This is a genomic window from Nocardioides alcanivorans (assembly GCF_021555175.1).
Classification (GTDB): Bacteria; Actinomycetota; Actinomycetes; order Propionibacteriales; family Nocardioidaceae; genus Nocardioides; species Nocardioides alcanivorans.
This window is the reverse complement of record NZ_JAKGRW010000053.1, coordinates 1-111000: the sequence shown is the minus strand read 5'-3', so window position 1 is coordinate 111000 and position 111000 is coordinate 1. Positions and strand designations below refer to the sequence as shown.

General features: G+C 69.4%; 115 protein-coding genes and 6 pseudogenes (1 of these 121 only partly in view). 66 read left to right on the top strand and 55 right to left on the bottom strand.

What is annotated here, in order from left to right; genetic code table 11:
* Both L1066_RS22645 and L1066_RS22640 read right to left on the bottom strand, forming a co-directional pair.
* Nucleotides 1-483, bottom strand: partial view of a hypothetical protein gene (locus tag L1066_RS22645; protein ID WP_235738640.1) — the beginning only. 999 nt of this gene lie to the left of the window's left edge; 483 of the gene's 1482 nt are visible here — the first part of the coding sequence; the start codon lies at nt 481-483; the stop codon falls past the left edge of the window.
* A complete protein-coding gene (locus L1066_RS22640) occupies nt 441-2192 on the bottom strand; it encodes a non-ribosomal peptide synthetase (RefSeq protein WP_235738639.1) in 1752 nt (583 codons plus the stop codon). The genes L1066_RS22645 and L1066_RS22640 overlap by 43 nt, the downstream gene beginning before the upstream one ends.
* A gap of 241 nt (nt 2193-2433) precedes the next feature.
* Between L1066_RS22640 and L1066_RS22635 the strand changes: the two genes are divergently transcribed.
* The 6 genes from L1066_RS22635 to ilvA all read left to right on the top strand — a co-directional run bounded on the left by L1066_RS22635 (nt 2434) and on the right by ilvA (nt 10247).
* Nucleotides 2434-3957: a Re/Si-specific NAD(P)(+) transhydrogenase subunit alpha gene (locus tag L1066_RS22635; protein ID WP_235738638.1), complete on the top strand. Its 1524-nt coding sequence runs from the start codon at nt 2434-2436 to the stop codon at nt 3955-3957.
* 12 nt (nt 3958-3969) lie between these two features.
* Nucleotides 3970-5391, top strand: a complete 1422-nt coding sequence (gene pntB, locus L1066_RS22630; protein WP_235738637.1) for a Re/Si-specific NAD(P)(+) transhydrogenase subunit beta — start codon at nt 3970-3972, stop codon at nt 5389-5391.
* A 210-nt stretch (nt 5392-5601) separates the two neighbouring features.
* On the top strand, nt 5602-7035 hold the full coding sequence (locus L1066_RS22625; protein WP_207082367.1) for an IS1380 family transposase: 1434 nt from the start codon (nt 5602-5604) through the stop codon (nt 7033-7035).
* A 157-nt stretch (nt 7036-7192) separates the two neighbouring features.
* Entirely contained in the window at nt 7193-7630 is a 438-nt protein-coding gene (locus L1066_RS22620) for a hypothetical protein (protein WP_235738636.1), read from the top strand.
* A gap of 35 nt (nt 7631-7665) precedes the next feature.
* A complete protein-coding gene (locus L1066_RS22615) occupies nt 7666-9030 on the top strand; it encodes an AI-2E family transporter (RefSeq protein WP_235738635.1) in 1365 nt (454 codons plus the stop codon).
* Nucleotides 9027-10247 carry a threonine ammonia-lyase gene (ilvA, locus tag L1066_RS22610; protein ID WP_235738634.1) on the top strand — a complete coding sequence of 407 codons (1221 nt, stop codon included), beginning with the start codon at nt 9027-9029 and terminating at the stop codon, nt 10245-10247. Before L1066_RS22615 ends, ilvA begins: the two co-directional genes overlap by 4 nt.
* 72 nt (nt 10248-10319) lie before the next feature.
* On the opposite strand, the pseudogene greA reads toward ilvA, so the two are convergent.
* Nucleotides 10320-10813: pseudogene (gene greA / locus L1066_RS22605) on the bottom strand (transcription elongation factor GreA).
* Between the two features lie 227 nt (nt 10814-11040).
* On the bottom strand, nt 11041-11430 hold the full coding sequence (locus L1066_RS22600; RefSeq protein ID WP_235738633.1) for a DUF4307 domain-containing protein: 390 nt from the start codon (nt 11428-11430) through the stop codon (nt 11041-11043).
* A gap of 43 nt (nt 11431-11473) precedes the next feature.
* Here L1066_RS22600 and mca point away from each other — a divergent pair, with 43 nt between their 5' ends.
* Complete coding sequence (gene mca / locus L1066_RS22595; RefSeq protein ID WP_235738632.1) at nt 11474-12388, top strand: mycothiol conjugate amidase Mca; 915 nt, start codon at nt 11474-11476, stop codon at nt 12386-12388.
* Nucleotides 12385-12624 carry a hypothetical protein gene (locus L1066_RS22590; RefSeq protein ID WP_235738631.1) on the top strand — a complete coding sequence of 80 codons (240 nt, stop codon included), beginning with the start codon at nt 12385-12387 and terminating at the stop codon, nt 12622-12624. The genes mca and L1066_RS22590 overlap by 4 nt, the downstream gene beginning before the upstream one ends.
* 18 nt (nt 12625-12642) lie before the next feature.
* Here the strand turns inward: L1066_RS22590 and L1066_RS22585 are convergent, their stop codons facing one another.
* The 4 genes from L1066_RS22585 to L1066_RS22570 all read right to left on the bottom strand — a co-directional run bounded on the left by L1066_RS22585 (nt 12643) and on the right by L1066_RS22570 (nt 16680).
* The gene (locus L1066_RS22585) at nt 12643-13251 is read right to left on the bottom strand and encodes a class I SAM-dependent methyltransferase (protein ID WP_235738630.1); all 609 of its coding nucleotides are present in this window, start codon (nt 13249-13251) and stop codon (nt 12643-12645) included.
* Complete coding sequence (gene fdhD / locus L1066_RS22580; protein WP_235738629.1) at nt 13251-14069, bottom strand: formate dehydrogenase accessory sulfurtransferase FdhD; 819 nt, start codon at nt 14067-14069, stop codon at nt 13251-13253. The genes L1066_RS22585 and fdhD overlap by 1 nt, the downstream gene beginning before the upstream one ends.
* A gap of 28 nt (nt 14070-14097) precedes the next feature.
* Nucleotides 14098-15864, bottom strand: coding sequence for a YhgE/Pip domain-containing protein (locus L1066_RS22575; protein WP_235738628.1), 1767 nt, complete (start codon nt 15862-15864; stop codon nt 14098-14100).
* A 168-nt stretch (nt 15865-16032) separates the two neighbouring features.
* A complete protein-coding gene (locus L1066_RS22570; RefSeq protein ID WP_235738627.1) occupies nt 16033-16680 on the bottom strand; it encodes an ATP-binding cassette domain-containing protein in 648 nt (215 codons plus the stop codon).
* Between the two features lie 90 nt (nt 16681-16770).
* Here L1066_RS22570 and L1066_RS22565 point away from each other — a divergent pair, with 90 nt between their 5' ends.
* On the top strand, nt 16771-17442 hold the full coding sequence (locus L1066_RS22565) for a hypothetical protein (protein ID WP_235738626.1): 672 nt from the start codon (nt 16771-16773) through the stop codon (nt 17440-17442).
* 71 nt (nt 17443-17513) lie between these two features.
* Nucleotides 17514-18317, top strand: a complete 804-nt coding sequence (locus L1066_RS22560; protein ID WP_235738625.1) for a 2-keto-4-pentenoate hydratase — start codon at nt 17514-17516, stop codon at nt 18315-18317.
* Between the two features lie 119 nt (nt 18318-18436).
* Here the strand turns inward: L1066_RS22560 and L1066_RS22555 are convergent, their stop codons facing one another.
* Genes L1066_RS22555 through L1066_RS22540 form a run of 4 tightly spaced genes read right to left on the bottom strand, consistent with a single transcriptional unit; the run spans nt 18437 to nt 22015 of the window.
* Complete coding sequence (locus L1066_RS22555; RefSeq protein ID WP_235738624.1) at nt 18437-18781, bottom strand: zinc ribbon domain-containing protein YjdM; 345 nt, start codon at nt 18779-18781, stop codon at nt 18437-18439.
* Between the two features lie 50 nt (nt 18782-18831).
* Nucleotides 18832-20526, bottom strand: a complete 1695-nt coding sequence (locus L1066_RS22550) for a GMC oxidoreductase (RefSeq protein WP_235738623.1) — start codon at nt 20524-20526, stop codon at nt 18832-18834.
* Complete coding sequence (locus tag L1066_RS22545; RefSeq protein WP_235738622.1) at nt 20523-20933, bottom strand: hypothetical protein; 411 nt, start codon at nt 20931-20933, stop codon at nt 20523-20525. Before L1066_RS22545 ends, L1066_RS22550 begins: the two co-directional genes overlap by 4 nt.
* Nucleotides 20897-22015 carry a flavin-containing monooxygenase gene (locus tag L1066_RS22540; RefSeq protein WP_235738621.1) on the bottom strand — a complete coding sequence of 373 codons (1119 nt, stop codon included), beginning with the start codon at nt 22013-22015 and terminating at the stop codon, nt 20897-20899. Before L1066_RS22540 ends, L1066_RS22545 begins: the two co-directional genes overlap by 37 nt.
* Nucleotides 22016-22085: 70 nt before the next feature.
* Between L1066_RS22540 and L1066_RS22535 the strand changes: the two genes are divergently transcribed.
* The 3 genes from L1066_RS22535 to L1066_RS22525 are packed head-to-tail and all read left to right on the top strand — an operon-like array spanning nt 22086 to nt 23794.
* Nucleotides 22086-22757: an AraC family transcriptional regulator gene (locus L1066_RS22535; RefSeq protein ID WP_235738620.1), complete on the top strand. Its 672-nt coding sequence runs from the start codon at nt 22086-22088 to the stop codon at nt 22755-22757.
* An 8-nt stretch (nt 22758-22765) separates the two neighbouring features.
* Nucleotides 22766-23134: a helix-turn-helix transcriptional regulator gene (locus tag L1066_RS22530; RefSeq protein WP_235738619.1), complete on the top strand. Its 369-nt coding sequence runs from the start codon at nt 22766-22768 to the stop codon at nt 23132-23134.
* 9 nt (nt 23135-23143) lie between these two features.
* Entirely contained in the window at nt 23144-23794 is a 651-nt protein-coding gene (locus tag L1066_RS22525; RefSeq protein ID WP_235738618.1) for an SDR family oxidoreductase, read from the top strand.
* Nucleotides 23795-23902: 108 nt separating this feature from the next.
* Here the strand turns inward: L1066_RS22525 and L1066_RS22520 are convergent, their stop codons facing one another.
* Complete coding sequence (locus L1066_RS22520; RefSeq protein ID WP_235738617.1) at nt 23903-24442, bottom strand: NADPH-dependent FMN reductase; 540 nt, start codon at nt 24440-24442, stop codon at nt 23903-23905.
* A gap of 115 nt (nt 24443-24557) precedes the next feature.
* Here L1066_RS22520 and L1066_RS22515 point away from each other — a divergent pair, with 115 nt between their 5' ends.
* Nucleotides 24558-25154, top strand: a complete 597-nt coding sequence (locus L1066_RS22515) for a TetR/AcrR family transcriptional regulator (RefSeq protein ID WP_235738616.1) — start codon at nt 24558-24560, stop codon at nt 25152-25154.
* Nucleotides 25155-25230: 76 nt separating this feature from the next.
* Here L1066_RS22515 and L1066_RS27215 read toward each other — a convergent pair whose 3' ends face one another.
* The 4 genes from L1066_RS27215 to L1066_RS22505 form a co-directional block, all read right to left on the bottom strand.
* Nucleotides 25231-26271, bottom strand: a complete 1041-nt coding sequence (locus L1066_RS27215) for an FAD-binding protein (protein ID WP_312008573.1) — start codon at nt 26269-26271, stop codon at nt 25231-25233.
* A complete protein-coding gene (locus tag L1066_RS27210) occupies nt 26178-26741 on the bottom strand; it encodes an FAD-dependent oxidoreductase (protein ID WP_283095570.1) in 564 nt (187 codons plus the stop codon). Before L1066_RS27210 ends, L1066_RS27215 begins: the two co-directional genes overlap by 94 nt.
* A gap of 208 nt (nt 26742-26949) precedes the next feature.
* Nucleotides 26950-27072: a hypothetical protein gene (locus L1066_RS27205; RefSeq protein ID WP_283095569.1), complete on the bottom strand. Its 123-nt coding sequence runs from the start codon at nt 27070-27072 to the stop codon at nt 26950-26952.
* Nucleotides 27069-27953 carry an LLM class flavin-dependent oxidoreductase gene (locus L1066_RS22505; RefSeq protein ID WP_235738615.1) on the bottom strand — a complete coding sequence of 295 codons (885 nt, stop codon included), beginning with the start codon at nt 27951-27953 and terminating at the stop codon, nt 27069-27071. Before L1066_RS22505 ends, L1066_RS27205 begins: the two co-directional genes overlap by 4 nt.
* Before the next feature lie 153 nt (nt 27954-28106).
* Here L1066_RS22505 and L1066_RS22500 point away from each other — a divergent pair, with 153 nt between their 5' ends.
* The 19 genes from L1066_RS22500 to L1066_RS22410 all read left to right on the top strand — a co-directional run bounded on the left by L1066_RS22500 (nt 28107) and on the right by L1066_RS22410 (nt 45766).
* Nucleotides 28107-28580 carry a hypothetical protein gene (locus L1066_RS22500; RefSeq protein ID WP_235738614.1) on the top strand — a complete coding sequence of 158 codons (474 nt, stop codon included), beginning with the start codon at nt 28107-28109 and terminating at the stop codon, nt 28578-28580.
* Complete coding sequence (locus L1066_RS22495; protein ID WP_235738613.1) at nt 28514-28870, top strand: hypothetical protein; 357 nt, start codon at nt 28514-28516, stop codon at nt 28868-28870. The genes L1066_RS22500 and L1066_RS22495 overlap by 67 nt, the downstream gene beginning before the upstream one ends.
* A complete protein-coding gene (locus tag L1066_RS22490; RefSeq protein ID WP_235738612.1) occupies nt 28867-29427 on the top strand; it encodes a hypothetical protein in 561 nt (186 codons plus the stop codon). The genes L1066_RS22495 and L1066_RS22490 overlap by 4 nt, the downstream gene beginning before the upstream one ends.
* 166 nt (nt 29428-29593) lie before the next feature.
* Entirely contained in the window at nt 29594-30172 is a 579-nt protein-coding gene (locus L1066_RS22485) for a TetR/AcrR family transcriptional regulator (RefSeq protein WP_235738611.1), read from the top strand.
* Complete coding sequence (locus tag L1066_RS22480) at nt 30169-31380, top strand: cytochrome P450 (protein WP_235738610.1); 1212 nt, start codon at nt 30169-30171, stop codon at nt 31378-31380. Before L1066_RS22485 ends, L1066_RS22480 begins: the two co-directional genes overlap by 4 nt.
* On the top strand, nt 31377-32156 hold the full coding sequence (locus L1066_RS22475) for an SDR family oxidoreductase (RefSeq protein ID WP_235738609.1): 780 nt from the start codon (nt 31377-31379) through the stop codon (nt 32154-32156). Before L1066_RS22480 ends, L1066_RS22475 begins: the two co-directional genes overlap by 4 nt.
* On the top strand, nt 32153-33529 hold the full coding sequence (locus L1066_RS22470) for a cytochrome P450 (protein ID WP_235738608.1): 1377 nt from the start codon (nt 32153-32155) through the stop codon (nt 33527-33529). Before L1066_RS22475 ends, L1066_RS22470 begins: the two co-directional genes overlap by 4 nt.
* The gene (locus L1066_RS22465; RefSeq protein WP_235738607.1) at nt 33526-33720 is read left to right on the top strand and encodes a ferredoxin; all 195 of its coding nucleotides are present in this window, start codon (nt 33526-33528) and stop codon (nt 33718-33720) included. Before L1066_RS22470 ends, L1066_RS22465 begins: the two co-directional genes overlap by 4 nt.
* An 82-nt stretch (nt 33721-33802) precedes the next feature.
* Entirely contained in the window at nt 33803-35941 is a 2139-nt protein-coding gene (locus L1066_RS22460) for an aldehyde dehydrogenase (RefSeq protein ID WP_235738606.1), read from the top strand.
* A 70-nt stretch (nt 35942-36011) separates the two neighbouring features.
* Entirely contained in the window at nt 36012-36761 is a 750-nt protein-coding gene (locus tag L1066_RS22455) for an SDR family oxidoreductase (RefSeq protein ID WP_235738605.1), read from the top strand.
* Entirely contained in the window at nt 36758-37612 is an 855-nt protein-coding gene (locus L1066_RS22450) for an NAD(P)-dependent oxidoreductase (protein ID WP_235738604.1), read from the top strand. The genes L1066_RS22455 and L1066_RS22450 overlap by 4 nt, the downstream gene beginning before the upstream one ends.
* Before the next feature lie 12 nt (nt 37613-37624).
* Complete coding sequence (locus tag L1066_RS22445) at nt 37625-38005, top strand: carboxymuconolactone decarboxylase family protein (protein WP_235738603.1); 381 nt, start codon at nt 37625-37627, stop codon at nt 38003-38005.
* Between the two features lie 8 nt (nt 38006-38013).
* Complete coding sequence (locus L1066_RS22440) at nt 38014-38478, top strand: VOC family protein (protein WP_235738602.1); 465 nt, start codon at nt 38014-38016, stop codon at nt 38476-38478.
* A gap of 549 nt (nt 38479-39027) precedes the next feature.
* Nucleotides 39028-40140, top strand: coding sequence for an ABC transporter substrate-binding protein (locus L1066_RS22435; RefSeq protein ID WP_312008591.1), 1113 nt, complete (start codon nt 39028-39030; stop codon nt 40138-40140).
* Between the two features lie 3 nt (nt 40141-40143).
* The gene (locus tag L1066_RS28125) at nt 40144-42168 is read left to right on the top strand and encodes a branched-chain amino acid ABC transporter permease (RefSeq protein ID WP_235738600.1); all 2025 of its coding nucleotides are present in this window, start codon (nt 40144-40146) and stop codon (nt 42166-42168) included.
* Nucleotides 42155-42943: an ABC transporter ATP-binding protein gene (locus L1066_RS22425; protein ID WP_235738599.1), complete on the top strand. Its 789-nt coding sequence runs from the start codon at nt 42155-42157 to the stop codon at nt 42941-42943. Before L1066_RS28125 ends, L1066_RS22425 begins: the two co-directional genes overlap by 14 nt.
* Nucleotides 42943-43647, top strand: a complete 705-nt coding sequence (locus L1066_RS22420) for an ABC transporter ATP-binding protein (RefSeq protein ID WP_235738598.1) — start codon at nt 42943-42945, stop codon at nt 43645-43647. Before L1066_RS22425 ends, L1066_RS22420 begins: the two co-directional genes overlap by 1 nt.
* A complete protein-coding gene (locus L1066_RS22415; protein WP_235738597.1) occupies nt 43644-45209 on the top strand; it encodes a choice-of-anchor P domain-containing protein in 1566 nt (521 codons plus the stop codon). The genes L1066_RS22420 and L1066_RS22415 overlap by 4 nt, the downstream gene beginning before the upstream one ends.
* Nucleotides 45210-45214: 5 nt before the next feature.
* On the top strand, nt 45215-45766 hold the full coding sequence (locus tag L1066_RS22410) for a hypothetical protein (RefSeq protein ID WP_235738596.1): 552 nt from the start codon (nt 45215-45217) through the stop codon (nt 45764-45766).
* Between the two features lie 82 nt (nt 45767-45848).
* On the opposite strand, the gene L1066_RS22405 is transcribed toward L1066_RS22410, so the two are convergent.
* From L1066_RS22405 to L1066_RS22395, 3 genes are read right to left on the bottom strand one after another with little or no spacing between them, the layout of a single operon-like run.
* Nucleotides 45849-46463 carry a TetR/AcrR family transcriptional regulator gene (locus tag L1066_RS22405; protein ID WP_235738595.1) on the bottom strand — a complete coding sequence of 205 codons (615 nt, stop codon included), beginning with the start codon at nt 46461-46463 and terminating at the stop codon, nt 45849-45851.
* A gap of 58 nt (nt 46464-46521) precedes the next feature.
* The gene (locus L1066_RS22400; RefSeq protein WP_235738594.1) at nt 46522-47862 is read right to left on the bottom strand and encodes an ankyrin repeat domain-containing protein; all 1341 of its coding nucleotides are present in this window, start codon (nt 47860-47862) and stop codon (nt 46522-46524) included.
* Nucleotides 47859-48479, bottom strand: a complete 621-nt coding sequence (locus L1066_RS22395; protein ID WP_249225204.1) for a GntR family transcriptional regulator — start codon at nt 48477-48479, stop codon at nt 47859-47861. The genes L1066_RS22400 and L1066_RS22395 overlap by 4 nt, the downstream gene beginning before the upstream one ends.
* 81 nt (nt 48480-48560) lie before the next feature.
* Between L1066_RS22395 and L1066_RS22390 the strand changes: the two genes are divergently transcribed.
* Nucleotides 48561-49271, top strand: coding sequence for a Pr6Pr family membrane protein (locus tag L1066_RS22390; RefSeq protein ID WP_235738593.1), 711 nt, complete (start codon nt 48561-48563; stop codon nt 49269-49271).
* On the opposite strand, the gene L1066_RS22385 is transcribed toward L1066_RS22390, so the two are convergent.
* On the bottom strand, nt 49234-50151 hold the full coding sequence (locus L1066_RS22385; protein ID WP_235738592.1) for a TIGR03619 family F420-dependent LLM class oxidoreductase: 918 nt from the start codon (nt 50149-50151) through the stop codon (nt 49234-49236). The two genes, L1066_RS22390 and L1066_RS22385, sit on opposite strands and share 38 nt — an antisense overlap.
* A gap of 56 nt (nt 50152-50207) precedes the next feature.
* Between L1066_RS22385 and L1066_RS22380 the strand changes: the two genes are divergently transcribed.
* Nucleotides 50208-51437 (top strand): hypothetical protein, encoded by a 1230-nt coding sequence (locus tag L1066_RS22380; protein ID WP_235738591.1) that lies wholly within the window; start codon nt 50208-50210, stop codon nt 51435-51437.
* Between the two features lie 61 nt (nt 51438-51498).
* Here the strand turns inward: L1066_RS22380 and L1066_RS22375 are convergent, their stop codons facing one another.
* Nucleotides 51499-51738: a hypothetical protein gene (locus L1066_RS22375; protein ID WP_235738590.1), complete on the bottom strand. Its 240-nt coding sequence runs from the start codon at nt 51736-51738 to the stop codon at nt 51499-51501.
* Complete coding sequence (locus L1066_RS22370; RefSeq protein ID WP_235738589.1) at nt 51735-52244, bottom strand: PadR family transcriptional regulator; 510 nt, start codon at nt 52242-52244, stop codon at nt 51735-51737. The genes L1066_RS22375 and L1066_RS22370 overlap by 4 nt, the downstream gene beginning before the upstream one ends.
* Nucleotides 52245-52471: 227 nt before the next feature.
* Between L1066_RS22370 and L1066_RS22365 the strand changes: the two genes are divergently transcribed.
* Nucleotides 52472-53161 carry a PaaI family thioesterase gene (locus tag L1066_RS22365; protein WP_235738588.1) on the top strand — a complete coding sequence of 230 codons (690 nt, stop codon included), beginning with the start codon at nt 52472-52474 and terminating at the stop codon, nt 53159-53161.
* A gap of 119 nt (nt 53162-53280) precedes the next feature.
* Here L1066_RS22365 and L1066_RS28120 read toward each other — a convergent pair whose 3' ends face one another.
* Genes L1066_RS28120 through L1066_RS22355 form a run of 3 tightly spaced genes read right to left on the bottom strand, consistent with a single transcriptional unit; the run spans nt 53281 to nt 55038 of the window.
* The gene (locus L1066_RS28120; RefSeq protein WP_312008588.1) at nt 53281-53700 is read right to left on the bottom strand and encodes an ABC transporter ATP-binding protein; all 420 of its coding nucleotides are present in this window, start codon (nt 53698-53700) and stop codon (nt 53281-53283) included.
* A complete protein-coding gene (locus tag L1066_RS28115) occupies nt 53673-53969 on the bottom strand; it encodes an ATP-binding cassette domain-containing protein (RefSeq protein WP_312008586.1) in 297 nt (98 codons plus the stop codon). Before L1066_RS28115 ends, L1066_RS28120 begins: the two co-directional genes overlap by 28 nt.
* Before the next feature lie 13 nt (nt 53970-53982).
* Nucleotides 53983-55038, bottom strand: a complete 1056-nt coding sequence (locus L1066_RS22355; protein WP_235738587.1) for an ABC transporter substrate-binding protein — start codon at nt 55036-55038, stop codon at nt 53983-53985.
* Nucleotides 55039-55100: 62 nt separating this feature from the next.
* Between L1066_RS22355 and L1066_RS22350 the strand changes: the two genes are divergently transcribed.
* The 4 genes from L1066_RS22350 to L1066_RS27185 all read left to right on the top strand — a co-directional run bounded on the left by L1066_RS22350 (nt 55101) and on the right by L1066_RS27185 (nt 58037).
* Nucleotides 55101-56162 (top strand): FecCD family ABC transporter permease, encoded by a 1062-nt coding sequence (locus L1066_RS22350; RefSeq protein WP_235738586.1) that lies wholly within the window; start codon nt 55101-55103, stop codon nt 56160-56162.
* On the top strand, nt 56159-57235 hold the full coding sequence (locus L1066_RS22345; RefSeq protein ID WP_235738585.1) for a FecCD family ABC transporter permease: 1077 nt from the start codon (nt 56159-56161) through the stop codon (nt 57233-57235). The genes L1066_RS22350 and L1066_RS22345 overlap by 4 nt, the downstream gene beginning before the upstream one ends.
* A gap of 285 nt (nt 57236-57520) precedes the next feature.
* Entirely contained in the window at nt 57521-57817 is a 297-nt protein-coding gene (locus L1066_RS27190) for a siderophore-interacting protein (RefSeq protein ID WP_312008562.1), read from the top strand.
* A gap of 85 nt (nt 57818-57902) precedes the next feature.
* Nucleotides 57903-58037, top strand: coding sequence for an SIP domain-containing protein (locus L1066_RS27185; RefSeq protein ID WP_283095574.1), 135 nt, complete (start codon nt 57903-57905; stop codon nt 58035-58037).
* Nucleotides 58038-58041: 4 nt separating this feature from the next.
* Here L1066_RS27185 and trhA read toward each other — a convergent pair whose 3' ends face one another.
* The gene (gene trhA / locus L1066_RS22335; RefSeq protein ID WP_235738584.1) at nt 58042-58782 is read right to left on the bottom strand and encodes a PAQR family membrane homeostasis protein TrhA; all 741 of its coding nucleotides are present in this window, start codon (nt 58780-58782) and stop codon (nt 58042-58044) included.
* A gap of 85 nt (nt 58783-58867) precedes the next feature.
* Between trhA and L1066_RS22330 the strand changes: the two genes are divergently transcribed.
* The 4 genes from L1066_RS22330 to L1066_RS22315 all read left to right on the top strand — a co-directional run bounded on the left by L1066_RS22330 (nt 58868) and on the right by L1066_RS22315 (nt 62678).
* Nucleotides 58868-59644, top strand: a complete 777-nt coding sequence (locus tag L1066_RS22330) for an isoprenyl transferase (protein WP_312008560.1) — start codon at nt 58868-58870, stop codon at nt 59642-59644.
* A gap of 345 nt (nt 59645-59989) precedes the next feature.
* The gene (phoH2, locus tag L1066_RS22325) at nt 59990-61309 is read left to right on the top strand and encodes an RNA 5'-3' helicase PhoH2 (RefSeq protein WP_235738583.1); all 1320 of its coding nucleotides are present in this window, start codon (nt 59990-59992) and stop codon (nt 61307-61309) included.
* Nucleotides 61310-61553: 244 nt separating this feature from the next.
* The gene (locus L1066_RS22320) at nt 61554-62231 is read left to right on the top strand and encodes an aggregation-promoting factor C-terminal-like domain-containing protein (protein WP_235738582.1); all 678 of its coding nucleotides are present in this window, start codon (nt 61554-61556) and stop codon (nt 62229-62231) included.
* 12 nt (nt 62232-62243) lie between these two features.
* A complete protein-coding gene (locus L1066_RS22315) occupies nt 62244-62678 on the top strand; it encodes a hypothetical protein (protein WP_235738581.1) in 435 nt (144 codons plus the stop codon).
* Between the two features lie 31 nt (nt 62679-62709).
* Here L1066_RS22315 and L1066_RS22310 read toward each other — a convergent pair whose 3' ends face one another.
* The 7 genes and pseudogenes from L1066_RS22310 to L1066_RS22280 all read right to left on the bottom strand — a co-directional run bounded on the left by L1066_RS22310 (nt 62710) and on the right by L1066_RS22280 (nt 70795).
* Complete coding sequence (locus L1066_RS22310) at nt 62710-63897, bottom strand: NADH:flavin oxidoreductase (protein WP_283095568.1); 1188 nt, start codon at nt 63895-63897, stop codon at nt 62710-62712.
* Nucleotides 63875-64453, bottom strand: coding sequence for a TetR/AcrR family transcriptional regulator (locus L1066_RS22305; protein ID WP_235738579.1), 579 nt, complete (start codon nt 64451-64453; stop codon nt 63875-63877). Before L1066_RS22305 ends, L1066_RS22310 begins: the two co-directional genes overlap by 23 nt.
* Before the next feature lie 48 nt (nt 64454-64501).
* Entirely contained in the window at nt 64502-65935 is a 1434-nt protein-coding gene (locus tag L1066_RS22300; protein ID WP_235738578.1) for an acyl-CoA synthetase, read from the bottom strand.
* Between the two features lie 169 nt (nt 65936-66104).
* Nucleotides 66105-66800: a class I SAM-dependent methyltransferase gene (locus tag L1066_RS22295; protein ID WP_235738577.1), complete on the bottom strand. Its 696-nt coding sequence runs from the start codon at nt 66798-66800 to the stop codon at nt 66105-66107.
* A 126-nt stretch (nt 66801-66926) separates the two neighbouring features.
* Nucleotides 66927-68120: a 5'/3'-nucleotidase SurE gene (gene surE, locus L1066_RS22290; RefSeq protein ID WP_235738576.1), complete on the bottom strand. Its 1194-nt coding sequence runs from the start codon at nt 68118-68120 to the stop codon at nt 66927-66929.
* A 99-nt stretch (nt 68121-68219) separates the two neighbouring features.
* Nucleotides 68220-69600: pseudogene (locus L1066_RS22285) on the bottom strand (class II fumarate hydratase).
* A gap of 64 nt (nt 69601-69664) precedes the next feature.
* Nucleotides 69665-70795 (bottom strand): PucR family transcriptional regulator, encoded by a 1131-nt coding sequence (locus L1066_RS22280; RefSeq protein ID WP_235738575.1) that lies wholly within the window; start codon nt 70793-70795, stop codon nt 69665-69667.
* 169 nt (nt 70796-70964) lie between these two features.
* On the opposite strand from L1066_RS22280, the gene L1066_RS22275 reads away from it, so the two are divergent.
* The 3 genes from L1066_RS22275 to L1066_RS22270 all read left to right on the top strand — a co-directional run bounded on the left by L1066_RS22275 (nt 70965) and on the right by L1066_RS22270 (nt 73094).
* Nucleotides 70965-71510 (top strand): nuclear transport factor 2 family protein, encoded by a 546-nt coding sequence (locus tag L1066_RS22275; protein ID WP_235738574.1) that lies wholly within the window; start codon nt 70965-70967, stop codon nt 71508-71510.
* A gap of 244 nt (nt 71511-71754) precedes the next feature.
* Nucleotides 71755-72219: an ABC transporter substrate-binding protein gene (locus L1066_RS27180; protein WP_283095567.1), complete on the top strand. Its 465-nt coding sequence runs from the start codon at nt 71755-71757 to the stop codon at nt 72217-72219.
* Nucleotides 72141-73094, top strand: a complete 954-nt coding sequence (locus L1066_RS22270; RefSeq protein WP_376707722.1) for an ABC transporter substrate-binding protein — start codon at nt 72141-72143, stop codon at nt 73092-73094. The genes L1066_RS27180 and L1066_RS22270 overlap by 79 nt, the downstream gene beginning before the upstream one ends.
* Before the next feature lie 180 nt (nt 73095-73274).
* On the opposite strand, the gene L1066_RS22265 is transcribed toward L1066_RS22270, so the two are convergent.
* Together L1066_RS22265 and L1066_RS22260 are read right to left on the bottom strand one after the other, a co-directional pair.
* Nucleotides 73275-73784 (bottom strand): spermidine synthase, encoded by a 510-nt coding sequence (locus L1066_RS22265; RefSeq protein WP_235738573.1) that lies wholly within the window; start codon nt 73782-73784, stop codon nt 73275-73277.
* A 48-nt stretch (nt 73785-73832) separates the two neighbouring features.
* Nucleotides 73833-74825, bottom strand: a complete 993-nt coding sequence (locus L1066_RS22260) for a YeiH family protein (protein WP_235738572.1) — start codon at nt 74823-74825, stop codon at nt 73833-73835.
* A gap of 70 nt (nt 74826-74895) precedes the next feature.
* Here L1066_RS22260 and L1066_RS22255 point away from each other — a divergent pair, with 70 nt between their 5' ends.
* The gene (locus L1066_RS22255) at nt 74896-75786 is read left to right on the top strand and encodes a LysR family transcriptional regulator (protein WP_235738571.1); all 891 of its coding nucleotides are present in this window, start codon (nt 74896-74898) and stop codon (nt 75784-75786) included.
* A gap of 3 nt (nt 75787-75789) precedes the next feature.
* On the opposite strand, the gene L1066_RS22250 is transcribed toward L1066_RS22255, so the two are convergent.
* The 5 genes and pseudogenes from L1066_RS22250 to L1066_RS22230 all read right to left on the bottom strand — a co-directional run bounded on the left by L1066_RS22250 (nt 75790) and on the right by L1066_RS22230 (nt 80378).
* Complete coding sequence (locus tag L1066_RS22250; protein WP_235738570.1) at nt 75790-76827, bottom strand: MBL fold metallo-hydrolase; 1038 nt, start codon at nt 76825-76827, stop codon at nt 75790-75792.
* A 142-nt stretch (nt 76828-76969) separates the two neighbouring features.
* Nucleotides 76970-77968, bottom strand: a pseudogene (gene wecB, locus L1066_RS22245) (non-hydrolyzing UDP-N-acetylglucosamine 2-epimerase); the annotation flags it as partial.
* Complete coding sequence (locus L1066_RS22240; protein ID WP_235738569.1) at nt 77955-79337, bottom strand: glycosyltransferase family 2 protein; 1383 nt, start codon at nt 79335-79337, stop codon at nt 77955-77957. The gene L1066_RS22240 and the pseudogene wecB, both read right to left, overlap by 14 nt.
* Nucleotide 79338: 1 nt before the next feature.
* Nucleotides 79339-79500, bottom strand: coding sequence for an LPXTG cell wall anchor domain-containing protein (locus L1066_RS22235; protein ID WP_235738568.1), 162 nt, complete (start codon nt 79498-79500; stop codon nt 79339-79341).
* 143 nt (nt 79501-79643) lie between these two features.
* Nucleotides 79644-80378: an AfsR/SARP family transcriptional regulator gene (locus L1066_RS22230; protein ID WP_235738567.1), complete on the bottom strand. Its 735-nt coding sequence runs from the start codon at nt 80376-80378 to the stop codon at nt 79644-79646.
* A gap of 154 nt (nt 80379-80532) precedes the next feature.
* Between L1066_RS22230 and L1066_RS22225 the strand changes: the two genes are divergently transcribed.
* Entirely contained in the window at nt 80533-82134 is a 1602-nt protein-coding gene (locus tag L1066_RS22225) for a BTAD domain-containing putative transcriptional regulator (RefSeq protein ID WP_235738566.1), read from the top strand.
* A gap of 2 nt (nt 82135-82136) precedes the next feature.
* A complete protein-coding gene (locus L1066_RS22220) occupies nt 82137-84032 on the top strand; it encodes an ATP-binding protein (RefSeq protein WP_235738565.1) in 1896 nt (631 codons plus the stop codon).
* Nucleotides 84033-84044: 12 nt separating this feature from the next.
* Here the strand turns inward: L1066_RS22220 and L1066_RS22215 are convergent, their stop codons facing one another.
* The 6 genes from L1066_RS22215 to L1066_RS22190 all read right to left on the bottom strand — a co-directional run bounded on the left by L1066_RS22215 (nt 84045) and on the right by L1066_RS22190 (nt 89158).
* Nucleotides 84045-84194, bottom strand: coding sequence for a hypothetical protein (locus L1066_RS22215; protein WP_235738564.1), 150 nt, complete (start codon nt 84192-84194; stop codon nt 84045-84047).
* Nucleotides 84179-84589: an exosortase/archaeosortase family protein gene (locus L1066_RS22210; RefSeq protein WP_235738563.1), complete on the bottom strand. Its 411-nt coding sequence runs from the start codon at nt 84587-84589 to the stop codon at nt 84179-84181. The genes L1066_RS22215 and L1066_RS22210 overlap by 16 nt, the downstream gene beginning before the upstream one ends.
* A 10-nt stretch (nt 84590-84599) precedes the next feature.
* On the bottom strand, nt 84600-85310 hold the full coding sequence (locus L1066_RS22205; RefSeq protein ID WP_235738562.1) for a DUF642 domain-containing protein: 711 nt from the start codon (nt 85308-85310) through the stop codon (nt 84600-84602).
* Nucleotides 85311-85375: 65 nt separating this feature from the next.
* A complete protein-coding gene (locus L1066_RS22200) occupies nt 85376-86065 on the bottom strand; it encodes a DUF642 domain-containing protein (RefSeq protein ID WP_235738561.1) in 690 nt (229 codons plus the stop codon).
* A gap of 242 nt (nt 86066-86307) precedes the next feature.
* Nucleotides 86308-88035: a fumarate hydratase gene (locus tag L1066_RS22195; RefSeq protein WP_312008547.1), complete on the bottom strand. Its 1728-nt coding sequence runs from the start codon at nt 88033-88035 to the stop codon at nt 86308-86310.
* A 28-nt stretch (nt 88036-88063) separates the two neighbouring features.
* A complete protein-coding gene (locus tag L1066_RS22190; protein ID WP_235738560.1) occupies nt 88064-89158 on the bottom strand; it encodes a hypothetical protein in 1095 nt (364 codons plus the stop codon).
* A 9-nt stretch (nt 89159-89167) separates the two neighbouring features.
* On the opposite strand from L1066_RS22190, the gene L1066_RS22185 reads away from it, so the two are divergent.
* The 5 genes from L1066_RS22185 to L1066_RS22170 are packed head-to-tail and all read left to right on the top strand — an operon-like array spanning nt 89168 to nt 92357.
* On the top strand, nt 89168-89548 hold the full coding sequence (locus L1066_RS22185) for a hypothetical protein (RefSeq protein WP_235738559.1): 381 nt from the start codon (nt 89168-89170) through the stop codon (nt 89546-89548).
* 48 nt (nt 89549-89596) lie between these two features.
* On the top strand, nt 89597-90379 hold the full coding sequence (locus L1066_RS22180) for a DUF1707 SHOCT-like domain-containing protein (protein ID WP_235738558.1): 783 nt from the start codon (nt 89597-89599) through the stop codon (nt 90377-90379).
* A 6-nt stretch (nt 90380-90385) separates the two neighbouring features.
* A complete protein-coding gene (locus L1066_RS28110; protein ID WP_312008545.1) occupies nt 90386-90967 on the top strand; it encodes an FAD-dependent oxidoreductase in 582 nt (193 codons plus the stop codon).
* Nucleotides 90865-91470: an NAD(P)/FAD-dependent oxidoreductase gene (locus L1066_RS28105; RefSeq protein WP_312008543.1), complete on the top strand. Its 606-nt coding sequence runs from the start codon at nt 90865-90867 to the stop codon at nt 91468-91470. Before L1066_RS28110 ends, L1066_RS28105 begins: the two co-directional genes overlap by 103 nt.
* Before the next feature lie 56 nt (nt 91471-91526).
* The gene (locus L1066_RS22170) at nt 91527-92357 is read left to right on the top strand and encodes an HAD family hydrolase (RefSeq protein WP_235738557.1); all 831 of its coding nucleotides are present in this window, start codon (nt 91527-91529) and stop codon (nt 92355-92357) included.
* Nucleotides 92358-92422: 65 nt separating this feature from the next.
* Here the strand turns inward: L1066_RS22170 and L1066_RS22165 are convergent, their stop codons facing one another.
* The 5 genes from L1066_RS22165 to L1066_RS22145 all read right to left on the bottom strand — a co-directional run bounded on the left by L1066_RS22165 (nt 92423) and on the right by L1066_RS22145 (nt 98215).
* Entirely contained in the window at nt 92423-93205 is a 783-nt protein-coding gene (locus L1066_RS22165; RefSeq protein WP_235738556.1) for a DUF2470 domain-containing protein, read from the bottom strand.
* A gap of 80 nt (nt 93206-93285) precedes the next feature.
* Nucleotides 93286-94329 (bottom strand): CobW family GTP-binding protein, encoded by a 1044-nt coding sequence (locus L1066_RS22160; RefSeq protein ID WP_235738555.1) that lies wholly within the window; start codon nt 94327-94329, stop codon nt 93286-93288.
* A gap of 262 nt (nt 94330-94591) precedes the next feature.
* On the bottom strand, nt 94592-95878 hold the full coding sequence (locus L1066_RS22155) for a hypothetical protein (RefSeq protein ID WP_235738554.1): 1287 nt from the start codon (nt 95876-95878) through the stop codon (nt 94592-94594).
* 582 nt (nt 95879-96460) lie between these two features.
* Complete coding sequence (locus L1066_RS22150; protein WP_235738553.1) at nt 96461-97369, bottom strand: alpha/beta fold hydrolase; 909 nt, start codon at nt 97367-97369, stop codon at nt 96461-96463.
* A gap of 42 nt (nt 97370-97411) precedes the next feature.
* Nucleotides 97412-98215: an esterase/lipase family protein gene (locus L1066_RS22145; RefSeq protein WP_235738552.1), complete on the bottom strand. Its 804-nt coding sequence runs from the start codon at nt 98213-98215 to the stop codon at nt 97412-97414.
* 126 nt (nt 98216-98341) lie between these two features.
* Here L1066_RS22145 and L1066_RS22140 point away from each other — a divergent pair, with 126 nt between their 5' ends.
* The 6 genes and pseudogenes from L1066_RS22140 to L1066_RS22115 all read left to right on the top strand — a co-directional run bounded on the left by L1066_RS22140 (nt 98342) and on the right by L1066_RS22115 (nt 103314).
* On the top strand, nt 98342-98809 hold the full coding sequence (locus L1066_RS22140) for a (2Fe-2S)-binding protein (RefSeq protein WP_235738551.1): 468 nt from the start codon (nt 98342-98344) through the stop codon (nt 98807-98809).
* Nucleotides 98806-99036: pseudogene (locus L1066_RS28100) on the top strand (hypothetical protein); the annotation flags it as partial. The gene L1066_RS22140 and the pseudogene L1066_RS28100, both read left to right, overlap by 4 nt.
* A 113-nt stretch (nt 99037-99149) precedes the next feature.
* Nucleotides 99150-101324: a xanthine dehydrogenase family protein molybdopterin-binding subunit gene (locus L1066_RS22130; protein WP_283095566.1), complete on the top strand. Its 2175-nt coding sequence runs from the start codon at nt 99150-99152 to the stop codon at nt 101322-101324.
* Nucleotides 101321-102175, top strand: coding sequence for an FAD binding domain-containing protein (locus L1066_RS22125; RefSeq protein WP_235738550.1), 855 nt, complete (start codon nt 101321-101323; stop codon nt 102173-102175). Before L1066_RS22130 ends, L1066_RS22125 begins: the two co-directional genes overlap by 4 nt.
* Nucleotides 102176-102179: 4 nt before the next feature.
* Complete coding sequence (locus L1066_RS22120) at nt 102180-102896, top strand: SRPBCC family protein (RefSeq protein WP_235738549.1); 717 nt, start codon at nt 102180-102182, stop codon at nt 102894-102896.
* A gap of 40 nt (nt 102897-102936) precedes the next feature.
* Entirely contained in the window at nt 102937-103314 is a 378-nt protein-coding gene (locus L1066_RS22115) for a pyridoxamine 5'-phosphate oxidase family protein (protein ID WP_235738548.1), read from the top strand.
* A 20-nt stretch (nt 103315-103334) separates the two neighbouring features.
* Here the strand turns inward: L1066_RS22115 and L1066_RS27170 are convergent, their stop codons facing one another.
* The gene (locus L1066_RS27170; protein WP_283095565.1) at nt 103335-103460 is read right to left on the bottom strand and encodes a hypothetical protein; all 126 of its coding nucleotides are present in this window, start codon (nt 103458-103460) and stop codon (nt 103335-103337) included.
* Between the two features lie 656 nt (nt 103461-104116).
* Between L1066_RS27170 and L1066_RS22105 the strand changes: the two are divergent.
* From L1066_RS22105 to L1066_RS22085, 5 genes and pseudogenes are all read left to right on the top strand, one after another.
* A pseudogene (locus L1066_RS22105) lies at nt 104117-104871 on the top strand (ABC transporter ATP-binding protein).
* On the top strand, nt 104871-106595 hold the full coding sequence (locus L1066_RS22100; RefSeq protein WP_235738547.1) for an ABC transporter permease: 1725 nt from the start codon (nt 104871-104873) through the stop codon (nt 106593-106595). Before L1066_RS22105 ends, L1066_RS22100 begins: the two are co-directional and overlap by 1 nt.
* A complete protein-coding gene (locus L1066_RS22095) occupies nt 106592-107416 on the top strand; it encodes an ABC transporter permease (protein ID WP_235738546.1) in 825 nt (274 codons plus the stop codon). Before L1066_RS22100 ends, L1066_RS22095 begins: the two co-directional genes overlap by 4 nt.
* Nucleotides 107417-107501: 85 nt before the next feature.
* Nucleotides 107502-108230, top strand: a complete 729-nt coding sequence (locus tag L1066_RS22090; protein ID WP_235738545.1) for a GntR family transcriptional regulator — start codon at nt 107502-107504, stop codon at nt 108228-108230.
* A 51-nt stretch (nt 108231-108281) separates the two neighbouring features.
* Nucleotides 108282-108959: a copper homeostasis protein CutC gene (locus L1066_RS22085; protein ID WP_235738544.1), complete on the top strand. Its 678-nt coding sequence runs from the start codon at nt 108282-108284 to the stop codon at nt 108957-108959.
* Between the two features lie 28 nt (nt 108960-108987).
* Here L1066_RS22085 and L1066_RS22080 read toward each other — a convergent pair.
* Together L1066_RS22080 and L1066_RS22075 are read right to left on the bottom strand one after the other, a co-directional pair.
* Nucleotides 108988-110650 (bottom strand): annotated as a pseudogene (locus L1066_RS22080) (DNA repair helicase XPB).
* A gap of 55 nt (nt 110651-110705) precedes the next feature.
* Nucleotides 110706-111000 (bottom strand): WYL domain-containing protein (locus L1066_RS22075; RefSeq protein ID WP_235738543.1); only part of this gene is annotated, 295 nt, incomplete at its 5' end.

Genomic DNA, 111000 nt, shown 5'->3' with positions numbered 1-111000 from the left:
GGTGATCGGCGGCAGCGTGTGGAGGTCGGTGCCCTTGCCGATGTCGGCGCCGAGCAGCCGTGCGTAGTGCGGGAACCACACCGCGCCGGAGAGCCCCGTGGCGAGCAGCTCGTGCTGGATGCGTTCGGCGAGCCAGATCCGCAGGTGCACCTTGCCGCCGCGGGGGTGGGCACCGGGCGTGACGCCGCGCAGCGCCACCCGCGCGAGCCCGGCCGCCAGCACCATGCGTCCCGGCGGGACGATGAAGAACCAGGTGGTCAGCACCAGCAGCCAGATCGGGAAGGTCGGCAGCCAGCCGGGCCCGAACGACGCGATCACGCTGGAGCCGAGCATCAGCCACGACAACCAGCGCATCCCGGCGAGCGCGCGCAGCGGCACCAGCGCAGCGACCTGGCCGACCTGGGTCTTGAGCGGGATCGGTCGCACCCTGCGGTTGCTCTTCACCGCGTTGCCCGACCCTGCCTCGTCCAACCACGCAGCCAACGCCGCGACGGTCGAGTTGGCATAGAGGTCGCCGACCGTCGTCTCGGGAAGCGCTCCCGGAGCCGCCCGACCACCTGGGCAGCGGTCAGCGAGCCGCCACCGAAGTCGAAGAAGTCGTCGCTGCCGCTGGCCACCTCCGCGCCGAGTACGTCGGCCCACAGCTCCGCGATCCACGTTGCGGTGTCGCCGAGCTCGGCAGCCGCGCCGGAAGCAGGGTCGGCCCGGAGGGGCCACGGCAGCGCGTCGCGGTCCACCTTGCCTGAGGTGCGCGTCGGCATGTCGTCGACGACGGCCAGCCGAGGCACCAGGGCGGCCGGCATGCGTTCGCGCAGCAGGTCGCGTGCGGAGGCGGCGTCGTACGCCTCGTCGACGGTGACGTAGCCGACGAGCAGCTTGTTGCCGGCCGCAGTGGTGCGCACGGCGGCCGCCGCGGCGACGACGCCGGGGACCTGGAGGAGGTTGCCGTCGATCTCGCCGAGCTCGATGCGGCGCCCGCCGAGCTTGATCTGGTCGTCGGCACGGCCGGCGAAGACGAGGCCCGCGGGGTCGTTGCGCACCACATCGCCGGAGCGGTAGGCGCGCTCCCAACCGAGGGTCGGCATGGGCGCATACTTCTCGGCATCCATGGCCGGGTCGAGATAGCGGGCCAGGCCGACGCCGCCGATGATCAGCTCGCCCGACTCGCCCTCGGCCACCGGGCGGCCCTCGGCATCGACGACGGCGAGGTCCCAACCGTCGAGTGGCAGACCGATGCGGACAGGGTCGCTGCCGTCGAGGATCGTGCCGCAGGCGACGACCGTGGCCTCCGTGGGTCCGTAGGTGTTCCACACCTCGCGGCCGGGTGCCTGCAGCCGGGCGGCCAACTCGGCCGGGCAGGCCTCGCCACCCATGATCAGCAGCCGCACCCGGTCCAGGGACGACGGCGGCCAGAGTGCCACCAGGGTCGGGACCGTGGAGACGACGGTGATCTCGTTGGCGACCAACCAGGGGCCCACGTCGACGCCCGAGCGCACCAAGGAGCGGGGAGCGGGCACCAGGCACGCGCCGTACGCCCAGGCCAGCCACATCTCCTCACAGCTGGCGTCGAAGGCGACCGACAGGCCAGCCATCACCCGGTCGCCGGGGCCGATCGGGTCGGCCTGGAGGAACATCCGTGACTCGGCGTCGACGAAGGCGGCAGCGTTGCGGTGGCTGACCGCCACGCCCTTGGGGGTCCCGGTGGAGCCGGAGGTGAAGATGACCCACGCATCGTCCCCGGGCACGACGTCGCGCCGGGCGAGCGCGGTGCGCCCGGCCACCGGTTTGAGCACGAGGTCGTTGCCGAGCACGGCGACGGCGCCGGACTCGTGGAAGACCACCCGGGCTCGCTCGTCCGGGTCGTCGGCGTCGACGGGCACGTAGGCAGCGCCGGCCAGCAGGATGCCGAGGATCGCCACGTAGAGGTCGGTGGTGCCCGACTTGATGCGTACGCCGACCTTGTCGCCCGGTCCGACGCCTTCGGCGGCGAGCCGTTCGGCGACTTCGGTGGCTGCCTCGTGGAGCTCGTCGTAGGTGAGCGTGCGCAGTCCGCTGTCGACTGCCGGGGCGTCGGGGTGGGCGGCGACCGTGGCGGCGAAGATGTCGACCAACGAGCGGGGATCCGGAGCCCGGTCGCCGGCGGTCAGTGTCGGCAGCAAGGTCGGTCCGGAGGTCGAGGATGGCGCAGTCACGTGCGGATGGTGGTCGAGCAAGGTGAACGGAAGGCAAAGAATCCCGCCCCTCGGGCCCGACCTCGCCGCACCCCTGAGACGCAGGTCACTGGGCAAGGGGTGAGACAGTCTGTGCCCGGCATGCGAACACGTGGTTACGATCCCGCGATGGGTTCCGGGCGGGGCCTGAGCTGATTCGACCCCACCGGGACAGACTTGGCGCACACTCCGCCCAGGCCTCCACCGAGGAAACGGAGTAGTAGTGATCATCGGAGTCATCAGGGAGCAGAGCCCTGGCGAGACACGAGTAGCCGCGACCCCTGCAACCGTGACACAACTGACCAAGCTCGGCTACGAGCTGGTTGTGGAGACGGGCGCGGGCGAGCTGTCCAGCTTCAGCGACGAGGCATACGTCGAAGCCGGTGCCACCATCGGTGACGCGCTTGCTGCCGACATCGTCCTGAGCGTCAACACGCCCCTGAGTGCGCAGCTCGACCAGCTGCGTGAGGGCGCCACGCTCATCGGCATTCTCAACGCTCGGACCGACGAGGCCGCGGTCGCGGACCTGACGTCACGCCCGATCACGGCCATGTCGATGGACGCCGTGCCGCGCATCAGCCGCGCCCAGTCGATGGACGTGCTGAGCTCGATGGCCAACATCGCCGGCTACCGCGCCGTCGTCGAGGCCTCCCACGTCTTCGGCCGCTTCTTCACCGGCCAGGTCACCGCCGCAGGCAAGGTCCCGCCGGCGCAGATCCTGGTTGCCGGCGCAGGTGTGGCCGGTCTGGCCGCCATTGGTGCCGCGGGTGCGATGGGTGCCGTCGTCAAGGCCACCGACCCGCGTCCCGAGGTCGCCGACCAGGTGATGTCCCTCGGCGGTGAATACCTCGCGGTCGAGTCGGCCGAGGTCGAGGTCTCCGCCACCGGCTACGCCAAGGAGATGTCGGACGACTACAACACCCGCGCTGCCGCGCTCTATGCGAAGACGGTGCCCAGCACCGACATCGTGATCACCACTGCGCTGATCCCGGGCCGTCCCGCGCCCGTGCTGCTGACCGCCGAGATGGTTGCCTCGATGAAGGCCGGCTCGGTCATCGTCGACATGGCCGCCGGCAGCGGCGGCAACGTCGAGGGTTCGGTCGCCGGTGAGGTCGTCGTCACCGCCAACGGTGTCACGATCATCGGCTACACCGACCTCGCCGGCCGACTGCCGGCCCAGGCCTCGCAGCTCTACGGCACCAACTTGGTCAACCTGCTCAAGCTGATGACTCCGGAGAAGGACGGCCAGCTCGTCCTCGACTTCGAGGACGTCATCCAGCGTTCCATCACCGTGGTCCGCAACGGCGAGTCCACCTGGCCGGCCCCGCCGGTGCAGGTGTCGGCCGCGCCTGCTGCCGCTCCCGCGGCGGAGGTGCCGGTCAAGGAGCCGAAGAAGCCGCTCAGCGCCGCTGCCAAGCTCGGTGGCGTGCTCGTGGCGGGCCTGCTGCTCGGTCTCCTGGTTGCGGCCTCGCCGGCCGTGCTGCAGGGACAACTGGTCATCTTCGCCCTGGCGATCGTGATCGGCTACTACGTGATCACCGGTGTGCACCACGCGCTGCACACCCCGCTCATGTCCGTGACCAACGCGATCTCCGGCATCATCGTCGTCGGTGCGTTGCTGCAGGTCGGACACGACGGCAACCTGGTCACCATTCTCGCGGCCGCAGGAATCCTGCTGGCCTCCATCAACATCTTCGGCGGCTTTGCGGTGACTCAGCGCATGCTGTCGATGTTCTCCCGATCCTGAGGCAGGCTGACCATGGACATCGTTTCTGTATCCTTCGCGGCCTACCTCGTAGCAGGTCTGCTCTTCATCCTCGCGCTGGCGGGACTCTCCAAGCACGAGTCCGCCCGGGTGGGCAACATGTTCGGTATCGCGGGTATGGCCATCGCCCTGCTCGCCACCATCGCTCTCGCCTTCGACGGTGACCCCTCGGGCCTCGGCATCGGCCTCATGATCGGTGCCATCGTCATCGGTGCACTGATCGGCCTGCAGCGGGCCAAGGTCGTCGAGATGACCGGCATGCCCGAACTCATCGCACTGCTGCACTCCTTCGTGGGTGCCGCCGCCGTGCTGGTCGGCTGGAACGCCTACCTGCACGCCGAGTACAAGGGTGACGGCAGCGCCCAGGTGCAACAGCTCAAGGCCCTCGACATGCTGGGCATCCACTCCGCCGAGGTCTTCATCGGCGTGTTCGTTGGTGCAGTCACCCTCACCGGTTCCGTCGTGGCCTATCTGAAGCTGTCGGCCAAGATGAAGTCTGCTCCGCTGGTCCTTCCGGGCAAGAACCTCATCAACCTCGGTTCGCTGGTCCTCTTCGTGGCGCTGACCGTCTGGTTCGTCGTCGACCCGCAGCTGTGGCTGATCATCGTCGTCACGGTCCTGGCGCTCGCGCTGGGTTGGCACCTCGTCGCCTCCATCGGTGGCGGTGACATGCCGGTCGTCGTGTCGATGCTCAACAGCTACTCGGGTTGGGCAGCGGCTGCGTCGGGCTTCCTGCTCGGCAACAACCTGCTCATCATCACCGGTGCCTTGGTTGGTTCCTCGGGTGCCTTCCTCTCCTACGTGATGTGCAAGGCGATGAACCGTTCCTTCATCTCCGTCATCGCCGGTGGCTTCGGCATCGAGGCCGGCCCGGCGGAGGACAAGGACTACGGCGAGCACCGCGAGGTCACCGCCGACGGTGTCGCCGAGATGCTCAACGGCGCCAGCTCCGTGATCATCACCCCGGGTTACGGCATGGCCGTCGCCCAGGCGCAGTACGGCGTCGCTCAGCTCACCAGCAAGCTGCGGGAGAAGGGGGTCGAGGTCCGCTTCGGCATCCACCCCGTGGCGGGTCGTCTGCCCGGCCACATGAACGTGTTGCTGGCGGAGGCCAAGGTGCCCTACGACGTCGTGCTCGAGATGGACGAGATCAACGAGGACTTCTCCGACACCGACGTCGTCCTGGTCATCGGTGCCAACGACACCGTCAACCCGGCCGCCTCGGAGGACCCGACCAGCCCGATCGCCGGCATGCCGGTGCTCACGGTGTGGGAGTCCAAGAACGTCGTGGTCTTCAAGCGCTCGATGGCGTCCGGCTACGCCGGTGTGCAGAACCCGCTGTTCTTCCGCGAGAACTCGGCGATGCTCTTCGGTGACGCCAAGGACCGCGTGGAGGACATCCTCCGCGCACTCTGAGTCACCAGCTCCAACCGCAGGCCCGACCCGGCATCCGCTGGGCCGGGCCTGCGGCGTTCCCGGCCACGGTGAGGTCGTGCACTGGCTAAGCCCGGATCCACCGATGAACTTGGTCTGGTGAGCGCGCCGTAAACGAGAATGCCCTTGTGTAGCGGGAGAATCGGAGTTCTTGAGGCAACGATTCGACCGAACACAAGGGACATCTCTGAGGTGAAACTCTCTCACACGTCGCGGGCGACGTCGGCGGTCTTCGATGATCCGAATCTCGTGTCGGCCGGTGGTCTGGTTCCGGTGCTCGCGTTGGCCGAGTCCGCTGGGCTGCGTGATCTGGCGGATCAGCACTTGACGGTGCCGGGCGACAAGGGCGCGAACGCCGGGTTGAAGGTCGCCTCGCTGGTCGGTGGGATGGTCGCTGGTGCCGATTCGATCGATGACATGGCGCTGTTGCGTCACGGCGGCATGGGGAGGGTATTCGCCCGCGCCTACGCGCCTTCGACGTTGGGTTCCTTCCTGCGGGCGTTCACCTTCGGGCACGTGCGTCAGCTCGACGCGATCGCGTCGAGGTTCCTCATCGCGCTGGCAGGACTCACCGAGCTGTTGCGTCCGTCAGCCGAGGTGAGCCCGGATGCAGACGCGAGTGCTGACTACGCGTTGCTCGATGTCGACGACACGATCATCGAGGTCCATGGCCACGCCAAGCAGGGCGCCGGGTTCGGCTACTCAGGTGTCCGTGGCCTCAACGCCCTGCTCGCCACCCTCACCATCGCCGGCGCCGTCCCGGTGATCGTGGCCCAACGGCTCCGCAAGGGCTCGACTGGGTCACCACGCGGTGCGAAGCGACTGGTCGGCGATGCGGTGCGGACCGCCCGACGACTGCTCGACAAGTCCCACCCGGTCCTAGTGCGGATGGATTCGGCGTTCTACGGCCGCGGACCAGTTCACGCCGCCCTCAAGGGTGGGGCCGCGGTGTCGGTGACCGTGCGGATGGACAAGCGGGTCAAGGCCGCCATCGCCACCATCGACGACGATGCGTGGACCACCATCGAGTACACCGATGCCGTCTTCGACGAAGCCAGTGGCCGGTGGGTCTCACGGGCCGAGGTCGCCGAGATCGGTTTCACCGCGTTTGCCGCCCAGAAGAAGACCGACCACGTGCCGGGCCGGCTGGTGGTCCGGCGGATCCCGGACTTCAACGCCGAGAAGAACAAGGCAGCCGGCCAAGACACCCTGTTCGACACCTGGCGGTTCCATGCGTTCTTCACCACCACCGACGCCGACGTGCTCGACACCGTCGCCGCCGATGCGATCCACCGCCATCACGCGGTCATCGAGCAGGTCCACGCTGACCTCAAACACGCAGCGTTGGCGCACCTGCCGTCCGGGGTGTTCACTGCCAACGCGGCCTGGTTGGTGCTCGCCGTGATGGCGTTCAACCTCACCCGAGCCGCCGCCAGCCTCACCGACCCGCAGATCGCGAAGGCCACCACCGCCACGATCCGTCGCAAGCTGATCACCGTGCCAGCACGGGTCGCGACCTCAGCACGACGGGTCACTCTGCATCTGCCACAAGCCTGGCCCTGGGAGACCGCCTGGACTGCCTTGTTTGACCGAGTCAGCGACCCGCCACCCGCCCTCGCGGCCTGACCAACCAGCAGCCACAGCTGCGCGACGAGGAACAACGTGGAACACCCCGGACAGTGAGGTCCGGCAGATCATCGCGCCCCGGCGCCCCCACCCGGCGACGACCACCATCACCTCATCCCGGCCATGCCGATCGGTGGATCCGGGCTAAGGTGGCCCCATGCATGAGTTGGCGATTGCGGCGGCGTTCGTGTGGTTGGGGATGGTGCTCGCGATCTCCTTCATCGAAGCGCCCATCAAGTTCCGGGCGCCGGGGGTCACGATCCCGCTCGGGCTCGGCATCGGTCGCCTCGTCTTCAAGGCCCTCAACAGCTGCGAGATCGTGCTCGCCGTCTGCCTCGTGCTCGGCTCCTTCGCAGCAGCAGCCTCCGAGGCCGCGCGCATCAGCGTGGTCGTCGCGGTGGTCATGCTCGTGGTGCAGCTGCTCGCCGTGCGCCCCGCACTGAGCCGGCGCACGGATGCCGTGCTGGCCAATCCCGATGCCGTGAAGGGTCCCGATTCCAGGGCGCACCTCTGGTACATCGGCCTCGAAGTGGTCAAGACGGTCGCGCTGATCACCGGCGGTGTCTTCCTCCTGCTTCCGGTCACCGTGTTGTGACGAGGCGCCACAAAACGGTGACGTAGCCTCGTTCCGTGACTGAGGGCGAGCAGAGCAAGCCGAACGACTCGGCGACCGCCGAGCAGGAGGCAGGGGAGCGACCCGAGGAGGACTCCGCCCAGCAGGAGCCTGACCGGGAGGCGGAGGAACCGCACGACCACCACGAGTTGCTGGACCGGCTCCAGGCACGCCGGCTTGCGCAGCAGTTCGCCACCCAGTGGGCAAGCCTGCGCGCCGAACGACGCGCCGAGCCCTCTCCGCTGCAGGGCGGTCCGTCCAACACCCGCAAGGCCCAGGTGCCCTGGGGGCTGGACCTGGCCGCAGCCTGGTCGTGGCGCCTGTTGATGATCGCCGTCGCGTTGCTCGCTCTGCTGTGGCTGTCCGCCTACTTCGTGGTCGTCACCATGCCGCTGGTGATCGCGATGCTCATTGCCGCGCTCACTGCTCCGATGGTGCGGTGGCTGCGCAAGATCGGCATTCCACGCAGCATCTCCGCACTGTTGGTGGTGATCGCCGGTGTTGGCAGCATCGGCGCCCTGCTCACCTTCGTGGGGCGCGAGATCGCCGACGACTACAGCGAGCTCTCTGTGCAGGTGGTCTCGGGCCTGCAGGAGATCCGCGACTGGCTGCGCGACGGACCGCTCCACGCCAGCGACTCCCAGATCAACGACTGGCTCGAACGAGCCCAGCAGGCGATCACCGAGCGGTCCAAGGACACCGATGTCGTCGGCCAGGTCACCGAGGTCGGTGCCGCGCTCGGACACCTCGTTGCCGGCTTCTTCATCGTGCTCTTCGCGACCTACTTCTTCTTGGCCGAGGGTGAACGGATCTGGTCCTGGGCGGTGCGCATGTTCCCGCGCAGTGCCCAGGAACGGGTCGACTCCTCCGGCCGGGTCGCCTGGGTCTCCCTCACCCACTTCGTACGGGCCACGGTGATCGTCGCCTTCGTGGACGCGGCCGGGATCATGGTCGTTGCGATCCTCCTCGACGTGCCCCTGGCGCTGCCGATCGGCGTGCTCGTCTTCCTGGGTGCCTTCATCCCGATGATCGGTGCGACCATCGCCGGCTCGGTCGCGGTGCTCGTGGCCCTGGTGGCGCAGGGGCCGTGGACCGCCGTGCTCATGCTGATCGGTGTGATCGCCGTGCAGCAGATCGAGGGCCACGTCCTGCAGCCGTTCCTGATGGGTCGCTGGGTCTCCGTGCACCCGCTTGCCGTGATCCTCGCGATCGCGTGCGGCGTCGTGGTCGCTGGTGTGGCTGGTGCGCTCGTGGCGGTGCCGCTGGTCGCGGTCGTCAATGCCGTGGTGCACCACCTCGCCTCCTTCGTCGAGGCGGTGGAGGAGGTCGACGACGCGGTGCACGACGCGTTGCAAGGACCACAACAGGGAGCGCAGGCGTGAGTGTCGACCTGGCCGCCATCCGCGCGGCGGAGGAGCTCCTCGAGGGCGTCGCCATCCGCACACCCATGGAGGAGTCGCGCTGGCTCTCCGGAGTCGTCGGGGGCCCGGTCCACCTGAAGTGCGAGAACCTGCAGCGCACCGGTTCCTTCAAGATCCGCGGTGCCTACACCCGCATCGCGGGGCTCACCGAGGAGGAGCGGGCGCGCGGGGTGGTCGCCGCCTCGGCCGGCAACCATGCCCAGGGCGTCGCGCTGGCCGCCAAGCTGCTCGGCTGCCGAGCCACCGTCTTCATGCCCGAGGGCGCGCCGATCCCCAAGGAGAAGGCCACCCGCGGTTACGGCGCCGACATCGTCTTCCACGGCCGCTACGTCGACGAGGCGCTCGTCGCCGCGCAGGAGTACGCCGACCGCGAAGGGGCCGTGCTCATCCACCCCTTCGACCACGAGGACATCGTGGCCGGTCAGGGCACGGCCGGGCTGGAGATCCTGGCGCAAGCACCCGACGTACGCACCGTTCTGGTACCGACCGGGGGCGGCGGGTTGCTGGCAGGCATCGCCATCGCGATCAAGGCGCTGCGCCCCGATGTCGAGGTCGTGGGAGTCCAGGCGGCTGCTGCCGCGGCCTATCCCGACTCCCTCGCCAGCGGCAGCCCGCAGGCACTGGCGCACATGGCAACCATCGCCGACGGCATCGCGGTCGGGCGGCCGGGCGACGTGCCGTTCGGCGCCGTGCAGGAACACGTCGACCGGATCGTGACCGTCTCCGAGGAATACACGTCGCGGGCACTGCTGTCACTGCTGGAGCGAGCGAAGCTCGTCGTGGAACCTGCCGGCGCGGTTGCCGTGGCGGCGCTGATGGAGCACCCCGGTGCGTTCGCCGCGCCTGCCGTGGCGGTGCTGTCGGGCGGCAACATCGACCCGCTGCTGCTCGGGAAGGTGATCCGACACGGCATGGCCGCGGCCGGCCGCTACCTCGCGCTCACCGTCTGCATCCCCGACGCTCCCGGCGGTCTGGCCAACCTGCTCGGGACCCTCGCCGGGCAGCAGGCCAACGTGCTCGACGTCGTCCACCAGCGCACCTCCCCTCGCTCACCCTCGACGAGGTCGAGGTCCACCTGCAGGTGGAGACGCGCAGCGACAGCCATGCCACCCAGGTCCTGGGCGCGTTGCGCGCCGAGGGCTACCGCGTCATCGAGTAGGAGCCGACCCGACCGGTGAGGGTCGTGGAAATGGCGGGAGCCCGAGCCCCCGACGGGGACCCGGGCTCCGATCAGCCGAGGTGGCCGGCGCTCAGTCCGTGAACGGCTTGGCCTCGAGGATGATGACCTCGAGCGTCTTGCCGTTGGGCGCCTCGTAGGAGACGGTCTCGCCCTTGGAGCGGCCGGTGATGGCGGCACCGAGCGGCGACTCGGGGAGTAGACCTTGAGGTCCTCCGGCGCGATCTCGCGGGCACCGAGCAGGAACTTCTCCGCCTCGTCGTCATCGTCGCCGACGAACTTGTAGGTGACGACCATGCCGGGCTCGACGACACCGTCGTCGGGAGGGGTCTCGCCGACCTCGGCGCGACGGAGCATGTCTTCGAGCTGGAGGATGCGGCCTTCGAGCTTGCCCTGCTCCTCGCGGGCGGCGTGGTAGCCGCCGTTCTCCTTGAGGTCGCCCTCATCGCGAGCGTTGGCGATCTTCTCGATGACCTCGGCCCGGCCGGGCCCACGCAGCTCCTCGAGCTCCGCCTGGAGCTTGTTGAAAGCATCCTGGGTGAGCCAGATGGTCTTCTGCTCAGTCATGTGCGTACTCCTGCGTTGCTGGTGCGGGACGGCGATGTCCCGCCTGGTAGGTCTTGCCTCAAGCGGTTCCGGCAATGCTTGAACGTCGGGTGGGCTGCTGCCGCCCTGGGTTCGACAGCACGGCACAGCCCTGCGCGAGGCGTAGAAGTTCCAAGGCTAGCAAAGGACGGCGCGCAACCCACCTTTTCGGTGTGTCCGTGCGCACACCCGGCCCGCCGGGCCGGCGGTCACTTGGCGCCGGGCTGGTCCTTCGACCAACAGCCGATCCAGTTGACCGAGGAGGCCCCGCGCTCGGTGGAGATGGTCTGCTCGTTGATGCCGTCGACCGGTGTGAACTGCAGTTCTCCGACGGTGGTGTGGTCGTCGGCCAGGGCCTGCACCCGGCAGACCGGTGTGTCGACGTCGTCGTCGAGCCTCACCTTGGCCACCACCGTGACGGTGTGGTCGTCGACGACCTCCCAGGTGTTGATCGCCGAGCTGACGCCGGGGGTCGCCTGCAGCCACGTTGCCCACGACACCCAGACGATCGCGATCGCGGCGATCACGATGCTGATGCCGATGACCAGCGGGCGGCGGCCGGGTCGGGTGCCATAACGATCGGCGAGGTCCACACTCACGCCGACGATCCTCTCATGGGTGGGGGAACCTAGAATCCTCACCATGTCCTCCACCTCGCGCGCCGGTCTCCGGCTGATGCACGTGCATGCGCACCCCGACGACGAGTCGAGCAAGGGTGCTGCCACCACCGCGAAGTACGTCGCCGAAGGCGTCGACGTCCACGTCGCCACCTGCACCGGTGGCGAGCGTGGCTCCGTGCTCAATCCCCAGATGGACCGCCCCGAGGTGTGGGAGAACATCACCGACATCCGCCGCAGCGAGATGGAGGCCGCGCGCGACATCCTCGGGATCAAGCAGGACTGGCTGGGCTTCATCGACTCGGGTTGGCCCGACGGCGATCCCAAGCCGCCGCTGCCCGAGGGGTGCTTCGCCCTGCAGCCGGTCGAGGAGGCAGCGCTGCCTCTCGTGAAGCTGATCCGCAGCTTCCGTCCGCACGTCGTGACGACCTACGACGAGAACGGCGGCTATCCGCACCCCGACCACATCATGTGCCACAAGATCTCGGTGTTCGCCTTCGAGAAGGCCGCCGACGCCCATTTCGCGCCGGAGCTCGGGGCGCCGTGGCAGGCGAGCAAGCTCTACTACCAGCACGGCTTCAACCGGCCGAGGACGCTGGCGATCAACGACGCACTGATCGCCGCGGGCCTGGAGTCGCCCTACGCCGAGCGGCTGGAGAAGTGGAAGCCGGACCCGAAGCACGACGACCGGGTGACCACACAGGTCGAGTGCGGCGACTACTTCGAGGTGCGAGACCGCGCGCTGCTCGCCCACGCCACCCAGATCGACCCCGACGGCCACTGGTTCGCGATCCCGCTCGACCTCCAGCGCAAGGTGTGGCCCACCGAGGACTTCGAGCTCGTGGTGAGCCACGTCGAGACGACCACTCCCGAGGACGACCTCTTCGCAGGGATCCCGCTGCCGGTCGAGGAAGGCCCGGTTGAGAGGATGCAGGCATGAACACCCTGCTCCTCCTCGCCACCGAGACGCTCGCCAAGAAGCCGCCGGAGGCGAAGGACGTCGTCGCCGGGTGGACCGCCTTGTGGATCTTCGTCGGCCTGATCCTCGCCGTCGCCCTGCTCTGCTGGTCGTTCGTGCGCCAGGTGCGCAAGGTCAACAGGGCCAAGGAGTCCGGAGTCTTCGGTGAGGACTCCCGACCCGGCCACGGCCCCGACGCGGACGGACCCACGAAGTAGCACTCCTTGCCGCCTTGCTCAGCCCCCGGCGGGCGCGCGGGCGATGAGCAGGGTGTCGTACGCCGTCTCCCGGGTTGCGTCGGCAGCAGTCACCTGACGTTCGACCCGGGAGGCCTCGATGACGTCCCAGCCTTCGTCGAGCAAGGTGGCGAGCTCGTCGGCGGTGGTCAGCAGACTCGGGTCCTGGGGGCCACCGACGCCGTGGGGCAGGTTGTGGCTGTCGTGGCTGATCCAGAACAGGGTGCCGCCCGGGGCGGTCATCGCGCAGGCATTGGCCACCAACCGACGCCGCTCGGCCAGTGGGAACTGCAGGTAGGCGACCAGGGTCAGGTCGACGGGCTCCACGGGCGCCCAGGAGAGCACGTCTGCGCAGACCCAGTCGATCTCCACTCCGAGCCGCTCGGCGATCGCGGCTCCCTTGGCCAAGCCGGCGTCGGAGAAGTCGACGGCACTCGCCTGCCAGCCCAGACCGGCCAGCCACAGGGCGTTGCGGCCCTCACCCGCCCCCAGGTCCACCGCGCGGCCGGGCGGCAGCGACGCGAGCCGCGCCTCGACGTACTGGTTGGGCGTCGCCGACCAGACCAGCTCGCTGGCGGCGTAGCGGGCGTTCCATCCAGCGGCGTCCATCAGCGACCGTCCAGGCCGGTGAAGCGGTGGTGCCCTGCATAGACGTTGAGCGATTCGCCGCGGACGAATCCGGCCAGGCCCATCCCTGCCTCCTCGGCGAGGTCGATCGCCAGGGTCGACGGGGCGGAGACCCCGGCGATGATCGGGATCCCGCCGAGCCAGGCCTTCTGCACCAACTCGAACGAGAGCCGGCTGCTCACCTGCAGCACGGTGCCGCGCGCCGGGAGCCGGCCCTGCATCAGTGCCCAGCCGATGACCTTGTCGACGGCGTTGTGGCGTCCGACGTCCTCGCGCAGCACGAGCAGCTCGCCATCGGTGGTGAAGAGGCCGGCCGCGTGGATGCCGCCGGTGCGCTCGAAGACCGCCTGGCCCTCACGGAGGCGGTCGGGCAGCCGCCCGAGCAGCTGCAGGTCGACCCTGGCCCCGTCGTCCCCGAGCCGCCACTGCGCGGCAGTGCGCACCTGGTCGAGACTGTCGCGGCCACACAGCCCGCACGCGCTGGAGACCGTGTGGTGGCGGTGCTGGTTCGGGGCCGCTCCCTCGAGGGTGACGTCCACGATGTTCTTCGCGGGATCGGGGCGGCCGTCGTCGCAGTAGCGGACACCGACGAGTTGTCCGGGATCGGTGACGGTGCCCTCGGAGAGCAGGAATCCCACGGCCAGCTCGAAGTCGTCACCCGGCGTACGCATCGTGACCGCGACCGGGTCCTGTCCGACGCGGATCTCCAAGGGCTCCTCGACGACGATCGAGTCAGGTCGGCTGTCGACTCGTCCCGACCGCACTCGGGTCACCTTGCGGCGCTCGGCTCGGGGGCTCATGGGGCCATCCAACCACTCGTTCGCCGCCTCACAGCACGAGTTCGGGCTTGACCCGCTGGGCGTTCCACACCCGCTTCTTGCGGGCCACCCGACTCGTCACCAGGAGTGCGACGGACAACCACGCCCCCAGCACCAGGACGTCGGCGAACACCCGCGCGTCGAGGCCGCCGTACATCAGTTGCCGCAGGCCGTCGACCGCATAGCTCATCGGCAGCAGGTGGTGGAAGACGTGGAGCGATCCGGGGATCGTCTGCCACGGGAACGTGCCGCCCGCGGTGACGAGTTGCAGCACCATCAGCACCAGGCCCAGGAACTGCCCCGGAGTGCCGAGCAGGGCGTTCAGGGCATGGATGATGGCCACGAAACAGGCCGAGCACAAGAGCAGGAAGAGCCACGTGCCCATCACGTTGGCGGGCTCGATCCCCAACGCCAGCGCGACGATCGCAAACATCACCGTCACCTGGGCCACCCCGATGAGGGCGGGGGTGTACCAACCGCCGAGTGCCACGCGCAGCGGCGTCTGGTTGGCGGCAAGTGCACGGGTGGAGAGCGGTCGGACGAGCAGGAAGAGCACATAGCCGCCGATCCAGGTGGCGAGCGCGAGGAAGAACGGAGCCAGGCCGGCGCCGTACGACCCGGCAGAGGTCTGCGCGGTGGAACGCACGTCGACAGGGTTGCCGATCGTGTCGGCGATCGCCTGTTGCGTGTCGTCATCCAGCGCGGGGATCTGCTCGGCACCCTCGGTGAGCCCCTTGGTGAGCTGCTTGGCGCCGTCGTGGAGCTGGGTGAGGCCGGTGTGCAGCTCTCCCGCGCCCTCGGCGAGCTCACCGGCGCCGGTGGCCAGCTCAGCAGCCCCGGCATCGAGCTGTTCGGCGCCTGCGCGAGCATCGGTGATCCCGTCGACCAGAGCGGGTACGGCGTCCGCGAGCGCGCCGGCCCCGTCGGCCACGTCGCGCGCGCCCTCGGCCAGGGTGTCGAGCTTGCCCTGCACCTCACCGGCGGCCTTGTCAGCATCGCGGATGGGCTTGCCCACCCGGTCGTAGACCTGCAGCAACCGACGCTGTTGGGCGGGGGTGAGCCCTTGCTCGGCCATCGCGCTCTCGAGGTCGTCACGCGTGTCGGCGTACCGCTGGTCGATGTCACTCACCACACCGCTCACGGTGTCACCGATGTCGGCGATCCTCTGGTCGGCGTCCGCGACCTGTTGGGCTCCGTCAGCGAGCTTGCGGGCAGAGGCAGGCAGCGGCTCCACCTCGTCCTCCATGGTGCGCAGCCCCGCGACGAGCTGGCCGGCGCCGTCGTCGAGCTGGGTGGCGCCCTCGGTCAGTTGCCCGGCGCCGGTGTCGAGCTGTTTGGCACCCTTGCGGGCCGTGGCCAGGCCGTCGCGGAGCTCCGCGGCGCCGTCCGCACCATCGAGCAGCCCGCTGCGGACGTCGGCGAGCCCTGTCAGGAAGGTGCGACTGGCCTCCTCCGAGACCTCGCTGGCGACTGCGTCGCGCACCTTGTCGACCACGGTGTTGGCGATCGTGGTGGAGAGGTAGGAGTTGGCGTCGTTGGTGATCAGCCGGATCCGTGCCTGTTGGGGTTCGGCGGTGCCGACGCTGGAGAGCGAACGGGAGAAGTGCTCGGGGATCACCAGGGCGAAGTCGAACTCGCCGTCCTCCACGCCGGCTGCGGCCTCGGCCTGTGAGACCTCGTGCCAGTCGAAGTCGCCGGAGTCGAGCAGGTTGTCGGCGACCTGGCGTCCGGTCCGCACCTCCTCGCCGTCGGTGCCGGTGGCTCCGTCGTCGGCCATCACCAGGAGCCGCGGGCACCTGGTCGAGCCGTGCGTAGGGGTCGTCGTTGGCATAGAGGTAGAGCCCGGCGTAGAGCGAGGGCACCAGCACGAGCGCCAGCACCGCGATCCGCGGCAACCGGCCGGCGGTGATCCGTCGCATCTCGGTCCAGGCAATGCGCAGTGAGGTCATCGGGTCTCCTCCCGGCCGATGTGGACCATGCGTAGGTCGTCGGGCACCGGGAAGCCCGGGCTGGCGGTCACCAGCACCCCGAACCCTCGTTCGGCCAGGCCCCGGGCGATGTCGAGCACCTGCTCGGGTTGTGTGCCGTGTCGCTCGGGATAGGTGAGCACCACGTGGGCGACCCCGGGGCGTGATGCCGCCAGGTCGGCCATGAGGCGGACCCGGGCCACCGCGGGCACCTCGCCGATCGGCAGGTCCTCGTGGGCCGTCATCTCGTGTTCGGCGAGCACCTCCCGGACCGCGCTGCGCCGCGCCGGACGGCCCGCCATCGCAAGCTCCTCGCCGACGATCACGTGGAGCGGGATGTTGTCGTCGGGTTCGCTGACCCCCGGGACGTCGACCAGCACCACGGCGGACTGGAGCTCGCGTGGCTCCTGTGACTCGCCCAGCAGCACCCGCCCCGAGGTGGGGACGATCCGGCCGGCCAGGGCCAGGGAGACCACGGTGTGGCCGCTGCCGGGGCGGCCGATCGCCACCACCACCTCGCCGGGCGCGACACCGAGCTTGGTGCGGGCCAGCAGGGTGCGGCGTGGTTCGCGCAACTCGATGTCGTCGGCGAAGAGGACAGGGGTGGTGTCGGCCTTCTCGGTCACGGTGGGGAATCTACTCGCCGGTCACTTCGTGGGGTCGAACCCGGTGGGCGGGAACCGTGGTGCCGTCCGCCACGTCACAATGGTGTCGCAATGTCGAGCTGTGAGGAGTGGCGCGATGATCGGTCGTCGGTGGCGCACGTGGTGGGGTCTGCTGGGGAGTCTCCTGGTCGTGCCTGTGGTGGTGCTCGTCGCTGCCGCGCCCGCGCACGCCTGCTCGTGCGTGATGGGGAGACCGCTGACTACGTCGGGTGGGCCGATCGGATCGTCACCGGGACGGTGACCGAGGTCGACGAAGCCGGACCCGGTCCGGACGGCACCATGTCGAGCGCGGCCGACGTGACCTTCACCGTCGCCGTGGACCAGGTCTTCAAGGGGGACGTGGGAGCCGAGATCGAGGTGCACACCGCGTCGGGAGGCGCCTCCTGCGGCATCGACCCGCTCCCCGGGCCGGAGGAGCAGTGGCTGTGGTTCCTCGCAGCGACCGAGGAGGGCCGCTACGGCGCCTACCTCTGCGGCGGCTCCGGTCCGGCCGGCGAGCAGAGCATCGCGGAGGTCGTCGACCTCACTGGCAACCCAGGCACCGCAGGCGCCGAGGCAGGACCTGCCGACGACGGCAGCACCGAGGCAGCCTCGACTGCTGCCGGTGGGACCGACGCCGACGAACAGGACTCGAGTGACGCCGTACCGTGGGGCGTGGGCGGGATCGCCGTCGTGCTCGGCGCCGCGTTGGTGGGAGTCGCCGTCGTACGCCGGCGCGCCTGAGCGGTCCGCTGCGTTCCGTTCAACGGACCCCGGGGCTGCCAGGGTCACCGGCGGTCGGAGACGATGACCCCATGACGACGCAGCCCGTGGCCAGCCCTGCCAACATCGACGCCGCCGCCCAGCGCCTCTTCCGGGCGATCGAGACCAACAGCCCATGCGATCCGGTGCGCGACCTCATCGGCGAGAACGACGTGGCGGCCGCCTACAAGGTGCAGGAGCAGCTCATCGCGGCGCGGGTCGGCGCCGGAGCGAAGGTCGTGGGCCGCAAGATCGGTGCCACCTCCAAGGCGGTCCAGGACCAGCTCGGCGTCGACCAGCCCGACTTCGGCGTGTTGCTCGACGACATGGAGTACCGCGAGGACGAGGTCGTCCCGATGTCGCGCCTCCTGCAGCCCAAGGTCGAGGCCGAGGTCGCCTTCGTGCTCGGAGAGGACCTCGCCGAGGGTGAGCTCGACGTCGCCCAGGTGCGCGGGGCGATCGACTACGCAGTTGCCGCGCTCGAGATCGTCGACTCCCGCATCGAGAACTGGAACATCTCGTTCGGTGACACCGTCGCCGACAACGCCTCCAGTGGCCTCTACGTGCTGGGTACCCAGCGCCTCACCTTGGCCGACTTCGAGCCAGTCGAGGTCGAGATGTCGATGACCATCGACGGCGAAGAGGTCTCAACCGGCAACGGCGCGGCCTGCCTGGGCGACCCGCTCAACGCCGTGTCGTGGCTGGCCCGCTATGCGCGCGACTTCGGGGTGCCGCTGCGCGCCGGTCAGGTGCTGCTCTCCGGCGCCCTCGGCCCGATGCGCCCGGTCGCGCCCGGCCAGGTCGTCACCGCCCACATCTCTGGCCTGGGAAGCGCCACCGCCACCTTCTCCGCCTGACGCGAACCTTCAGTCGGAACGCGCGAACCTTCAGTTGGAACGCGCGAGCCTTCAGTTGGAATGCGCGAGCCTTCAGTTGGAATGCGCGAACCGAGTGATCGACGTACGAAGGGCGGCCGTCAGGCCTTCTTGACCACGCTGGACTTGAGCTGCATCGGGCCGAACCCGTCGACCTTGGCGTCGATGTCGTGGTCGCCGACACCGTCGACCAGGCGGATGCCGCGCACCCTGGTGCCGACCTTGATGGTGCCGCCGCCCTTGACCTTGAGGTCCTTGACGATCGTCACGTTGTCGCCGTCCAGCAGCACATTGCCCACCGAGTCACGGACCTGGGCAGCCTCCTCTGCCGCCGCCTCCTCGCTCGGCGACCACTCGTGGGCGCACTCGGGGCAGACCAGCAGCTCGCCCATCTCATAGCTGTAGGCACTGGAGCACTGGGGACACGGGGGAAGTTCTTCGGTCACGAGCGAAGATCCTAACGGTGCCCGACTCGTCACGTTTCTGCGCTCGGCCGCTACTTCGTGGCGATGTGGAGCGGCAGCCGGTAGGCAGCGGGTGCCAAGGGCGGCACCGTCGGCCTGTCGGGGGCGACCGGCCTCAGGCGTTGGTACGCCGCTCCGTGCGGTGGACGCGGATCCTCGTCTCCCTTGTTGGGCCAGAAGGCCATGGCGCGTTCCGCCATGGCGGTGATGGTCAGGGAAGGGTTCACGCCGAGATTGGCCGCGACGACCGATCCGTCGACCACGTGCAGCCCGGGGTGGCCGTGCAGGCGGTGGTAGGGGTCGACCACGCCGTCCTCGGGTGTCTCGCCGATGGGGCATCCCCCGATGAAGTGGCCGGTTGTCGGCACGTTGACCAGGTCTGCCCAGGTGCCGCCCGCAATCCCGTCGATCTCGTCGGCGACCCGACGGGTCACGTCGTGGGCGGCCGGGATCCACACCGGGTTGGGCTTTCCGATGCCCTGCTTGGTCGTCATCCGACGACCCCAGGGGCGACGCCTCGTGTAGGTCGTCAGGGAGTTGTCGTCGGTCTGCATCACCAGCAACGGGATGGTCTGCTCCGACCACCTCCGCGGGTCGTGGAGCGTGAGCAGGTCGCGACGGTTGCGCCACATGGCGCGCAACCCCGTGAGCAGTCGATTGCGGCCCGGCTCGACGTCGGTCAAGGTCGCCATCAGCAGGCTGAGCGCGTTGCTGCCGTGGCCATAGCGACAGGGCTCGACGTGGGTCGACTCATCGAGGTGGATCGACGACGTGATCGCCACCCCGCGGGTGAAGTCGACGTCGGTGCGTCGCGAGCGGGCGCCGAGGACCGCTTCGGAGTTGGAGCGCGACAGCTCACCCAAGCGTCTCGAGATCCGCGGCAGGCTGCCTCGGTCACGGAGCCTGTGCAGCAGCCGTTGAGTGCCCAGGGACGCCGCGGAGAAGATGACGTGGTCTGCGGTGAACACCGTCTGCTTGCGTCCGCCCGTCCGGCGGGTGGTCACCAGGTAGCCGCCAAGGCGCCGCGGCACCACGTCGGTGACGGTGGTGAGGGGGTGCACCTCGGCGCCGGCCTGCTCGGCCAGGTGGAGGTAGTTCTTCACCAGCGTGTTCTTGGCGCCGTGACGGCAACCGGTCATGCACTCGCCGCAGTTGGTGCACGTCGTGCGTGCCGGCCCTTGGCCACCGAAGAACGGGTCAGCCACCGTCTGGCCTGGTCGCTCGCCGAAGAGCACGCCGACCTCGGTCGGGTGGAAGGTGTCACCCACCCCGAGTCCGTCGGCGACCGCCTTCATCACCTCGTCGGCGGGTGACACCTCGGGGTAGGTGGTGGCACCGAGCATCCGCTTGGCCTGGTCGTAGGCCGGCGCCAACTCCTCGGCCCAGTCGGTGATGTGCGCCCAGTGCGCGTCCTCGTAGAACGCCGTCGGCGGTTCGTAGAGGGTGTTGGCATAGACGAGGGAGCCGCCGCCGACTCCGGCGCCCGACAGCACCAGGATGTCCTTGAGCAGGGTCATCCGCATGATTCCCTTGCAGCCCAGTGCCGGCGCCCAGAGGTAGTCGCGCACCCGCCACGACGTCGTGGGGAGGTCCTGGTCGTCGAAGCGCCGCCCGGCTTCGAGGACACCGACCTTGTAGCCCTTCTCGGTCAGCCGCAGCGCAGAGACCGAGCCGCCGAAGCCGGAGCCGATGACGATGACGTCGTAGTGCTTGACCTGCTGGTTCATGCCCGGACTCCCTGCTCCACGATGGTCTCCACGAACACGGACGGGTCGAACTGCCAGGTTCGTTGCTGGTACTCGGCAACGGTTCCCGGCCAGTTGGTGGTGATCCTTCCGGCGTCGGTGCGATACCAACTCGCGCAGTCGTTCCACACCGACGCCCCCAGGCGCGACTGCATCTCCGCATCCCAAGCGGCCGCCGCCTCCGGACGGGTGTCGAGCGCGATCCGCTCGCCCAGATGCAGGCCGCCGGCGAGGTGCCGGACCGCGTCGACGACGTACCGGGCCTGCGCCTCCATCATCGAGACGATCGAGCCGCCGCCGAGGTTGGTGTTGGGGCCGTAGATCCAGAAGAGGTTGGGAAAGCCGGGCACGGTCATGCCCAGGTGCGCGTGCGCACCATTGCGCCACACGTCCGCCAGGGGAGGTGGTCGATGCCGCTCACGTCCATGCCACCGAGGAAGTCGGTGGCCGAGAAGCCGGTGCCCCAGATGATCACGTCGGCTGCGTGGAGCTGCCCGTCGACGGTGCGGATGCCGCCCGGCTCGACCGCGTCCACGGCCTCGGTCACGACGGCGACGTGGTCCCGGTCGAGCGCGGGATACCAGTCGTTGGAGAAGAGCAGCCGCTTGCACCCGATCGGGTGGTCGGGCACCAGCTTGGCCCGCTTCAACGGGTCCTTGACGGTCGCGCGCAGGTGCGCCCGCCAGGAGGTGCGCAGCAGCCTCGGCAGCACCCCGCCGCCCTCGAACGCGGCGTTGAGCCACTCCGACAGCCGCCAGGTGAGGCCTCGCCCGAAGGCCTGAGCCGTCGGCAGGCGTCGGTACGCCGCGTGGTGCGCCCGCGTGTAGGCCCGGTCCGGCTTCGGCACGACGTAGGGCGCCGAACGCTGGAAGACGGTCATGCTCGCGACGTCGTCGACGATGGCCGGCACGAACTGGACGGCCGAGGCGCCGGTGCCGAGCACCGACACCCGCTTGCCCCGGAGGTCAACGTCGTGCCGCCACGCGGCGGAGTGGAAGGTGGGGCCGTCGAAGGTGTCGACACCGGGCAGTGCAGGGATGACGGGGTCGGAGAGTTGACCGGTTGCCGGCACCAGCACATCGGCGACGTACTCGCGGCCGGTCGCGGTGACCACGCGCCACTGGTGGACGCCCGCCTCCCAGGTCGCGGAGACGACGTGCTGGCCGGTGTGGATCCTTTCGCGCAGGTGGAGTGCGTCGACCTGCTGCTCGATGTAGCGCAGGATGTCGGGCTGCGTGCCGTAGCGACGCTCCCAACCGGGGTTGGGGGCGAAGCTCCACGAGTAGAGCGACGACGGCACGTCGCAGGCGGCGCCCGGATAGGTGTTGTCGCGCCACACGCCCCCAGGTGCGTCGGCCCGCTCGAGCACCGTCACGTCGTGCTGGCCGGCGCGACCGAGGTGTGCGGCCACCCCGAGACCGCCGAGGCCGGCGCCGATGATCAGCACGGAGGGGGAGTGCGCGTCAGTCATGCTCGGCAACCTAGGACGAAGCGCGGACGTGGGGGAGACAACTGCGGCCACGCGATCCACAATTGCGGACATGTCCCTCGACTTCGCCCGCCCTGCTGCCCTTTCGTGGGACTTCCCGCGGGATGCGGCAGGACTGTCGGTCCTGGTCGGCCACGGTCGCGAGCGCGGTCTGGAGGCCCCAGCGCTGCTGGTCGGCACCGGCGTGCACGAAGACGACCTGCTCTCCGGGGAGCAGCTGGTGACCGCTCGCCAGGAGCTCCGGGTGGTGCGCAATCTCCGAGCAGCGCTGCCCGACCTGTTCGGTGTCGAGGTGGGCGCGCGCTACCGGGCGGAGACGTTCGGAGTGCTCGGCTTCGCCCTGCTCAGTAGCCGCACGCTGGCCGAGGCGGCCAACCTCGCCCTACGGTTCATCGACCTCAGCCACACCTTCGCCATCCCCACGCCGCGGGTCGAGGGGAAACGGGTCGTGGTCGACTTCGACGACTCCGCGTTGCCCGACGACGTCGCTCGCTTTCTCGTCGAGCGTGACCTGACGGCGGTGTGGAAGGTGCTCGACCAGCTCCATCCTGTCGGCTTCGCTCCCGGCCGCGTCACCTTTCGTGGGGCCGAGCCGGTCTCGGTCGGTCGGCATCGCGCGGTGCTCGGGGTCGATCCTGTCTTCGGTGCGACGGACAACAGCCTCGCCTTCGACGCCGCGCTGCTCGACACGCGACTACTGGGGGAGGCACGGGGCATGCCCTGACGGAGTCGATGTGTGCCGACCTTGTCTCCCGCCGCCGCGAACGTACCGGTACTGCTCATGAGGTGCGGGTGCTCATCGCCCAACAGCTCGGCGTGGGCGCGCCCATGGCCGGCGTCGCCTCCGCCCTGGGACTGGGGGACCGGAGCCTGCGCCGGCGCCTGGCGGCCGAGGGAGTCAGCTATCAGGCGCTGCTCGACGAGGTGCGTGAGACGCTCGCCGTGCAGTTGCTCGAGACCGGGCTCCTCACGGTGGAGGACGTGGCGCTCCGTCTGGGCTACGCCGAGGCCTCCAGCTTCATCGTCGCCTTCCGCAGGTGGCGCGGGACCACCCCGGCGGCATACGTCGCACCGGCCGACCGGGCTGGCCCGGGTCAGTAGCGTGGAGACATGACTCGCATTCTTGTGATCGGTGGCCACGGCAAGGTGGCCCTCCTGCTCGAGCCCATGTTGGTGGAGCGCGGTGACGAGGTCACGGCCGTCATCCGCAACCCCGACCATGCCGACGAGGTGGCGGACACCGGCGCCGAGGCCCTCATCGCCGATGTCGAACAGTTCGACACCGCTGGGCTCACGGAACTGGTCCGCGGCTACGACGCCGTGGTGTGGTCGGCTGGTGCCGGTGGGGGCGATCCCGAGCGCACCTATGCGGTCGACCGCGACGCGGCCTCCCGCACCATCGATGCGGCGGAGATCGCCGGGGCGAAGCGTTTCGTGATGGTCTCCTACTTCGGTGCCGGCCCCGACCACGGCGTACCGGAGTCCGAGCCGTTCTTCGCCTACGCCGAGGCGAAGGCGGCTGCTGACGAGCACCTGCGCGCCAGCAGCCTCGACTGGACGATCCTCGGGCCGAGCGGCCTCACCCTCGACCCGCCCACCGGACTGATCGAGGTCGCGCCTGCCGTCTCCGGGAAGAGCCAGGTCGCCCGGGCCGACGTCGCCGCCGTCGCCGCCCACGTGCTCGCCGACCCCACCACGATCGGCCGGTTCATCGAGTTCAACAACGGCGACGTCCCCATCGCCGACGCCCTTGCCCGTTGACCTCCGAACGTGAAGGAAGGGGATCGTCCCTAACAGATTTGTAGTTTCCGGCCAGAAACTACAAATCTGTTAGGGACGATCCCCCTTTCGGGGTCCCGGGAGGAGAGGTCAGGCCTCGTCGGCGAAGTCCACCAGCGACTTGAGGACGTCGGCGAGCTTGGCCTGCACCTCGGCGTCGGTCAACGGGTCGACCTCGATGCCGGGCTGGGAGACGACCTGGTCGGCGAGCACCTTCGCCCCAGCGATCCCAGCGGAGCGCACGGTCTCCTCGTGGGCCCACTTGCCGCCGTACGGCGTGGGGGTGGTGCCGATGACCGCGAGCGGCTTGCCCACGAGGGCACCGGCGCCGTAGGGACGGGAGAGCCAGTCGATGGCGTTGTTGAGCACGGCGGGCATGGTGCCGTTGTATTCGGGGGTGACGACCAGGACACGGTCTGCCTCGGCGACCTGCTTGCGGAGCAGGCTGGCGGCCTCGGGGGCGCTGCCGGCGTCGAGGTCCTCGTTGTAGAAGGGCACTTCCGCCAGGCCCTCGACGATCTCGATGCTGACCCCCTGGGGAGCGCTGTCACGCAGGGCCTCGGCGAGCTTGCGGTTCACCGAGTCGGCGCGGAGGCTGCCGACGAGGGTGGCGATACGGATGGCCGACATGGAGAAGCTCCTCTTGGGTGTTCAACTGGTTTCCGGGTGCTAAACGGACCGGAGTCCGGTTTCATTCCCGTGACCTGCACCACGTCGAGCCCTTCGCCACTAGGCTGGCAGTGCCATGCCGACTCCTGAGCATCCACTGCTCCCGCTCCTCGACGACCCGCCGCTGCCCCGCAGTGACGCCGCACGCAACCGCGACGCGGTGCTGCAGGCAGCCGTGTGCCTGGTCGCGCAGGAGGGTGCCGCCTCGGTGACGATGGAGTCGGTCGCAGAGGCGGCCGGTGTCGGCAAGGGCACGGTCTTCCGAAGGTTCGGCAGCCGGCCGGGCCTGATGGCGGCCGTGCTCAACGAGTCGGAGACCGCCTGGCAGGCTGCGGTGATCGCCGGCGAGCCGCCGCTCGGACCGGGCGCGTCGGCGTACGACCGGCTCGTCGCCTTCGGACGCTCCCGCCTCGAGCTCAACCTGGCCCATGCTGACCTCATCGAGGCCGCCAGCGGTCCCGATGGCCACTCCCATCCGGCACGACTCTTCGCCGTCATGCACGTGCGCCACCTGTTGGCCGAGTGCGGGGTCGACGGTGACCTGCCCTTGCTCGCCACTTCACTCCTGGCGCCGCTCGACATCTCCGTGGTACGCCATCAGGTCGGCTCCGGGTTCGGCGTCGAGCGGATCGCCGACGCCTGGTGCGACCTCGCGCGGCGCGTGGTCGGCTGACCCCGAGAAACACGTCAGCGCCGTACGCCGAGGTCATCAGGTGACCTCAACGTACGGCGCTGAGCGGCCGGAGGGGTCAGGCCAGCAGGTCGCGCACCGCGAGGGAGCCGAAGACCATCGCGGAGCCGAGCGGGGCGCCCGGAGCCGGGTAGTAGGCGCCGAAGACCGAGGCGGTCGCATTGGACGTGGCATAGAGGCCGGGGATGACCGAGCCGTCCTCGCGAAGCGCCCGCGAGGCTGCGTCGGTCACGACGCCGCCCTTGGTGCCGAGGTCGGAGAGCACGAACTTCGCTGCGAAGAACGGGCCGTTGGCCAGTGGGGAGAGCGCCTTGTTCTTGCCGTTGTCGGTGTAGACGAAGTGGGTGTCGAACTCGTCGACGCCGCGACCGAAGTCCTCGTCGACGCCGCTCTCGGCGAAGCCGTTGAAACGGTCGACGGTCTCGACGATTGCCGGGATGCCGATCTTCTCGGCCAGCTCCTCGACGGTGTCGGCCTGGACCCACGTGCCCGCAGCGAGATGCGCCGCAGCGTCGCCCTGCGGGATCGCGATGGCAGGAAGCTGACCGCCCTCGGAGTTGTCGAAGAGGTACCACGAGGGGATCCGCTCGGGTGCCTTCGCCATCTCGCGGCCGAACCGGTCGTAGGGAAGGTTCTCGTTGGCGTAGCGCTTGCCGGTCTGGTCGACCATCAGGCCCGAGCGGAAACCGAGCGTGAAGGTGCCCCAGCCGTCGGGCTGGGCCAGGCCGGGGCAGTACCAACCCTCGTCGAGCAGCGCGGTCGCGGCTCCGACCGCGGCAGCGGCGTCGACCGGCTCACCCTTGTTGGTGCCCACCGGCGCCATCGTCCAGTCGGCCGAACCCGGCACCCCGCGCGCCGTCCGACGGGCCTGGTCGCCCTCGTAGCCGCCGCTGGCGAGGATGACGCCCTTGCGGGCGGTGATCGTGACCGGGCCGTCCGCCGTCTGGGCGACGATGCCGGTCACCCGGTCGCCGTCGGTGACGAGCTCGGTCATCGTGTGACCGGTCAGCACGGTGCCTCCGTCACGCACGAACATCGCGAGGAGCCGGCCGACGAGGGACTGGCCACCCGTGAGCGTACGGCGCCCGCCCTCACCCACGCGGTCCTTCTCGACCGGCGGGCGCAGCAGTGCGTCGACCTGCTCGGGGAGCTCGTCGCGCTTGATGCCGAGGGGCGTGATCGAACGGCCGCCGGGGAGCGGCCGGGGCGCTCGTAGTACTCCGGGAAGGAGATGAACTCGAACTCCATGAGCTCGTCCGACTCCAGTTCGGCGACGAGCTCCGGAGCGTGGGTCAGGAATGCCTCGACCTTGTCCTGGCTGGGGTCGTCGAGCAGGGCGCCGAGGTACTCGCGCGCGGACGCCGTGGATTCGGCGAGACCGGCCCGCTGCTGCACTTGGGTGCCGGGCAACCAGCACGCGCCGCCGGAGTAGGCGGAGGTGCCGCCGACCTTGTCGGTGCGCTCGACGACCACGGTGGAGAGTCCGTGCTTGGTGGCCAGGTGCGCCGCCGTCAGGGCGCCGCCTCCGGAACCCACCACGACTACGTCGAAGACCTGCTCGTTGCTCATTCGGCTCTTCCCTTCGTTGCGATCGCTCGCACACTACGAGCCACGAGTCGTTGGTGGCGGTTGAGTCCCATCGGGCGGGCGGTGTCGGCGCCCGCGTGCGTCTCCGAGTGAGGGTTCGCGCGTTCCGAGTGAGGGTTCGCGCGTTACGAGTGAGGGTTCGCGCGTTCCGAGTGAGGGTTCGCGCGTTCCGAGTGAGGGTTCGCGCGGGTCAGGGGCGGACGGCGGGAATCACGCGCTCGCTGATCAACCGCAGGTGCTGCCACGAGGGCTCCTCCGGCATGCCGCCGCAGGCCGGGTGACTGGTGACGACCTTGATCTCACGCGCCTTCAACTTGTCGATGAGCTCGTCGGGGAGAACACCGCGTAGACGCCGGCGGCCCGCATCGCCTCGACGGTCGTGGACGCATCGGCGACGTGGCTCGCGGACTTCGGGTCGCGGCCGCCCTCGTCGCGCCACGCCTGGTAGGCCTGCGCGTCATGGAGCAGGTGGATGCCGTGCTGGTCCCAGAATGCGTCGGGGTCTTCGGCGCAGAAGATCGTGGCAGGACCCTGCTTCGGGGGAGCGAGCACGAAGCCAGGCTCGCGCCCGGCGTCGCGGCAGCCCTGCTCGTAGGCAGCACGCAGCTCGGGGGATGCGGTCTGCGGGGCAAACCCCAGGCCGAGGCGGGCGGCGCGGCGGGCCGCGACCAGCGAGCCGCCGCCGTAGAAGAAGTTGGGGTGCGGCTGGCTGAACGGAGTCGGGGTGACCCGCTGCTTCACGCCGCCGCGCTCGACCTCCTCGCCGTGCAAGGCAGCGAGGAGCAGCTCCAGCCTGGCCTCCATGTCGGTGCCGCGGCTGGCCCAGTCACGTTCGAGCAGGGCGTACTCCAGGGGGCGGTAGCCGAGCCCGAACGTGTAGCCGACGCGACCCTTGCTGACGTGGTCGAGCACCGCGATGTCCTCGGCCAGGCGCACCGGGTCGTAGAGGTTGCCCAAGATGGCGGCGATGGAGATGCCGATCCGCTCGGTCACGGCGGCGAAGGCGCTCGCCACGATCAGCGGACTGGGAAGGTACCCGTCTGCCGACGCGTGGTGCTCGGACAGCACGATCGCGTCCTGACCGTGTTGGTCGACGTACGCCGCCTGCTGCACGGCGCGGGCGAAGAGTGCCTGACGCTGCTCGGGCGACGCGTTGGGGAGTCGGAAGTCGAAGCGGGTGACGAAGACGGCCATGTCGTCACCCAACCAGAGTCCGGGCCATTTCTCGCTGCAGGTTCCATCGGGCCGCCGTACGACCAAGGGATGACCGAGGTGTCACCGCGTGGACGACGCGAGCCGGACGTGCGACAGGTCAGGATCGGAGGCTCGACCTCGAGAGGACACCAGATGCGGATCAGACGGATGGCAGCGGTGACGGCGATGGCCCTGGTGGCTGCCGTGGGGACGGTGGTCCCCGCAAGTGTGGTGGGCGGCGCGGCGGGCTCGGCGCAGGCGGCGACGTCCGGCGGCACCATCGTGTTCATCAAGGGCGACAACGTCTGGGTGGCCCGCGGGGACGGCTCCGGGCAGACGAGGATCACCACCGATGGCACCAAGGCAAGCCCCTATGCGGAGCCGAGCATGTCCGACAACGGGCGGATCGCGGTGATGAAGGGCAACAGGATCCGAGTGATCAACCAGTCCGGCAAGGTGTTGAACACGATGTCGCCCGGGAACCTCTTCGTCGAAGGCGGGGTACGACGATCCGGCTCACGCCCATCATGGAGCCGGCCATCTCGCCCGACGGGAAGCGCGTGGCCTACTCCCAGCTCCGGACCGTCCAGTACTCCGGCTCCACGTCGTGGACGATCGAGGCGCTGACCGGGTTGAGCAACATCCGCGACGGTTCCGACGACCTGGCCGGCGGACTCGTCATCGGCTCCGACCCGTCGTGGCTGACGAATTCGCGCCTCCTCTTCACGAACTCCGGGCCGGTGAAGATCCACGACTGGGGAAGCGACGCCGCGCCGAGCACGTGGTTCGACGCCGACGACATCTTCGAGCTCGACGACTGGACGTACGTCGACCTCAGCGACCCGATGCTCTCGCCCAACGGGCAGCGCCTGACGTTCCTGGCACAGGGGCTGGCATCATCACGCTCGCTTCGGTGACCGGGAACCCGCGCACCAGCGTTCCAGCTCCTCCCGTCTATGCGTGCTCTGCCAACGAGGAGGAAGAGACTCCCGAGCCGTATCTCAGCGACTTCGAGCGCCCGAGCTTCGGGCCGAGCAACGACGAAGTGGTCTACGAGCAGTACGGGAGCATCCACAAGATCGACAAGTTCGGTGCCTGCGGCTCCGCCACGACGTTCAAGAAGATCATCGCGGGCGGCACCGACCCGGACTGGTCGAAGGCCACCTACGACCCGGGCAAGCCCGGTGCCAGCACCAAGGCCCTGAAGTTGAAGAAGAAGCCCGCCGTCAAGGGCAAGGCCAAGGCAGGCAAGACCCTCAAGGCGACTGCGGGCACGTGGTCGAAGGCGCCGACGAAGGTGACGTTCCGCTGGCTGCGCAACGGCAAGGCGATCAAGGGCGCCAAGGGGGCGAAGAAGGCCTACAAGGTCGCCAAGGCCGATCGCGGCAGGAAGCTCTCCGTGCAAGTGACGGTCAAACGCCCGGGGTTCAAGCAAGCGAAGGCGACCTCGAAAGCGGTGAAGGTGAAGAAATAGCCCCGAACGAGCGTCGAAATCCGGGTCGTCCCTAACAGATTTGTAGTTCCCGCCGAGAAACTACAAATCTGTTAGGGACGACCGCGCGTGTCGGCCGGGGTACCGGGCGCGACGAATTTGGGCGAAGCCCTTGCTTTGTGACCTGGGTCATGGTCAGACTGGACACATGTCCAGTCAAGTGTCCGGTGGGCCGCGGCAAGGGTTGAACCTTCGTCAGGCCGAGACCTACGAGCGGCTCCTCGCCGCCGGTGAGGCCGAGCTCCGTGCCGTCGGGCGGGAGGCACTCACGGTGCGCACCGTTGCCCAGCGAGCCGGGGTGTCACCGGCCACCGCCTACACCTACCTTGCCTCGCGCAACCACCTCTTCGCGGAGCTCTTCGCGCGGTTGCTCACCGACAACCCGGCCCCCGAGCCGACGCAGGGTACGGCGTACGAGCGGGTCCGCGCGGTCGTGCACCACTTCGCGGCGCTGCTGCACGACGCCCCGCAGATCACTGCCGCGGTGACGCCGGCGCTGCTCGGTGACGACCCCGAGGTGGAGCGGCTGCGCCTGAGGATCGGTGCCGAGTTCGCCCGCCGGTTCGCCGCGGCGCTCGGCGACGCCAACGAGCCCGACGTTCTGGACGCCCTGCTGCTGGCCTTCTCGGGAGCGTTGCTCCAGGTCGGCATGGGCCTCATGACCTACCCCGAGTTCCGGGACCGGCTCGATGCGGTGACCGCAGTGATCCTCAAGGAAGCCTCATGACCGATCTGGTGCTCGACCCCTACGACTACGCGTTCCAAGCGGACCCCTACCCCGTCTACGCACGGCTGCGCGAGCACGAGCCACTCCACCACAACCCCGCCCACGACCTGTGGGCGATCACCCGGCACGCCGACGTGAGCGCTGCGCTGCGTGACGACACCCGCTTCTCCAACGCGATGGGGGTCTCCCTCGACGTCAGCGCGTGGCGGCCGGACGCCTACAAGGTGATGTCGTTCCTGGCGATGGACGCCCCGCGCCAGACTCGACTGCGCAAGCTGGTCTCGCGCGGCTTCACCCCGCGCCGGGTGCAGGAGTTGACCCCGCGCATCGAGCAGCTCACCCACCACTACCTCGACCGATCGCTCGACGGCGAGCTCGACTGGATCACCGACGTCGCCGGGCGCCTGCCGATGGACGTCATCTCCGAGATGATGGGCGTCCCGGAGGCCGACCGTGACGAGATCCGGCGGCTGGCCGACCTCGTCGTCCACCGCGAGGAGGGTGTGCTCGACGTGCCGGTCGCAGGCATGGAGGCATCCCTGCACCTGGTCGCCTACTACGCCGAGATGGTCACCGAGCGCCGGGTGAGGCCGACCGATGACCTCACCTCAGCGCTCTGCCAGGCGGAGATCGACGGCGACAAGCTCGACGACGACGAGATCATCGCCTTCCTCTTCCTCATGGTGGTGGCCGGCAACGAGACCACCACGAAGTTGCTCGGCAACGCCGTCTTCCACCTCACCCAGCGCCCCGACCAGTTCGCGCAGGTCTTCGAACCCGGCGCCGACCTCGTCAACGTCTGGATCGAGGAGACGCTCCGTCACGACACCTCCAGCCAGATGGTGGCTCGCCACCTGCTGCAGGACTACCGCCTCGGGGACGTCGTCGCCCCGGCCGGCAGCAAGGTGATGATCGTGCTCGGCTCCGCCAACCGCGACGAGCGCGTCTTCACCGAGCCGGCGGTCTACGACATCCACCGCGACAAGGACGAGCTCACCCAACTGGTCAGCTTCGGTGGCGGTCGCCACTACTGCCTGGGGGCCAACCTGGCGCGGCTCGAGGCTCGCATCGTGCTCCGCGAGCTCGTCCGCAGGGTGCGCCACCTCGAGGTCGAACACGAGCAGTGCGTGCGGGTCCACTCCACCAACGTGCGCGGCTTCGCTTCCGTTCCGATGCGCGTCGAGCTCCGACAGAAGGCCCTCGCATGAGCCACTTCCCAGCCCATCCCGATCGCCGCCCCGTCGTGGTGGCCGGGGCCTCCTCCGGCATCGGCGCCGCCACGGCGCTCGCCCTGGCGGCACTCGGCCACCCGGTTGCCCTCGGAGCCCGGCGCATCGAGGCCTGCGCGGAGCTGGCCGCGAAGGTCAATGCCAACGGTGGTACGGCGGTCGCGTACCCGCTCGACACCGCGTCCACCGACTCCGTGGCCGAGTTCACTGCTGCGGTGAGTGCCGACCTGGGTGACGTCGAAGCGCTCGTCTGCAGTGCCGCCGTACTCCAGCCGGGGAAGCTGGTCGAGACCGACTCCGAGCAGTTCGCCCGCGAGGTCGACGTCAACGTGGTCGGCGTGCACCGCTTGGTGCGGGCACTCGTGCCCGGCATGGTCGAGCGGCGGCGCGGTGACGTCGTCCTCGTCTCCTCGGACTGCGCCGACCAGGTGCGCCCGTTGATGTCCTCCTACGCCACGACGAAGTGGGGGATCGAGGGCTTCGCCCGATCGCTGCGCCTGGAGACGGAGGGGACCGGCGTACGCGTCGGGGTGGTGCGGCCGGGCCCGACCATGACCGGCATGGGCATGGACTGGAACGCGGACGACACCACGATGGTGCTGGAGGGCTGGAGCAAGCTCGGCTTCACCCGCAGCGGTCACTTCATGAAGCCCGACGTCGTCGCCGACGTCATCGCCACCATGGTGCGCATGCCCCGCGGCTCGATGTTGCCGCTGGTCGAGGTGCAGCCCGAGATCTCCCTGGAGGAGTCATGACCCTGTCCGCCACTCCCGACCTGACCGCGATCCCCGAGGTTTCCTCGGAGTTCCCCGGCCACGAGCACGGCCATCTCGAAGACCTGCGCCACGACCCCATCGGGCTGCTCCACCGGGTCCGCGACGAATGTGGCGATGTCGGCCGCTTCCGGCTCGCCGACAAGGACGTCGTGCTGGTGAGCGGAGCCGAGGCGAACGAGGCCTTCTTCCGGGCGCCGGACTCGCTGCTCGACCAGGGTGAGGCCTACCCCTTCATGACACCGATCTTCGGCAAGGGGGTGGTCTTCGACGCCACTCCCGAGCAGCGCCAGGAGATGCTCAAGAACCAGGCGCTGCGCGGCGACATGATGCGCGGCCATGCCAGCACCATCGAGGCCGAGATCAATCGGATGGTCGCGGGGTGGGGCGACGAGGGTGAGATCGACCTGCTCGACTTCTTCGCCGAGCTGACGATCTACACCACTTCGGCGTGCCTGATCGGCAAGCCCTTCCGCGAGGAGCTCGATGCCTCCTTCGCCGAGCACTACCACGACCTCGAGCGGGGCACCGACGCGTTGGCGTACGTCGATCCCTACGCCGACATCGAGTCCTTCCGGATCCGCGACGCGGCTCGCGAGCGGCTGGTCGCATTGGTGCAGGCGATCATCGACAAGCGGTTGGCGCGGGGCACGGTGGCGCGCGAGGACCGCGACCTGCTCGACGTACTGATCTCGCTGAAGAATCCCGACGGGTCCGACTACTACACGGCCGACGTCATCACGGGCATCTTCATCTCGATGATGTTCGCCGGCCACCACACCTCCTCGGGCACCGCGGCGTGGACGTTGATCGAGCTGCTCCGCAACCCGTCGGTGATGTCGGCCGTGGTCGACGAGCTCGACGAGCTCTATGCCGACGGGTCCGAGGTCTCCTTCCAGGCGCTGCGCTCGATCCCACAACTCGAGGCGACGCTCAAGGAGACGCTGCGACTGCACCCACCGCTGGTGTTGTTGTTGCGGGTGGCCAAGGAGGACATCGAGTTCGGAGGGTTCACGGTGCCGGCGGGGACCATGGTCGGTGCAACGCCACGGGTCTCGAACCGGATCGCCGAGGACTTCCCGGATCCGGAACGTTTCGACCCCGGGCGCTACATCGACCCGCATCAGGAGGACCTGCAGAACCGGTGGACGTGGATCCCGTTCGGTGCCGGCAAGCATCGTTGCGTGGGCAACGCCTTCGCGATGATGCAGCTCAAGGCGATCTTCTCCGTCGTGCTGCGTGACTACACCTTCGAGATGGCCCAGCCGTCCGAGTCCTACCGCGACGACACCTCGAAGATGGTGATCCAGCTGGAGAAGCCGTGCACGGTCCGCTACCGCCGGCGGGTCCGATGAAGGTCGAGGCCGACGTCGACCTCTGCCAGGGCCACCAGATGTGCCAGGGCGAGGCGGCGACTGTCTTCGGCTTCGACGCGGACGAGGACGTCGTCGTGCTCCTCGACGCCCATCCCGACGACTCACTGCGTGACGCGGTCGCTGCGGCGGTCAAGTACTGCCCGGCGATGGCGCTCACGCTGCGGGACTGACGCAACTTCTGGCATCTCGACGCACCACAACTGCTACTTCGACGCACCACAACTGCTACTTCGCGAGAACTTGGAGACGAACATGGGCAACCTCAGCAGGGCAGAGATCGAGGAGTTCTGGGAATCCTGGTTGGCGGTCAACCGGGAGGCCGAGCGGATCGGCGACTGGAAGATCATGGCCGACCACTACGCGGAGGACGCCACCTACGGGTGGATGTACACCCCCGATGAGCACTTCATGGCAATCGGGCGCGAGCAGATCCGAGACCTCGCGATCGGTCAGGAGATGGCCGGCCTCGAGGGGTGGCACTACGACTACCAGGCCACGATGATCGACGACGTCAACGCGATGGTCGTCGGGTTCTGGAAGCAGCGGTCGGGGATCACCGACGACGCCACCGGCAAGGAGTTCGAGATCCTCGGCATCGGGGGCAGCTGGTTCGGCGTGGGGCGCATCGACCATGGCCCGGACGCCGGCCAGGTGAAGTTCACCTGGCAGCGTGACTGGTTCGACCTCGGTTCGACGGCGCACACCTTCCTCGCGCTCGCCTCCTCCGGCAAGGCGCCCCAGGGTCTGCTCGACCGGATGTCGGTGCACGGCCCCTCGCAGCCCGGCCACTACAAGTACGCCGACCTGCCGGCTCCCGTCTGGCCGGAACCTGTCGAACGCGGGGACTTCATCACGCAGTCGGGCGCCCCGGTGGTCGAGCCCTCCCCGGTGGTCGAGCCCTCCCCGGTGGTCGAGCCTGTCGAGACCCCCGATGAGCGCCCTTCCCCTCCCGCCCAACTCCTGCTCGACGGCAAGCTGACGGCGGCGAGCGACGGGGCGACGTACCCGATCTGGAACCCGGCGACCGGGCAGCAGATCGGAGTCGCTCCCGACGCCACCGCCGACGACCTCGAGACCGCGATCGCTGCCGCTCGCCGCGCGTTCGACGAGAGCGACTGGGCCACCGACAAGGAACTGCGGCTGCGGTGCCTGCGACAGCTGCACCAGGCGCTGGTCGAGGATGCCGAGGCGTTCAAGGCGCTCACCACCGTCGAGGTCGGGATGCCGACCTTCATGATGGGCGCCGCCGGATTCGACGTGCCGGTCGACGGTCTTCGCTGGGTCACCGACCTGCTCGAGTCCTACGAGTTCAGCACGGACCTCGGCGAGGCGAAGCCGATGGGCATCGCGACCCGGCGCACGGTGCACCGGGAGCCGGTGGGGGTGGTCGCTGCGATCACGCCGTGGAACGTTCCCACGCAGATCAACCTCGCGAAGATCGGTCCCGCCCTGGCGGCCGGCTGCACGGTGGTGCTCAAACCGGCCCCGGACACTCCGTGGGTGGCGGCCGAGCTCGGCCGCCTGGTGGCCGAGCACACGGACATCCCCGCCGGGGTCCTCAACGTCGTGACGCCGCGCAGTAACGAGGTGGCCTCGGTGCTCGCCACCGACCCGCGCATCGACATGGTCTCCTTCACCGGCTCCACCGCCACCGGCAAGGCGATCATGGCCGCCGCCGCCATGACGCTCAAGAAGGTGTTCCTCGAGCTCGGGGGCAAGTCGGCCGCGATCGTGCTCGATGACGCCGATGTCTCTGCCGCCGCGGGCGCAACGGCGTTCGCCGCCTGCATCCACGCCGGACAGGGCTGCGCCCTCACCACGCGATTGGTGGTGCCACGCGAGAAGTACGACGAGGCCGTTGCCACGGCCGCCTCGGTGATGGAGTCGATCGGCGCCAAGGATCCGGCCGACCCCGGCGCCATCTGCGGTCCGGTGATCTCGCAGGTCCAGCGCGACCGGGTGGCCGCGTACCTCGACCTGGCGTTGGCTGAGGGTGGCCGCTTCGCCACCGGTGGCGCGGTCATCGAGCAGGACGGATTCTGGGTGCAGCCGACCGTGGTGGCCGGGCTCGACAACTCCTCGCGACTGGCGCAGGAGGAGATCTTCGGCCCGGTGCTCGTGGTGATCCCGCACGACGGTGACGACGATGCGGTGCGGATCGCCAACGACTCGGCCTATGGCTTGTCCGGATCGGTCGACTCCGGGTCGGTGGAGCGGGCGAAGGCCGTCGCGGCACGGATCCGCACCGGCACGATGGCGATCAACGGTGGGGTCTGGTTCAGCCCCGATGCTCCCTTCGGTGGCTACAAGCATTCCGGCATCGGCCGGGAGATGGGCGTGGCCGGGTTCGAGGAGTACCTCGAGACCAAGACGGTGGCGGAGCCGGCCTGAGACCGCGCTCGCGCGCGGTCGGCGGGTCGGGGCCAGGTGGGACGACAGTGAAACCGAGGAAGGACAACGGATGAGGTTCGAAGGCAAGGTCGCCATCGTGACCGGGGCGGCGCAGGGCATCGGCGAGGTCTATGCCAAGGCACTGGCCGCAGAGGGTGCGGCCGTAGTGGTCGCCGACCTCAACGAGGAGAGTGGCCGCCAGGTCGTCAAGGCGATCGAGGCCGACGGTGGCCGGGCGATCTTCGCGCGCACCGACGTGAGCGACCCCGAATCAGCCGCAGCGATGGCCGAGTCCGCGGTGGCGACGTTCGGCGGCATCGACCTGCTGGTCAACAACGCCGCGATCTACGGCGACATGCAGTTCGACCTCCTGGTCACCGTCGACTGGGACTACTACCGCAAGTTCATGAGCGTCAACATGGACGGTGCCCTGGTGGTGACCCGTGCGGTCTTCGGTCACATGCAGGCCCGCGGTGGTGGCGCGATCGTCAACCAGTCGTCGACGGCGGCGTGGCTCTATTCCGGCTTCTACGGTCTGGCCAAGGTCGGCATCAACGGCCTCACCCAACAGCTGGCGCATGAGCTGGGTGGCATGAAGATCCGGGTCAATGCGATCGCGCCCGGGCCCACCGACACCGCCGCAACCCGCGTGCAGGCGGGTGACGCCGCCAAGGACATCGTGCGCAGCAGCCTCGCGATCAAGCGGATGGGGCAGCCCGAGGACATGGTGGGTGCCTGCCTCTACCTGCTCTCGGACGACGCCAGCTGGGTCACCGGCCAGATCCTCGCGGTCGACGGCGGTCAGGTGTTCCGCTCGTGACGGGATCCGCGGTGCTCCGGGTCGGCTTCGTCGGCCTGGGCAACATCGGCAAGCCGATGGCGTTGCGGCTGGCAGCTGCCGACGGGATCGAGCTCTCCGTCTTCGACGTCACGCCGGAGCCGGTTGCCGAGCTTGTCGCGGCCGGTGCCCGCGCCACGGACTCGGTGGCCGCGTTGGCCGCCGGCGTCGACGTGGTCGCGGTGATGGTGCGCGACGACGACCAGGTGCGTTCGGTGCTGGCGGAGGTGCTTGCTGCGGATGGCGCCGTACGGGTGGTCGTCGTGCACTCCACCGTCGCCCCGCCGACCCCCGCCGAACTCGTCGAGTTGGCCGCCCCGCACGGTGTGGCGGTCCTCGACGCCCCGGTCTCCGGCGGTGCGATGGGAGCGGCAGACGGCAGCCTGGCGATCATGGTCGGCGGCTCGGACGAGGCCTACGCGATCGCCGAGCCCGCACTCGCCGCGATGGGGGCCAAGCTGGTTCACGCCGGGGCGATCGGCACCGGCACCGCGTTCAAGCTGTGCCGCAACCTGATGCACTTCGCCGCCTTCACCGCCGCCACGGAGGCCCAGCGGTTGGCCGAGGCCGCCGGGCTCGACCTGGTCGCGCTGGGGGACGTCGTACGCCACACGGACGCCATCACCGGCGGTCCCGGCGCGATCATGCACCGCGACACCGCGGCACCGATTCCGGAAGGTGACTTCTGGATGGATGTCTTCGACCACGTGCGAGTGCTGGGGGAGAAGGACCTCGGCTTCGCACTGGAGCTGGCCGACCAGCTGGGGGTCGAGACTCCTCTGGCTCGGCTCGCCCTCGATCGCCTGGGCCCGGGCCTTGGCCTCCCGACCTGAAGGAGAAGAAGGATGACTGACGAGCGCTTCGCCGACCTGCCCGAGACCCGCCGAGTCGGCCTGGAGAAGATGGAACAGGTCTATGGCTTCACCATGTCCGACGGTGAGGGCGACTTCTTCGGCTACACCGCCGACCATCTCTTCGCCGACATCTGGAGGCGTCCGGGACTCAGCGACCGTGATCGTCGGCTGCTGCTGATCGGTCTGCTGGCGGGGCAGGGCGCGCACGACGTGCTGACCATCCAGGTGCCGGCCGCGTACGCCGCGGGTGAAATCGATGCCGATGCCTTGCGGGAGATCGTGATCTTCTTGTGCCACTACGCGGGCTGGCCGGTGGGCGCCCGCTTGAACTCGCTCGTCGAGGAGACGATCTCCAAGGCGCAACGGCACTAGGAGCAGTCATGACCGACAAGACGAATGCACAGGCGGTGCGCCAGGTCGGCTATCTCGTCGAGGACATCGAGGCGGCCTGTGCCGACCACGAGCTCACCGGCGTGAGGAAGTGGATGAGGTCCGAGGTGGAGCCGGGCGGCCGCTATCGGGGTGGTCCGTCGAGCGGGTCCATCAAGGTCGCGATCGGCTACTCCGGCGACCTGCAGATCGAGCTCATCGAGGCGGTCGGTCCCGGCGCGAGCGTGTGGCACGAATTCCGCGATGCGAAGCGTTTCGGAGTGCACCACGTCGCCCACTGGTACGACGATCTCGACGAAGGCATGGCTGCTGTCGGGGACCGGGCGGAGCTTGTCCAACTCGTCACCGAGACCAGTCCCCGCTACGCCTACTTCCAGACGGACAGCGGCCTCCTGCTCGAGCTGATGGAACTCACTCCTCGGGTGCGTGAGTTCATGGAGGCGGCGCGGCGCTGAGAGCCCATCGTCGACTCCCGTGACGGGGGCTGCGCCGACTCTTCGGATCGGCGTGGCCCCCGTCACATTTTTCAGTAACTTATCCATAGACCCCTCGTTGATACTCATGTCCTGACTCCGACCTGCGAGGACATGCCCCATGTCGTCACACCCCGTGCGACGTACCAGCCGTGCCCGTCTCGGCGCGGTGGTGCTGGCTGCGACTCTGGCCCTCACCGTGGCCGCCTGCGGCTCCCAACTCGACCCGGACACGGTGGCCAAGGTCAACGGCACGACCGACCGCAACTCTGGCAACTCGGGTGATCCGGGCAGCGACGACTACGGCGACACCGCAGACACCGGGGACTCGGGCGACGCCGCCGACTCGGGGGACCCGGGTGACACCGGCGACACCGGTGACTCGGGGGACACCGGCGACTCGGGGGACACCGGGAGCAGCAACGACGCGCCCGGCACCACCAACACCTCCAACTCGCCCGACAAGGGGAGAACTCCTCCACCGGCGACGGGCCGGTCGGCAGCTGCAACGGGTTCAAGAACCAGACCGGAATCACCGACTCCAAGATCACCCTGGCCAACGTGTCCGACCTGTCGGGTCCCGTGCCGGGCATCTTCGAGTCGGCCCAGCTGGGCGCGCGCGCCTACCTCTCCTACTTCAATTCGCAGAGTGACATCTGCGGTCGAAAGCTCGACATGCTGGCGCTCGACTCGCGCGCCGACGCCGGTGCTGACCAGAAGGCCTACCTGGAGGCGTGTGACAAGGCCTTTGCCGCCGTCGGCTCCATGTCGGCCTTCGACTCCGGCGGCGCCAATGCGGCCCAGAGCTGCGGGTTGCCCGACATCCGTTCCACCAGCGTCAATCCCGAGCGCCAGAAATGCGCCACCTGCTTCGCCACCCAACCGGTGAACACCAGCAAGATCCCTGACTCCTACGCCAAGTGGTTCCTGTCGAAGTACAAGGACGCCACCCAGCACACCGCGGTGCTCTGGATCAACGCCGGCGCTGCCCCGGTCAACGCGCAGTCGATCGCGGCCGGCTGGGAGCGGGCCGGCTTCAAGGTCGACTACAAGCAGGGCATCGACGTCGCCGAGTTCAACTTCGCGCCCTACGTGCAGCAGATGAAGAGCAAGGGCATCAAGTTCGTGATGTACCAAGGGCCTTACCAGAACACCGTCAAGCTGCAGCAGGCTATGAAGCAGCAGCAGTTCAACCCCGACATCTACCTCCAGGACGCCACGATCTATGACAAGAGGTACGTCGACCAGGCAGGTGGCGACGGCGACGGAAGCTTCGTCTTCATGTCGAACGATCTCTTCGAGAACTCCGGCAACAAGGAGATGCAGCTCTATCTCTCCTGGCTGCAGCAGGTGAAGCCGGGCGCCTCACCCAACATGTATGGCCTCTACGCGTGGTCGGCCACGCGTCTCTTCGTGGAGGCCTCGCTCGCCCTCGGTGGCAAGCTCGATCGCAAGACGCTGATCTCCACGGTCAAGGGGGTCAAGGACTGGACCGGCAACGGCCTGCACGCCAAGCAGCACGTCGGGCCAGGCCTCGGCGCCGAGTGCACGAAGGTCATCCAGCTGAAGGGTGGCAAGTGGCGGCAGGTCAGCCCCGGCAACTACCTGTGTGGCCGGATGATCTCCACCGGCATCGGCGGCTGATCCGTGAGCGGGTTCATCGCGTTCGTCATCCTCGGCATCTTCACCGGGGCGGCCTACGCCATCGCCGCGAGTGGGTTGGTGCTCACCTATGCCACGACCCGGGTCTTCAACATCGCCCACGGTGCCTTCGGCATGGTGCTCGCGTTCACCTTCTGGGACTTCTCGGTCAGGCAGGGGCTGCCGACCTGGCTCTCGCTGGTGCTGGTGCTCGGGGTCGTGGCGCCGCTCATCGGGTGGTTCGTCCAGCGCTTCGTGACCCGCGGCCTGGGGGATGCCCCGGTCAGCGTCTCGCTGGTGGTCACCGTCGGGCTGCTCGTCGGTCTGATCGGCGTCGCGCAGTACCTGTGGCCACCGGAGACACGGCTGCTGATGCCCTTCAAGCCCGAGAAGGGCTACGAGATCGGTTCCACCTACGTCACCGCCCACCAGCTCATCACCATCATCTGCTCGATCCTTGTCGCCGTCCTGCTCTACGTGCTGCTCAACCGCACGAGGGTGGGTACGGCGATGCGTGCGTCGGTCGACAACCCCGAGCTCCTGCAACTCTTCGGCGGCCGCCCCGACCGGGTGGCGCAGTTGGCCTGGGCGATCGGCATGTCGCTGGCCGCTCTCGGCGGGATCCTGCTGGCACCCGTCGTCGGTCTCGACTACTACGCCCTCACGCTGCTGGTGATCAATGCCTACGCGGCCGCGATGCTGGGCCGGCTCAAGAGCCTGCCGCTGACCTTCGCCGGCGCCATGGCACTGGGCATCCTGGAGTCCCTGGCGGTCGGCTACTTGCCTACCGAGGGCTTCATCGCCGGCATCCGTCCGGTGATTCCGGCACTCTTCCTCTTCCTGCTGCTGGTGCTGCTTCCCCAGGCGCAGCTGCGCATCGGTCAGGTCAAGGGCATCGTCTCAGCGCCGGTGCCGGGGCTGCTCCGCTCGGTGGTGAGTGGCGTCGTACTCCTCGTGCTCGTCATGCTCTTCACCACGGGGATGTCGGAGGCCAACCTGTTGCTGGTCGGCACGGCTGCCACGTTCGCCATGGTGATGCTCTCGCTGGTGCTGCTCACCGGCTACGGCGGCCACGTCTCGTTGGCCCAGTTGACCTTCGCCGGAGTCGGTGCACTGACCTACTCCAAGCTCGACGAACCCAACCTCTACGGGCTCCTGCTGACCACGCTGATCGCGGCCGGGGTCGGTGCGCTCGTGGCGCTCCCGGTGCTGCGGCTGACGGGGCTCTACCTGGCGCTCGCGACGCTCGCCTTCGGTGTGCTCATGGACAAGATGATCTTCCAGGAGGAGTGGGCCTTCGGCTTCAACGGCACCTTGCCTGCGGAACGGCTGTCGGTGCTCGGGGTGAAGATCGAGACCACCAGCGGCTACGTGCTGGTGATGGTGCTCTTCCTGGTGCTGATGTCGGTGGGGGTGCTGGCACTGCGTCGCGGCGTGGTCGGACGACTGCTCGTGGCCCTGCGCGACAGCCCGTCGGCCTGCGGCACCCTCGGTCTCGACCAGCGGTGGTTCCGGGTCGGCCTCTTCGGCCTCTCGGCGGGACTGGCCGGGTTGGCCGGCGCACTCTTCGCCGGTCTGCGCGGCACCATCGGCGCCGCGGACTTCCAGTTCTTCAACAGCCTGCCGCTGTTGCTCCTGGCCGTGGTCTTCGGCGTCACCTCCGTGACCGGGGCCTGCCTCGGCGGCGTCGGGCTCATGCTGCTGCCCGAGCTGCAGGCCAACAATCCTGAGCTCGCCGGCCTGTTCTTCGTGGTGCTCGGTTTCGGGGCGGTGGCTCTCGGACGCGATCCCAACGGCCTGGCCAACCAGCTCTTCAAGCTCGGTCGCTTCCTTCGCGACCGGGGCGAGCCGTGGGTGCGCGAGCGGATCCCGGTCTGGGCGCCCAGCCTCACCCGCGATGAGCCGGACGTCGACGACGTGGAGGTGGGACTGGAGCTCATCGATGTGCGACAACTGCCCGACGACGCCGTGCCGGCGCCACGACCAGCCGCAGACCAACGGGCGGAGGAGACGACCCATGCCCCTTCTTGAGGTCAACGACGTGGTGGTGCGCTTCGGTGGTGTCACCGCGGTCAACCAAGCCGGGTTCACGGCCGATGAGCGTCGGATCACCGGACTGATCGGGCCCAACGGTGCCGGCAAGACCACCTGCTTCAACGTCATCACCGGGCTGCAGCGCCCGACGTCGGGGAGCGTCCGCTTCGCCGGACGCAACGTGACCCGGACCGCCGTACACCGGCGCGCGAAGCGGGGCATGGCCCGCACGTTCCAGCGGCTCGAGGCGTTCGGGTCACTGAGTGTGCGCGACAACGTGCGGGTGGCGCTCGACATCTCCGGCGGGCTGGGTGGGTTGATGCGCAACCCACGGGCCAAGGTCGACCAGGTGTTGGAGCGGGTCGGCATCGGTGAGTACGCCGACGAGCGGGCCGACGCGATCCCCACCGGCACTGCGCGACTGCTGGAACTGGCCCGTTGTCTCGTCGGTGATCCGACGCTGCTGCTGCTCGACGAACCCTCGTCCGGGCTCGACGAGACCGAGACCGATGCCTTCGGTGAGTTGCTCATCGCGCTGGCGGCGGAGGGCAAGGCGATCCTCATGGTCGAGCACGACATGGATCTCGTGATGACGGTCTGTGACGACATCCACGTGCTCGACTTCGGCGAGATCATCTGCTCGGGCAGTCCTGCCGCCGTCCGCGCCGATGAGCGGGTGCAGGCTGCCTACCTCGGGAGCAGCGACACTCCTGGCACCCAGCACGACTTGGCGCCGATCGACGCCACCACGACGATCCCGGCGGTGCTCTGATGGCCATTCCCATGCTGGAGGCGATCGATCTCCACGCCGCCTACGGGCGTATCGAGGTGCTGCGCGGGGTCGACCTGACCATCCCGCGAGGCGCCGTGATGGCCCTCCTCGGGCCCAACGGTGCCGGCAAGTCGACCTTCGTCAAGGTGATCAGTGGGCAGAAGGAGGCCACCTCGGGTGACCTCCACCTCGGGGGCGTGCACGTACGCGATGCCTCCGCCGACGCACTGGCCCGGGTGGGTCTGTGCACCGTGCCGGAAGGACGCTCGGTCTTCCCCAACCTGACGGTCGAGGAGAACCTGCAGCTCATGTCGTATGCCGGAGTGCCGGCCGACGCGGTCAAGGAGACTGCCTATCGCTACTTCCCGCGTCTGCTCGAACGGCGCCAGCAGCTGGCCGGAACCATGTCGGGCGGCGAGCAGCAGATGCTGGCGATGTCGCGGGCGTTGGCCTCCGATCCGGCGCTGCTGCTCCTCGACGAGCTGTCGATGGGCCTGGCGCCACTGATCGTCGAGGAGCTCTACGACACCGTGCGGGAGATCGCCGAGTCCGGCGTGACCATCTTGTGCATCGAACAGTTCGCCCGGACCGCCTTGCGCGTCTCGGACTATGCAGCCGTGATGACCGGCGGTCGCATCGTGGCCACCGGAGAGCCGGAGGAAATCATGGAGACCATGGCCGACGTGATCCTGGGGGCGGCATGAGGACGACGGTGCGAGCCCTCGCGGCGACCGCAGTGGTCGGCGTACTCCTGCCGTGGGGTGTGGGGGGTCCTGCCCTCGCCGACGACACGACGCCGGCGGTCGAGGAGACCCCGGCGGTCGACTTCGGCTACTCCGCGAGGGCCTGGTCGACACCGGTGCACGTGGAGGTCTACGAGCCGTCGCTGCCCATTCCGGCGACGCCGCAGCTCGAGTTCATGATGGCCTACAGCCTGGTGAAGTCGGACGGTGGCAGCAGCTCGGGCCGGGCCAGCTGGTTCTGGCCGGGCGACCCGGTCGGGGAGGGCCTGAAGACCTTCGCCGAGCAGCTCGGTCTGCCGGCCCAGCTCTTCGAGGGCGGCTATCCGGTGCAGGTCAACGCCCAGCACCCCTCGGATGAGGAGGCGGTGGCCGACGAACCCTTCCCGGGCATGGTCATGCGGGCTGAGGCGGCGGCGCACGAGGCGAGCAGCTCCACCGGATTCACCCCCGACGGCTCGGTGGAGGAGGCCGACGCAGCGGACAATCCGGTGGCCGGGCTGCTCAAGGGCCTGGGGCTCGACAAGCTGGCGGGCACTGCCAAGGCCGACCAGTCGGTGCCCGGCATGCCGGCCGGGTTGGGAGCGATCGTCGACTTCAACGGCTATGTCGCCACTTCGTCGAGCACCGTGGTCGACGGTGAGGTCAAGGTGACCTCACGTTCGACCCTCGGCGACGTCAGCCTGCTCGGTGGTCTGATCAAGCTCACGGGCGTCAAGGCCGTGGCGACCACCCTCAGCGATGGCGACGAGGTGAAGGCGACGAGCAAGAACAACTGGGGCGGCCTCAGCATCCTCGGTCAGGAGTTCAGCATCGGGCCCGAGGGCATCGAGGCAGTCGGTCAGAAGCAGGGCATCCCCGGGCTCTCGAACAACCCGGCCAAGGCACTCGAGCAACTGGGCATCACCATCACCGTTCCCGAGCAGGTGCGCGAGTCCGAAGGGCGCAAGGGTGAGGTGCTCAGCCGCGGTCTGCAGCTCGAGATCAAGACCGACCTGCTCCGGCCCGTCCTGGCAGCTCTGCCGTTCGACAAGATCGGCGAGATGATGCCCGACGCGGCAGGTCCGCTCAAGAGCGTGGTCAGTGGCCTGGGCGGACTGGCTCCCAGGATCGTGGTGACGTTGGGGGAGGCGCGGTCGACGTTGGAGACGGTGACCGCCATGGCGCCGCCGGTCGACGAGCCTGCCCCGGCGGACCCGCCCACGGAGGAGAACCCCACCTCTGACCCAGCGCCGTCCGACGACGCAGCGGTCCCCACCTCGGAGGCTCCCACCGATCCGGGCGCACCGAGTTCCGACGTACCGGAGAGCGCGGAGACGACCGCGGACCTGCCGCCCTCCCAGGCGGCCTCCAGCGCCGGCCTGCCGAAGCTCTTCTCCATCCCCGGGGTGCTCACGCTGGGTGCGATCGCGCTCGCGGTGGGCGCCGGCAGCTGGTTCCGTCGAGCCGGTCTGCTGGCTCTGGGAGCGGGCGGTGCCTGCACCCATGGCCTCGACACCGGCCTCCCTGATCTGCGAAAGGTCTGAATGCGATGACGTCGACTTCCCTGCCCCGGGCGGGCAGCCGGGAACGAACCGGTGTGGCGCCCCTGCTCAACAACAACTTCGCGCTGCTGCAGATGGTGCTCTTCTGGGCGGGTGCCATCCTGCTTCCGCTCGGGCTCGTGGTGATCGTGCTCGGTTGGTACGGCGCGGCCAACACGCCCTACGAGTACGACCAGATGTCCTACCTCGTCTCGGGCGGCATGCTCGGGCTGGGCATGACCTTCGTCGGCGGGTTCCTCTACTTCGGTGCCTGGCTGGCGCGGATCGCCAACGACAATCGTGAGGCGTCCAAGCGGCTGGGCGACACGCTGCTGGTGCTCGCCGAGGTGACCTCGCGTGCGGCTGCCGCAGCCGAGGCCGCCCAGTCCGCCGACACCCTCGGCGCCGACCTGGGTGCCACCCCCGTCACCGTGGGTGAGGGCTCCACCATGCACCGCCGCGACTGTTCACTCATCGCCCATCGTGACGACCTGGTCCCCGCCTCCGCCAGCAACACCGCCCTCACCGTCTGTCGGGTCTGCCGCCCCACCCCGCTCTGACCCCTGCGTCGGGGATAGTCCCTGACAAACTTGTAGTCCCGGCCGGTCGAGCACGACAAGTTCGTCCGGGACTACCGCCCATTCACGGCGCGGCGAGGTAGGCGGTGAGGGCGGCAGCGAGGCCCTCACGGCCGGCGTCGGCGTCGGTGTAGGTGCTGAGGTGGCGCTCGTTGTGGAGGCCGCGGATGGCGCCGGGCAGCAGGTGCCGGACCTTGGCCAGCTTGTCCGGGTCGACGGCGAGGCCAGCGAAGGCCTGCTCACACATCTCGGTCCAGGCCGTGTCCCAGGCGGCGATCGCCCGGGCGGTCTGGGGGAACTGCTCCTCCAGGTCTTCGCGCCTGCGGGGGAGTGACAGTCGCAGGTGATAGAGCGCGAGCTGCCCGGGCAGCTCCAGGCTCTCCCACATCAGGTCGAGTACGGCCCGCACCCGGGTGCCGACATCACCTGAGTCGGCAAGGCGTACGGCGGGGCCGCGGTGATCGGCGACGTACTCCAGCACGGCTGCCCACAACCCGTCGACGTCGCCGAACTGGTGCTGCACCGTGCCCCAGGTGACCCCGGCCTCGCGGGCGACGAGGTTGGCGCTCACCGCATCGGGATCACCCGAGGCGAGGCAACGCAGCGCCACCTTGAGCACGTGGTCCCGGGTCTCCCGGCCACGCTTGTTGAGACGGGTCCCCTTGGCGCTGAGTGTCACTGTCCGAGCCTAGACGAGAGGGGCCCGGGCTCCTCCAACGGAGTCCGGGGCCCACAGGTCACCGTTGCCCAGCCTTCTCGAGTGCCCGGGCGATGCGGACGTGGCCCTTCGCTCGGGCGTGGTCCAGGGCGGTGCTGCCGTCCCGGTCGGTGATCTCGGTGTCGACACCGGCATCGACGAGCGTGCGGACGATCTCGACGTACGGTGCCGATCCGTCGCCGAGGATGACGGCCTCGAGCAGCGCGGTCCAGCCGAGGTCGTTCACGTGGTCCAGGTCGACCTTCGTCCTGGCGACCCTGGCGATGTAGTCCGCATGTCCCCGCTCGCCAGCAGGGATGGGGGACAGGCCGCCGTACCTGTTCTTGATCGTCAGGTCGGGACCGGCCGGGAGCAGCGCCTCCAGCATGTCGACGCTGCCGGTCACGCCAGTCACGAGCCACGGTGTGTCGTGCTGGTGGTCCAGGGCATCGGGGTCCGCGCCGAGCGCGACGAGAAGTCGAGCCACGTCCACGTGGTCGTGCGCCGAGGCCAGGAGCAACGGCGTCTGCTGCCGATCGTTGCGAGACTCCAGGTCGGCACCGGCGCGAAGCGCGAGTGCCGCGGCGTCCGCGTCGCCGTCCTGCGCAGCGGCCAGGAGCCGTCGGTCAGCGACATCGTCGCTGACGGCTCCGGTGCCATCGGCGTTGCCGGCGGCTCGTAGGATCCGCGCCTGCGCCTCCAGCCCGTGCTGCTCGGCGAGCTGTACGGGCGTCAGCCCGTCCTTGCGTGAGGCAACGGTGACGTCGGCCCCGCCGGCCACCAGGACCCGGACGGTGTCGACGTAGTCCCGGGCCTGGGCGGGCTTGGCGAAGACGAGCGCCTCGTGCAGCCCCACCCAGCCCAGGTTGTTGACATGGTCCACGTCGATGCCGGCCCGTAGCAGCCGTCCCACGATGCCCGCATGTCCGCGTTCGCTCGCCCGGATCAGGCCGGTGCCCTGCCAGGAGTCGAGGCTGTCGACGTCTGCCCCGTGCCTGAGCGTGAGGTCGAGCAGCGAGCTGAAACCCTCGCTGGTGGCGATGAGGTAGGCGCTCTGGACGGTGTCGTCCGTGGCATTGACGTCGGCGCCTGCCGCGATCAGGCGGCGAGCCGTGCGTACGTCGTTGTCCCAGGCAGCCGCGATCAGTTTGTCGTCGAGCTCTGATTGCTCGAGGCCCAGGTAGGGGTTTCTCGTCGTGTCGGGGGATGCGCCATCAGGGGAAGCGCTGCCGGGTGCGGGAACGGACGGGGAATCGTCAGCCGGCGGGGGAGTGCTGGTGCCGGGATCCTCCGGTCGGGCCCTGCCGTCCGATCCGCAGGCCGCGAGCAGCAGCGCAGCAGACGCGGTGATCGCGGCGAGGCGGGTGAGTCGCATCCTCATGATGGGTGGCCTCCGGTCCGTAGCGCGTGGGTGATGGTGGTGCTGGCGTGGTCCTCGGCAAGTTGTTGGGCCCGCAGTCGGTCCCCGTTGGCGATGGCGGCGTAGATCTCCACGTGTTCGGCGTGGATCGGGACCGGATCGGTGTGCTGGGCCAGCAGCCAGCGGCGTCGTTCGGCGACGGTGGCGAACACCTCATGGGTGATCGTGCCTTCACCGAGCGAGGCGAGCACGTCGTGGAAGCGACCGTTGGCTGCCACCGCCGCAGGCAGGTCGTCACCGTCGATGGCGGCCTGCGCGTCATCGAGTACGGCGCGCAGTTGCGCCAGGGCGTCCGGGGAGGCGTTGGCGGCGAGCGACCCGACCAGCACGCGTTCCAGCGCGGCGCCCACTTCGGCGAGCTCGGCGACCTGCCCGGCGTCGTACGCGCGCACCGCGATCCCGCGGGTGTCGCGGTCGATCGCGAAGCCTTCGAGGACCAGCGCCTGGAGCGCTTCGCGGACAGGGACCCGGGAGACCCCGAGGTCGGCGGCGATGGTCCGCTCCACGAGCCGGCTGCCGGGAGGGTGGGCGCCGGCAACGATGCGTTGGCGGATCGCATCACGGACCTCGTCGCGCAGCGGACGGAACGGGGGAGATGCTTTGGCATACCAAAACGGTATACCAAGCGTGGGAACCGGGCCGTGCCCTACGCTCGCGACATGGCCGGTGTCGAATCGCAGGACTCCGCCGTGGCTGCGCGTTCAGTCGCCGCAGCGCGCTGGTGGCACGGAGCGACCTTCGCGGTCGCGACCTTCGGGGTGATCGTCCAGCTGGTCGTCGTCGCCACCCAGGCGTTGACCGCGGACATGGTCCAGCTCTCGAGGCCGGTGCGGTTGTGGAACGTGCTCAGCTATTTCACGGTCTGGAGCAACATCCTGGTGGCCGTGGTCGCCTACCTCTTGGTGCGCAATCCTCGACGCGACGGATCCGTCTTCAACGTCGTCAGGCTGGCGAGCGTCGTCATGATCACTGTCACCGGGCTCATCTATGCCGCGGTGCTCGCGCAACTCTGGGACCCCGTCGGCTGGCAGAAGGTCGCGGACCAGACGATGCACTACGCGGTGCCCGCCCTCGCGGTGATCGGCTGCCTGCTCTTCGGGCCCGGGCCGCGCTTCCGGCTGCAGACACTCTGGCGCAGCCTCGGCATCCCGCTGGTCTGGCTCGGCTACACCCTGGTGCGCAGCCCGTTCATCACCTATGACGAAGCCGGCGAGACCCGGCACTGGTATCCCTACGACTTCATCGACGTCGACGACCTCGGCTACGGCGGAGCGTTGCTCAACGTGCTGGGGGTGCTCCTGCTGTTCCTCGCGCTGGGCGGCGCCTTCGTGCTCATCGATCGTCTGTTGCCGCCACGTCCGGTGGCGTGAGCGTGCCGGCCGGCGCGGTGCCGGCCGGCGCGGTGCTCACAGGCCGAGCATCTGGCCCAACTTGACGATCGCGGCCTCGACCTCGTCGGCCGACTTGTCGGGCACGCCCCACATGATGTCGGTGACGCCGGCCCCGGCCCACGCAGCGAGCTCCTCGGGGGCGGGACGGTGGGTGACCAGCACGTGGATCTGGGGGTGCCCTCGCGGCCGGCGTCGGCCCACGCCTTGTGGAGGAGCTCGCACTTCCCGGTGATGTCGGTGTCGAGGGGGTGCTCATCCACCCGTCCGCGTTGGCGGCGATCCAGGCGAAGGTCTTCGGCCCGGCGCCGGCGCCGATGACGACCGGAACGGTTCCCTGTGCGGGCTTGGGCCAGGCCCAGGAGGCTCCGAACGAGACGAACTCGCCGTCGTACGCCGCCTCCTCCTCGGTCCACAGGGCCCGCATGGCGCCGAGGTACTCCTTCAGCACGGTACGACGCTTCTGTGGCGGTACCCCGTGGTCGGCGAGCTCGTCGGTGTTCCAGCCGAAGCCGGCGCCGATCGTGACGCGACCGCCGGAGAGGTGGTCGAGTGAGGCGATGGTCTTGGCCAAGGAGATGGGGTCGTGTTCGACCGGCAAGGACACCGCGGTGGAGAGGCGGATGCGATCGGTGACCGCGGCTGCGGTGGCGAGGGCGATCCACGGGTCCAGGGTGCGTAGGTAGCGGTCGTCGGGGAGCGTCTCGTCGCCGGTGCCGGGGTGTGCGGCATCGCGCTTGGCGGGAATGTGGGTGTGCTCGGGCACGTAGAACGTGTCGAAACCCGCGTCCTCGCTGGCCTTGGCCGCCCGGGCGGGGGTGATTCCGCGGTCACTGGTGAAGAGCACGATGCCGTGGCGCATGGGGTCGTCCGAATCTCTGGAGGAGCGTTGACAGGGCAATTATCATAGGCACCACTATGGGAAATCTGGAAGCGCGGTCCCACTATGCCGACCTGTCACGATCCGAGCTCGCCGCGCTCGTGCCCGAGCTGCTGCTGGTCGGTCAGCTGATCGACCGGTCCGGGATGGCTTGGTGCATCGGCGCGTTGGGGCGCGAGGAGATGGCGAGGATCGCCATCGACGAATGGGCAGCTGCCTCGCCGATCTACACCCGGCGCATGCAGCGGGCACTCGGATACGAGGGTTCCGACGTGGTCACGATCTTCAAGGGCCTCCAGCTCGACATCGGGGCGCCGCCACAGTTCATGGACTTCCGCTACACCGTCCACGACCGCTTCCACGGCGAGTTCCACCTCGACCACTGTGGGGCGCTGATCGATGTCGAGCCGATGGGACCCGACTACGTGCGCTCCATGTGTCACGACATCGAGGACCCCACGTTCGACGCCACCGCGGTCGCCACCAACGTACGTGCGCAGGTGCGGCCGATCCACCGGCCGCCGCGGCTGCCGGCCGACCGTTCCCCTCACTGCGCGTGGACGGTGCGCATCGACGAGTCGCATCCGCCGGTGCGCGCCACCGAGTTGTGCCTGCGCAACGAGAAGTCGCGGGCCGCGTCGATCGAGCTCGCCCCGATCGAGCGGGGCGGTGAGGGGCGCGATGACTACGCCGGTGCGCTGGTGAGCGATCTGGACTTCGCGGAGTTCTCGCACGCCGCGCTGGTGCGGATCGCCGACGAGGTGTGCCTGCAGATGCACCTGCTCACCAATGGCTTCCGGATGGCGCTGGCGGCACGACTGCCCGAGGAGCAGGCGACCGACATCGCGGTGCGCACGCTGATCGGCATCGCGGGTGTGGCGACGACGCGCATCCGCCGGGCCGTGCTGACGACAGACTCGCTCAAGATCCTGCGGCTGCACCCGTTGCTCAACCCCGCGGCGTACGTCGTCTCCGGGGTGGGCGAGCTGGGGGAATGGCTCGAGGTGGGGCCGAGTCCGGCGCACGATGACGGCGCGTGGATCTCCCTGTGTGGTCCCGATGAGGTGCGGCCACTGCAGGCAGCCGTCCGCGCGATCGACCCGCACCTCGACGTGGAGGTCGACGGTGGTCGGGAGGCATGGGCGATGCGGGTGGTCCGTCGCGAGCAGCCCGCGCGCGACTTCGACGAGGTCGCGGTGACCCGGATCAGCACAGGAGCCGGGTTCGAGTTCGAGCCGCGTCGGTCGCTGCCGCTGTATCCGGTCTGATCTCCGCCGTTGGACGAGGGAGGTCAGGCGGACCGGTGGTGCCGGCCCGCCTGACTGTCGCTCATGCCTCGTCTCCGTCGGCGAGCACGCCGTAGAGCCTGCGGCGGGTGTCGGCGAGGATGTCGACGGCTGCCTCCCGCTGGCCGGGGGTGCCGGTCGAGGCGATCTGCCACACGGCCGACATGACCTGGGCGATCACCGGCTTGAGGTTGCGCGGGTCGCCGGCCTCGTCGTCGGCCTCGTCGTCGAACGGAGCCCAGACGGCGGCGAGCTCGTCATCGTGCTCGCTGCAGTAGGTCACCCTGCCTCGGTGAGGTCGAGGGTGCGGCGGCCGCTGGCCTCGTCGCTGGCGACCAGTCCTTCGTCCTGCAGCTGCTGGATCGTCGGATAGACCGACCCGGGGCTCGGGCGCCAGGCGTCACCGGTGCGCTCGGCGATCTGCTGGATCACCTGGTAGCCGTTGATGGCCTCGTCGGCGTTGCGGAGCACATCGAGGATCGCCGAGCGGACATCGCCACGGCGCACCTTGGGGGCGCCGCGACCTCGCCCGCGCCCTCGGCCCGCTCCTGGGCCGTCGAACAGGCCGGCCAGCCACGGGGGCGGGCCGCCGTGGCCGAATCCTGCGAAGTCGGGTCCGCCTTCACGTCGTCCGCCTCGACGCCGGTCGCCGTGACTACGGCCGCGCTCGTCTCGGCTGTGATCGCCGCCGTCGGGACCGCGTCGGCCTCGTCCGCGACCCTCACCGTGTCGCCCGCGGCCGGACTCGTCAGGGGTGTTGCGTTCGGTGTTGTCTCCATGGCTGTTCATGGGGAACTCCTTCATGTTGTCTTCTGAATCATATCGCGACCGTTTCGCGATATATCGTGATCGTACGCTTCGAAAGGCTCGCGGACAAGGGAAGGAGCGGTGATCGGCCGTGTGGCGTGGCTCTCAGGACGTCGCTGGCGGGACCCGGAGGGCGGGACAGCGTCCGCGAACGGTGGCGCGAGGCGGCACAGTGGCTGCGACGTACGCACCCTGTCGTGAGGATCTTGATGACCAGCAGCCCCGCCGACTTCACCCCGGTGGCCGATCCGGTGCGCCCGCGCCCGGACTACGCCAAGATGGTGCACGAGAACATCACTTCGGCCGAGCTCGCTGAACGGGCCGAGGTGTGGGGGCCGTTGACCGCTGAGGTGCGTGAGCTGGTGGAGGCGACGATCCTCAGTCAGGTCGACGCCGACGTGGTCGCCGAGGTGCGCAGCCATGTCACCTCGGCGCTGGAGTTGCTGCGCAAGCGGAGCGACACCGGTAGCCACGGGGTCCACATGAACGACGACGGTGACGTGTGGCACTGGGGCAACGCAGCAACCGGGCTGCGCAATGCGACCGCGCCGCCGCTGCGAGAGGTCAGCAACGCCGACGGCAAGGCCTTCTTCAGTGCCACGGTGGGCGCGGCCTACGAAGGGCCGGCGGGATGCCTGCACGGTGGCTGGATCGCGATGGCGATCGACCATGCCAGCGGTCGGGCCGCCCACAGCCACGCCAAGGGCACCACCTTCACCGGCACCCTCACGGTCAAGTACCTGCAGCCCACCCGCCTCGGCCCGATCTCCGTGCGCGCCTGGGTCTCAGCGATCGGCCGCAACTCCTTCACCGTGCAGTCCGAGCTCAGCACCGCCGACGGTGTCTGCGCCGAGGGCTCGGGGGTCTTCGTCCTCGCCCCGTGGTTGCGGAAGGCCTGAACGCCTCCACTCTCGGCAATTCCCCGCCCGGGCGGGGAACTTGTCGCTTGTGGGCCGTAGCCACGCACGCCAAGCATGCAATTTGGTGACGCAGTCTGACGTTGGAGGTACGGCGGAGGTCAGCGTGGGGTGCGCGGATCGAGCGGCACGACCGACGGATGCCCGGTGACGGGATCGGGCACGACGATGCAGGCGAGCCCGAAGACCTCCTCGACGAGGTCGGCGGTGAGTACGTCGTGGGGTGTGCCGGAGGCGACCACGGAGCCACTCTTCATCACGACGAGGTGCGAGGCATAGCGCGCGGCCTGGTTGAGGTCGTGCAGCACCGCAACCACCATGCGCCCGAGCTCGTGCTGGGTGCGCAGCAGCTCGAGCACGTCGTACTGGTGGGCGATGTCCAGGAAGGTGGTGGGCTCGTCGAGCAGCAGGATCGGGGTCTGCTGGGCGAGCAGGAGGGAGATCCAGACTCGCTGGCGCTGCCCGCCCGAGAGCTCGTCGACGAAGCGGTCGGTCAGGTCGGTGACGTTGGTGGCCGCCAGCGCAGAGCTGACCGCGACGTCGTCGGCACGGCTCCACTGGCGCAGTGGACTGTGGTGCGGTTGCCGGCCGCGGGAGACGAGATCGGCGACCCGGATCCCGTCAGGGCTGATCGCGCTCTGGGGAGCAGCCCGATGCGGCGGGCGACGTCCTTGCTGCGGTGGCGCTGGATCTCCTTGCCGTCGAGCAGGATCCGCCCGGCACTCGGCGTCAACACCCGCGCGAGCGACTTCAGGAGCGTCGACTTGCCGCACGCGTTGGGGCCGACGATGACCGTGAACCCGTCATCGGGCAGCTCCAGGTCGAGATCGCGGGCGATGACCCGACGCTCGTAGGCCAGCGTCGCCCCCTCGACCGCGAGCGCAACCGGCTCGCGGTCGGAGGCAGCGTCCGACGGAGCTGGCATCAGCCGAGGATCTCCTCGATGTCCTGGAGGATCTCCGTGGCGCCGAGGACGCCGATGCCGACCATCCAGGTCTCGTCCTCGACCTCGTGCGTCGCGTCGGCCTTGACCGCGGGAAGGTCGCCCCACAGCTTGGTGACCGTCGCCATGGTCGTTGCCTGGGGGTCACCTCCGGGGTTGGTGAAGAAGACCAGGTCGCCGGTGATCTGCTCGTAGAGCTCGGGGAGAGCTCCGCCATCGAGTACTCGTCCCACGTGCGCTCGCCCAGGTCGAAGCCCATTTCGGTGAGCACCGAACCGGAGAACGTCTCGGGGCCGTAGAGACGGAAGTTGTCGGGGCGGAAGCGGACGATCGAGGCGGTGCGGCCTTCGGCTCCGACCTTGTCGCCGACCTCGGCGATGCGCTCGGACAGGTCGTCGAGCAGCCCGTCCATCTCGTCCTCGGCCTGCACGGCGGCGGCGGTGATCGTGGCCTGCTCGGTCCAGTTGGTGCCGGAGTCGATGGAGAAGACGGTCGGGGCGATGCCGGAGAGCTCGTCATAGATCGCCTCGTGGCGAACCTTGGCGCCGATGATCAGGTCGGGCGCCAGGTTGGCGATCGCGTCGATGTCGGGCTCGGCGGTCAGGCCCACGATCTCGACGTCGCCGAGCTTGTCGGCGAGGTATGGCGGAGCGCCGCTTCCCGCGCCGGACTCGGTGATGCCGACCGGCGTCTTGCCCAGGGCGACCAGCGCGTCGAGGTGCGGGGAGTCCAGCACGACGATGCGCTCGGGCTCGCCGTCGACGACGGTCTGTCCCATGGCGTGCTGAACGGTGTAGGCGTCGGCGCTCTTGGGCGAGTCGTCGTCGGACGAGCAGGCAGAGAGGCTGAGCGAGGCGGCGAGTGCCGTCACCAGCACGCCGGGCAGCGCGCGCTTGCGGAAGGAGGAGAAGAACATGGCCGACATCCAATCACAGGTCAGGTTAGCCTTTCCTGAGCGCGTCTCGTTAGGGTTCCGGCGTGCCCGAATCGCCATCGACGCAGGTCGACCCTGATGTCGCACCGCCTGCCCTGCCCGGGATCAGACGTCGCCGGGAGTTGCCGATAGCCGTGTCCGTGGTGGTCGCGAGCCTGGCGATCGCGATGGTTCTCAGCGTGGCAGTCGGTGCCCGTTCGGTGCCGCCGATTGACGTGGTGCGCGCGTTGTTCGGCCACGGCGCGGAGGGTGTCGTCGCCATCGTCGGCGACCTGCGGATGAGCCGTACGGTGCTCGGCCTGGTCTGCGGTTGTGCCCTCGGCGCGGCAGGTGCTCTCATGCAGGCAGTGACCCGCAACCCCATCGCGGACCCGGGGATCCTCGGCGTCAACGCCGGTGCAGCACTCGGAGTCGTGCTGGGCATCACGATCACGGGTGGGATGGGGCTGGCCTCGACGGTCTGGTTCGGCCTGGCCGGCGCCGCCTTCGCCTCGGCTGTCGTGCTGGTGCTCAGTGCGAGCCGAATGGCAGCCGGTTCGCCTGTCCGCCTCACCTTGGCCGGCGTGGCGCTGGCGGCAGTCCTCTCGGGGATCAGCCAGGCGATCGTCGTACTCGACGAGGAGGTGCTCGATGCCTATCGCTACTGGCAGGTCGGCTCGCTGACCGCACGGCCGGTCGGTGAGGTCATGGGTGTGGTGCCGCTGATCGTCGCCGGTGTCCTGCTCACGTTCGCCATGCTCCGCGGCCTGGACGCCGTCGCACTCGGCGACGACAGTGCCGTGGCCCTGGGGGTCAGTCCGACCCGCGTCCGGCTGCTCAGCCTGGTGGCGGTCTCGCTGCTGGCAGGAACCGCCACCGCCCTGGCCGGTCCCATCGGCTTCATCGGCCTGGTGGTACCGCACCTCGTGCGGGCCATGGTCGGCCCCAGCCTCCGGTTGATCGTGCCCCTGTCGATGGTGCTCGCACCGGCCCTGCTGCTCGTGGCCGACGTGCTCGGACGGATCATCGGCGGCGGCGCGGAGACGCCTGCTGGCGTGGTCTCGGCCTTCATCGGAGCGCCGATCCTCGTGCTCTTCCTGACCGTGGGACGTCGGGTGGCGGTGTGACGGGCGAGGGTACGCCGCCCGTTCGCGAGCGCAGCTCCCTTCCCGTCGGCCACCGAGTGCTGCGGCCCCGCGGGAACGACGGCTGGTCGTTGCGGTTCGAGGTCCGTCCCGCAGTGGTGACCGTGATTCTCGTCGTGCTGCTCGTGAGCGTCGTGCTCGCCTCCTTGGTGATCGGCGAGTTCCGGATCACCGCCGCCGACGCGGTGTCGACCCTGCTGGGCAACCCGCCCGACCGGATCACCGACTTCTTCATCTATGAGCGGCGACTGCCCCGAGCCCTGGTTGCCGTGGTGGTGGGTGCCAGCCTGGCAACGTCCGGTGCCGTCTTCTGTGCGCTGACCCGGAACCCGTTGGCCAGCCCGGACATCATCGGAGTCACGCAGGGCGCTTCGGCGGGCGGTGCCGTCGTGCTGTTGCTGCTGGGCGGAGGGCTTGCCCAGGTCGCCGCCGGCGCCGTGACCGGTGCCGTCGTGACCTCGGGCCTGATTGCGCTGCTGGCGTGGTGGCGTGGTCTCAGCGGTGCCCGGCTCGTGCTGCTCGGGGTCGCTCTCGGAGCCGTGGCGAGCGCGATCGTGGCACATCTGCTCGCGCGGGTCTTCGTGGCCAGCGCGGTCACCGCCCAGACCTGGTTGATCGGCTCGTTGCAGGGCCGCGGCTGGTCGGAGCTCAGGTTGCCGCTCCTCTGCCTGGTCCTCGCCGGTGCGGTGGTGTGGAAGCAGTCGGCGAACCTGCGCGCGCTCGCGCTGGGCGACGAGGTCGCCGTCGCACTGGGCGTCCGGGTCGGCCGCACCCGAGCCCTCCTGCTGGTTGCCGCGACCCTGACCGCTGCGTTCGCGGTCGCCACCGCTGGCCCGATCTCCTTCGTCGCCCTGGTCGCGCCCCACGTGGCGCGGATGCTCACCCGCAGCGACCGAGTCCTTCCAGCGGCCCTCGTCGGTGGTCTGCTGCTGCTCGTCAGTGACCTGGTCGCCCAGCATGCCTTCGCGTTGCCGGTGCCGGTCGGAGTGGTCACCGTCGTGCTCGGCGGGCTGTTCTTCCTCGGTCTCCTGTGGCGGGAGGGGCGCCGTGGCTGAGCCCGTGCGACGGCCACGGAACCGGCACCGGAGCGAGAGCTGGCAGCCGACGGTGCTGCGTCGCCTCGCCGTACGACGCCTCGAGCAGGTGAGTGGGTCGGTACGCCGGGTGGTGTTCGCCGGCGACGAGTTGGGAGCCTTCACGCGCGCTGGGCAGGGGCATGCGGCAGTGACCAGCCCCGCTTTCGACGACGTGGTCGTCCTCTGCCTCCCGATCCCGTCACAGGGGCCACCGCGCTGCCGGTGCCCACGGCGGGCGGAGGATTGGGGCCGTCGGACGCGGGCGTGGTCGTGGCGCGCGAGTACACGGTGCGCCGCCTCGCCGCCGGCGAGCTGTGGGTCGACCTGGTCATGCACCCGGAGGGTGCTGCGATGGACTGGCTCGCCTCGGTCGCTCCGGGTGACGAGGTGGTGGTGGTCGGGCCGCGGGTGAGCCGTGCGCTGCCGCAGGTCAACGACCTGGTGGTCATCGGTGACGTCACCGCACTGCCCGCAGTGGCCCGCCTCCTCGAGACCTGGCCGGCCGGCCTCAGGGGGAGGTGCTGCTCAGTGTGCCCGTCCGGGAGACGGTGCCGCAGCTGAGCGTCCCTGACGGCGTACGCGTGCGCGTCGTCGACGATCCAGCTGGCGCTGCAACGGAGCTGCTGCGGGCGCTGGAGGATCTCCCCTGCCGGTCGGCTTCGTCTGGGCCGCGGGGGAGTCCGCGGTGGTGGGCGACGTACGCCGGCGCCTCGTCGCGCGTGGTCAGGACCCGGATCGGATCCAGTTCACCGGCTACTGGCGGCTCGGCGGACCGCTGTGAATGGTCAGCGCAGGGAGTAGGTCGCGAGCGAGACGCCGACGTAATGGGTGATGAACGCCAGGATCGTGAACGTGTGGAACACCTCGTGGAACCCGAAGTAGCGCGGCCAGGGGTTGGGGCGCTTGAATCCGTAGACCACGCCGCCGAGCGTGTAGAGCACGCCGCCGACGGCGACGAGCACGAGTGCGGAGATGGCGATGCCCGCCTGGAAGCGGCCGGCGCCGTCGATGAACTGAGGGATGAAGAAGAGCGCTGCCCAACCGAGGGCGATGTACATCGGGGTGTAGAGCCAGCGCGGCGCATCGGTCCAGAAGACCCGGAAGAAGACGCCACCGATCGCGGCGACCCACACCACCGAGAGCAGGGTGGCCTGAGCAGTCCCCTCCAGGAAGAGCAGCGCGAACGGCGTGTAGGAGCCAGCGATCAACACGAAGATGTTGGCGTGGTCGAAGCGTCGCAGCACCGCCCACGTCCTCGGTGACCACGTGCCGCGGTGGTAGACGGCCGAGACTCCGAAGAGCACCAGCGCGGAGACGACGAAGACCGTCGAGCCGACCCGGGTGGACGTGGTCGGGGAGAGCACGATCAGCACGATGCCGGCAGCGAGGATCAGCGGCACGGTCGCTGCGTGGAGCCAGCCGCGAAGTTTCGGCTTGAGGTCGTCGAGCCGATCCTCGACGCGGTCGACCAGGTCGTCGAAACCGTCGCGGACCGCGTCCACGCGCGTACGGATCATGTCGTTCATGGTCCACAACTTACCGGACCGTAGGTTGGCGGTCAGATGAATGCGTCGCACCTCACGCGGGGAGGTCGGTGGTTACCATCAACCTGTGGCGAAGTGGAAGCAGGCGATCCGGCGCGCGCTCTATCCGGCGTACGAGGCGCGGATGGTGCGTGCCCTGCCGATCGACCGCCTGCCCAAGCACATCGGGGTGATGCTCGACGGCAACCGGCGTTGGGCGAAGGCCGTCGGCGCCGACACCGCGCACGGCCACCGGGCCGGCGCCGCCAACATCGAGCCGATGCTGTGCTGGAGCGAGGAGGTCGGTATCGAGGTGGTCACCTTGTGGCTGCTCTCCACCGACAACCTCAACCGGTCGCCTGCCGAGCTCGAACCGCTGCTGGGGATCATCGAGGAGGCCGTGCTCTCGCTCGCTGACCAACGGCGTTGGCGACTGCACCCGGTGGGCGCGCTCGATCTCCTCCCGCAACCCACCGCGGAGCGGCTCAAGGAGGCTGAGGAGGCCACCCGCGACGTCGACGGCATGCTGGTCAACATCGCCGTGGGTTACGGCGGCCGTCGCGAGATCGCCGACGCGATGCGCTCGATCCTCCTCGAGGAGGCTGCTGCGGGCACCACGATGGAGGAGCTCGCGGCCAAGATCTCCGTCGAGCAGATCGGTGCCCACCTCTACACCAAGGGCCAGCCCGACCCCGACCTCGTCATCCGGACGTCCGGGGAGCAACGCCTCGGGGGCTTCCTCCTCTGGCAGAGCGCCAAGAGCGAGTTCTATTTCTGCGAGGCCTTCTGGCCCGACTTCCGTCGTGTCGACTTCCTCCGGGCCCTGCGTGCCTACGCCGACCGCGAGCGCCGATTCGGCCAATGACTCGTGGATAGTCCCTGACGAACTTGTAGTCCTTCCTGCGGTTCCGCGACAAATCCGTCCGGGACTATCGCTGCTGGACGCGGACTGTTCACGTGGCCGCAACCCCGCGCACGGGCGTGTCTCCCGAATCGACAGGCCTCGCGAGCTAGCGTCGAAGGCGTCGACCGGTGGGGAAGCCGGACCGATGCCAGGAGGCCCGCTCGTGAGCATTCACGACCAGAGACGAGACACCACGGCGATCATCGTGGGGTCTCGACGTGGAGGCCGGCGCCCCGGCCTTCGGGTGTCCCGGCCCACCTGTGTGAGTTGACCGGGCGCGGGTGCGCCCCCGGTTGGAGGTCAGTCATGGCAGCCAAGCAGACCGTGAACTCCGTGCGCACCTATGTGCTCGACACCAGCGTCCTGCTGGCCGATCCCGGCGCGATCCGTCGGTTCGACGAGCACGAGGTGGTCCTCCCGGTGGTCGTGATCACCGAACTCGAGGGCAAACGCCACCACCCCGAGCTGGGCTACTTTGCCCGGTCCGCGCTGCGGATGCTCGACGAACTGCGGGTGCTGCACGGGCGCCTCGACAAGCCGGTGCCGATCGGCGAGGGCGGTGGCAGCCTCCGCGTCGAGCTCAACCACACCAACCCCGAGGCCCTGCCGAGCGGCTTCCGCCTCGGCGACAACGACACCCGCATCCTCGCGGTTGCCAAGAACCTCGCTGAGGAGGGCGCGGACGTCACCTTGGTCTCCAAGGACCTCCCGCTGCGCATCAAGGCCTCCGCGGTCGGACTGGCCGCGGAGGAGTACCGCGCCGAGTCGGTCCACGAGTCCGAGCGCGGTTGGACCGGGATGGAGGAGCTCGACGTCGGCGCCGACGTGATCGACGAGCTCTACGAGGACGGCACCCTCCTGCTCGACGACGCCCGTGACCTGCCCTGTCACACCGGGCTGGTGCTCCTCTCCGAGAGGGGTACGGCGTTGGGCCGGGTCGGTCCCGACAAGCAGGTCCACCTCGTCCGGGGTGATCGCGAGGCCTTCGGTCTGCACGGTCGCTCGGCGGAGCAGCGGATCGCGCTGGAGATGCTGCTCGACCCCGAGGTCGGGATCGTCTCGCTGGGCGGCCGGGCCGGCACCGGCAAGAGTGCCCTCGCCCTGTGCGCGGGGCTCGAGGCGGTCATGGAGCGTGGCCAGCACAAGCGCGTGGTCGTCTTCCGCCCGCTCTACGCCGTCGGCGGCCAGGAGCTCGGCTACCTGCCCGGCACCGAGAACGAGAAGATGGCGCCGTGGGGCCAGGCTGTCTTCGACACCCTCGGTGCGGTGGCCAACCAGCACGTGATCGACGAGATCGTCGACCGCGGCATGCTCGAGGTGATGCCGCTGACCCACATCCGTGGCCGTTCCCTGCACGACGCCTTCGTGATCGTCGACGAGGCACAGTCGCTCGAGCGCAACGTGCTGCTCACCGTGCTCTCCCGCATCGGCGCCAACTCCAAGGTCGTCCTCACCCATGATGTCGCCCAGCGCGACAACCTCCGGGTGGGACGCCACGACGGAGTGGTGGCGGTGGTCGACAAGCTCAAGGGGCACCCGCTCTTCGCCCACGTCACCCTCACCCGGTCGGAGCGCTCGCCGATTGCCGCCCTGGTGACCGACCTGTTGGAGCACGTCACCATGTGAGGGACGCCGCTGCCACGTGGGCCCTGCCGTGATGATCGCCTTGCGACAGGGCCCACGTGCGTGCCGGCTGGGACTCATGTGACGGGAGTGGCGGCGTACGACCAAATGATGTGTCGCGAGTCCCACTTCTTGGGCGGGTCGTTTTGCCCGGGGAGGTGTGGTCGGGCATGGTGGTCCGCGGACCGCAGCTGGCTGGGGAGCACGAAGCGGTCCACTGCCCTGTCGTCGAGCCCCGAGTTGGCCTGTGTCGAAACACAAGTTGTACGTCGCGAAGCACAAGGCGCCCGTCGCCAGCAGGTCCAGGCGGATCGTGCGCAGCACCGTGATCATGTCTGGCATCGCCGTGGCCGCGACCGGTGCGACGGTTGCCACCGGAGTCCTCGGCGCAAACGCTGGGCAGGTGGCCGCCAGCAGCGCGGGCGCCGACCTGATGGCGGTCTCGGCAGACACGACACTCGATGCCGACGTGCTCAATCAGCGTGCCCAGGCCGAGCCGGTCTCCCGTTCCGGCCTGCGCGACGAGGTGGACCGCCGAGACGTGGCCGCCGCCACGGCCGAGCCGGCACTGCTGAGCGCCGAGACCGAGGGCAACGCGATCACTCGTACGGAGGATCACTCCGACGGTGACCCCAAGGAGATCGCCAAGGTCCTCCTGGCCGAGTTCGGCTTCGGATCCGACCAGTTCTCCTGTCTCGACTCGCTGTGGACTCGCGAGTCCAACTGGCGTTGGAACGCCGACAACCCGACCTCCAGTGCCTATGGCATCCCGCAGGCGCTTCCCGGCTCCAAGATGGCGTCGGCGGGTGCGGACTGGGCGACCAACCCGGTCACCCAGATCCGCTGGGGCCTGGGCTACATCCAGGACCGCTACGGCACGCCGTGCGGTGCGTGGGGCCACAGCCAGTCCCACAACTGGTACTGACCGGAGCACCCGGTGCAGGTCGTTGATCTTGCCTTCGAGACGCAGCTGCTCATTGCCTGCTCGGGTCTCGTCTTCCTGTGGGCCCTTGCCCTCGGGGTCCTGAAGTATCGCCAGATCCTCGCGTCACCAGCGGCGCAGGCACACGTGTACGTCGACATCGCCCACCGGGCAGCGCTCATGTATGCCTTCGCGCTGCTCCTGCTCGCGCTCTTCGCCGAGCTGAGCACCTGGCCCACCGCCGTGGACGTGGTCGCCGCCCTGGTGCCGGCCGCCTTCTTCGTGGCGGCGATCGCCTCCTACCAGTGGCACGGGATGCGACGTGACACCGACAACCAGCTCCGCCACCCGCAGCGCGGCGTACGCGGCTTCATGGCCGCGTTGGTCATTGGCGAGATCGGTGGCAGCGCCGTGCTCTTCGCCGGGTTCCTGAAGGCCTGGCTGGGCTGACCCGGCAAGCAGCAGCTGCGACTTCGTCGGGTCAGGTGGCGTGGGTGGCCAACACGCAGCGCGCGCCGGTGTAGATCGACGGCATGCACTTGTTGCAGTGGATGCACAGCGACTTGGTGTCGGCGTCCTCCTGGATCCGACGGAGCAGGTCGGGCTGGCGGAGCAGTGCTCGGGCCATGGCGACGAACTCGAAGCCCTCGGCCATGGCCTTGTCCATCGTCTCCTTGTTGGTGATGCCGCCGAGCAGGATGAGCGGCATCTTCAGCTCCTCGCGGAACTGGCGCGCGTCCTCGAGCAGGTAGGCCTCCTCGTAGGGGAACTCACGCAGGAAGGCGCGCCCACCCATCTTGATTCCCCAGCTGAGCGGCTTGGGGAAGACCTTGGCGAACTCCTTGCGCGGTGCGTCGCCACGGAAGAGGTACATCGGGTTCAGCAGCGAACTGCCCTCGGTCAGCTGGAGCGCGTCGAGTGCGCCGTCGGCTTCGAGCCAACGACCGACCTGCAGGCTCTCCTCGAGGCGCAGCCCGCCGGGGACGCCGTCGTCCATGCTGAGCTTGGCGGTGACGGCGATGCGGTCGCCGACGGCTTCGCGCACCGTCTTGGCGATCTCGCGCGCCATCCGGGCTCGGTTGGCCAGCGGCCCACCCCAGGCGTCCTTGCGCCGGTTGAGCAGGGGGCTCAGGAACGAGCTGGTCAGGTAGTTGTGGCCGAAGTGCAGCTCCACGGCATCGAAGCCGGCCTCGATCGCCAGCAGTGCGGCGGCGGCGTGGGCGTCGATGATCCGACGGATGTCGGTGTCGTCCGGGCGGTGGGTGCGGGCCATGCCGAGCGGGCTGAAGAGCCGGCCCGGCGCGATCGCAGGCAGCCGGTTGGAGGCGGCGTTGGCGACCGGACCGGCATGACCCAGCTGGGCGCTGGCGGCGGCACCCTCGGCATGGATGGCGTCGGTGAGCCGGCGCAGACCAGGGACGGCCTCGGGGCGCATGTGGATCTGGTGGCGGTCGGTGCGGCCTTCGGGGGAGACCGCGCAGTAGGCAACGGTGCTCATCCCCACGCCCCCGGCGGACGGCGCCCGGTGGTAGTCGATCAACTCGTCGGTGACGAGTGCGTCCGGCGTGCGTCCCTCGAAGGTGGCCGCCTTGATCACCCGGTTGCGCAACTGCACCGGTCCCAGGCGAGCAGGGAGAAGACGTCGTTCATGGATGGACCTCCGCGGCAAGACCTGCAGTGACGAAACGGTGGATCGTGGCAGTGGCGGCACGGGAGAGCGCCCGGCCGCCTCCGAGCGGGTCGCCGAACTGCGTGAGCACGAGGTCGAAGGCGAGCATCCAGCGCACCTCCGCCTCGCGGGTCGTGATCCCTGGGACGCGTGCCTGGAGCAGGTCGACCCACGGGGCGAGGCTGAACCACTCTGCGGCCCAGGCCACGTCGCGGCGGCCCAGCACCAGACGGGCGAGCAGATGCAGGTGCATGCGGCCGCCGGGTTCGCGGGCCAGGTCGGCCAGCGGATCGATCAGGGCATGGACGCAGTCCGCGAGGGTCGCCGCGTCAACGAGCGCTGCGAGGGAGTCCTCCCACACCGGGCCGAGGCGCTCCTGCAGCAAGGTGGCGACGAGACCGTCCTTGCCGCCGAAGTGGTAATGGACCGCGGCCACGTTGGCCTCGGCGTCGGCACAGACCGCGCGCAGCGACAGGCTGTCGTAGTCGCCCTCGAGCAGCAGTCGCTCAGCGGCCGCCAGCAGGCGGTCGCGCGTGGAGGTCCTCGACGGGGGCACGCACTGATTCAAACATGTTTGAATCAGTGCTTCAAAATGCTCCGTGGGTCAGGAGAGCTTCTTCTTCTGGATCTTGCCCATCTCGTTGCGGGGAAGGCCTGCGACGAAGCGGACCTCGCGCGGGCGCTTGTGAGCGGAAAGCTCACTGCCGACGTAGGCCGTCAGCTCGGTGGCGAGCTCCGCCTCGTCAGCCACCTCGCCCCGGGCAACGATGAAGGCCACGATGCGCTGGCCGAGGTCGGGGTCGGGCAGGCCGACCACGGCGCACTCGCCGACCGCCGGGTGGCCCAGTAGCGTCGACTCGATCTCGCCGGCCCCGATTCGGTAGCCGCCGGCCTTGATCAGGTCGACCGACTCACGACCGACGATCCGGTGCTCGCCAGTGGGCGCGATGCAGGCGACGTCACCGGTGCGGAACCAGTCGTCGGCGGTCCACGACTCGGCCGTGGCGTCCGGGCGGTTGAGGTAACCCGAGAAGACCGTGGTTCCACGCACCTGGAGCTGCCCGACCGACTCGCCGTCGTGGGGCACGTCGTTGCCGTCCTCGTCGCGCAGGCGAGTCTCGACGCCGGTGATCGGCACACCCACCCACCCGGCCGCAGGGGTGGCGTCGGCGCGGGTCGCGACGGTGATGAGGGTTTCGCTCATGCCGTAGCGCTCGACGATCTGGTGGCCGGTGAGCTGCTCGATCCTCTCGAAGACGGGGACCGGGAGTCCGGCGCTGCCGGAGACGAGCAGTCGGGCGCCACGGAGGTGCTCGGCATGTTCGGGCGCTTCGGCGACCCGGCTCCAGATGGTCGGCACGCCGAAGAACATGGTGGCTCCGTTGCGACCGGCCTCGGCATAGCGGTCGGGGGTGCCCTTGCCGGTGTGTACCAGGCCGCCGCCGACGCGCAGCGGGCCGAGGACGCCGAGGATCAGGCCGTGGACGTGGAAGAGCGGAAGTCCGTGAGCGAGCACGTCGTCAGCGGTCCACGCCCACGCGTCGATCAGCCCGTCGAGACCGGCGGCCACGGCTCGCCGCGGGATCAGCACGCCCTTGGGCAGACCGGTGGTGCCGGAGGTGTAGAGCACGAACGCGATGTCGTCGGGGGAGCTGGGAACGGGTTCGGGGGCAGCGCGCGCCGTCAGGTCGATCGGCAGGTGCTGGAGGTCGGGACCTTCGGCTCGCGCGGCCTCCGACGGAGTCGGTCCCAACCAGAGATCGGGGGAGCTGTCGGCGAGGACGTGACGCAGCTCCGCGGCGCCGGAGTCGGGCGGGACGGGCAGCACCTGGACGCCGGCGAGCAGGCCCGCGACGACTGCCACGACGGTCTCCATGGTGGGCGTCGCGTTGACCGCGACCCGGCTGCGGCCACGCAACTGCGCCGCCGTTGCGCTCGCTGCCCCCAACAGCTCCTCGGGGCTCAACGTCACCCCGTCGACCGTCAGCGGGTGGCGCCCTGTGCGATCGGTCAGGGCGGGGAGCAGGTCGTGCGTCATCGGGGCACCTCGTCGGGATCGGCAGCGTCTTCGCTGCGATCCTCCCGCATCGGAGTGACCCCACTCCACGTGGCCGGCCACCACGAAAGGCGGCATCGTCCGGCAACACCTGCCAAAGCGGACGCGTCCACGGGGTTCGTCCCGGCACTCCCGCAGGTTTGCGTGGGAGTCAGCCGCGCGCGACGAACATGGTGACGTGACCGGCGTACTGCCTCGGCTCGTCGAACTCCGGCAACCGCCACCGTACGTCGTCACTGCCGGAGTCGAGATAGGTGAGCGCCGCTGCCTGGTCGTCGAAGACCGCCAAGGTGTGGAAGTCGGAGCGGACCACTTCGGAGAAGTGCTCCCGCAGTTGCTCCTCGCCGTTCTCGCTCGAGAAGCGGGGCCGGAAGGGCTTGCCACCGGCCTCGACGCGCAACTCGGCGAGGTGGTCCTCGCCGATCGTGATCACGACGAAGATGCCACCGGGGCGCAGCACACGACGTACCTCCGCGAGGGCGGTGGCCCGGTCGCGCACGTGGTAGAGCATCCAGAGTGCGGCGACCGCGTCATAGGAGTCGTCGGGCGCGCGCAGCTCCGTGGCGTCGCCGACGCGGGCCTCGACGCCACGCTGCTTGGTGAGCTCGACCATGCGGGCCGACTGGTCGAGGGCGGTGACGTGGATCGGTCCGGCCGCTTGGAGCCGGGCGGCGAAGGCGCCGGTGCCGCAGCCGAGCTCGAGCACCTCGCGGGCGCCAGAGGCGACGATGCTGTCCAGCGCAGCGGTCGCCGGGTCGCCCTCGGGGCCGGGTTGCCAGAAGCCGCGTCGCAACTCGAGACGCTCCTCGGTGAGGTACTGCTGATGGACGGCACCGATGTCTTCCATGTCCTCGACCGTAGTCCGCAAAGCCAACAAGGTGAATGGCTGGAGCTGACCAGATGTGGGCCAATCGAGGGTGGGGCCGGCGCCTCCTCGGCATCCGGCCCCACCACACGGTCGATCAGTCGGAGATCACTTGACCGTGACGACCCCTTGGACCTTCATCTTCTTGACCTTCACGGTGACCAGGTAGCGGCCGGCCTTGGGGGCCTTGACCTTGACGCCGTTCTTCTTGGTCTTCACCGTCTGCTTGACGGTCTTCAGCTTGCGGTTGGCGATCGGCTCCCAGCGGACCTTCGCCTTGACACCCTTCGCGACGTTGCTGGTGCCGAACAGGACAGCCTTGTTCTTCTTCGCCTTGGCCGGGAGGGCTGAGACCGACGGCTGGGGCTTCGGGTCTGCCTCACCGTTGAGCGCACGCACCAGCGCAGCCACGTCGGGCACGTTCTTCACGTCGACCGAGCGGTCGGCGTCCAGCACGCCGAAGGTGACCCAGCCGGCCTTGAGCATGGCGGTGTCCGAACCCGGAGCAGGCGTCTCTGTGCCTCGGGCACCCACGACCTTGTACTCGATCTCGTCGGTCTCCGGGTCGTCGACGGAGTCGTCGTAGGTGAACGCGGCCGCGGATGCCTGCGCGTTCGCCGTGTAGGCGACGCCCTTGGGCTCGGTGAGCTCGTCGGTGAGCTCCGGATAGTTGATGTTGAGGAACTGGCCGCGCGGCAGCACCGGGAGTCCGCGGTCGAGCAGGTCGACGACGAGGTCGGCGGTCTCCTCGTAGGCGCCGGGCGCGTCAGGGGTGTAACCGGCGACGGTGCTGACAGCGAGTGCCGGGATGTCCTGCATGCCCGTGGCGATGGTGGCTGCGCCGATGGTGCCGGAGAAGTTGGTGTCGAAGCCGGTGTTGGAGCCGACGTTGGTGCCCGAGATGACCAGGTCCGGCTTCTCGTCCAGCACGACGTCGAGCGCGAAGAGGACGGTGCCGGCCGGGCTGAGGTCGACCGCCCAGATGTTCTCGTCCTCGGGCACGGGCTGCGAGGCGGAGGTGTTGCCGCTGAACTGGATCGAGGAGCTGACCCCGCTGTAGTTCTTGGCCGGCGCCACCATCGTGACGTTGTGGCCGGCTTCCTTGAGGGCGTCGTAGACGGCGTTGATGCCAGGCGCGTCGTATCCGTCGTCGTTCGTGATGAGGATGTCGAGAGCCTCGGTGGGCAAGGTGGTGGGCGCGGCCTGCGGCGCGGCGCCCGGGCCGGCGGAAGCGACGAGCGTGGGGGTGGCGGCGATGGCGACGGCGAGTACGGCGACGCCTGCCAGGGCAGTGCGGGACATCAGGTGATCCTTCCGGGGGCTGTGTGACCTTCTTCACAGGTCCCGCAGAAGATAAGGCACGTGCCTTATTCCCTCGGAGAGGATTTCCGGCGACCGGGATCAGGGTCGCGTCATCGACTCCACGTCGAGCGCCGCGTCGAGCTGCTCCAGGGTGAGCTCGCCACGTTCCACGTAGCCGAGCGCCAGGACGGTCTCGCGGATCGTGCGTCCGTCGGCCAGGGCCGACTTGGCGATCTTCGCCGCGGCCTCGTAGCCGATGTGCCGGTTGAGGGCGTGACCACCGACGGTGACGACTCCGCGTAGCGACGCATCCGTTCGACGTCTGCGGTGATCCCATCGATGCAGCGGTCGGCCAGCAGCACGGTGGAGGTGGCGAGGATCCGGACCGACTCGAGCAGGTTGCGCGCCATCATCGGCATCATCACGTTGAGCTCGAAGTTTCCGGCTGCGCCTCCGGTCGCGACGGCGGCGTCGTTGCCGATCACCTGTGCGCAGACCATCAAGGTGGCCTCGGGGAGCACCGGATTGACCTTGCCCGGCATGATGCTCGACCCGGGCTGCAGGTCGGGCAGGTGGATCTCGGCCAGGCCGGTGGTGGGACCGCTCGACATCCAGCGCAGGTCGTTGCAGATCTTGGTGAGGCCGACGGCGATGGTGCGCAGGACCCCGCTGAGCTCGACCAGTGAGTCGCGTGCACCCTGCGCCTCGAAGTGGTTGCGGGCCTCGCTGAACTCCTGGCCGGTGCGCTCCGAGATCGTCGCGATCACCTCGGCGGCGAAGCCGGGCGGGGTGTTGATGCCGGTGCCGACCGCGGTGCCGCCCAGGGGCAGTTCACGCACCCGGGGAGTACGTCGGCAAGCCGCTCCCCGGCATACCTGACCGTCGCCGCCCAGCCGCCGAACTCCTGGCCGAGCATCACCGGGGTGGCATCCATGAGGTGGGTGCGGCCCGACTTCACGACATCGGCGAACTCGGTGGCCTTGGTCTCGAGCGACGTGGCGAGGTGGGCGAGTGCTGGCAGCAGGTCCTCCGCCACGGCCAGCGCCGCGGCCACATGGATCGCGGTCGGGAAGGTGTCGTTGGAGGACTGGCTGGCGTTGACGTGGTCGTTGGGGTGCACCTCGACGCCCGCAGCCTTGGCCAGTGAGGCGAGCACCTCATTCATGTTCATGTTGGAGCTGGTGCCGGAACCGGTCTGGAAGACGTCGAGTGGGAAATGTCGGGCGTGCTCGCCGGCGGCAACCTCGGCCGCCGCGGCATCGATCGCCTCGCCCTGTTCGGCCTCGATCACTCCGAGTCGGGTGTTGACCACCGACGCGGCGCCCTTGACCAGCGCGAGCGCGCGCACCAGTCGCGGCTCGAGGGTGGTGCCGCTGATCGGGAAGTTCTCGACGGCGCGCTGGGTCTGCGCCCGCCAGAGTGCGTCGGCGGGGACCCGGACCTCGCCCATGGAGTCGTGCTCGATGCGGTAGTCGGTCATGGCATCGAGCCTATGCGGTGCCTGGAGAAGCCCCGTCCAACCGGCCGTTGGCACAGGAGGGAGCTCAGTCGACGACTCGTGCGCTGATTGCTGAGCGCGCCCGGATTCGGAGGATCAGGGTGAGCGCTGCCTTGAAACGGTCGTTGGGATCCTCGAGGCTCCAGCCCATCACGGCCTCGATCCGTCGGAGTCGGTCGGCGACCGTGCTGTGGTGAACATGGAGGCCGTCGGCTGCGCGACGCAACGTGCCGTACATGAAGAACGCCTCCAACGTGTCGATGTCGATCGCTCCCGACTCGGTGGCGGCGATCTCATCGAGGCGGCGCAGGTCGGGGTGGGCCAGCACCTGGGCAACCGGTAGGTGGGTGATGAGCTCGAGGGCGCCGAGCTTCTCGTGGGCTATCGCTCGCCGACCGTGCCATCGCGAGGAGGTGAACTCCAGTGCTCGCCGAGCCTCCTCACGAGAACGGGATGCCTCCAGCACGTGGACACGGGTGCCGATCCCGATCCAGGGACCTCGCTCGTCGGGCGTCACCTGGTGGCTGGGGTGCCCCTCGGCGATCTGCGCATGCAGGTCGAGTGCCAGCTGCGCTGCGCTCACCTCGGGAGCCCGGACGACGAAGCAGGTGAGGTCGTCGCGGGTGGCGCCGCGGTGCACCTTGCGGCCGGTGAGCTCGGCGATCATCGCCGCGATCCCGGTCACGGAGCTGTTGGTGTCGGTGGTGGATGCGACCAGCACCTGAAGGGAGTGATGGGGGTCGATCCCACTCAGTTCAGCGGCGCGGATGCGCCGGTCCCAGCCTTCGGAGTCGGAGAGCAGCAGATCGACCAGGCCGCTGTCACCCAGCGAGGGCGGCGGCATCGAGCTGCTCCGGAGTTGCTGCAGGAGGCGCAGTGCGGCCATGACCCGCTGCGCCAGCAGATCGTCATGCGGTTGCGCCGCGCCCTCGCGCTCCAGCCAGACGGTCCAGTCGTCCGAGCGCCGTGGGGTCACCAGGTGCGGTGCGGTCGGCACACGCCCGGCGGCGTCGTACCGTGCTGTCGCGCCGCCGGGGGCCAGGGCACCGACGGGGCAGCCCGCCATCTCGGCGGCGGAACGGAGCAGGTCGTCGGGGGTCACCTGCTCCTCGACCAGGCGGTCGAATCGGGCGGTGAGCTCCATCGCGACGTCCCAGGGGCCGTCGGCTGCGTTCATGGAGCGGAAGTCTAGAACGCGCCCACCCGACGGGCGGCGTGTGGAGCGGTCGGATCTGCCGACGACCGTCGGGTGACTCGGGACACGGCGCGCTGCGAGCGTGGGACCAACGCCGAGCTCGGGGCCGGCGTCCTGGATTCGTGTTCGACTCACTGGAGGAATCAGACCGATGGCTGTCATCGACCCCACCCGCACCTGGCGCCCGCTGGAGGAACGCCTGGCCACGACGACGAGCGAGCGTCAGCGCGTCGTGCTCGGCATCGTCATCGAGCACATGAAAGCGGAGTCGGCGCCGGATCTCGACGCCCTGATGGCGACGATGGCCCCGAACCCCAACTATCACTTCTGGAACGGCGGCAAGGACACCGGCCCGAAGGGCTTCGACGTGCTGCGTCAGTACTACGCCGACTTCGTGGCGAGCCGCACGAACGTGCTCGAGTTCGAGATCGACCGTCTCGTGGTGGACGACGACTGCGTGGTCACGGAGGGCTACCTGAAGCAGATCTACCCCGGCGACGTCGCCGTGGCGGCTGGTCTCGCCCAGGACGCGTCGACCGCGTATCTGGTGGTGAACCGCCAGCTCATCCTCTGGCCCGTGGATGCCGACGGCAAGCTGGTCGCCGAGGACTCGTACCAGAGCGGCCCGACCAGCATCACCGCAGTCGCGCCCGCCGACCTGCCACAGGCCTACGTCGACATCATGGCGTCGGCATGACGCGACGCCTGGTTCGCGTCGCTGCGGGACTCGCGGCGGGGTTGCTGCTTGCGGCGTGCAGCGAGAGCGTCGACCACGGTGCCTCGACCGACGACGCCGTGATCTACAAGGATGGCTTCACCGTGATCGAAGCGGTGGATGCGTCGCCCACCAAGGGCGGGCAGCTGACCTTCGCCGGGCTGGGGAGCCGCGTTCGCTCGACCCTGCGGTCACGATCGCTGCCGGCACCACTGGCGGTGTCGAGATGCTCAACATCTACGACTCGCTCACCCGGTACGACGTCGCCACGGCCACCTTCGTGCCGCAGTTGGCCGAGTCGGTCGAGACAGCGGACGGCGGCACCACCTGGGTGGTCGAGCTGCGTGAGGGACTGAGCTTCAGCGATGGATCACCGCTGGATGCTGCCGCGGTCAAGCGCAGCCAAGAGCGGTACGTCGCCACGCCGGGGCCGGAGGCCGGCCTCTGGGCTGCCAACGTCGAAGGGATCGCGGCGGCCGGTGCCACGGTGACCTACACCTTGCGCCAGCCGTGGATGTCCTTCCCGAGCGCGTTGAGTACGGGTCCCGGCATGATCGTGGCCGACTCCTCCGGCTCGGGGAGGGGTTCAAGCCCGTCGGTGCCGGGCCGTTCCTGCTCGACCGCTGGGCGCCCCAGGAGGAGCTGGTGCTCAAGGCGAACCCCGACTACTGGGCCGGGGCACCGGCACTGAAGTCGCTACGTTTTGTCTACATGCCGCACCAGCAGGCGAGCCTCGACTCGCTGGCATCCGGTGAGGTCGACATGACCTTGGTGACCGACCCGGAGAAGGTGGCCCCGCTGATCGAGGCGGGTACGCCGGCGTACGTGAGCATGGTCGGAGTAGGCAGCATGGTGCTGGTCAACGCGAGTGAGGGGCGTGCGGGCGCGGACCCGCGGGTGCGGCAGGCCATGGCCCTGGCTGTTGCTCCGGAGTCGGTGTCGTCCAGGGCATACGGCGGCAAGGCGCTGGCATCGACGACGATGTTCCCCGACTACTCGCGGTGGCACTCCAGCACGGTGGGCCCCGAGAACGACCCGGATCGGGCGCGAGAGCTGGTGAAGGATGCCAAGGCGGACGGCTTCGACGGCAAGCTGGTCTACCGCAGTGTCAACGACCCGGGCGCCCGGAACTCGGCACTGGCAGCCAAGGCGTCGCTCGAGGCGGTGGGCTTCGAGGTCGAGCTCGACTTCGCCCGTGACATCTCGCAGCTGATCGGCAAGGTGGCAGTCGAGAGGGACTACGACCTCGCCAAGTGGGGGCTGAACTACCGAGACGCGGACCCCTTCTCGAAAATGTATGCCACGTTGCACTCCGAGGGCGGTCAGGGCTTCGGCATGGCGACCAGCCCGGAGCTGGATGCCCTGTTGCTGGAGCTGCAGGGGGCAGAGGTCGACGCTCAGGGCATCGCCGTCATGGACAAGATCCAGCAGAAGATCAACGAGCTGGTGCCGTTCTTGAACTTCGGTCCATTCGCCGAGGTGATCACTTGGAACGACAACGTGCATGACATCACGGGCAGCGGCAGCACCATGGTCCTCTTCGACACGGCCTGGGTGGAGGGCTGATCCTCGTCCTCCTTGCTCAGCGTCTGCTGACGTAGAGCCAGTAGGTCTCGGCGCGTGGGCCGAGCGCCACCTCATGGGAGGCGGCGGTGCAGTTCCCGACGACGGAACGCATCGCCGCCTCCAACGGGTCGCTCCGCGCAGCGGACCAGATCGTCAGCACCTGCCGGGTGGCGCGGGCGGCTACCTCGAGGAAGGGGGTTCGTAGAGCGCTGCGTTGTGGTCGTGCACGAGATGGTCGGGCCCGTTGTCGACGTCCAGCAACACCAGGTCGTACGTCGCGGGGGCGGCGTTAGCCAGCACCTCGGCGACGTCTCCGATCACCAGCCGAGCGCGTGGATCGCGGAGCAGAGCTGGACCCTGCGGCACGGTGCCGTCGAGCATCCAACCGGCCAGGCTCTCCTCGAGTTCGACGCAGGTCGCGATCTCGACGCGGTCGTCGGCGAGCACCTCGGCAAGGGTGTAGCCCAGACCGAGGCCGCCGACGAGGACCCGGGTGGGGTGGTCGACGAGGGCGAGCGCCCAGCTGGCCAGCGCTCGTTCGGAGCTCGTCTCGACGGTGTCCATCACGAAGACACCGTTGACCCGGAGCTCCAGCACCTCGACGCCGTCACGCTCGCGCCGGTGCAGCGTCACCTCCCCGCGGGGCGAGTGGGCTCGCGCAATCTCTGTGGCGGCTCGGGTGTCGGGCACGGTCAACTCCTCGTGGGAGACGGCGGTGTCGTCGTCAGTGTGGCCCGGTCAGGTCAGGAGCACCAAGGCGAGGGGCACGACGGTGACGGTGCAGGTGCCGAGCACGGCGACGGTGACAGCACGCCACGGCAGCGGCCACAGGCTCCGGGCGATGATGCCCAGGCCGAGACAGGCCATGGCGCCGGCGAGCATGAAGGTGGCAGCGGCGTCGAGTCCGGTGAGCAACATGGCGGGCATGAGTCCGGTGGAGCGGAGGAGGGCGGCCACGAGGAAGCCCGCGACGAACCACGGAACCAGTGGCACGGCGTCCGTTCCGGGAGTGCGCGCGGAGCGGACGGCGAGAGCGTGCACGGGCGCCAGCAGCAGCACCCGGGTCAGCTTCACGCTGACCGCGACGGCGAGCGCCGTGGGACCGAGCAGGGTGCCGGCGGCGACGACCTGCGCGACCTCGTGGATGCTCGCCCCTGCCCAGATGCCGGCATCGAGGTCACTGAGTCCGAGCATTCCGGCCAGCAGCGGGATCACGGCGATCCATGCGGTGCCGAGAACGGTGACCAGGGCAAGCGCAACGGCAACGTGTCGTTGCTTGGCGCGCACACCGTCCTGGACGGTGGCGATCGCGGCTGCGCCGCACACGGACACCCCTGCGGCCAGCAGGTGGGCGAGGTCGTCATCGAGGCCGAGCCGCCGTCCCAGCCAGCGCGTGGTGGTCAGCGAGATCGCCACGGTGAGGACCGCGATGAGCACGCCGCGGACGCCGATCGCCACCAGGTGGTCGACGGAGAGCCGGAAGCCGATGAGCAGGATGCCGAGCCGCAGCATCAGCGTGCCTACGCCTGCAGTGGTCACGGCGTCGAGGTGGCGACGCAGGCCCGGGCTGGCGGCGTTGGTCGCCAGTGCGCCGAGCGCAAGGGCGACGAGCAGGGGACTCACCCACCCGAGCAGCTGCCCGAGCCACATCGAGAGCACCGCTGCGCCGATGGGCAGCACCCAGGGCGACAGCAGGCGGTGGTGCGTGGTGTGGTGCGCGGGTCCGGTCATGGCACCAGCCTCCCGCGGAACCGCGGCCGGCGGCAGACCTCGCCACCGCACCACCCCATAGGCTGGGGTTATGACTCCGGACGTGGATCTCGAGACCCTGCGCCTGCTGTTGCTGGTCTCCGAGCACGGCAGCATCGGAGCGGCCGCGCGCGAGGCCGGCATCAGCCAGCCCGCGGCCAGTGGACGGATCCGGGCGTTCGAGACCCGCTGGCGGATCCGTTTCGTCGAGCGCACCGCCCGCGGCAGTGCCCTGACCGACGACGGGGAGGCCGTCGTCGCCTGGGCCCGTAGGGTCGTCCACGAGGCCGACCTCATGCGGGAGTCGCTGGCCGCGATGGGACGCAGCCGCCAGCAGGACCTGCGCGTCGCGGCGAGCCTGACCGTCGCCGAATACCTGATGCCGCTGTGGCTGAGCCAGCTGCAGGCCCGCCACGCCGACGTCCGTCCGCGGCTCCAGGTGATCAACAGTCGCGCTGTCGCTGACCTGGTCCGCGCCGGGCAGGTCGACATCGGCTTCCTCGAGACCTATCTCCTGCCCGAGGACCTCCACTGCAAGCTCATCGGCCGTGACCGCCTGGTGATCGTGGTGGCCCCCGACCACCCGTGGGCACGCCGCAGCTCCCCGCTGACGCGGCGTCAGTTGGCCGAGGCGTCGTACGTGCTCCGGGAGGAGGGCAGCGGCACCCGCAGTACCTTCGAGGCGGCGCTGGGCTCGGAGCCGCCGCAGGCGCTCGAGGTCAGCTCGACCGCTTCCATCCTGGGAGCCGCGCAGGCAGGAGTCGGCCCCGGCGTCGTCTCCCACCGCGCGGCCGTCCACGCGGTTGAGGCGGGGCGGCTGGTCGAGGTGAGCCACGAACTCGACCTGCGTCGGCCGCTCACGGCCGTCTGGCGGCGGGAGGAGCCGTTGCGCGAGCAGGCGGGGCGCTTGCTCCGGATCGCGGAGGCCGCGCTCCGGCGCTGAACCTCAGCGCCACCACGGGTCGGTGGGCAGCTCCTCGTCGATCACGAATCGCTCCCCGGGGCGCGGCAGGGCAAGCCGTACGTCGTCGCCGGCGGCCGTGAGCAGTCGCTCGACGGGATCGGCCCACGTGTGGAACGCCAGGTCGAAGGTGGCCCAGTGGACCGGTAGGAGCACGTCGCCCCGCACGTCGCGGTGGGTCTGCACGGCCTCGTCAGGATCCATGTGGATGTCGCGCCAACGCACGTCGTAGGCCCCGATGGGAAGCACGGTCAGGTCGAACGGACCCCACTGCTCACCGAGGTCCGCGAAGGCAGGCGTGTAGCCGGTGTCACCACCGAAGAAGACCGAGGTCTCTCCCGCTGCGAGGACCCAGGACGACCACAGCGTGGTGTTGTTGGTGAAGAGGCGTCCGGAGAAGTGCTGGGCCTCCGCGCACGTGAGCACCAGGTCGTCGACGTGGTGCTGGTCACCCCAGTCGAGCTCGACGATCCGCGACTCCGGCACACCCCACGCCCGGAGATGGGCGCCGATGCCCAGCGGCACGACGAACGGCACCGACCGGTGCTCCAGGAGCCACCGCACGGTGCGGGTGTCGAGGTGGTCGTAGTGGTCATGGGAGATCAACACCGCCGACAGCTCCGGAAGCGAGGCGAGCGGCATCGGCGCGGGGTGGTGGCGCTTGGGCCCGACGGCCTGCGAGGGGGAGCAGCGATTGCTCCAGATCGGGTCGGTCAGCACCCAGTGGCCGCTGACCTCCAACAACACCGAGGCATGGCCCAGCCAGGTCGCGGCGCACCGAGCAGCGTGGCGGGGCAGGGTCGGGGACACCACCGGGATCGGTGCTGTCGGGCGGCCCGACCTGCCCTTGCGGGCGAAGTCGCGCGCCAACTCGCTGCGCGAGAACTCGGTCACCGGGCGCGTGGTCACCCGGTTGTGGAAGAGCCCGTCGCGCAGTTGCGGGGAGCCGAGGTACGTCGCCGGGTCGGGTCGACCGCCGACGTCGCGGGGGAGAGGAAGTCGCACGCAGCGATTCTCGCCCATCCCTCCAAGGGCCCCGTCCTGCCAGGGACCGAGGAGGCTCAGGCCGTGAGCAGCCCCGCCACCAGGTCGTGCGTCTCCGCCACGATCCGCGCAGCTGCACGGTCGTCGCCGTACGGCGAGGGGTGCGCCGCAACCGTCGGTGCAGTGAACCGTCACCCAGCAAGGCGCGGGCGAGGGTTCCCACTTCGTCTCCGGGGCGTACGAGATGGGCGAAACCGGCCTCGATCGACTCCGGACGCTCAGTCGAGTTGCGGACGACGACCAGTGGCTTCTTGAGCACGGTGCACTCCTCCTGGACCCCGCCGGAGTCGGAGACGAGCAACGCCGCGCGGTCCGCCAGTCCGAGGAACCGGGTGTGATCGACCGGACCGATCACGTGGAGCGCGTCCAACAGGTGGTCGAGGCCGAACGCGCCGATCTGCTTGCGGGTGCGTGGATGCAGTGGCAGCACGACGGGAAGCGGCAGCGAGGCGAGCTCGGTCAGGATCGTGCACAGGTTCACGACGTCGTCGGTGTTCTCCGGGCGGTGGATCGTCGCCAACACGAACTCTTCCGGCACCGTTTCGGGAGGGTCGGTCAGTCGGGCCTCGATCAACGCCCGCTCGGTCGCCTCCACGATCGTGTTGCCGGTCAGGCGGATCCGCTCCCCGGGGATGCCTTCACGCAGCAGGTTCTCCACGTTGCGGCTGGTGGCAGCGCAGTGCAGGTCGGCCAGCACCCCCACGACCTGGCGGTTGAGCTCCTCGGGCATCGCCCGGTCGTAGGACCGCAGGCCGGCCTCGACGTGCACCACCGGAACACCCACGCAGCTTGCCGCCTGGGCTGCGGCTGACGTGGTGTTGGTGTCGCCCTGCACGATCACGGCGTCGGGCCCGCGGGCGGCGAAGAGCTCGCCGAGCTGCCCGATCATCGTCGAGAGCTGCCCGGCCCGGTCCCGTCCGCCCACGTCTCGCAACGTCACCTCCGGCGGCGCGATGCCCGCACCGGCGAAGAAGGTGTCGCTCAGGTCGGGGTCCCAGTGCTGCCCGGAATGGATGAGCAGGGCCCGGTCCCCGAGCTCGCGCACCACGGGTGCGAGCTTGATGATCTCTGGGCGAGTGCCGACGACGACCGCCGTGCGGTGGGACTCAGTGGACTGCATCAGGACTCCTCGTGGGCGTGGATGGCTGCGGTGCGGGTTCGGTGAGGCGAGCGGTCTTCGCCCAGCCGGTCTGGCCGCGCAGGATCCTCCAGAGCGCGCGCCAGGCACAGGCGTAGGACAAGTAGTTGGTCAGCACGAAGCAGTGGCCGAGCAGGAACGCGGCGCGCCAGCTGTGGGCGGGATCGCGGCGCTTGGCGAAGTACGCCGTCACGAGGGCCGGCCAGAAGCCGAGCAGGTACCAGAAGGCGACCTCGACTCCGAACAGCCAGCCGCTACCGGCGAACAGGCCGTCGTGATGCACCAGGAGGGCGGTCTCGATGAGGACGAGGTGGTAGAGGATCGACCACGGGAGGTCGAAGGCCCAGGGCACCGCGAGATAGAGCACCATCTCGATCGCCCCGGCCGTGCTGAGCTTGTTGGAGCGCAGGATCTGGGGCACCCGCTTGGCCGAGAGCATGTGGCCCTGGTACCACCGCGTCCGCTGTCGCAGCAGGGTCGACAGCGTCTCGACGCCCTGTTGGTCCACGGCCGCCCGGGGCGTGGAAGTGGTGTGCCAGCCGCGCACCGACAGGCTGATCGACAGGTCCAGGTCCTCGGTGAGGGACGAGGTCCACGGCTCGTCGCCGATCTCGAGCAACGCCGACAGCCGGGTGAACTGCCCGTTGCCGCCCAGGCTGACGGTGTGGGTGCTGATCCGGCCGAACTGGGTCAGCGCCGACAGCGTCCAGAACTGGTGGTCCTGGAAGCGCAGCAGGGCATTCGTCGACCGGTTGCGGATCCGCACCGCCAGCATGGCGCCGCCGACCCTCGGATCCTCGAACAACGGCAGCACCTCGTGGAGGGCGCCGTCGGAGAGCCGCCCGTCCGCGTCCATGACGACGATGAGCACCTGCGACGTGTCGAGGCCTCGGGCCCGCACGTCGCCCATCACGTGGGCGAGACCGGCGTTGAGTGCTGCTCCCTTGCCCTGGCGCGCTTCCGGGAGCTCACGGCGTACGACGCTCACCTGCGCGCCTCCGGCCGTCTCGGCGAGTTCGCCGGTGCGGTCGTCCGATCCGTCGTCGACGACGATGATCCGGCTGTCCCAGCCAGCGGGGGAGCGCAGGGCGGAGACGGTGCTGGCGATCACTGCCTCCTCGTTGAGGCAGGGGATGAGGAAGTAGAGGGTCCACTGGTCGGGGGGCGTCGGATCCACGCGATACAGCGGGACGAAGGGTTCGCCGTACTGGATCTCGGACTGGAACGCCACCGAGGTCTTCTGCCGACGCAGCTGCCGGATCCCCAGGCCCAGGGCCAGGAAGAAGTAGGCAGCGGCCAGCGACATCACGAGCAGGGCGGCGACATTGACCACTTGGAAGAAGGCGTCCACCTCAATCGTCCCGCTCGACCATCGAGAAGCGGATCAGCAGCAGGCCGGCCAGCATCAGGCAGACCGCGGCGAGGACCCACGACAGGTGGATCGCGGCACCGGTGGCGGGCAGCAGGATGATGCCCGATCCGCCAGGAGGGGCACCGGACCCGTACTGCGCCATCAGCGGACACCGATGGGGGAGTGGGGAGACGACATCGCACGCCTTTCCGAGGAGCCGAGGGGACGACCCCCACACTGGGGTGCGGGGTTCGCCCACTCGTCACAACGCGGTCACACGTGCGACCGTGCGGAGTCACACGGCGGTCAGGGCGTGAACTCTCCAGCGGCGAGGGCCGGGTCCTGGCGCAGGATCGCGGTCTGGAGCTCGGTCAGTGCGGACAAGCTGCCGATCCGCGCGCGTGCCCGGTTGACGGTCTCGAGCGCATCGATCTGACGGCCGGTGCGATAGAGCGCCTGGGCGAGCTGGAGGTGAAGACGGAGGCGGTCGGGGTGGCGGATCGTCCACGACCGGAGGTCGGCGACGACGGGATAGCCGACCGGGCGGCGTAGCGCGAGGCCGAACAACTCCTCGTGCGCGCGCAGGTGCAACTCATGGAGCGAGTCGACGACACCGACGACCGGTAGGGCGCGTTCGAGTTCGGGATAGGGATCGCCGCGCCACAGCCCGAGGGCGGTGCGCAGCTCGACCTCGGCAGCACCGTGGTCGCCGGCCTCGGCCAGCCGGGTGCCCTCGGTGACGCCGCGTTCGAATCGGTGGGCGTCGACGGCCTCGTCGGGAGCGCTGAGCACGGCGACCCCGTTGACACTGAGGTGGTCGGCAGTGAGGACGTGGAGCAGGCTCCGCACCGCGGCGGTGGCGCGTGCGGCCGACCCAGTGCCGGGATCGGTCCACAGCGCGGCAGCCATGCCGCCGGGCGTGACCGGATCGTTGCGATTGGCGATCAGCCAGCAGAGAGCCTTCGCACAACTGCCTCCGGGGATCTGGAGCGGACCATGATCGCTGCTGACCTGCAGCGGGCCCAGGATGTCGTAGCGCACGGCCATGACCTTAGGAGGAGCTCGGCGCAGCCGATCACGGGCCGCTCACGCGGGCATCCGACACCGCATGTGGGTGGCGTCACAATTTGGGGTGCTCAGGCGATGAGATCAAACGTCGACATACCCCATTTTGGGTACAGACTCGACATCAGCAATGACAGCGGACTCGGGCACAACTCCCTCGCACAGGCTGGCGGTCCTCGGTCCGGTCGAACTGACCGGTCCCGATGGTGCGCGCAGTCCCGGTGCCGCGCGCCAACGGCGACTGCTGACCACCCTGGCCGTCGCGGCGATGGAAGGCCGCGCCCTCAGCGCCGACCAGCTGGTGGACGCCGTCTACGGGGCCGAGGCGCCGGCCCGGGCCCGGCGTGCGCTGGCCACGGAGATCTGGCGGTGCCGACAACTTCTCGGGGCGGACGCGGTGGTCGGGGAGGCCGAGGGCTATCGCTTGGACCCCATCCTGATCGAGGTCGACCTGAACCTCTTCGTCGCGCGGATGGAGCGAGGGCGGGCTCTGCTCGACGAGGCTGCCTTCGCTGCTGCTGCCGATGAACTCCAGGAGGCGCTGGATCTCTGGCGCGGTGCCGCGCTCATGGACTGGCGCGACCACCCCGATACGCAGGCAGCCCTGGCCCGCCTGGAGGAGCTGAGACTGGGAGCCTCCGAAGACCTCGCCGAAGCGCTGATCGGCTCCGCACGTCCCGCCGCGGCCGTCGCCTCGCTGCAGGCGATCACCCAGGGCCACCCGGCTCGCGAGCACGCGTGGGCGTTGCTGGTCGAGGCCCATCTCGCGTCGGGGGACCACCGCAAGGCGCGTACGACGCTCGACACCGCGCGCCGCACGCTCGGTGAGTACGGCGTCGACCTCGGAAGTGAGCTGCGTGCCGTCCGTGACCGGGTGCAGGCAAGTGCCGACGAGCATGCAGGGGTTGCCGACATGGCGACGCCGTCCAGTGAGCCAACCGTCCGTCCGCCCACCCGGCCACCGGCCACCCCCACGGTGGCGCCCGCACCACGGCATCCCAGCCCGGCCCTGACGTTGCCGACCTGGCTCGCCCACCCGGATGACATCGTGGGCCGCGACGACGAGCTCGCCGTCGTCGCCGGCATCCTCACGCGGGCGCTGACCAACGCGGAACCGAGCGCCGTCGTCGTCACCGGTGAGGCCGGGATCGGCAAGTCGGCGCTCCTGCGACACGCCGTCAACACCGCCTCGACACCCGACTCCGACGCACTCGGCGCAGCCATCGGCGTCGTCCACTGCGACCGTCGACTCTCCCTCCCGTACGCCGCACTGACCCCGCTCCTGGCCCAGTTCGAGCACCAGGTGCCCGGCGCCGCCACCTTGCTGGAGCGTGGCCCCGAAGGGGAAGGCGAGTGGAGCGACACCCACGAACTGCAGCAGCGCATCGTGGACGTGCTCGAGGAGGCCGCAACCGGGTTGGGAGGACTGCTCGTCGTGGCCGAGGACCTCCACTGGGCCACCCCGGAGCTCGTCGAGGTGCTGCTGGCGCTGCTTGCTCGGCGTGCGCGGGTGTCGATCGCGCTGGTCGTCACCGTGCGCGACAACGAAGGTGTGTCCGAGGAACTGGCTGCGGTGCTGGCCGAGTTGCGTGATCGGGCGCTGGCGGTCGTCCGGCTGTCGGGTCTCGACCTCGACCAGGCAGGCCGCCTGCTCGGCGCCGGCCCGTCGTCAGCTGCGATCGTCGATGCGCACCGCCTGACGGGCGGGAACCCCTCTACCTGCGTCAGCTGACGGTGCGCCCGGACGGCAGCGTCGTCGTTCCCGACACCTTGGACGCGGTGCTCGACGCCCGGGTGCGCTCGCTCCCTGAGCGCACCCAGCGGGTGCTCGAGGTGGCGGCCGTCATCGGGCACCGGTTCGACGGTCGGGTGCTGACCGGGGCCGTGGCCCAAGCGCCGCTGGAGATCGATCCGCACGACGTGGCCGAGGCGCTGAAGGAGGCGCACGTGTCGGGCCTGGTCTCGATGGTCGCGGACAGCCGGGACTTCACGTTCGTGCACGCGTTGGTGCGCGATCGTCTCCAGCAGCGGATGCGGTCGCGGGACCGGACCCACGCGCACGCGCTGGTCGCCCGGGCCCTGTCCCGCTTCTCGATCGCGGATCCGCGCCACGAGGACCTGTTGACGCACCACATCGTCGCCGGCTGGCCGGTGTGCACCACCGGTGAGGTGGTGGAGCGGTTGTACGCCGCCGGGGCTGCGGCCACCCGGCAGTCGGCCTTCGCCGAGGCGGCGCAGCACCTGTTGCGAGCCCTGGACTTCTTGGTGATGGACCCTGAGTTCCCGCCCGACGTATGGCTCGGGCGTCTCCTGGCGGCGGCGGGACAGGCGGCGACGGCGGCCGAGGACCTCGACGCGGCGCGGCGCTGCATGTCCGCGCTGCACCAGCGGGGCAAGGAGCAGGACGATCCCCTCACGGCACTGCGTGGGGCACTCGGGGTGGTCCGCACCTACGCCACGGAACGCGTCGACGAACCTGCGGTGGACCGTCTCGCGGAAGCGCTCGACGTACTGCTCAAGGGACCCGCTGCAGGCACTGCGGAGGAGCGGGACCTGATCGCCGAGTCCCTGCGGGCGCTGCACATCTATCGGGCCGCCCAGGCCCGGACGCTGCGAACGCAGGTCGTCGAGCGTGACCCCGACGCGCGTACGGCGGTGCTCACCTTGCTGTGGGAGCAGGAGAACGTCCCCAACCGGTTGGAGCTGGCCGCGGAGGTCGCCAAGGCGCCGGACGCCGACCCGCTGGCAGCGGCGCTGCGCCTGTGGGCCTCCCGGGTCGCAGCCGGCACGGGCTCCTTCGCGGAGGAGCCGCCGGGCATCTGGGAGTTGCCGGGAACAGCGGCATCGCGGTGGGAGGCCAGTCTGTGGCGTGCCACCTGCGCGATGGCGAGCGGGCAGTTCGACCGTTCGTTGCGGTTGACCGATGCAGCCGAGCAGCACGTGAGCCACTCCGGGTCGGCGATCGAGACCGCGGGGCGCACGGCGCAACTGCTCGGCCAGCGGCTCATCATCGCGTTGCAGCGCCTCGACTGGGAGGAGATGGGCCGCTTGGCATCGGCCAACCGGCCCGTCTACACAGCACGGCGACCGATCATGCGCACCGTGAACGCGTTGATGCAGATCATGATCGGCGACCGCGCCGAGGCGACCCGGCACTGCGATCTGCTGGGAGACGAGTTCGAGGAGGGCATCGTGCCCTCGCGCGACCTGCACAGCTCGGTGATCGGTTTCGCCAACGCCTGCTTGTGGTTGGGACACGCGAAGGGCATCCAGATCGCGCGACGCGAACTCACTCCGTGGGCCGGGGAGCATGTGCTGTTCTACGTGGCGCAGTACTGGGGGAGCGTCAACTTCCACCTCGGCAGGTTCGCCGCGTTCGACGGAGACCTGGACGAGGCGATCCGCTACTACCGCCTCGGTCTGGACGAGCACCGCGCCGTCGGGTCGACGACCTTCGAGGCCCGCAACCATTGGTACCTGGCCGCGTGCCTGTGGCACCGCGACCGGGGCCGCGACCGTGCGCACGCGGTGGAGCACCACACGGTCGCGGCCACGATGGCCGCTGAGCAGGGTGTCCCGGACCTGGCCAACCGCACCTGGCCACCTGAGTCGCCGTTCCATCCCGGATGAGCCCGCTGGTGATCAGCGTCGCCGCAGCAGCACCATGAGGTAGACGCCGCAGACGGCGACCCCGCCGAAGACCGTCACGAACGTGCCGGCCCAGACGTGGGACCAGTGGAAGCCACTCTCCGGCCACTGCCTCGTGGCGAGGGCGATCACGGTGAGGCGCACGAGGTTGAGGGCGAAGAAGCCCCCGCCGCCAGCGTCACTGCCGTGGTCAGCGTGCTCAGCCGGATCCGGGAGGCCAGCACGAGCACGGCCGTCACGGACAACAGGCTGAGCGTGATCATCGCGGACGTGCACTCGCTGGTGACCGTCAGGCCGAAGACCTCCGGGGTGTCGGTGCCGATGAACCAGCTCGCCCGGTCCCGGCTGACCAGCACCTGGGTGCCGCCGGAGACCTGGGTGAGCGCAGCGGCGCCCCATGCCTCCCAGCCGCGGTACGCCGTACGTTCCAGCCACACCAGCGCGGCAGCGGCGAGGAGGGCTGCCGCGACGGCAAGCCGGACTGCCGGGGCTGTCCAGCGCCGCAGCGGCGCGGTCCGACTTGTCGTCACGACAGACATGGGCCCCGCCTCAGGCCGCGATCGCGGTGCTGCGGCGTCGGAGCAGCACGACGGCACCGATCCCGGCGACGAGGACGACTGCGGCGCCACCGGCCATCAGGGCGACGTCGTCGTCAGCCATGGGCACGCCGTCGGGGATGACCTCGGTCACGGCCACGTTGGTGATCACGATGCCGAAGTTCCCAGCGCTCGTCCCCGAGAAGGTGAGCGTGGTCGGTCCCGTGGCGGTCCAACTGTGGTCCGACGAGGTCCACCCCATGGCGCCGTGGGTACGGCCCGTGGTGTCGAAGCTCAGTTGGCCGACGTACGAGCCGACGGTGACCTCGGCGGTCTTGACTGTCGGCTGCGACAACCCGTCGTAGCCGGGGTTGCCCGCATAGTTGAACTGCAGCTTGTAGACCTTGCCAGCCTCGGTCGGCAGGACCTGGGAGATGGTGCTCGGCCCGGTCTCGTTGAGGTCGCTCGACTGGGTGCCGGGCTGTGAGGAGGCGGGCACGACGATGATGCTGGCAGGATCGATCTCGGCGGTGGTCGCGATGGTCCAGCCCGGCAGTTCGCCCGGGCCGAGTGCCCTCGACTGGGTGACCGCAGGAGCTGCGAAGTTGCCGTTCGCGACGATGTTCGGGCCGTCTGCCGCCTGCGCAGGCATGGCCATGCTGAGGGAGAGGACGGCGGACGCGGCGCCGAGGGCGCCGAGGCGGCGAAGGGTGGTGCTGATCATGATGCCTCCGATGAGTGATGTGGTGGAGTGATGCCGTCCGGGGCGTCGGCGCCCCGACGATGGGGTCAGGCCAGCTGGCGCTGACGGCGGCGTACGACGACGACCGCACCAGCACCGGCCGCGACGACGACGGCGCCGCCGGCGAGGAGAGCGATGGAGCTGTCGGCCATCGGGACGCCGTCGGGATCGAGGTCGACCACGGCGATGTTGGTGAGCAGCAGTCCGGAACCGCCGGGCGTGGTGCTCTGGAAGTTGATCGCCGTGCTGTCGGACGTCGCCGTGAAGGTGTGGTTGACGCTCACCCACCCGAGATCGGATCGGGTGTGGCCGGTGGTGTCGAAGCTGAGCGTCTGCACGACGCTCCGGTCGACCGACAAGGTGCCGTCGACCACGCCATTGCGTGTCGGGTTGCCTGCCATGTGGAAGGTCAGCTGGTAGGTGTGGCCGGCGACCGTGGGCACCGACTGCTCGATCGAGGTGTTGGTGTTGGTGTTCAGGTCCAGCAGTTGGGCGCCGGCGGCGGAGCCGGCCGGTACGGAGAAGAAGTCTCCGCTGATGACCTCGGCGTCGTCATCGATCAGCGTCCAGCCGGGCAGCGTCGACAACCGCTGGCTGGTGGTCACCACGGGGTCCGCGAAGTCACCGTTGGTCACGAGGTTGGGTCCGTCGGCCTGGGCGGGGAGTGCGAGACCGAGCAGGAGCAGCACGCAGGCTGATCCGATCACGCCGAGTCGTCGTCGGGTGCTGCTGTTCATCAGTGCTCCTTCAGAGGGGACCGGTCCGGCGGCCGGCGTGCCGGCAGCCACGACCACGGGCAGACCTGTGCTGCCTCAGGCACTGTCGTCGCCGGCCGGGCCGGGCCCGTCACACGCCGATCACAGGCGTGCGCGCCTCGGTCACGCCCGCCTGTGACCGGGTTGGCGGCGGGGCCGTGAAATGCCGAACGCCCTGCCCGGCAGTGCCGGGCAGGGCGTTCGGAGTTCGCGAGGTGCTGCGGTCAGCGCTCCCGCGAGCGCACTCGGATGCCGGTGATCGGCACGGTCACCGAGCCGCCGGGGTCGGTGAAGAAGTCGTTGCCCTTGTCGTCGACCACGATGAAGGCAGGGAAGTCCTCGACCTCGATCTTCCAGATCGCCTCCATGCCGAGCTCGGGGTACTCGATGACCTCTTGGCTCTTGATGCAGTCGAGGGCGAGCCGGGCGGCGGGGCCGCCGATGGAGCCGAGGTAGAAGCCGCCGTGGCTGTTGCAGGCCTCGGTGACGACCTTGGAACGGTTGCCCTTGGCGAGCATCACCATCGAGCCGCCGGCCGCCTGGAACTGCTCGACGTAGGAGTCCATGCGCCCGGCCGTGGTCGGGCCGAAGGAGCCCGAGGCCATGCCCTCGGGGGTCTTGGCCGGGCCGGCGTAGTAGACGGGGTGGTTCTTGAGGTAGTCGGGCATCTCCTCGCCGGCGTCGAGGCGCTCCTTGATCTTGGCGTGCGCGATGTCGCGGGCCACGACCAAGGGGCCGGTCAGCGACAGTCGGGTCTTCACCGGGTGCTTGCTGAGCTCGGCGAGGATCTCGTCCATCGGCTGGTTGAGGTCGATCTTGACGACCTCACCGCCGGAGATGTCGTCGGCGGTGCCGGCGTCGGGCATGTACTGCGCGGGGTCGGTCTCCAACTGCTCGAGGAACACTCCCTCGGGGGTGATCTTGCCCAGCGCCTGCCGGTCGGCGGAGCAGGACACCGCGATGGCGACCGGGCAGGAGGCGCCGTGGCGCGGCAGCCGCACCACGCGCACGTCGTGGCAGAAGTACTTGCCGCCGAACTGCGCGCCGATGCCGAAGGACTGGGTCAGCTTGAAGACCTCCTCCTCCAACTCCAGGTCGCGGAAGCCGTGAGCGCTCATCGAACCCTCGGTCGGCAGGTCGTCGAGGTAGTGCGCGGAGGCGTACTTCGCGGTCTTCAGCGCGAACTCGGCGGAGGTGCCGCCGATGACCACGGCCAGATGGTAGGGCGGGCAGGCGGCGGTGCCGAGGCTGCGGATCTTCTCGTCGAGGAACTCCAGCATCCGCTTCGGATTGAGCACGGCCTTCGTCTCCTGGAAGAGGAAGGACTTGTTGGCCGAGCCGCCGCCTTTGGCCATGAAGAGGAACTTGTACTCGGGCTTGCCGCTGCTCTGCGGCGTCGAGTAGAGCTCGATCTGCGCCGGCAGGTTGGTGCCGGTGTTCTTCTCCTCGTAGACGTTCAGCGGAGCGAGCTGCGAATACCGCAGGTTGAGCTTGGTGTAGGCGTCGTACACGCCCTTGCTGATCCACTCGCCGTCGTCGACGCCGGTGATGACGCCCTCGGACTTCTTGCCCATCACGATCGCGGTGCCGGTGTCCTGGCACATCGGCAGCACGCCGCCCGCGGAGATGTTGACGTTCTTGAGGAGGTCGAGCGCCACGAAGCGGTCGTTGCCACTCGCCTCGGGGTCGTCGATGATCTTGCGCAGCTGGGCCAGGTGGCCGGGACGCAGGTAGTGGCTGATGTCGTGCATCGCCTCGGAGGTGAGGCGTTGGATCGCCTCCGGCGCCACCTTGAGGAAGGTCTGGCTCGTGCCGTCCTCTGCAGCGACCTCGAAGGTGCTCACACCCTCGGTCGTGACCAGCCGGTACGGCGTCTCGTCGGCGCCGTTCGAGCCGGGGGTGGGCAACAGGTCGGAGTAGCGGAACTCGGGTCCGGATGCAGCGGTGCTCACGACGCAAGAGAGTACGCCGCCCCTCCGCTCACCCGAGGAAGCGGGTGACCAGCGCGCTCGTCAGTCCCTCGTCCTCGACCAGTCTCGACATGGACGAGGTGATGGTCAGGGTGCCGGGCTCCTCGGCCCCGTGCCACGCGACGACGTACCCGGCGCGACCCAGCAGCAGGTCGACATCGGTGCTGGCCGAGTGCCCTGCCAGCTCGCTGTCGGAGGCGCCCAAGGGCTTGGTGGAGAGTGCGACCTCGAAGACCTCACCGTCGTTGCCCACGAAGGTGCACTGGGTCGGCGCTTCGGCGATCTCCTCGGGTGTCGTTGCCGGAAGTACGGTCTGGGTGACCGGACGCCAGGGGGTCCCGAGCTGCTCACGGACGATTGGCCCGGCAGCCGCACAGACCAGGTCGGGGTCGGCCTCGCCCTCACGGATGAGCTCGCGGCCGGCCCCCGGCGCCTCGGCTCGGCCGGCGGGGAGGCAGACGTGGCTCTCGGGATCCTCGATCTCGCGACAGGCACCGACTGCAGCCGTGTCCGACTCGGCAGCCACGTAGAGCAGGCCGCGCACCGCTGACACGTCCGGTGCGCGGAGCCGCTCGGTCCCGGTCGTGCCGATCACCTGGCCCGCCAACTCCTCGGCGGCCTCGCAGCCGTCCCAGCTGGTCACGGTGCCGGTCATGACGGAGGTCGGGGCCGACGGAGTCCGGATGGGCGCCGAGGAGAGCACCCATCCCACCGAGCACGAGTCACCGTCGCGGTGGACGGCAACGGGCGTACCGGCGATCTCCCGACCCATCGCGGGTCGTGGTTCGTACTCGACCTCGAACTTCCCACCGGTGGGCGTCGAGCAGATGTCGAGGGACTCCAGCTCCTCGACGGCCGCGACCGATGGGTCGTCCAGGGCCAGGGCGAGCAGTGAGCAGGCGATGAAGCGGTCACTGGGCTCGGCGTTGACCGCGTCGTCCGGCCGGTTGGTCAGCAGCTCGACAGCGGCTTCGGCATACGGGTGGAGCGTTGGGCAGGCATCGTCGCTCTGCAGCCGGACTGCGAAGGTCTGGGTGACGGGAAGCCAGACCCGGCAGGATCCTGGATCCGTTCGTCGGTAGGCGGTCTTCCCATCGATCTCCATGCGCTCTGCGTGCAGACGTTGGTCGGAGGAGAAGCGGTCAAGGAGCTGGATGCGCACGGCGCCCGGGCCCTCGGTCTGGCAGGCATGTGGCGCGAGCGCCTGCACGGTGGCAGGGACGGCGAGGGCGGCGCCGGAGACGAGGAAGGCGCAGGGGTCGAGCGCAGCCAGTACGTCGACGACCTGATCGGCATCGCGGTCGGCGGTGGTGCCGGCCGTCCGGTCGACCCGGGGAGGGGAGACAAGACGTCCCCGTCGTCGTTCGACTCGGGGGAACAGCCCATGAGCAGCAGAGCCGTGAGGAGGGGCAGGACCAGGCGACGCATCACCTCGGTGATTCTCTCCGCGGGTCGCCTCCGAGACCGAGATTTCGCGAGCGCGTGTCGACCATGACGGTCGCGAGCGCCTCGCGGGATCCCTCGAAACGCGTAGGGTCGTTGCATGGACGATTCCGACCTGCCCGTCCCGCAGGATCCGGCCCACCCCTCCCGGATGCGGATCGGCGACGCAGACAGACATCAGGTGGCCGAGGTGCTGCGCCGGGCCGCCGGTGAGGGGCGTCTCGACTTCGAGGAGCTCGACGAACGGTTGGAGGCGACGTACGCCGCGAAGGTGTATGCCGACCTGGTGCCGATCGTGTCCGACCTCCCGGAGGCCGCCGTGGGCGTGCCGGCGCAGCCGGTGCCGCCGGCGGCCGTCGTCGAGCCTGGCAACCACCCGACCTACGACACGTCGATCTGTGTCTTCGGTGGTGTCACCCGCAAGGGCGCATGGCTGGTGGGGGAGAAGCACACGGCCTTCGCACTGATGGGCGGGGTCACCATCGACCTGCGTCAGGCGGTGTTCGGTGCTCCGGAGACGGTGATCATGGCCAATGCGGTGATGAGCGGCATCGACGTGATCGTCAACGCCCACACCAAGGTGATCGTCGACGGCGTCGGCATCATGGGTGATTTCAGCCAGGGTCGCGACCGCGTCGAGCCACAGTTGGACGCGTCATCCCCGGTCGTGCGGGTGAAGGGGATCGCCCTGATGGGCGCCGTCGGGGTGAGCCGTAGGCGGATGCCGGGGAGTCGCGGAGAGGGTCGCGCAAGGGTGGGCAGCTGCCCCCGTCGGATCCGCCGCCACATCTCGGGCACAGCTGACTCCGCTCGCGTCCTTGTCGGCGTCAGACGGGTCACACCTGATGCCTGGAGGGCACAATTCGCGTGCCGAAGGTGTTGATCCGACATGCAGGTGTGGGACGTGATCGTGGTCGGGGCCGGTCAGGCCGGGTTGTCCGCTGCCCACCATCTCAAGGTGCGCGGGCTGGAGACACTCGTGCTCGACGCCAACGAAGCGCCCGGGGGCGCTTGGCAGCACCGGTGGGACTCGCTCACGATGGCCGACGTGCACGGCGTTGCCGACCTGCCCGATGCCAGCGCCCCTCCGACCAGCCGGGAGCGGGCCAACCGGGTGGTGCCCGGCTACTTCGCCGACTACGAGCGCCGGCAGGACCTGCAAGTACGGCGACCGGTGCGGGTCGACCGCGTCGAGAGCGTGGGCGACCTGTTGGAGGTCAGCGGTGTGGCGGGCAACGGAGACGAGCAGCACTGGATCACCCGATCGCTGGTCAACGCCACCGGCACTTGGGACCGGCCCTTCGTGCCGCACTATCCGGGCATCGAGACCTTCGGCGGCGAGCAGTTCCACACCGCCGACTACCCGGGGTGGAACACCTGCGCGGCAAGCGCGTACTCGTTGTGGGCGGTGGCGCCAGCGCGGTGCAGTTCCTCGGCGAGATCCGGCCGGTCACCGAGACGGTGTGGGTGACGCGGCGCTCCCCGAAGTGGGTCGATCGGTTCGACGGGGAGGACGGTTACCGTGCCGTGCAGCTGGTCGAGGAGCGAGTGCTCCGAGGATTGCCACCGCAGAGTGTGGTGAGCGTGACCGGGCTGCACCTGCGTCCGCAGGAGCGGCGTGCAGCCGAGCTCGGGGCCTACGAGCGTCTCCCCATGTTCAGCTCGATCGAGCCCAAGGGTGTGCGCTGGGACGACGGTCGCTTCGAGATGGTCGACGTGATCTTGTGGGCCACTGGCTTCCGGCCGGCGGTGCGCCACCTCGCCCCGCTGCGCCTGCGCAGCCCGCAAGGCGGCATCGAGCTGGTGCGCACGCCGGGCTCCGGTCAGACTCCCACCGCGGCGGCAGTGGACCCGCGGGTCCACCTGGTCGGCTACGGGCCCAGCGCCAGCACGATAGGTGCCAATCGGGCCGGGCGTGCCGCCGCACGGGCGCTGGTCACGCTGCTGCGTGAGGAACAGGACGCGACCGGCTGACCCGGGTGATCGGGCCGACGTCGTGCATCGGTTCCTCGGGGCCTAACCTCGAGGGCGTGTTCAAGCTCGTGGCCACCGATCTCGACGGCACCTTCCTGCGTGACGACCTCTCGGTCAGTCCGCGCACCCGAGCCGCCGTGGACGCCGTCCGCGCGCTCGGCATCCCGGTCGTGCCCGTGACCGCGCGGCAGCCGGTGGGCCTGCGCGACCTGGCCGAGGAGGCTGGCTTCAGGTCCTGGGCGGTGTGCAGCAACGGTGGGTTGGTGATCGACCTCGCGACGGGCACACGACTGCATGAGGCAGAGGTGAGCGTCGCAGCGCAGACGGCGCTCGTGGAGGCGCTCGCGGAGGCACTGCCGGGCAGCCTCTACGTGAGTGTCCGCGACGGGGGCGAGGTCTTCGTGCCGGTGCACGGCTACGGCGACATCGCCGATCTACGCGACCACAAGCGAGCCCCGGAGACGATGGGCGGACACCCCATCGCGACCGTGCTGGCGGAGCCGAGCCTGAAGTTCATCGTGCGCCACCCGCAGGTGTCGGTTCCCGAGGTGCTGGACGTCGTACGTGGACTCGGTCTGACGGGGTTCGGCGTGACCCATTCCGGTGCGCCGTTCGTCGAGGTGATGCCCGAGGGCGTCAGCAAGGCGACGGGCCTGGAGCGACTCTGCGCCGAGTTGGGGATCGGACGCGACGAGGTGCTGGCCTTCGGCGATGCGCCCAATGACGTCGAGATGGTGGCGTGGGCAGGGCACGGTGTCGCGGTGGCCAACGCTGCGCCGGAGGTGCGGGCCGTCGCCGCCGAGGTCACGGCCAGCAACGCCGAGGATGGCGTCGCGCTCGTGCTCGAGAAGCTCGTTGCCGGCGGCGGGGTACTCCGCCGAGAGTGATCAAGGACGTGCTCGGCAGGGGCAGGGGTGTTGCGGGCCCAGCCCCCGCCGAGCGTCTGGGGACGTCAGCAGACGTCGGCGGCGCTGTCCGGGTCAGCGCGGTGGAGCATGTCGGAGAACGCGTCGCGCACCTCGCAGCCGCAGCGCACCGGCTCGGCGAAGTTCATTCGTACGTCGTGCGTGCTGCGCCCCTCCTCGATGCGAATCACCAGACCGAAGCGGTCCAGCGACATCGGACGCACCGCGTCGGGTTGCAGACCGGGTGCGAGGTGGCTCGCCAAGGTGCGCAACGCCTGGGGGTGGTCGCGGTGCATGTGGTTGAGCCAGTCGACCTCCAGCCCGACGAGCGGGTCGGGGAAGGCCTCCCGGTAGTCGGTCAGGTCGACGTCGACGGGACGCGGGTCCCCGGTCTGCTCGCAGGTCCACGTGAGGCTGATCCGTTGCGGGACGAAGCGCAGCACCGGGTCGGTGACCGGGTCGGCCCCGGGCGGGGTCAGGTGGTCGAGCGCGCCCGCCGGCAGCGGCTTGCCGAAGACCCCGAGCTTGCCGGTCATCTGGATCCTGCCGCGCACCCGGTCGGGGTGGGCGACCGGCGCGAGGTCGGTGGCAGTGACCTGCACGGTCTGCGCCGGAAGGTTGGGCGCCACCGAGAACACCCGCTCGGGAGAGTCGGGGCCGGGGAGGAAGAGCAGGCTGCCGTCTCCGGACATTGCGTGACGGGGTACGTCGACCGCCAGGTTGAGCACGCCGACGCGCAGGTCGCTCGTGGTCGCCAGGATGCTGCGGACCCGCTCGGCTGGGTGCAGGACAGCGAGCTGCGGGGCGGTGCGGCTGCGAAGGATGCTCATATTAGGCAAGCCTAACCAAAGGATGGTTGCGCGCCAAGAGGGCGTCCCACCTTTCGGGAGCGTTTGTCGAACGAGAAGCGTCAGGCGCGGTGCTGGAGCAGGCGCCGGAGGCCGCGGGCGTCCGGCTCGGCGCTGGGTCGCAGTGCTTGCTCGAGTCGCTCGCGGACGAGATCTGCGTCCAGTTCGAGGCCGATCGCGACGAGCTCGCTGACCGGCGTGTCGATCCGCTGCTTGCTCACGTGGGTCGAACGGCCTGCGAGGTGCACCGAGAAGCCGCGCAACCCGCGGTCGGTGTTCACGGCAACAGTGCCCTTGATGCGATACACGCCGGTGGGCGGGTCTTCGAGGAGGCGGGCGATGGCGTCGGCGTCGACAGCTCCCTCACCCCGGGACGTCACTGCGTGCGCGTGCTGGTGCCGTGGGTCGGGGCCGGCCTCGCGCAGGAGTGCAGCGATCGGGAGCTCGTCCTCGGGGTCGTCGGCGGAGGCGACGTCATAGACGAGTTGGGGGTCGATCCTGCCTCGCGAGGTACGCACCACGAGTGCCCGGTCGTTGCGCTCCCTGATGCGCGCCTCGATGCGGTCGAGGGTCTCCGCGCGGGTGGTCGGATCCAGTTGGTCGCAGCGGTTGAGCACGACCAGGGAGGCGATCTCGAAGCGCGCGGGCGCGACGCCGCCGTCGTCGATGGTCTCGAAGTAGTTGAGGGCATCGACGACGTCGACGACGCCGCCGGAACGAACGCGATCGACCTCGCTGTAGCGGATCATCTTCGCGAGGGCGCCGGGCTCGGCGATACCGCTCGCCTCCACCACCACGGCGTCCAGGGCCAGGCGGGGATGGGTGAGCTTGGCGAGGGCCTCGTCGAGCCCGGCGGCATCCTCGAGGCAGCACAGGCAGCCACCGGCGATCGAGGCGGGATCGTCGATCTGGCCCGTGACGAGGCCGGCGTCGACGTTGATCTCACCGAAATCGTTGATGACGACGCCGATCCTCGCGCCGGGCTGGCGTAGCAGGTGGTTGAGCAGGGTCGTCTTGCCGGCGCCGAGGTGCCCGGTGAGTGCGATCACGGGCACCGTTGCACGGTGGATCCCCGGGGTGGTCTCGCGTGGTGAAGACGTTGACACGTGCTGCTCCTCCCGCGAGGTCTGTGAATGCGTGCACGCACTGGCTCCCAAGTGGTGCACATAATGAGAACTGTTCTCAGTCTCTCAGGTGCCCCGCGCCCCTCCGCCCCACCCCCAGTTCCCGAGTCCGCAGTCGTTGGTCGAGCTTGTCGAGACCAGGTCGCCCTGCCGTTGGTCGAGCCTGTCGAGACCCCGCCGTGCGCTGTTGCTCGAGCCCGCTGTCGTTGGTCGAGCTTGTCGAGACCCGCCTCCGGTGGCCCGGTCAGGCTGCGTGGTTGAAGGGGTTGAGGGGGTCGGGTGGTGCGTTGTCGGGTGGCGGTGCGTGGGCTGGCGGCCGGGGTGCCTGCTCGTGCCATCGGGGTCGGTTGATGAGTGCCTCAGCGACCTCGGGGTCGATCTGCCGTGATCCGGTGTGGTCGACCAGGAATGCCTGGTGGTGGGGTGTGGTCCACACGTATTCGCCGGGTCCGGTCTGTGTGGCCCGGTAGCCGGCGTGGGTTTTGTAGCGGTGGTGGCGCCTGCCGAGGGGGCCGGAGTTGTTGGTCCCGGTCTGCCCGTCACCCCCTTCGGGTTGGTAGGGGTGGACGTGGTCGTAGTCGAGGTGTCTGTTGGTGGAGTTGGCCCAGGGCCAGTAGTCGCCGCCGGTGGTGAGGTGCACCCGCTCCTTCAACGACTCGGGGTGTTCGTAGGCGGTGGCGCGGATCTTGTCGTGGAGGTCGATCACCGGTTTCACCACCACGGTTGCTCCGGCGAGGAGGCCTTGCAATTGGGCCAGGGTCATCGCGCCCAGCCCTTCGACCCTCGCGACGCCGACGGTGCCGTGCAGGGCTGTTTCGTGGAGGTGGACGTAGAGGGTGTGCTTGGGCCGCAGGATGCTCCAGTCGACCTCGGTGAGTCGGTGGAGGAGGTCGGTGGGGAACGCGATCGCCTTGTTCAACGGCCGCTGCTGGCTGCTGTGGTCATGCTGGTCGCCGCTCGGAGCACCTGCACCTGCACTGTCGCCTGCGCCTGCACCTGTGTCGGTGGGCTCGGCTTCACAGTCGTTGTCGCGTCCGGTGGGTTCGGGTCCGGTGGGCGGTGCGGGGTTCCAGGGGTCGTGGGGGAGGTGGGGGTCGAGGTTGCCGTGGGGGTCGGTGTTCGCGGTCAGCAACGCCAATAGTTCGGCGGGGCGGGCGAGGTAGCCGAGTGCTTTGGCTCGTAGTTCCCCGGGGGTGTGGTCGTCGTGGCGGGTTTTGAGGATGTCGGCGACTCGGGCCACGGTGGCCTCCACATAGGTGGCGTCCCCGGCCTCGAGGCGGGCGATCAACGTGCGTAGGCCGTGTTCGTCGCTGGGTCCCACGGACAGGTAGCGGCGTTGCTTCTCGGTTTCGACGCGGGTGTTGTGGAGGTCGGGGTCGGCTTCGATGATCTTGGCGGCGGTGATGTCGAGGATCCGTCCGGTGCCTTCGCGCTCCAGGATGGGGGCGATGGCGGTGTCGACCAGTCCGACTGCTGTGTGGGGGAGGTGGCGGGTGAGGCGGGCGATCTTGCGGACCACCCACACGTCCACGACACCAGCCTTGGTTTGGCCCAGGTCGACGGGAGTCGGTGGCGTAGGTCCAACACGTCGGCGGTGGCGTTGATGGTGGCCATCACGCCGGTGTGGCGGGCCAGGGCGATCTCGCCCATGGCGTGGTCTTGCACCCCGGGTGTTCCTTGCCCGCCGGGGTGGATCAACGGACCGGACCCAGGTCCGTCGCCGGAGTGGACGTCAGCCCAGGCTGCGAGCACTTCGAGTTCGGCGACTTCCTCGAGCCGGCGTCGGTGCAGTGTTTCGGCGGCAGCCTGCAGCAGGTCGACTGCTGGGGTGTCTGCTGAGATGCCGGTCATCTTCGCTGCTCCTCACCTGTTCCGACGGCGGGTGGTTGGCGTGGTGTGGTCAGTGTTTCAGGAGGCTCCGACACCGTGGTCTTGTCGAACCCCCGGGGCCGGGTGGCTGGGCTGGTGAAGTCAGGTTGGCAAGGACCCCCGACACCGCCGCCCCCAGCCGGGGACGACAACCCGTACCCGCGCACCGGACCCCAGCCTCCCGAACAGCACCGACCCCACCACCCCGACAGCGGGGCGACCCGGCCCTCCGACCCTCCGAGCGTCAGCGGTGGATCGCGCCGCGGTCGGCATTGCGGCGGATCGCACGTGTGATCAACGGCCACAACTCCACGGGCAGGTTGTGGCCCATGTCAGTGATCAGCAGCAGTTCTGATCCGGGCACGGCTGCCGCGGTCGCCCGCCCGCCCGACACGTTGACCATCTTGTCGCTGGTCCCGTGGATCACGAGGGTGGGAGCCGTGACCGAGGCGAGGGCCGCCGTACGGTTCGGTTGGGTCAGGACCGCCATCATGTGGCGGAGCACGCCTGCCGGGTTGAGGCCGCGTTCGAAGGTCTCGCGGGCGCGGGCGCGGGCCTTCTCCTCCGTCTCGGGATAGCCGGGCGAACCGATCACTCCTCCCCACATGATCGAACTCTCCACGTAGGCATCGAAGTCGCTTGCCCGCTTGGCGATCAGCCTGGGCAGCAGGGTCGGGTGCTGCCACCCGACCCGGCGCTCGCCGGTGCTCGACATGATGGACGTCAACGACCGCACCCGATCGGGACGCGCGAGAGTCATCGTCTGCACGATCATCCCGCCCATGGAGATGCCCACGAGGTGCGCCGAGCCGATGCCCAGGTGGTCGAGCAGCGCGAAGCCGTCGTCGGCCAGGTCGCCGATGTCGTACGGCGCCTGCGCCGGTCGGCCGACGAAGGCCCTGAGGAGGTCGGCACGGGAGACGTACTGCTCGACGCGGCTGGAGTGGCCCGTGTCGCGGTTGTCGTAGCGGATGACGAAGAACCCACGATCCGCCAGTTCTCCGCAGAATCCGGAGTCCCACCAGTTCATCGGTCCGCCGAGGCCCATCACGAGCAGCAGCGGCTCCCCGTCGGGGTCGCCGAAGGTCTGGTAGGCCAAGTCGATCCCGTCGGCGACGGGTGCACGGAGCTCCTCGGAGATCATGCGCTCCATCAAACCCCACCCGTCCCAATCCGAGTAGCCGCTGAGGCGAGATCAGGCCGAATGGGGGAGCGGGACATTCTGCTGATGACGCAGCACCGAGAGCACCGTGTCAGCCACCCGCGGATCGATCGCCATGCCGATGTGGCTGGCGATCACCTCGATCGGCAGTCCTTCGGGGTCGATGCACGAGCGCGCATGCACGAAACCGTCGCCGTAGGAGTAGAGGCAGGCGAAGTCGACACCGACGGGCATCGGGGCCCGCGCCTCCTCCCAAGCCTGCCGGGCACAGTCGCCAGCCAGGCACGACTCCGACATCAGGCCCGGGACGCCGAGTCGGCTCAGGTGCATCAGGATCTCGGCTGCACCGAGCAGCAGAGGGTGCGCACACCCCGGCGCCATCGTGGGGCTGCCCAGGGTGACGATGCCTGCGACCAGGTCGGGCCGCCGTACGACGAGGCCCCGCGCAAGCATCCCTCCGAGACTGTGGCCGACGATGTGGACCCTGCTGCCGCGCCGTTGCGCAATCGCCTCGAGTCGCTGTTCGAGCATGTCCGCGGTGGCGGTGAGGCATCCGGTGTTGCTGGTGAGTCTGGCCGGATAGGTGCGATAGCCGCGGCGGCGCAACGTGGACGCCATCAGCAGCAGGCTGTAGTCGCCGGTGAGGAATCCGGGAACCAGCAGCACCGGCTGGTCCGCCCCCTCCTGGCTGGGAGCGCCGTCGGTGAGCACTCGTGCCACGGCCCGTCCGGCCTCGGGGAGCAGGGTCCATTCCTTGACGAGATCGCGCATTCGCGGCTGCTCGAATCCGGCGGGGGACAAGAACCCCGCCAGCGCGGACCGCTCTCGTATGGCCATGGTCACACGGTAGGGCCGGGGCTTCGCAGATCGCGGCAACTGCGACGAAGTCCGGCAACCAACCGGATCCCAACCTCCTCGTCGCTAGCGTGACGTGCGTCACGTTGTCGCCCTCAGGAGTCGTCCATGACCAGGATCAAGTTGACCGTCGACGGGGCCTCCGTCGCCGATGATGTCGAACCTCGCATGCTCCTCGTTCACTACCTGCGCGAGAAGCTCGGCAAGACCGGCACGGTGGTGGGTTGCGACACCAGCAACTGTGGCGCCTGCACCGTGCACCTGGACGGCCGCAGCGTGAAGAGTTGCAACGTCTTGGCGGTGCAGGCCGACGGCGGCGAGGTCACCACGATCGAGGGCCTCGCCCGAGGCGGTGACCTGCACCCGGTGCAGGCTGCGTTCCGGGAGTGCCACGGCCTCCAGTGCGGTTTCTGCACGCCCGGCATGATCATGCAGTCGATCGACCTGCTGGGGGAGAACCCGTCACCCAGCGAAGACGAGATCAGGCTCGGCCTCGAAGGCAACCTGTGCCGCTGCACCGGCTACCACAACATCGTCCGCGCGGTGAAGCATGCGGCTGGGGAGGTGACGGCATGACCGCCACCCAGGACGAGGTCGCGGCTCCTCGACAGGCCCGGGACGACGCAGGTGCGGCCGACGGCATGGAGATCGGTCGTGAGCGTCGCCGCAAGGAGGATGCCCGCCTGATCACCGGTCGTACCCGCTGGACCGACAACATCGTGCTCCCCGGCATGGTGCACATGGCAATGGTGCGCAGTCCCTTCGCCCACGCCAAGATCGTCAACATCGACACCAGCGATGCCGAGGCGGCGACCAACGTCGTCGCCGTCTTCACCGGCGCTGACCTCGAGGAGCAGGGCTCCCTCCCCAACGCCTGGCCCATCACACCCGAGCAGGTGACGCCCGCACACCCCCGATGCCCGCCGACCGGGCGACCTTCGCCGGAGAGATCGTCGCCGTCGTCGTGGCCCGCAGCGCAGCGGAGGCACGTGACGCCGCAGAGCTCGTCGATGTCGACTACGAGGAACTGCCTGCGGCCCTCGACCTCAAGGAAGCCGCTGAGGACAAGGTGCTGGCGCACCCCGAGCTCGGCACCAACAAGTCGGCCTTCTGGGTCTTCGACTCGGCGGCGGCCGGCACCGGCGGCGATGTCGAGGCCGCCATTGCGACTGCCCGCACCGACGGCATCGTCATCGAACGGGAGTTCCGCCAGCAACGTCTCATCCCCGCCTTCATGGAGCCGCGCTCCGTGGTGGTCGATCCGACCGGCGAACAGATCACGATGTGGTCCGCCACGCAGATCCCACACATCCTGCGGTTCCTGCTGGCCGCCGTACTCGGGGTCTCGGAGTCGAAGGTCCGCGTGATCGCCCCTGATGTCGGCGGCGGTTTCGGCGGCAAGCTGCAGACCACGCCCGAGGAGTTCCTCGCCATGGTGATCGCCCGGCGCCTGGGCAAGCCGGTCAAGTACACCGAGACCCGCTCCGAGTCCCTGATGGCAGCCCACCACGGCCGTGACCAGTGGCAGAAGATCACCCTGGCTGCAACCAAGGAGGGCGTGGTCACCGGTCTGAAGGTCGACCTGTTGGCCGACCTGGGCTCCCATGTCGCGCTGGTCGGCGGCGGCGTTCCGGTGCTCGGCGCCTTCATGTTCAACGCCATCTACAAGTTCCCCGCCTATCACTTCCAGGTGCAGACGGTGCTCACCAACAAGACCTGGACCGACGCCTACCGCGGCGCCGGACGTCCCGAGGCGACGTTCGCCATCGAGCGGACCATGGACGAGCTCGCGGCCGTGCTGGGTGAGGACCCCATCGCGGTGCGCGAACGCAACTGGATCAAGCACGAGGAGTTCCCCTTCACCACGGTCGCTGGACTGGAGTACGACTCCGGCAACTACGAGGCCGCCACCGCCCAGGCGCTCGCCAGCTTCGGCTATGACGACCTGCGGGCCGAGCAGACCCGGCGACGGGAGGACGGCGATCGGGTCCAGTTGGGCATCGGGGTCTCCACCTTCACCGAGATGTGCGGCCTGGCACCGTCGCGGGTGCTCGGATCGCTCGACTACGGCGCCGGGGGATGGGAGCACGCGTCGGTGCGGATGTTGCCGACCGGCAAGGTCGAGGTGCTCACCGGTGCCTCCGCCCACGGGCAGGGGCACGAGACGGCGTTCAGCCAGATCGTCGCCGATCGGTTGGGAGTTGCCTTCGACGACATCGAGGTCCTGCACGGTGACACCGCGATCTCCCACAAGGGCCTCGACACCTACGGATCACGTTCGTTGGTCGTCGGTGGTGAGGCACTCGTCCGGGCCGTCGACAAGGTGATCGAGAAGGCCAAGCCGATCGCGGCGCACCTGCTCGAGGCGTCGGTCGACGACATCGACTTCGCGGCCGGCCGGTTCTCCGTGCGCGGCACCGACCAGGGGATGGCGATCGGGGAGATCGCGCTCGCCACCTTCGCCGCGCACAACCTGCCCGACGGCGTGGAGCCCTCGCTCGACTCGGACGCCACCTATGACCCCGTGAACTTCAACTATCCGCACGGCACCCACCTGTGTGCGTTGGAGATCGACACCGAGACCGGTGGCATCAAGATGCGCAAGTACACCTGCGTCGACGACATCGGCAACGTCATCAACCCGCTCATCGCCTCGGGCCAGGTGCACGGCGGGCTCGTGCAGGGCATCGCCCAGGCGCTGTGGGAGGAGGCGGTGTACGACGACGCAGGCACCTTGGTCTCGGCCTCCTTCGTCGACTACCTCGTGCCGACCGCTGCTGACACCATCTCCTTCGACGTCGGCCACACCACCACGCCGGCGCTCACCAACTCGCTCGGCACCAAGGGCGTCGGGGAGGCCGGCACGATCGCGTCGACCCCCGCGGTCGTCAACGCCGTCGTCGACGCGCTGCGCCCCTACGGGGTCACCGACATCCAGATGCCCTGCACTCCCGAACGGGTGTGGAAGGCGATCCAGGGAGGCGGAGGCGACGGCGGCAAGGACGCCACCGAAGGTGCCGCCGCCCCGCACTTCTCCGAGGAGACCGGCATGTCCGGCACCGCCGACCGCACGGAAGGAGCCGGCCAGTGATCCCCGCACAGTTCGACTACGTGGCGCCCACGAGCGTCGAGGAGGCGCTCTCGCTCCTCGTCCAGCACGGTGACGACGCCAAGATCATTGCCGGCGGCCAGAGCCTGTTGCCGGTCATGCGGATGCGTCTCAACGCACCCGAGGTCGTCATCGACATCGGCCGGATCGACGCATTGCGGGGAATCCGTGACGACGGCGACGCCCTCGTCATCGGCGCCATGACGACCCACCACGACGTCGGTCACGACCCGATGGTCGCGGAGCACGCCGCGCTCATCACCAAGGCTGTCGAGCACCTCGCCGATGCGCAGGTGCGCCACCGTGGCACCTTCGGTGGCGCCCTCGCCCATGCCGATCCGGCTGGAGACCTCGGCGCTCCCGCGCTCGCGCTGGGTGCCGAGTTCGTCGTCACCGGGCAGAACGGCGAACGCCGGGTCGGCGCCGACGACTTCTTCGAAGACCTCTTCACCACCGCCATCGGGGAGGAGGAGATCCTCACGGCGGTCCGGGTGCCCAAGCACACCGGCTGGGGGGCGCACTACGAGAAGTTCGTGCGGGTGGCTCATCAGTGGCCGATCGTCGCCGTGGCCGCCACGGTGCGTACCGAGGGCGACACCATCGTCGAGGCCCGCGTTGGTCTGACCAACATGGGCTCGACGCCGTTGCGGGCGCGTGCCGTCGAAGCTGCGCTCGTGGGGCAGCCCGCAACCGAGGACGCCGTACGCGCCGCTGCGGCCTCTGCTGCCGAGGGCACCAATCCGCCGTCCGACCTCAACGGGGACTCCGACTACCGACGCCACCTGGCGACGGTGCTGACCCGTCGCGCCGTGCTCGCGGCCGCCGGAGCGTGAACCGATGGATCTCACGCATGAGTTCACCGTGCCTGCGGGCATCGACGACACGTGGGCCACCATCACCGACATCGCCTCCGTGGCGACGTGCTTCCCGGGAGCTGTCGTGACCGGGGTCGAGGACGACTCGTTCGAGGGGTCGGTCAAGGTCAAGCTCGGGCCGATCGCGCTGGTCTACAACGGGGCCGGCGAGTTCACCGAGAAGGACGAGGGCACGCACACGATGAAGATCGTCGCCAAGGGGAAGGACAAGCGGGGCAACGGCACAGCCGGCGCCAACGTCGACCTCACCATGACCGAGGGTGACGGCGGCACCACGGTGCTCGTGGTCACCGACCTCGCCATCACGGGCAAGCCCGCCCAGTTCGGCCGCGGCGTGATCGAGGACGTCAGTGACAAGCTGCTCGGCCAGTTCGTCGACTGCCTGCGCCAACGGATGACCGCACCGCCGGAGGCGGAGGAGTCGGAGGTCGCATCGACCAACGGAGTCCAGCCTTCGCAGGATCCGGGGACCGCAGCGGACGAGAAGGAGGCCGCAGCGTCCTCCGTCGACACCCCGAACCCACCCACCCCACTCCGGCCGTCGGTGCAGGCGGACGACAGCCTCGACCTCGGCGCCACCGTCTTGCCGATCATCCTGAAGTCCTACAGCAAGCAGATCGTCGCCGGCCTCGGCGTACTCCTGCTCCTCGCCTGGCTGCTCCGTCGCCGTCGTTCCTGACCTACGAGCCCTGCAGGTTCGCGGGGAGTAGCGTGGTGCCATGAGCATCCCGGTCGACCCCGCAGACCTTCGCAAGGCGCGTGCCGACTTCGGCTCCGCCTACCTCCTCAGTACGTCGCACCCTCACGTCAAGGTCGTCACCGTGGATCCGGACGTCGCCGAGGACGGGGTCGTCAGGCTCTCGGGGCCGGGCCGGGGAACCTTGGCCAACATCGCTGCGAACCCAGCGGTGACACTGGTCTTCTGGCCGCGTGAACACCACGGCCTGAGCCTGCTCGTCGACGGGGCCGCAACCGTCGACGGTGATGACGTGGTCGTGACGCCGGAACACGCGGTGCTGCACCGGCCGCGGGCCCACGCCGACGGCCCGGTGGCCGATGACGGCTGCGGCCACGACTGCGCGCCGGTGGGCAAGTAGGAAGGTGCCTCCGCCTCGCGTCAGAAGACGTGCAGCGGCCGGAACTGCACGGAGATCCGCTGACCTGCGTCGGCGACCTTGGGCACCGCGTGCTCCCAGGTGCGCTGGCACGAACCGCCCATGACCAGCAGGTCGCCGTGTCCCATCGTGAAGCTGATCGACGCGCCGCCCCGCGGGGGCGGAGGGCGAGCTTGCGCGGATTGCCGAAGCTGACGATGGCCACCAACGTGTCGTGGTGGCGGCCCCGACCGAGGGTGTCGCCGTGCCACGCCACCGAGTCGTTGCCGTCGCGGTAGTTGCAGCAGCCGGCGCTCACGAAAGGTTCACCCAGCTCGGGGAGATAGTGGGCACTCAGCGCGTCGCGCGCGGTCGTCAGCGCATCGTGGGGGAGCGGCTCGCCGGCGTGATAGGTGTGCACCAGTCGCGGGACGGCGACCTCCTTGTCCCACATCGTGCGGCGTTCCGCCCGCCACGGCACCTGCTCGAGCAGGGCGGCGTAGACCTCGTCGGCGCCGCCCAGCCAGTTGGGGCGCACGTCGACCCACGCGCCGGAGCCGAGTTCGGTGCGCCGAGTCGCACGGAGGTCACCCACCGTGGGGCTGTCCGCGAGGTCGAAGAGCGACGTCTGAAGGTCCACCGCCATGCCCTGCACCCTACCCGAATTATTCGATCATCTGTTCGATTGAGCGGATAGTCCCGGACGTTCTTGTTCCTCCGCCGGCCGTAGAAGAGCAAAAACGTCAGGGACTATCGGGGGAATACCGGATGCCATCGGCTCGCCAGCGCCACTAGGTTGAACCACATGACGACGACGGCAGCGGCCCGGGTGGTCGACCTGGTGAAGACCTATGGCACCGGCAACGCGGAGGTGCGGGCCCTGGACGGGGTCACCGTCGACTTCGCCCGGGGGAGTTCACCGCGGTCATGGGGCCCAGCGGTTCGGGCAAGTCGACCTTGATGCATTGCTGTGCTGCTCTCGACACCGCGAGCAGTGGCACCGTGCACCTGGGGGACACGCAGATCACTGGGCTCGGCGACAAGGAGCTCACCCGACTGCGCCGCGACGAGATCGGGTTCGTCTTCCAGTCCTTCAACCTGGTGCCGACGCTGACGGCGAAGGAGAACATCCTGCTCCCGTTGAGCATCGCCGGCCGCAAGCCCGAGCCGGGGTGGTTCGAGACAGTCGTCGAGACCGTCGACCTGGGGAGCCGGCTCAGCCACAAGCCGAAGGAACTCTCCGGGGGCCAGCAGCAGCGCGTCGCCGTGGCCCGAGCCCTGGCCAGTCGTCCGTCGATCGTGTTCGCCGACGAGCCCACCGGCAACCTCGACTCGCGCTCGGGTGCCGAGGTCCTCGGACTGTTGCGCGACAGCGCTGACAACCACGGCCAGACGATCGTGATGGTCACGCACGACCCGGTGGCCGCGGCGTACACCGACCGGGTGGTCTTCCTCGCCGACGGACGCGTCGTCGACGAGTTGCGCCAACCCGACCGCGAGCAGGTGCTCGAGATCATGACTGCGATGACGGCGGCCCAGCTCGCGGCCGGGACCGACTGATGCTGCGCGCCGCACTCAAGTCGCTCCTCGGGCGCAAGGTGCGCCTGCTCATGAGCACGTTCGCCATCGTGCTCGGGGTCGGCTTCGTCGGTGGCTCGCTGATCTTCGGCGACACCCTCAACAGGTCGTTCACCGCGCTCTTCGCCAGCACGGTCGGCGACGTGGTCGTCCGCCCTGCGGGCTCCGGCGACAACCTCTCGTCGTCCACGGTCTCCATCCCGGCGGAGCTCCAGGCGGACCTGGAGACGGTCGAGGGTGCCGCCCGCGTCGACGGCAACATCACCGCAGTCGGCATCTACGTGATCGGTGACAACGGACAGCCCGTCGGCGGCAACGGCCCTCCCGCGCTCGGCGGCAACTACACCGACGCCCCCGCCGGCCACGGCCTCGAGGGCCTCGACCTCCTCGACGGCCGGCTGCCCGAGCACGAGGGTGAGATCGCGCTCGACGAGCTCACCGCGGACAAGGCCGGCTACGACATCGGCGACACCGTGCCGCTGGTGACCACCACCAAGGTGCCGGAGATGGAGGTCGAGCTCGTCGGCATCATCGGCTTCAGCGAGGGTGGCTCCCTCAACGGCGCCACCTTCACCGTCTTCGACACCTCGACCGCCCAACAGCTCTTCCTCGAGGGCAAGGACGCCTACAACGACTACTGGGTCACGGCCGAGGACGGCGTCACCCAGGAGGAGCTCCGTGACCGCGTCGCCGAGGTGCTTCCCGACGATCTCGAGGCGGTCACGGGTGACGACGCCGCCGACGAGGCCGCCACCCAGTTGATCGACCAGCTCAGCTTCATCACCACGTTCCTGCTCATCTTCGCGGTGATCGCGCTGGTGGTCGGCTCCTTCCTCATCGTCAACACCTTCTCGATCCTCGTCGCCCAACGCAGCCGTGAGCTGGCACTGCTGCGTGCCCTGGGTGCCTCGCGTCGCCAGGTCAAGGGCATGGTGCTGCTCGAGGCGTTCGTGCTCGGCCTCATCGGGGCCGTGCTCGGGCTCGGCCTGGGCGTGCTGCTCTTCGTCGGCATCCGGTTCGCCTTCTCCCAGTTCGGCCTCGACCTCGCCAGCACCCCCATGGTCTTCGCTCCCTCGACGGTGCTCGCCGCCTTCGCGATCGGTGTGGGCGTGACGATGTTCGCCGCGTGGCTGCCGGCGCGTCGCACCGGTCGGATCCCGCCCGTCGCTGCGCTGCGGGACGACGTCGCGCTGCCCGAGACCACGCTTCGTCGTCGCTTCCTCGGTGGCGCGCTGGCGGTGCTCGTGGGGGCCGGCATGATCGCCCTCGCGCTCTTCGGTGATCCGCCCAGGGCCGGCTACGTGCTGGGCATCGGTGCCCTCGCGGTACTGCTCGGTGTCGCGTCGGCCAGCCCGGTGCTCGGTCGCCCGGTCGTGGCTGCCGCGGCTGCCCTCTTCCGTCGCCTCCACGGCACGGTGGGACAACTGGCAGGGCAGAACCTCCAACGCAATCCCCGTCGTACGGCGGCCACTGCTTCCGCGCTCATGATCGGCCTCGCGCTGTGCACCACGATGGCGATCGTCGGCTCCTCGGCGAAGGCCAGCGTCGATGAGGCCGTGGCGGAGAACTTCGTCGGCGACTACGTGGTCTCCAACGTCTTCGGGGTGGGCTTCTCGCCGACCATCGCCGATCGTGCGGCAGAGATCGACGGCGTCGAGACCATCACCCGGTTCCGCACCGTCTACACCAAGGTGGAGGGGAGATGACGGTGCTCCAGGGCGTCGACCCAGCCACCCTCACCCGAACGCTCGAAGTGCGGATGGCAGACGGTTCGATCGACTCGATCACGGACGGTGCCCACCTGCTCATCTCGGAGGGAGTGGCCGAGGACCGCGACCTGGCGGTGGGCGACGAGGTGAGCGTCGACGTACCCACCGGTCCGGAGAAGTTCACCGTCACCGGTGTGTACGTCGACAATCCGCTTCTCCAGGACAGCTTCCTGACCGGGCTCGCCACCTTGAAGGAGGCAGGCTTCCCCGAGGTCGACAACTTCGTCTTCGTCGGCCTGCGCGAGGGCGCCGACCGGGGCACCGTCAAGGAGGCGCTCGACGGCCTCGTCGAAGCGCAGGCGATGCTCTCGGTGAAGGACCAGGACGGACTGGCGGAGGAGGCCCGCGGCCCGATCGACACCTTGCTCACGTTGATCTACGGATTGCTTGCGCTGGCGCTGGTGATCGCGGTGCTCGGCATCGTCAACACGCTGGCGTTGTCGGTCATCGAGCGCACCAAGGAGATCGGGCTGCTGCGGGCCATCGGCTTGTCGCGCCGCCAGCTCCGCCGGATGATCAGGCTGGAGTCGATGGTGATCTCGTTCCTCGGCGCGCTGCTCGGGGTACTGCTCGGCCTGGTCTTCGGATGGGTGCTGCTGACCGACCTGGCCGACGAGGGGCTCGAGGTGATCTCGGTGCCCGTCTGGCAGCTGCTCGGGTTCCTCGCCGTCTCGCTCGTGGTGGGGGTGCTGGCCGCGGTGTTCCCGGCGCGGAGGGCGGCCCGCCTCGACGTGCTGGAGGCGATCGCCGACGAGTGACCGTGCGGCTCTGCCGCCTAGTCACGTTGGGCCATATCTCGGCAACTCCCGCGGCGTCGTCAGCCCACCTCCCTAGACTCATCGGGTGGATGAGACGGGGGTGTTGGCGCGCGTGGCGGGACTCAAGCACGTTGCCGTGCGCGAATACGTGCGCGAGTTGATCGCCGACGCGCAGCCGGGCTCGCCCGCGCCGTCCGAGCGAGAGCTGGTGCAGCGCTTCGGTGTGGCCCGGATGACGGTGCGCCAGGCCATCGACGCACTCGTCGCGGAGGGCCTGCTGCAACGGATCCCGGGCAAGGGCACCTATGTGGCCAAGCCCCGTGGGCGCGTCGGCGCCGTCGTGAGCTTCACCGAGGAGATGAAGGCCCGGGGGTTGCTCCCCGAGTCGCAGACGCTGCTCGCCCGCATCGAACGTGCCGGCCCCGGCATCGCCCGGGTGCTCAACCTCACCGAGGGCGACCCGGTGATCCACTGGCGGCGACTGCGCCGCGCCGACGCATCGCCGATCTGTGTCGAGGACGCCTACCTCTCCGAGGTACTGCTTCCGGGGTTCCTGCAGGGCGGCACGCCGACCAGCCTCTACGACGCCCTCACGGCCCGAGGGCTCCGCCCCACCTGGGCCGAAGACTCCATCCGGGCCGACATCGCCACCGCCGACGAGGCCGAACTGCTGGAGATCGACCCCGGGGCTGCCGTGCTGCGGGTGGCGCGACGAGCGCTCTGCAACGACAAGGCGGTGGAGGTCTCCCGCTCCACCTACCGCGCCGACCGCTTCACGTTGTGGGTGCAGTTCGCCTCCGACAACGGCCACTGAGTTCTGCTCGAGGTCCCCGGTTGGGACCGGCGCACGCTCTAGGGTGCTGCCATGTCACCCCTGCTCGAGATCGAGGTGCTGCACCAGCGCGACGTGTTCGGTGCGACCGAGGGTGGGGCCGATCGGCTCTTCCTGACGACGCTCGCCGGTCTCTCGCCCGACCTGCGTGAGGCCTCCGCCGTGCTCCGGGAGACCGATCTCCCGGTCCGGGTCCGGCTGCGCCTCAACGACGGCCGCACCACCACCGGTGGGGAGTTCACCCGGCTGGTCGGGCTGGCGCAGGAATACGTCTCCCTCGGCGCCGAAGGCGTCGTCTTCGGCTTCCTCGACTCCGACACCCGCATCGACGTCGAGCTGTGCGCGGCACTCGCCGACGCGCTGTCCGGGGTCCCGTGGACCTTCTCCGAGGCCCTCGACGAGTGCCTCGAGCCACAGCGTGCCTGGGCTGCCGTCGCGGAACTGCCCGGCTGTGACGGCGTACTCGCTGCCGGTTCTCCCCGCGGAATGGCTGCCGGCTACGAGGAGCTGCTCGCCGAGGCGCAGGCCGAGCCCCGCTCGGCAGTCCTGATGCTGCCCGGCCCCGGATTGCTCGCCGAGCACGTGCCGTGGCTGCGTCGCGCTGGCGTCACCCAGTTCCACATCGGGGTCCAGGCCCGACCCGGAGGTTCCACCAAGGCGTACGTCGACGCCGGGCACGTGCGCTCGTGGCGGCTCCTGCTCGACGACTGACCACGATCGGCGGGACCTCCACGAGGCGTCAGCCGTCGGTGCGCTCGAGGTCGTCGGCGTCGATGATCCGATAGGCGTAGCCCTGTTCGGCGAGGAACCGCTGCCGGTTCTGGGCGAAATCGGCGTCGACGGTGTCGCGGGAGACGATCGTGTAGAAGTGTGCGACCTTCCGCTCGCCGTCGGGACCGGGATCACCGGGGCGCAACAGTCGGCCGAGGCGCTGGGCCTCCTCCTGGCGGGAGCCGAACGAGCCGGAGACCTGGATAGCCACCTCGGCCGAGGGCAGGTCGATCGAGAAGTTCGCGACCTTCGACACCACCAGCAGGTTGAGCTCGCCGGAGCGGAATGCCTCGAAGAGCCGCTGCCGTTCCTTCACGGTGGTCTCGCCCTTGATCACTGGCGCATCCAACTCGGCAGCCAGTTCGTCGAGCTGGTCGATGTACTGGCCGATCACCAGCGTTGGTTGACCGGCGTGCTGTCGCACGAGGCGCCGTACGACCTCGGTCTTGTGAGGGGTGCAGGCCGCCAGTCGGTAGCGCTCCTCGGGCTCGGCGGTCGCGTAGGCCATGCGCTCCGCCGACGGCAACGTCACCCGCACCTCGACGCAGTCGGCCGGCGCGATCCACCCCTGCGCCTCGATGTCCTTCCATGGCGCGTCGTAGCGCTTCGGGCCGATGAGGGAGAAGACGTCACCCTCGCGGCCGTCCTCTCGTACCAGCGTCGCGGTGAGGCCCAGGCGGCGGCGCGCCTGCAGATCGGCGGTCATCCGGAAGATCGGCGCGGGCAACAGGTGCACCTCGTCGTAGACGATGAGCCCCCAGTCGCGGGCGTCGAGCAACTCGAGGTGCGGGTAGACGCCCTTCCGCTTCAGCGTCAGCACCTGGTAGGTCGCGATGGTGACCGGCCGGATCTCCTTGACGGAGCCGGAGTACTCCCCGATCTCGTCGGCCGTCAGCGACGTACGTCGGACCAGTTCGTCCTTCCACTGCCGCGCGGAGACGGTGTTGGTCACCAGGATGAGGGTCGTGGCCCGCGCCTGCCCCATGGCGGCGGCGCCGACGATCGTCTTGCCCGCGCCGCACGGCAGCACCACCACACCGGAGCCACCGTGCCAGAAGGCGTCGGCGGCCTCCTGCTGGTAGGTGCGCAGCTCCCAGCCGTCCTGGGCCAGGTCGATCGGGTGCGCCTCGCCGTCGACGTAGCCGGCGAAGTCCTCTGCCGGCCAGCCCAGCTTGAGCAGTGCTTGCTTGAGGTTGCCGCGCTCGGAGGCGTGGACGATGACGGAGTCGGCGTCGAGCCTGTCGCCGAGCATGCCCTGCACCTTCTTGGCCTTCATCACCTCGGCCAGGACCGCCCGGTCGGTGGAGGAGAGCACCAGCCCGTGGGTCGGGTGCTTCTCCAGCCGCAGCCGGCCGTAACGGGCCATGGTCTCGGCGACGTCGACCAGCAGCGCATGCGGCACCGGGTAGCGCGAGTAGCGCATGAGCGTGTCCACCACCTGCTCGGCGTCGTGGCCCGCTGCCCGGGCGTTCCACAGCCCGAGGGGGTGAGCCGGTAGGTGTGCACGTGCTCGGGGAGCGCTCGAGCTCGGCGAAGGGGGCGATCTCGATGCGGCACTCGCCCGCGAGCTCGTGGTCGACCTCCAGCAGCAGGGTCTTGTCGCTCTGCACGATCAGGGGGCCGTTCGTCACCGCGCCACCCTACGAGGTCTTCGCAAGTCGGGCGAATGTCGGCTGACGGGACCGGTCACTCCTGGCTCGACGGCAGGGCGGTGACCGAGGTGATGCGGTGCACCGCGAAACCGCGCAGGTCCTCGGCGCGGTGGTCGTAGGCCGACAGCTGGCCGCCCTCGAGCCGCCGCGGATCGACCACCCGGTCGGAGCTGGTGCCGTGGTTGTCGACGTAGCCGATCAGCACCGACGTGCCTGCCTCGATCGCCTGGCGCAGTGCGGCCAGCGCCTCTTGCAGTGGGAGGTGCTCGTCGGCTGCGGCGGGCGCTGCTCCTGGACCCGGTCGCCAGCCTCGGATCGCGGCCACGGCT

What these genes read in the sequence shown, in the direction of transcription:
- L1066_RS22365 (WP_235738588.1), top strand. Translation starts at nt 52,472, where the DNA reads ATGACCAGCAGCCCCGCCGACTTCACCCCGGTGGCCGATCCGGTGCGC.
- L1066_RS22180 (WP_235738558.1), top strand. Translation starts at nt 89,597, where the DNA reads ATGGACGATTCCGACCTGCCCGTCCCGCAGGATCCGGCCCACCCCTCC.
- L1066_RS22550 (WP_235738623.1), bottom strand. Translation starts at nt 20,526, where the DNA reads ATGAACCAGCAGGTCAAGCACTACGACGTCATCGTCATCGGCTCCGGC.
- L1066_RS22400 (WP_235738594.1), bottom strand. Translation starts at nt 47,862, where the DNA reads ATGAGGATGCGACTCACCCGCCTCGCCGCGATCACCGCGTCTGCTGCG.
- L1066_RS22445 (WP_235738603.1), top strand. Translation starts at nt 37,625, where the DNA reads ATGACTGACGAGCGCTTCGCCGACCTGCCCGAGACCCGCCGAGTCGGC.
- L1066_RS22225 (WP_235738566.1), top strand. Translation starts at nt 80,533, where the DNA reads ATGACAGCGGACTCGGGCACAACTCCCTCGCACAGGCTGGCGGTCCTC.
- L1066_RS22210 (WP_235738563.1), bottom strand. Translation starts at nt 84,589, where the DNA reads ATGTCTGTCGTGACGACAAGTCGGACCGCGCCGCTGCGGCGCTGGACA.
- L1066_RS22380 (WP_235738591.1), top strand. Translation starts at nt 50,208, where the DNA reads ATGGGAAATCTGGAAGCGCGGTCCCACTATGCCGACCTGTCACGATCC.
- L1066_RS22420 (WP_235738598.1), top strand. Translation starts at nt 42,943, where the DNA reads ATGGCCATTCCCATGCTGGAGGCGATCGATCTCCACGCCGCCTACGGG.
- L1066_RS22250 (WP_235738570.1), bottom strand. Translation starts at nt 76,827, where the DNA reads ATGGGCGAGAATCGCTGCGTGCGACTTCCTCTCCCCCGCGACGTCGGC.
- L1066_RS22460 (WP_235738606.1), top strand. Translation starts at nt 33,803, where the DNA reads ATGGGCAACCTCAGCAGGGCAGAGATCGAGGAGTTCTGGGAATCCTGG.
- L1066_RS22235 (WP_235738568.1), bottom strand. Translation starts at nt 79,500, where the DNA reads ATGGCGCAGTACGGGTCCGGTGCCCCTCCTGGCGGATCGGGCATCATC.
- L1066_RS22560 (WP_235738625.1), top strand. Translation starts at nt 17,514, where the DNA reads ATGACGACGCAGCCCGTGGCCAGCCCTGCCAACATCGACGCCGCCGCC.
- L1066_RS22085 (WP_235738544.1), top strand. Translation starts at nt 108,282, where the DNA reads ATGTCACCCCTGCTCGAGATCGAGGTGCTGCACCAGCGCGACGTGTTC.
- L1066_RS22100 (WP_235738547.1), top strand. Translation starts at nt 104,871, where the DNA reads ATGCTGCGCGCCGCACTCAAGTCGCTCCTCGGGCGCAAGGTGCGCCTG.
- L1066_RS22150 (WP_235738553.1), bottom strand. Translation starts at nt 97,369, where the DNA reads ATGGAGCGCATGATCTCCGAGGAGCTCCGTGCACCCGTCGCCGACGGG.
- L1066_RS22385 (WP_235738592.1), bottom strand. Translation starts at nt 50,151, where the DNA reads ATGCGCCACGGCATCGTGCTCTTCACCAGTGACCGCGGAATCACCCCC.
- L1066_RS22485 (WP_235738611.1), top strand. Translation starts at nt 29,594, where the DNA reads ATGTCCAGTCAAGTGTCCGGTGGGCCGCGGCAAGGGTTGAACCTTCGT.
- L1066_RS22515 (WP_235738616.1), top strand. Translation starts at nt 24,558, where the DNA reads ATGCCGACTCCTGAGCATCCACTGCTCCCGCTCCTCGACGACCCGCCG.
- L1066_RS22565 (WP_235738626.1), top strand. Translation starts at nt 16,771, where the DNA reads ATGTCGAGCTGTGAGGAGTGGCGCGATGATCGGTCGTCGGTGGCGCAC.
- L1066_RS27180 (WP_283095567.1), top strand. Translation starts at nt 71,755, where the DNA reads ATGCTCAACATCTACGACTCGCTCACCCGGTACGACGTCGCCACGGCC.
- L1066_RS27170 (WP_283095565.1), bottom strand. Translation starts at nt 103,460, where the DNA reads ATGGGACACGGCGACCTGCTGGTCATGGGCGGTTCGTGCCAGCGCACC.
- L1066_RS22620 (WP_235738636.1), top strand. Translation starts at nt 7,193, where the DNA reads ATGCATGAGTTGGCGATTGCGGCGGCGTTCGTGTGGTTGGGGATGGTG.
- L1066_RS22410 (WP_235738596.1), top strand. Translation starts at nt 45,215, where the DNA reads ATGACGTCGACTTCCCTGCCCCGGGCGGGCAGCCGGGAACGAACCGGT.
- L1066_RS22295 (WP_235738577.1), bottom strand. Translation starts at nt 66,800, where the DNA reads ATGGAAGACATCGGTGCCGTCCATCAGCAGTACCTCACCGAGGAGCGT.
- L1066_RS22585 (WP_235738630.1), bottom strand. Translation starts at nt 13,251, where the DNA reads ATGGACGCCGCTGGATGGAACGCCCGCTACGCCGCCAGCGAGCTGGTC.
- L1066_RS22470 (WP_235738608.1), top strand. Translation starts at nt 32,153, where the DNA reads ATGACCCTGTCCGCCACTCCCGACCTGACCGCGATCCCCGAGGTTTCC.
- L1066_RS22260 (WP_235738572.1), bottom strand. Translation starts at nt 74,825, where the DNA reads ATGACCGGACCCGCGCACCACACCACGCACCACCGCCTGCTGTCGCCC.
- L1066_RS22440 (WP_235738602.1), top strand. Translation starts at nt 38,014, where the DNA reads ATGACCGACAAGACGAATGCACAGGCGGTGCGCCAGGTCGGCTATCTC.
- L1066_RS22200 (WP_235738561.1), bottom strand. Translation starts at nt 86,065, where the DNA reads ATGAACAGCAGCACCCGACGACGACTCGGCGTGATCGGATCAGCCTGC.
- L1066_RS22275 (WP_235738574.1), top strand. Translation starts at nt 70,965, where the DNA reads ATGGCTGTCATCGACCCCACCCGCACCTGGCGCCCGCTGGAGGAACGC.
- L1066_RS22390 (WP_235738593.1), top strand. Translation starts at nt 48,561, where the DNA reads ATGGCCGGTGTCGAATCGCAGGACTCCGCCGTGGCTGCGCGTTCAGTC.
- pntB (WP_235738637.1), top strand. Translation starts at nt 3,970, where the DNA reads ATGGACATCGTTTCTGTATCCTTCGCGGCCTACCTCGTAGCAGGTCTG.
- trhA (WP_235738584.1), bottom strand. Translation starts at nt 58,782, where the DNA reads ATGAACGACATGATCCGTACGCGCGTGGACGCGGTCCGCGACGGTTTC.
- L1066_RS22465 (WP_235738607.1), top strand. Translation starts at nt 33,526, where the DNA reads ATGAAGGTCGAGGCCGACGTCGACCTCTGCCAGGGCCACCAGATGTGC.
- L1066_RS22535 (WP_235738620.1), top strand. Translation starts at nt 22,086, where the DNA reads ATGTCCCTCGACTTCGCCCGCCCTGCTGCCCTTTCGTGGGACTTCCCG.
- L1066_RS22165 (WP_235738556.1), bottom strand. Translation starts at nt 93,205, where the DNA reads ATGAGCATCCTTCGCAGCCGCACCGCCCCGCAGCTCGCTGTCCTGCAC.
- L1066_RS27210 (WP_283095570.1), bottom strand. Translation starts at nt 26,741, where the DNA reads ATGAGCAACGAGCAGGTCTTCGACGTAGTCGTGGTGGGTTCCGGAGGC.
- L1066_RS22575 (WP_235738628.1), bottom strand. Translation starts at nt 15,864, where the DNA reads ATGGCCGACGACGGAGCCACCGGCACCGACGGCGAGGAGGTGCGGACC.
- L1066_RS22540 (WP_235738621.1), bottom strand. Translation starts at nt 22,015, where the DNA reads ATGACTGACGCGCACTCCCCCTCCGTGCTGATCATCGGCGCCGGCCTC.
- L1066_RS22190 (WP_235738560.1), bottom strand. Translation starts at nt 89,158, where the DNA reads ATGGAGATCGATGGGAAGACCGCCTACCGACGAACGGATCCAGGATCC.
- L1066_RS22280 (WP_235738575.1), bottom strand. Translation starts at nt 70,795, where the DNA reads ATGAACGCAGCCGACGGCCCCTGGGACGTCGCGATGGAGCTCACCGCC.
- L1066_RS22500 (WP_235738614.1), top strand. Translation starts at nt 28,107, where the DNA reads ATGCGGATCAGACGGATGGCAGCGGTGACGGCGATGGCCCTGGTGGCT.
- L1066_RS22480 (WP_235738610.1), top strand. Translation starts at nt 30,169, where the DNA reads ATGACCGATCTGGTGCTCGACCCCTACGACTACGCGTTCCAAGCGGAC.
- L1066_RS22525 (WP_235738618.1), top strand. Translation starts at nt 23,144, where the DNA reads ATGACTCGCATTCTTGTGATCGGTGGCCACGGCAAGGTGGCCCTCCTG.
- L1066_RS28110 (WP_312008545.1), top strand. Translation starts at nt 90,386, where the DNA reads ATGCAGGTGTGGGACGTGATCGTGGTCGGGGCCGGTCAGGCCGGGTTG.
- L1066_RS22425 (WP_235738599.1), top strand. Translation starts at nt 42,155, where the DNA reads ATGCCCCTTCTTGAGGTCAACGACGTGGTGGTGCGCTTCGGTGGTGTC.
- fdhD (WP_235738629.1), bottom strand. Translation starts at nt 14,069, where the DNA reads ATGAGCCCCCGAGCCGAGCGCCGCAAGGTGACCCGAGTGCGGTCGGGA.
- L1066_RS22520 (WP_235738617.1), bottom strand. Translation starts at nt 24,442, where the DNA reads ATGTCGGCCATCCGTATCGCCACCCTCGTCGGCAGCCTCCGCGCCGAC.
- mca (WP_235738632.1), top strand. Translation starts at nt 11,474, where the DNA reads ATGTCCTCCACCTCGCGCGCCGGTCTCCGGCTGATGCACGTGCATGCG.
- L1066_RS22455 (WP_235738605.1), top strand. Translation starts at nt 36,012, where the DNA reads ATGAGGTTCGAAGGCAAGGTCGCCATCGTGACCGGGGCGGCGCAGGGC.
- L1066_RS22300 (WP_235738578.1), bottom strand. Translation starts at nt 65,935, where the DNA reads ATGACGCACGACCTGCTCCCCGCCCTGACCGATCGCACAGGGCGCCAC.
- L1066_RS22255 (WP_235738571.1), top strand. Translation starts at nt 74,896, where the DNA reads ATGACTCCGGACGTGGATCTCGAGACCCTGCGCCTGCTGTTGCTGGTC.
- L1066_RS22530 (WP_235738619.1), top strand. Translation starts at nt 22,766, where the DNA reads ATGTGTGCCGACCTTGTCTCCCGCCGCCGCGAACGTACCGGTACTGCT.
- phoH2 (WP_235738583.1), top strand. Translation starts at nt 59,990, where the DNA reads ATGGCAGCCAAGCAGACCGTGAACTCCGTGCGCACCTATGTGCTCGAC.
- L1066_RS22505 (WP_235738615.1), bottom strand. Translation starts at nt 27,953, where the DNA reads ATGGCCGTCTTCGTCACCCGCTTCGACTTCCGACTCCCCAACGCGTCG.
- L1066_RS22095 (WP_235738546.1), top strand. Translation starts at nt 106,592, where the DNA reads ATGACGGTGCTCCAGGGCGTCGACCCAGCCACCCTCACCCGAACGCTC.
- L1066_RS22370 (WP_235738589.1), bottom strand. Translation starts at nt 52,244, where the DNA reads ATGAACAGCCATGGAGACAACACCGAACGCAACACCCCTGACGAGTCC.
- L1066_RS22415 (WP_235738597.1), top strand. Translation starts at nt 43,644, where the DNA reads ATGAGGACGACGGTGCGAGCCCTCGCGGCGACCGCAGTGGTCGGCGTA.
- L1066_RS22140 (WP_235738551.1), top strand. Translation starts at nt 98,342, where the DNA reads ATGACCAGGATCAAGTTGACCGTCGACGGGGCCTCCGTCGCCGATGAT.
- L1066_RS22205 (WP_235738562.1), bottom strand. Translation starts at nt 85,310, where the DNA reads ATGATCAGCACCACCCTTCGCCGCCTCGGCGCCCTCGGCGCCGCGTCC.
- L1066_RS22130 (WP_283095566.1), top strand. Translation starts at nt 99,150, where the DNA reads ATGCCCGCCGACCGGGCGACCTTCGCCGGAGAGATCGTCGCCGTCGTC.
- surE (WP_235738576.1), bottom strand. Translation starts at nt 68,120, where the DNA reads ATGTCCCGCACTGCCCTGGCAGGCGTCGCCGTACTCGCCGTCGCCATC.
- L1066_RS22120 (WP_235738549.1), top strand. Translation starts at nt 102,180, where the DNA reads ATGGATCTCACGCATGAGTTCACCGTGCCTGCGGGCATCGACGACACG.
- L1066_RS22145 (WP_235738552.1), bottom strand. Translation starts at nt 98,215, where the DNA reads ATGGCCATACGAGAGCGGTCCGCGCTGGCGGGGTTCTTGTCCCCCGCC.
- L1066_RS22590 (WP_235738631.1), top strand. Translation starts at nt 12,385, where the DNA reads ATGAACACCCTGCTCCTCCTCGCCACCGAGACGCTCGCCAAGAAGCCG.
- L1066_RS22475 (WP_235738609.1), top strand. Translation starts at nt 31,377, where the DNA reads ATGAGCCACTTCCCAGCCCATCCCGATCGCCGCCCCGTCGTGGTGGCC.
- L1066_RS22115 (WP_235738548.1), top strand. Translation starts at nt 102,937, where the DNA reads ATGAGCATCCCGGTCGACCCCGCAGACCTTCGCAAGGCGCGTGCCGAC.
- L1066_RS22355 (WP_235738587.1), bottom strand. Translation starts at nt 55,038, where the DNA reads ATGTTCTTCTCCTCCTTCCGCAAGCGCGCGCTGCCCGGCGTGCTGGTG.